Genomic DNA, 114,884 nt, shown 5'->3' with positions numbered 1-114,884 from the left:
CCTTCGACCAGGAAGGGCGCGGCCAGAGCCTGCTCCACCCGCCGCGCCACCTCCGCCGGGGCACCGGCATCGCCGCCCTGGACGACCACCACGAACTCGTCGCCGCCCAGCCGCGCGATGAACAGCCCCTCGCCGGCTCCCTTGCTGATGCGCCGCCCCATCATCGCCAGCAGCTCGTCGCCCGCCTTGTGGCCGAACCCGTCGTTGATGAACTTGAAATTGTCCATGTCGAGGAACAGCAGCGCCAGCGACCCGGCCTTGCCGCAAGCCCTGTTGTCGGCGATCAGCCGGTCGACATGCCGTTCCAGCATCAGCCGGTTGGGCAGCCCGGTCAGCGAATCATAATGGGCCAGATGGTCCAGCCGCGCCTGCTGCTGCTTCTGGGCGGTGATGTCGGTGTAGGAGCCGCCCATCATCGTCGGATGCCCCTGCTCGTCGAACAGGGCCTTGCCGGTGGCGTACAGCCACAGGTAACTGCCGTCGCGGTGACGGACGCGGTATTCCACCCGGTATTCCGGCAGCTCGCCCGACAGGTGGCGGCACAGCTCCTCTTCCGCATGCGCACGGTCGTCCGGGTGGACGCGGTCGTACCAGGCCGCCAGCGAATTGATGCTGACGGCATCCACCCCCAGCAGTTCCTCGACCCGGCCGGACAGGACCCGGCGGTCCTTGACGACGTCCCAGGTCCAGATGATGTCGCGCGACGCCTCGGCCACCAGCCGCATCCACCGCTCGCGCCCGCGCAGCGCCTCCTTGCTGGCGGTCAGCTCCTCCACCTTGCCCTGCAGCTCCCGGCGCGAGTCGCTGAGCGCATCGTTGCTCACCCGCAGCGCGGCCTCGGCCATCCGGCGTTCGCGCAGCGCGAAGGACAGCACCAGCACCATGCCGAACAGCAGCAGCAGCACGCCGCCGACCGTCACCACCAGCCAGCGGTAGGTCTCCATGAAGGAGAAGGGCTTGTTGACCAGTCGGTCGAGCGGCCCGAACGACATGGCGTCGATGCCATACCGCTCCGCCTGCCGGTAATCCGCCGCGCGGGAAACGGAGCGGTTCGTCTCCGCCGGCAGGCCAGCCACCCCGTCGCCGTTCAACATCCTCACCGCCCGCCGTCCCACCGCCCGGCCGTGCTCCTGTGCGCTCAGCAGGCTGCCGCCGACGATGCCGTGGCCGAGCAGGAAGTCCTGCAGGCCATAGATCGGCGCGCTGCTCCGCTGGCTCATCAGTTCCAGGAACTGCTCGGGCGGCAGAACCATTCCGTCGGCATCGGAGGCATAGCTCCCGAGCAGCACGGCGCTGCCGGGCGGCAGGGTCGCCAGCCGATCCTCCAGCCGGGCGAAGGGCAGGTCGGGCAGCACATGCCGCTCCAGCCCGGCGGGAAGACGGCCGGCCGCCGCCAGCGCCTCGACCTCGATATCCAGGGCAAGTCCCGATTCGGTCTGGTCGCGCAGAAGGAACAGGTGGCGCAGCTTCGGGTTGGCCGCAGCCGCCATGCGGACGGTTCCTTCGATATCCTTGCCCTCGTCCACCCCGACCACATTGCGCTCGCCTGCGGTCCGCTGGCGTGCCGTTGCCGCGATCACGCCGCCATGCACCAGCGGCACCGGCCCATACAATTCCCGCCGCAGGTCGAGAGCGAAGTCCAATGCCGCATCGTCGGTGGTGATAATGGCATCGACGGTGCCCTGAGGATGGCGAAAGGCGATCAGTGCCCGCAGAAGCTCCAGGCCGCTCCGGTCCGGAAAGCGCTTCCAGTCCAGGTAATAGGCAATCACGATCGCGGTCGGCGCCTCCGCCTCCAACAGCTTGGTGATACCGTCGGCCTGACCATGGGTCCACTCGTAGCCCTGGTGGTAGGAATGCAGGACCAGCACCGTCCGGTTCGCCGCCGACGGCCGTCCGGCGGCGGAGGACGCCATCGCCGCCAGCAGAAGTCCCAGCAGAAGGACGCAGCCGCGCACCCACCTGATGGGACGTATCGCAGGCCAGCTGGTCATTGGGCATCCTTCGGTCGCCGATCCGGCCGGACTCTTCGAACTCCGCAAAGTGATCGAAAATCTCCGACCCTCCCACCTTGAAGGATAAGCAGGCAAGGCACCTCAGCGCCATAGACTTCTTATAAGGGATCTTCCGATCCTCTTGGTTAATTTCAATAGAAGATTGGAACGCCATCAAAAACACACTCGCATGGGTCGTGCTTGAATATTTGAAAGCACGCTTCTTCTTGTGCAGTGCGAACAGAAAAGGCGGATCCCATGCCTTGTCATTAACCTCCGCCGGCTCCGGCGGATCGTTGCGGAACGGACGACACAATCCGGCTGTTGTCCCGGCTGCACCCCGCCCCTTCCCCATTCCGGAGCCGGTCCCTTGTCCGCTGCCTTTGCCCAGCCCAATGCCAAGCCCCTGCCCTACGCGCCGTCGGTCGAAAATCCCGGTCCCGATGAGACCCGGATCTTCGAGGAACTGGCGGAGACGATGCTGTCGATCAGCGCCAAGACCTTCGAGGACAGCGGCCACGCCAACCGCAGCGTCCATGCCAAGAGCCACGGGCTGCTGATCGGCCGGCTGGACGTGCTGGATGATCTGCTGGCGGAGCTTGCCCAGGGCCTGTTCGCGCGGGCGGAGAGCTATCCGGCGATCCTGCGGCTGTCGACCACGCCGGGCGACATCCTGCCCGACAGCGTTTCGACCCCGCGCGGTCTGGCGGTGAAGGTGCTGGGCGTGTCCGGCGACCGGATGCCGGGATCGGAGGACGAGGCCACGCAGGATTTCGTCATGGCCAACGCCCCCGTCTTCTCGGCCCCCGACGCCAAGCAGTTCCTGAAAACGCTGAAGCTGCTCGCCGCCACCACCGACCGGGCGGAAACGGCGAAGAAGGCGCTGTCGGCGGGCTTGCGCGCCGCCGAACGGGTGGTGGTGGCCTTCAGCGGCGAGAGCGCCACGCTGAAGACGCTGGGCGGCCACCCGGAAACCCACATCCTGGGCGAAACCTTCTACAGCCAGGCGGCCCTGCGCTTCGGCGACCATATCGCCAAGCTGCAGATCGTGCCGGTCTCGCCGGAACTGACCGCGCTGGCCGGCGCGGCGCTGACCGTCAACGGCAAGCCGAACGGCCTGCGCGAAGCGGTGGTGGAGTTCTTCCGCGACAACGAAGCCGTCTGGGAACTGCGCGCCCAGCTGCGCACCGACGAGGAGCGCATGCCGGTGGAGGATGCCAGCGTGCTGTGGCCGGAGGAGTTGAGCCCCTACCGCGCCGTCGCCCGCCTCATCGTGCCGGCGCAGACGGCGTGGAGCGAGGAACGGTCGCGCGCCGGCGACGACCGGCTGTCCTTCAGCCCCTGGCACGGTCTGGCCGCGCATCGGCCGCTCGGTTCGATCATGCGCGCCCGCCGCCTGGCCTACGACCGCTCCGCCGAATTCCGCATGGACCGCAACGGCTGCCCGATGCAGGAACCGTCGGCGGGCTACCGGCTGCCGGGGTAAGCGTCAGCGCTCCCTCTCCCGCCCCGGGAGAGGGAAGGGGCCCATGCGGAGCATGGGAAGGGTGAGGGGTCAGGCACGAAGCCATGCGCTTCGGGATTCTTGGGTCACCCCTCACCCTCCCCACGCCTTTGGCGCGGGTCCCCTCCCTCTCCCGAGGCGGGAGAGGGCGTTTCGCCTCCCCCTCACTGCAGGCTGCGCTGCATCTCCTCGAAGGTGCGGGAGAAGCCGTTCAGCGGAAAGTCGATGTCGCGCTTGCCGCTGCGGGGGGAGTTGACGCGGACCAGGATGGACGAGCCGTTGCGGAACTGGTCGGCGACGCGGCCGGACACGAAGTTCGGGAACATGCACATGTTCAGCGTCGCCACATGCGATTCGATGCGCGGCTGGCGGTCGACGCGGATGGCGCAGCGGTCGATCAGGCCCTGGCTGGTGGTCAGGAACAGGTGGTAGTCGTTGCCGGTCGGGATGATGCTGAGCGCGATGAAGCCGACATCCTTCCCGTCGTCGAACAGGCGGTAGATCATCAGCCGGCAGGTCTTGCTGTCGGTCATCCGGTCGATGTCGCACTGGTTGGTCCAGGCGCCCTCGGGCCCGAAATCGGCGGCCGCCTTGGAGAAGTCCACGGCGGCGGCCGGCTTGGCGGAGAAAAGTCCCCCGGCAAGCGTCAGAGCCAGCAGTGCCGCAGCCGCAGCCGCCCTGAAGCCACCCATCAGACCCTTTGCTCGCATCGCCCCGGCTCCCCGCCATCGTTGGTGTTAATACGGAATGCGCCATGATAACCGGGGACGGCGGGGGTGCAAGGCACGAGATGCCGCGCGGAGCAGACCATGAGGACCGGCCCCGCGCAGCATCCGGCGGTCAGATGCGCCCTTCCTCGAAGTCGCGGAAGGCCTGCATCACCTCCTCCCGCGTGTTCATGACGAAGGGACCGCCCCAGGCGATCGGTTCGCCGATCGGTTCGCCGGCCAGCAGCAGGAAGCGCGCGCCCTCCGGCCCGGCCACCGCCTCCACCCGCTCGCCGTCGCCCAGCACGATCACCCGCGGCCCCGACAAAGCTCCCTCCCCGCCCACATCCAGCGTGCCTTCGAACAGCACTAGGAAGGCGGTATGTCCGGCCGGCAGCGGCTCGGCGAAGGACACCGACGGCGGCAGCATCACGTCGAAATAGCGGGCCTCGGTCGCCTCCGCCCGCACCGGCCCGGCCGTGCCGCGGGCGGTGTCGCCGGCGATCACGGTGACGGTCGCCCCGTCCTCGCGCTTCTCCACCGGGATGGAGGCGGCCGGGAACTCCTGATAGCGCGGGTCGGTCATCTTCAGCCGGGCCGGCAGGTTGATCCACAGCTGGAAGCCGCGCATCAGCCCTTCGGTCTGCTCCGGCATCTCCGAATGGATCAGGCCACGGCCGGCGGTCATCCACTGCACGCCGCCGGTCTCGATCACGCCCTCATGCCCGTGGTTGTCGGCATGGCGCATGCGGCCGGCCAGCATGTAGGTCACCGTCTCGAACCCGCGGTGGGGATGGTCGGGGAAGCCCGCCAGATAGTCCGTCGGCTGGTCCGACCCGAACAGGTCGAGCATCAGGAAGGGATCGAGCGTGCGCAGGCGCGGCGTGCCCAGCATGCGGGTCATGCTGACCCCGGCCCCGTCGGAGGTGGCCATGCCCTCCACGGCGGCGAGCACCGGGCGGACACCGGGGGTGGCGGGCTTGGTGGACATGGCGGCAACTCCTGGCAAAACACAATGACGTTGCACCAGAGGTAGTCCGCCCCGGCCCCGCCGTGAAGCCGGCCCGCCCGCGCCACAGCGTTTCCACCCGTGCAACAATCGAAACGAAAAAGGCCGCCGGAGAACCGGCGGCCTTTTCGGAGAGACCCGTGGGAAAGGGATTTGTCTTAGTGGATGCTCTCGCCATGCAGGGCGAGGTCGAGACCGTCGCGCTCCACATCCTCTTCGACGCGCAGGCCCATCACCACATCGACGACCTTCAGCAGGACGAAGGTGGCGACGGCGCACCAGACCATGGTGTAGAGCACGCCCTGGACCTGGATCCACACGGCGGCGGCGTTGCCTTCCAGCAGGCCCAGCGTGGCGTTGGGGTCGGCCTGCAGGACGGAGGCGAAGCCGCCTTCGCTGTTGGACACCGACATCTTGGCGAACACGCCGGTCAGGATGGCGCCGATCAGGCCGCCGACACCGTGCACGCCGAAGGCGTCCAGGCTGTCGTCATAGCCCAGCATGTGCTTCAGGCTGGTGGCCGACCAGAAGCAGACCACGCCGGCGACGATGCCGATGATGATGGCGCCCGTCGGGTCGACGAAGCCGGCGGCCGGGGTCACGGCGACCAGACCGGCGACGGCGCCGGAGATGATGCCGAGGATCGACGGCTTGCCCTTGACGATCCACTCCGCGAACAGCCAGCCCATGGCGGCACCGGCGGTGGCGATGTGCGTGGCGGCCAGCGCCATGCCGGCGCGCGGACCGGCGGTCAGCGCCGAACCGGCGTTGAAGCCGAACCAGCCAACCCACAGCAGCGAGGCGCCGATCAGCGACAGCACCAGGTTGTGCGGCATGAAGGCTTCCTTCGGGTAGCCCTTGCGCTTGCCGATCACCAGCGCGGCGACCAGACCGGCCACACCCGCGTTGATGTGCACGACCGTGCCGCCGGCGAAGTCCAGCACGCCCAGGCCGAACAGGAAGCCCGACGGATACCAGACCCAGTGGGCGATCGGCGCATAGACCACGATCGACCACAGGGCGGTGAAGACCAGCAGCGAGGAGAACTTCATGCGGTCGGCGAAGGCGCCGGTGATCAGGGCCGGGGTGATGATCGCGAAGGTCATCTGGAACATCATGAAGACCGGCTCGGGGATCGTCGTCGCGACACCCGACCCCGTCGCCTCGCCCAGCACGAAAGCCTTCGAGAAGTCGAGCCCGTTCAGGAACAGCCGGTCGAGACCGCCGACATAGGCGCCGGTGCCGGTGAAGGCCAAGCTGTAGCCGATCACGTACCACAGGACGCTGATCAGGCAGGTGATGGCGAAGCTCTGCATCACCGTCGACAGCACGTTCATCTTGCGGACCATGCCGCCGTAGAACAGCGCCAGGCCGGGGATGGTCATCATCAGCACCAGCGCGGTGGAGATCAGCATCCAGGCGGTGTCGCCGCCATTCAGCGCCGGAGCCGCCGGCGCGGCAGCAGCGGCGGCCGCGGCCGCATCTTGGGCAAGGGCTGCGGCCGGCATGCCGACCGTGCCCAGAGCAACCGCCATCATCGGTGCGGCCAGAAGGAACAGACGGTTCATCGAGGCTCCTCTTTCTCCAAAATCGCTCCCGCCCCGATACGGCCGGCGCGGCACCGGAGGTGTTCCGCGCGCTGGGCACCGCACTGGGGCGACCCCGTCCCGGTCGCCCCGTCCCCGGCAAAGACGGGGCGGCGGACGGGACCAAGGACGCCTCCAGCGTTACAAGAAGCGTGCCAGTCGAAAACGGCTTGGAATCGTCAGGGTTGTCCCGGGACCGGACCCCCGAACGGGCAGCCCCGGACGAGTCGCACCCGGTGTCTGCACAGAAAACAGGCAGGTTCCGGAGCCCTCATTCTGCTGCAATTTTCGGGCTTTCGACCGATTGGCAGGGCCGGACGCCTCGATTTGACCCGGCATTCTGGCTGCCATTCCGGCAGATGATGAAAATTTAGGCAGACATGGGCCCGCGCGGCGGTCACTGGCGCAGGATCGGGCGCCCCCTACCCCGTCCATCCAGTCCTTTCGGCTTGCCCCGCATTCTCCACCGCTTTCCTCCTAGGACCGCGGGTTGAAGATCCGGCGGGTAAGCCGAGGCAAACCCGACGCCGGGCCTCTTGGACATGGCGGCGAGATGTGGCACCGTCAACGCCTCCAATTGGATTGGCCGCTCGCCCGCGGCCGCAAGAATAAGGCAAAGGGGGTAACGGCCATGCTCGACAAACGCGATCTGCGCCTCGCACCGCGACGTGCGGTGGCGCTGGTGCTGGCCGGGGGACGCGGAAGCCGTCTGAAGCAACTGACCGACCGTCGGGCCAAGCCGGCGACCTATTTCGGCGGCAAGTACCGCATCATCGACTTCGCGCTGTCCAACTGCGTCAATTCCGGCTTCCGCCGCATCGGCGTGCTGACGCAGTACAAGTCGCACAGCCTTCTGCGCCATCTCCAGCGCGGCTGGAACGTCTTCCGCGGCGAGATGAACGAGTTCTGCGACCTGCTGCCGGCCCAGCAGCGCGTCAGCGAGACGGAGTGGTACCAGGGCACCGCCGACGCCGTGTACCAGAACCTGGACATCCTGCGCGACCACGAGCCGGAATATGTCCTGATCCTGGCTGGCGACCACATCTACAAGATGGATTACGGCGCACTGCTGCTCGACCACATCGACCGGCAGGCCGACGTCACCGTTCCCTGCATCGCCGTTCCGCGCGAACAGGCGAGCGGCTTCGGCGTGATGCACATCGACAACGACCGCCGCATCATCGACTTCGTCGAAAAGCCGGCCGATCCGCCGCCGATGCCCGGCCGCCCCGATCTGGCGCTGGCCAGCATGGGCATCTACGTCTTCAACGCCCAGTTCCTCTACGACCAGCTGGAGCGCGACGTCGCCACCCCCGGCTCCAGCCGCGACTTCGGCAAGGACATCATCCCGCATCTGGTGAAGACCGGGGCGCGGATCATCGCCCACGACTATGCCGACAGCGCCATCATCGACGCGCCCGACGACGCCCCCTACTGGCGCGACGTCGGCACCATCGACGCCTATTGGGAAGCCAACCTCGACCTCTGCCACGTCACGCCGCAGCTGAACCTGTACAACCGCGACTGGCCGATCTTCACCTATCAGGAACAGCTTCCGCCGGCGAAGTTCGTCTTCGACGACGAGAACCGCCGCGGCATGGCGGTGGACAGCCTGGTGTCCGGCGGCTGCATCATTTCCGGCTCCACCGTGCGGCGGTCGCTTTTGTTCAGCTCGGTCCGCGTCAACTCCTACAGCGAGCTGCACGAGGCGGTGGTCCTGCCGGAATGCGACATCGGCCGCCATTGCCGTCTGAAGAAGGTGGTGATCGACCGCGGCGTCAGCATCCCCAACGGCCTCGTCGTCGGCGAGGATGCGGAGCTGGACGCCAAGCGCTTCCACCGCAGCGAGGGCGGCGTCGTCCTCATCACCCGCGAGATGATCGAGAAGCTGCCGAAGGAATAAGGCGGCATTTCGCCGCCGCCTTCCGCGCCGATGCGGCCCGGTTCCCCACCGGCCCCGCATCGGCGCTATAAGCTGACTTGCGCCCTCCCGCCTTCCCCGCCTTTCATCCGAGTGCCTTCCCGATGCGCGTCCTCTACGTCACGTCCGAATGCTACCCGATGGTCAAGACGGGGGGGCTGGCGGACGTGTCCGCCGCCCTGCCGCCGGCCCTGAACGCCGCCGGCGCCGATGTCCGCCTGCTGCTGCCGGGATATCCCGCCGTTCTCAACAGCCTGCAGAACCTGCACGAGGTCGGCGATCTCATCACCGACCTGCCCGGCTGCGACCGCGCCCAGCTGTGCATCGGCCGCACCGCCGACGGGGTCCTCGCCTATGCGCTGAACGCGCCGTCGCTGTATGACCGTCCCGGCAACCCCTATCTCGGGCCGGACGGCAAGGATTGGGCCGACAACGCCCTGCGCTTCGCCGCGCTCGCCTGGGTCGCCGCCGGCTTCGCGGCGGAGGACTCCTACGATCCCTGGTGGCGGCCCGACATCCTGCATGGCCACGACTGGCAGGCCGGGCTGATCCCCGCCTATCTGGCCCTGCGCCCCGACCGCTTCGCCGGCCCCTTCCGGCCGGGCACCGTGCTGACCATCCACAACATCGCCTATCAGGGCATCTTCGGCCCCTGGATGATGGGCGACATCGGCCTGCCCTCCTCCAGCTTCCGCATCGACGGCGTCGAGTATTACGGCAACATCAGTTTCCTGAAGGCGGGTTGCTTCTACGCCGACCGCCTGACCACGGTCAGCCCGACCTACGCCAACGAAATCCAGACGGCGGAGCACGGCACCGGCCTGCAGGGCCTGCTCGCCACCCGGTCCGACGTGCTGACCGGCATCCTGAACGGCGTCGATTACGCGGTGTGGGACCCGGCGACCGATCCGCATCTGCCCGCCCGCTACACCCCCGACGACCTCGGCGGCAAGGACGCCTGCAAGGCCGACCTGCAATCCGCCTTCGGCCTGGACCGCCGCCCCGACGCGCCCTTGGCCGCCGTGGTCAGCCGCCTGACCTGGCACAAGGGCCTCGACCTCGTGCTGGAGGCTGCCAGCCAATGGGTGTCCTGGGGCGGCCAGCTGGTGGTTCTCGGCAGCGGCGACGCCGACAGCGAAGCCGGCTTCCGCCACCTCGCCCAATGGCATCCGCAATCGGTCGGCGTCCGCGTCGGCTATGACGAGCCGCTGTCCCACCGCATCCAGGCCGGTTCCGACCTGTTCCTGGTCCCGTCCCGCTCGGAGCCCTGCGGCCTGACCCAGCTCTACGCCCTGAAATACGGCACCCTGCCGCTTGTCCGCCGCACCGGCGGCCTCGCCGACACGGTGATCGACGCCAACCCGGCAGCCAGCGCCGACGGCAGCGCCACCGGTTTCCAGTTCGTCAACGCGACGGGGCAGGAACTGGTGTGGGCGTTGCGCCGGGCTCTAACCGTCTACCGCAAGCCGGAGCGCTGGCATGCGATGCAACGTCGCGCCATGACTCGGGACTTCGGCTGGCACGGCCCGGCGGAGGAGTACATGGAGCTGTATCGGGGGATTGGGGGGCGTTAGGAGGCGGACGCCTCCGGCGACGGTGGCGGCAGGGAGGCGAGGAATTTTCGGACGGTGTCGGGCCGTCTTGGGACGCGCAGTTGGGTGAAGAGCGAGAGAGACTGCTCGGCCAACTTACGAGCGTCCTCATGCTGCCCTATACTCGGGGAGTGTCAGGAATTCCGTGCTTGGCGGAGCGTGTTGAGTATCAGGCGTTCATCGCCTTCGCGAAGCGCTCTCCGAAGATGACGGCCATCTGAGCCTTTGCGGCCGTCCACTCCCGTGGCGGCATCTTCCAGTCTTTCTCGGCGCGGTTCAAGACGAGAAACAGGAGCTTCAGCGCGGCCTCGTCATTGGGGAAATGCCCCCGGGCCCGCACCGCCCGGCGCAGCTTCGAGTTGAGCGCCTCAATAGAATTCGTTGTGTAAAGGATGCGTCGGACCTCGCGGGGAAAGGCAAAGAAGGGGATGACCTCCTGCCACGCCCGCCGCCACGCCTTGCCGATGGCCGCATACTTTTCGCCCCAGGGGCCGTCCTCGAAGGCGCTCAGGGCCACCTCGGCGGCCTTGTCGTCGACGGCATCGTAGACCGTCTTCAGTGCGGCGGCGATGGCCTTGCGGTCCTTCCAGGACGCGAACTCCATGCTATGGCGTAACAGATGAACGATGCAGGTCTGGACAATCGTCTCGGGATAGGCGGCGGCGATCGCCTCGGGAAAGCCCTTCAGCCCGTCGACCACTGCCAGCAGGATGTCCTCCACGCCGCGGTTCTTCAGTTCGTTCAGCACGCGCAGCCAGAACTTGGCGCCTTCGTTCTGCTCAATCCACAGCCCCAGCACCTCCTTGCCGCCGTCGGCGCGCACACCAATGGCAACATGGATGGCCTTGTTGCGCACCAAGCCTTCGTCGCGGATCTTGACCCGGATGGCATCAAGGAACACCAGAGGATAGATCGCCTCCAGGGGCCGGTTCTGCCAGGTCGTCACCTCCTCGATCACCGCGTCCGTTACCGTGGAGATCAGGTCGGCCGACACCTCGATGCCGTAGAGTTCCCGCAGGTGTCCGGTGATTTCCCGCGTCGACATGCCCCGCGCGTACATCGACACGATCTTCTCGTCGAAGCCGGGGAAGCGGCGCTGGTATTTGCCGATCAGCGCCGGATCGAACGTCCCGGTCCGATCGCGCGGGATGGACAGGCCCATCGAGCCACCCTCGGTCAGCACCGTCTTGTGGCCGTAACCGTTGCGGCGGTTGCCGCTCTCGTCACCGGCCAGGTGATGATCCAGCTCCGCCTTCAGGGCTCGCTCCGTCAGCGCCTTTTTCAGCTGGTCGAGCAAGCCGTTCTGATCGAAGGCCGTCTTGGCGTCAGCTCCAGCCAGCAGCTGGTCGAGGATCGCGTCCGGGATAACAGGCTCTTTGCGTCGGGCCATGGCGGGTCTCCTTCCATGTCAGGATAACCCCGCCAAGCACGGAATTCCTGACACTCCCCTATACTCGCAATCACCTGCGCCAAGTCGAAGCCAACTGCCGCAATTCCGTCCACTCGGCCGGTTTGCTTCAGAGTGCGGTATGCAAATATCAGATCGTCAAAGGCCGCTCTAAACTCACCCTCCCCAATCTGGGGCTTGCTTAAACGCAGCATCGCCCTGGACCACCGGCAATTCGCCTGACCATTCAAATCTCCCAGCTTTTCATAGATCGTAAGCTGCTCCTCGTGCAGGACCAGTGCCTCGTCCATAATGCCACGGTCGGTCTTCAGGCGCGCGATGTCGCCCAACGTGACTGCTCGCGACCGCACTTCGCCAAGATCCCCGAAGATCGCAAGCTGCTCCTCGTGCAGGGCCAGCGCCTCGTCCACAAAGCCACGCCCGGCCTTCAGACGCGCGATGTAGCCCAGCGTGATCGCTCGCGCCTGCACATCGCCAAGTTCCTCATAGATTGCCAATTCTTCCTCATGCAGGGCCAGCGCCTCGTCCACAAAGCCACGCCCGGCCTTCAGGCGCGCGATGTCGCCCAACGTGACTGCTCGCGCCTGCACATCGCCAAGTTCCTCATAGATTGCCAATTCTTCCTCGTGCAGGGCCAGCGCCTCGTCCACAAAGCCGCGGTCGGCCTTCAGACGCGCGATGTCGCCAAGCGTGACCGCTCGCGACCGCACCTCACCAAGATCACCGAAGATCGCAAGCCTCTCCTCGTGCAGGGCCAGCGCCTCGTCCACAAAGCCACGGTTGGCCTTCAGACGCGCGATGTCGCCAAGCGTGACTGCTCGCTCCCGCACCTCGCCAAGATCACCGAAGATCGCAAGCCTCTCCTCGTGCAGGGCCAGCGCCTCGTCCACAAAGCCACGCCCGGCCTTCAGATGCGCGATGTCGCCCAGCGTGATCGCTCGCGACCGCACATCGTCAAGATCACCGAAGATCGCAAGCTGCTCCTCGTGCAGGGCCAGCGCCTCATCCACAAGGCCACGCCCGGCCTTCAGACGCGCGATGTCGCCGAGCGTAATCGCTCGCGACCGCACATCGTCAAGATCACCGAAGATCGCAAGCTGCTCCTCGTGCAGGGCCAGCGCCTCATCCACAAGGCCACGCCCGGCCTTCAGACGCGCGATGTAGCCCAGCGTGATCGCTCGCGGCCGCACGTCGCCAAGGTTCTGGTAAAGCTCCAAGGTTTCATCGAAAATTTTCAACGCCTGTTCCGGCTTGCCGTCCTGAACCAGCAGACGCGCATATCCTGTGCGAATACTCCCCACATCCTTGGGATCGGCATCGGGAGCAGCAGCCAGCATGTCCACCGCTTGACCCAGGCATTTCCGGGCGAACCCGACATCGCCTGTCAGTGCTGCGGCTTCCGCCGCATGGCGCAGCAATTGAAGCGGCGATGAAAAACCGGAACTCTCGATCATGGGGACCGCCAAGCGGCCCAGATCGGCTGCCCGCCGGTATCTGTGCGTCCGAAGCAGATGATACACAGCGTCAAGCGCTGTCACCCGCAGCACCATCGCGTCAGCGGCGCAAACCGCCAATTCCGCCAGCATCACATCGGCCCCAAAGGGCCGCTTTCGGCCATCCTCCTCCCCCCATTCGACGAACAGCGCCGGCAGCAGCGCCCGTGCGAAGTCCGTCGCCTCGGCCTCGCTAAAAGCCTCCAGCGCCGCGATGCGGGGGGCCAGCAGGTGGCAGGGGGCGGCGGCAGGCCGGTCCTGCTCCACCACATCGCGGAACAGGTCGAAAACCGACAGCGACAGCAGCCGGTCAAGCGCCTTATCCGACATCCCGATGTGACGGGCCAGGGCGGACAAGGCGGGCAGCGGCAACGGCAGTTCGAAAGTATCGGCGACGCGCAGCAGCCGCTGCCCCTCCGCATCGACGCAATCCCACAGCGTATCCAGCATCAGGTGGTCGAGCTGCGCCGCACTCTTCGCATCGTCCGGCCGTTCGATGCCCATCAGCCAGCCGTCGAGGGCGGCCACCGCCCGTTCCGCCTTGTCCGGCGCGCTCAGCGCCAGCGTGATCAGCAGGTCCTGAAGTCCGGGGTTGCCTCGTCCCGCCTCCAGGCACCTTTCCAGCAAATCGTCGCCGACCTCCCCCGCCTTATGGTCGCGTAGCCGGGTCAGCGCCTGTTTCAGGCGGGGACCGGGGCCGAAGGGATGCAGCGGAATATCGTCCAACGCCTCTTTCAGCCGCTCCGCCAGGGCAAAACGATAGCGACAGGTCACCAGCAGTGCGCTGTCGCCGGACGAATCGGCGAAGGCGCGCAGCAGCGCCTCGAACACCGGCAGCACGTCAACCTTCACCGTCGGCCGTCCAGTGGCGGACAGATCCAGGCATTGTTCGAAATCGTCCAGCACCAGCAGGACCGGTCGATCCCGCAATGAGTCGTCCAGCACGCGACGCATGGCGGTATAGATCTGGTCCGGCCGGCCGCGCAAAGCTGCCGGGTCTAAAGCCAACCTCTCGTCGAAACCGGGACGGGCGACGACCAGCGCCGAAAGAACCGAATCGATGTCGCAGGCACCATAGACCACCGCCGGCTCATGTTCCGTCATCCGGTCGGCGATACGGGCGGCAAGGCTTGATTTTCCCAGATGCCCGGCGCCATGCAGCAACAGCCCGGCGCAGCCTGCCGGCCGGTCGCGCACGACACGAAGGGCGCGCTGCAACTCCCGCCGCCGGCCGACGAAGCCGGTGCGTCCGACCACCGGCACCTGCCGATTGCCGCCAAGGAACCGGCTTTCCACCTGCTTGAACTCGCGCTGCCGCCGCCTTGCCTTCGGCCGGCACAGCGCCCCGCCGCCATCCCCACGCAGGAACAGGCGGGCGAGATGCCAATGGGGTAGGTACTCCTGCCCGTCCGGCGGCGCCAGCAGGGCGCGGCGAGCGGCGGCAACCGCCGATTCCAGCGTTTCGCCACGAGCAATCCGGTTGTAGAGCGCCGATGCGAAGGCGCTGGCGTTGCTATCATAAACCGATCCGGCCCAGCCAATAGCCGCCGGCTGTCCGGCCGCCATCATCGGCAGGATGAAGGGGTCGACCCCGCCGCCCTGTGCCGCGGTTTCACAGGCCGACAGGAATAGCAGTCGCGGACGGCGGTCATAGCCCAGCGCATCGAGAAGCCCCGTCGGCGCGACCTCTGCGCAGTGGCCTAACTCGTCCTCCAGCGCCAGCATCGGCGGGCTGCCGTCCCGGCCGGCGAGGCCGTGGCAGGACAGGTGCAGCACCTCGACAGGCCATTCCAGGCTCAGGCGCTCGCACAGATCGTCCAGCGTTCCGCCATCCTCGACCACCAGATCCAGCGGCAGGCGTCCGGCACTGTTCAGGATCGCCGCCTCCTCCGCCTCCACCCAAAGCTCACTTTCTCCCTCCGGCGATGCCGACAGGAAGAGGATGGTCAAGGCGTGATCGTCGGCGGGCGGACGAGGAGCCTGTGCAACCCCGACGCGGCGGATCGGACAGAAGCCAAGTGTCGGGTCGGCGACCAGGAAACCTTTGGCGGTCGCTAGGATTTCCCAGGGCAGGGAGAGAAAGTCGGACGCGCCGTCCTGCTCCGGCTCCTCGGCGACGAACTCGATTTCCAGCGGTCTCGCTGCACCGGGGCGCAGCAGGCTGGACAGCCAGCGCTCCGGCCCATCCAACCAGTCGGCGATCTCCCGCCCCAGCGCCAGCAACTCGGCCTCGCCATGGTCCTGCGCCGCGTCCTTTTCCAGAATATCCAAATAACGGGTCAGCCAGTCGCCGATCCGCTGCCGGTCCCCGGCGGCCAAAGACCGTGGCGCCGTGCGGCGCCCGTTCGCCTCTTCATGGACGATAGTATCGGAATGGTGGAGGAAACGAACGCGCATCGCCGGACCTTTATCTTCTTTCCGTGTCCCCTACTGTCCCATTTCTACCATTTGGAGATCAAGATGGGCATATCGCCACGTCCGGCCTATAGTTCCCGGAGGGCGGCCGCCCACCACCCGAAGCGCCCCACGTCGCAGGATGGAACAGTGAACACACCCGCGAAAACCGTTCCAAACTGTTCCAAACGTTCCATCCGCCGCCCGCCAGCGGGGCGAACCGCACCGGATGGAACACTGAACACTCCCCATAAAAACGTTCCACCCTGTTCCAAACGCCCCACCGCCCGGCCCGCTACGCTCCCCCGCCCACCACACCATCATTGCGCCCATCCCCCGTCCGCCCTATGTTCCCGGCAAACTCTCGCTTGTTTGGGCCCCGATGACTGACCTTTCGCACATCCGCAATTTCTCGATCATCGCCCACATCGACCATGGCAAGTCGACCCTTGCCGACCGGTTGATCCAGCAGTGCGGCGGCCTCGACGCGCGCGAGATGCGCGAACAGGTGCTCGACAGCATGGACATCGAGCGCGAGCGCGGCATCACCATCAAGGCCCAGACCGTCCGCCTGCTCTACAAGGCCGAGGACGGCAAGCAGTACACGCTGAACCTGATGGACACCCCCGGCCACGTCGACTTCGCCTATGAGGTCAGCCGGTCCTTGGCTGCCTGCGAGGGCTCGATCCTCGTGGTCGACGCCTCCCAGGGTGTCGAGGCGCAGACGCTCGCCAACGTCTATCAGGCGATCGACAACAACCACGAGATCATCCCGGTCCTCAACAAGATCGACCTGCCCGCCGCCGAGCCGGAGCGGATCAAGCAGCAGATCGAGGACGTGATCGGCCTCGACGCCTCCGACGCGGTGGAGATCTCGGCCAAGTCCGGCCTCAACATCGGCGCGGTGCTGGAGGCGGTGGTCAAGCGCCTGCCGCCGCCCAAGGGCGATGCCGACGCGCCGCTGAAGGCGCTGCTGGTCGACAGCTGGTACGACCCCTATCTCGGCGTCGTCATTCTGGTGCGCGTGGTCGACGGCGTGCTGAAGGTCGGGCAGAAGGTGCGCTTCATGGCCGCCGGCTCCGCCCACGACGTCGACCGCGTCGGCGTCTTCACCCCGAAGGCGCTGCTGACCGGAGAGCTGCGGCCAGGCGAAATGGGCTTTATCACCGCCGCGATCAAGGACATCACCCAGACCAAGGTCGGCGACACCATCACCGACGAGCGCAAACCGGCGACCGAGGCTCTGGCCGGCTTCAAGCCGTCCATTCCGGTGGTGTGGTGCGGCCTGTTCCCGGTCGACGCCGCCGATTTCGAGCGGCTGCGCGACAGCCTGGGCAAGCTGAAGCTGAACGACGCCAGCTTCCATTACGAGGCGGAGACGTCGGCGGCGCTGGGCTTCGGCTTCCGCTGCGGCTTCCTCGGCCTCCTGCATCTGGAGATCATCCAGGAGCGGCTGGAGCGCGAGTTCAACCTCGACCTCATCACCACCGCGCCGTCGGTGGTCTACAAGCTGACGATGACGGACGGGACGGTGCGGGACCTGCACAACCCGGCCGACATGCCCGATGTGATGCGGATCGACCACATCGACGAGCCGTGGATCAAGGCGACAATCATGTTGCCCGACGAGTATCTCGGCGGCGTCCTGCAGCTTTGCACCGAGCGGCGCGGCCAGCAGATCGAGCTGACCTATGCCGGCGCCCGCGCCATGCTGGTCTACCGCCTGCCGCTGAACGAGGTGGTGTTCGACTTCTACGACCGGCTGAAGTCGATCAGCCGCGGCTATGCCAGCTTCGACTACCAGATGGACAGCTATGAGGAAGGCGACCTCGTGAAGCTGTCGATCCTGGTGAATGCCGAGCCGGTGGACGCCCTGTCGATGATCGTCCACCGCAGCCAGTCCGAACGCCGCGGCCGCCAGCTGTGCGAACGCCTGAAGGAGCTGATCCCGCGCCAGCTGTTCAAGATCGCCGTGCAGGCGGCCATCGGTGGCAAGATCATCGCCCGCGAGAGCATCAGCGCCATGCGCAAGGACGTGACCGCCAAGTGCTACGGCGGCGACATCAGCCGCAAGCGCAAGCTGCTGGACAAGCAGAAGGAAGGCAAGAAGCGCATGCGCCAGTTCGGCCAGGTTGAAATCCCGCAGAGCGCCTTCATCGCGGCGCTCAAGATGGGCGACGAGTAAGGATACGGAAAGGCGGGCTTCGGCCCGCCTTTCCGTTTACCGGATGCGCGGCCTCGGAGCGAGGCGTTGACGGACTTGGCTATACACCTCGGTCACGCCGGGCATCGACAGGGTGACGGCCAGTCCATAGGGAACCGGATCGTCAATCGGCATTCCCTGGTCGAGTTCCCGCTGGACGACCAAGCGGATGGTCATGTTTTCGGTAACGGCTGGAGCGCGGCTGCCCTCCCAACGGCGCGATAGAACCGTACCCCGCCGCACTTGGTTGTGGTCGGGTTGGCCCGGCGCCGGTTTCATTGCCAATGTCGCCAGATGGTCAGGATCAAGGAGGTTCAACCGCACCGACCGATAGCTACGTCGGCCCGGCTGAACCGGAGTGAACCATGCCAGGGTTGCCCACATGCCATGCGGACGGGCTTGGCCGCCGATGCAGGTTGGAATGGGGATCTCCACGACCGCGGACTGTTCACTGGGCAACATCCCGACTGCCCAAAAAGTGGCGCGATCGGCTGCACAAGCAACCGCATCATCGGCATCCAGAACGCCATAACCAAGGAAGCGGCGAATGTTGTCCTTCTGCCGCACATGCTGTTTGGGATCGCTCGGCCCCAACGTTTCCCGAATAAGCAGCGCAGTGTTATCCGGCCAACGGGCGGGATGCACCATCAATGCCTTGAGCAGCACAGCGCGCCGATGCCGCGGCAATGTCATGAACGATTCGCCGTAAGCATCCTCCAAAGCATCATGGATGCGGTGACACGTTCGGGAGGCGAGCGCCGTTGCTGCGCTGGTCCCATTGGTGTAGCGCTCGGTGTTTTCATTGCCATCGACTGGCGGCGCAGCAACCTTCAGCCCGAACGCTCTCGAAACGCCTGCTGGGGCAACGGACACATTCCCGCCACTTGCCCGAATTCGCAGATGTTCACGCGATCCCGGCATCAGAAAATCAGGCTTGATCGACCGGGCAAAGCCTGGACCGACCCGGCTGGACGGATTGGACATCCGATGTTCGGGGTAGGGCTCGACGTTGATCCCGACCGTACGCCGCTCATGCGCGGGAACCGCATCGACATTTGCAGATCCAACCGTTAGCCCGTTGAGGGTTTCAGCGGGCGAAATCAAACGCCGCTCGGCAATGATCTCATTCAATGCGGACAACACGCCACGGGCGCGCATGGTCCCATCTGCGCGTTCAAAATCCATGGAACTCGCGAAGGCCCCTACAGGGAACGCATCCCCAGCGTTCCCCGCACTTACCAGAAACAGCACGCCGAATCGCCATGCCAACCGGTCCAAAAGGCGACCCCATGGCGACATCTGACCGTGGAATGGGCGTTTTCTGTTCCCCAAGGACATGTTCACGATAAGAACGCTTGGCGCCATAGCTTCGGGGCCATGGAGTGCATACAGCGCCCGATACATCACATCGATGATCAGGCGGTCCCGGGGCAACCCCTCGTCCCTTCCGTCCCACCCCATCACAGGAAGGGCCAGGATACGGCGTGGTAGCGGAACTTCCAGGCAGTTCCGATCACCATGCACGATCAGCGACGCCATGGCGGTGCCGTGAACACGGTTGGCAACCGGTGTATCCGGCTCCAATTCGAACAGATCAAGCACCTCCAAACGGTCGGCGAGCAGAGGATGGCGAGCGATGGGTACGCCGTCGAGCAGCGCAAGAATCGGTGGCTTTTCCGGTGCCGGACCTGGACGCAGCGGTTCGGTCACCGGATCGGCGATCTCGATGGACGGCGCCAAACTCTGCGGCCGGATGTGCCACACGGCATCAAGGCCGAGGATCGATTCCCCTGACCGTTCAACAATGGACCGGACAGCCGCAACCGGAAGGGACACCAGCAGGGCATGATATGCAATGTCTTCAACATAAGCACGATGGACGACTCGGCCGCCATCGGCGAGGATGGAATCCGAAACAGCGGCTTCATAGCTGCTGGCGCGCTCGGGCTTTTTTGAGAACACCAGTTCGACTTCCAACAGGATCAGATCATCATCTGAACGTTCTTCAATCTCTTCCTCAAGGAACGTCTGCTCCTCTTCGCTTAAGCGGTCGTCTGGCCCCCACGTCCGCAAATCTCGCAACAGATCGAACACTTTAGCCCAAGGTTTTGAGGCATCCAGACGACCTGCGCTCCATCGCTTCCACAAGGACAGGATTTGATCCATCGCCTGCGCATCGGGAACCAGCAGATAAGCGACCGGAGCCTTATCTCCTTCATCGCCTTCGAGTTCCTCCTCATCGATAAAGTCCAGACCGACGACCTCATTGACCGCTTTGGCGAACTCTTGGATCGAGCCCCGAACCTCGAACACCAGCAACCGCTCCGGTGCCAGAGCGGTTGGATCGGACCTCAGTTCCAACGTGCCCGGACGGGCCATGACCTCCGCCAAACGCGCAAACTTCGGCCCAAGCTTTCGAAGCTGGTCGGCGCGCGGAAATGCCTCAGGAGGCGGTAGAAACCTCTTTGGACCTTTTTGGCGGTCGCCGTTTGCTTTGGGCGTCAGGCGCAGAAGTGGTTTGGTCGGATCGCTCGGCATCGCTCTCGGTCGGCTTGATACGCGACGCCCAAAGGTCAGATTCCACCCTCACGGCGTCATCGATCTGAATTTCCCCTAAACCGAGTATATAGCGCCGCCTGACGTTTTGACAGTATTCACGCGCTTCGGCGTAGCTGATCTTTCCAAGTATACGAACGATGCCTTTTGCACCCACCTTCGGCTTCTCAGGCCACTGACTGATCAACCGCTCCACATAAGCTGCCAACATGCTCGGGTCTGGTTCAGGAAATCCAAGCCTCAGTTGGAATCGCCGCCACACGGCCCGATCCAGCAGTTCCGCATGGTTGGTTGCAGCCACGACGATGACATAGCTCGGCAGTTGGTCCAGTTGCATCAGCAGGAAGGAGACAACGCGCTTGATCTCACCGGTTTCGTGGGTATCTCCGCGTTCTTTGCCGATGGCGTCGAACTCATCGAAAAACAGCACGCAAGGCTGGGTACGGATGTAATCGAAAAGCTTGCGCAGCCGGGTGTTGGTTTCCCCCAGATAGCTGCCGATCAACGAGTCGTAACGCACCACAAAGAAGGGCATTCCCAGCGACTCGGCAATCGCTTCGGCGAATGAGGTCTTGCCATTTCCAGGCGGGCCAGAGAGGAGAACCCGGTGCCGGGGTTCCAGACCATGGGCACGGAGAACACCAGCGCGGAAATGTTCTTCGATCAGTTGGTCCGCATTGCGGCGAACGGGAAGAGGAAGGATCAGATCATCGAGCCGGATTGTCGGCGTGACCTCAAGAATGGCATCCCGCCCTCCACTCGTCGGCATGGACGACGACGTCAAAGGCGGTGGTGTGACGGCAACCGTGCTCAGCGCGCGTTGAAGACGGTCAGCCAAAATATGATGGCTTTTGGCGCGCTCGTCGGCAACGATCGCCTCGACCGTCGACTTCAGTGTTTCCCGCTCACCGGCTATGCCGGCGCGGACAAGGGATACAAGCAGGTCACTTCGAGCCATTGAGACACGCCACGCAAAGAACGATAAGTTGGGATACTCGCCGAGAGCCACTTTAGCAGGAATGAGATAGGGCGTCTCTCTAACCGCACCATCGGGCGCTGCGGGTGTAGCTCTTCGGAAGGCCGGTCAAACGAAAGCCGGTGAATTCAACACAAGCAGACGCAACAAACCCGCCGCTGACGTGTCATCTCCTGCGAAGAGGGTATCGCTTGCAGCGGCCCCTCTGAATTCGGTTCAATTCCGGGAGGATGACATGCGCAAGTTTCTCGCCGCCGCGGTTCCGGCCCTGATGCTGATGGCCGCCGCCGCGCCGGGCCATGCCCAGACCAGCGGGTCGGCAAGGTCCAATGCGGTCGCCAACGGCACGATGGACAGCGGTGCCCGCGACGTCCAGGCCAGCCGCGCCATGATCGGCAAGCGGGTGGTCCATCGCCATGGCGGGCCGGTCGCCGGCACCGTCCAGAATGTCACCACCGACGCCCAGGGCCAGACGATGGTCGAGCTGAAGCTCGCCAAGTCCGGCCAGACCGTCATGCTTCCCCCGGCCTCCTTCGAACGGCGGGGCAAGCAGATCATCGTCATGCAGGACGCCAGCGAACTGCAGCAACTCGCCCAATACAGCAACCAGGCCAACACCGGCTACGGCAGTTCGACGGGCGGGACCATGGGCGGCCAGATGGGCGGCTCCACCGGCGGCATGGGGTCCGGCGCCATGAACCGTGGGGCGATGGACAGCGATTCGATGAACCGGGGCTCCATGGGCTCCGGCGCCATGAACCGCGGGTCGATGAACCAAGGCTCCATGAATCAGGGCACCATGGGCAACGGCACGATGAACCGCGGCACCATGTCGCCGAACCAGCCCGGCATGGGCCAGTAAGCCGCTGCCGGAGGCGGACGGCCCAAGCAGCCCCCGCCTCCGGACAGGCGCTTACCCCCCATTCCCTGTCAGTCGATCACCGTCAGTTCGCCCGCCTGCGGCACCGGCATCGCCGCCTTGACCGCGGCGGCGTCCAGACCGCCGGCCAGCAGGCAGACCAGCTTGGCGTAGCTGGCCTCCGGCGTCATGTCATAGGCACCGATCGCCCCCACGGCGCCCAGCCCGGTGGCATAGGCGCCGGGCAGCACCGCGCCGCGCTGCACCTGGGTGTTGTCCATCAGCACGACCCCGGCCGTCACCGCCGCCGACAGGGCGCCGAGGAAGTCCGGATCGGTCGGGCCGTTGCCCTCGCCGAAGGCCAGCAGCACCGCCCCCTTCGCCGCCGGGCTGGTGGCGGTCAGCATCGCCGAGACCGTGCTCGCCCGGATGCCGGGATACAGCCACAGCATGACGACGGAGAACCCCGCCAGCGCCGCCGACATGGCGTCCAGCGCCGCCAGCCGCTTGGCCCGGTTCTCCGGCTCGGCCAGTGAAACGCTCTTGTCCGGCATCGGCAGCCAATAGGGCTCGTTGCGGGCGATCACGCTGCCGACGCTGGCCAGCGGCGGGAAGTTCGGCGAATCGAAGCCGGCGAAGCGGTTGGCGTCGACCTTGGACGAGCGGTTGCCGCGCAGCAGCTTGGTATCGAAATAGACGCAGACCTCCGGCACCGGCAGGGTTCCCGCCACCACGATGGCGCCGACCAGATTGGCCGGCGCGTCGCTCAGTGTGAAGGACAGCGGCACCTGCGACCCGCTGAACACCACCGGCTTCGACAGGCCGGGCAGCAGGAAGGACAGGGCCGACGCGCTGTAGGCCATGCTGTCCGTCCCGTGCAGCACGACGAAACCGTCATACTGGTCATAGACCGACAGCAGCCGCCGGGCGATGGCGACCCAGTCCGACGGCGTCATGTTGGAGCTGTCGAGCGTGCGGTCGAACCAGTCCATGGTCCAGTTCAGGTTCGGGTAATCCTGCACCCGATGGCCCGACAGGCCGGGCACCGCCAGCACCAGCTTCTCGAACTCCGCACCCGGCACCGGGGCCAGCGCCCCGTCGGGATTGGTCACGCACCCGATGGTGCCCCCGGTATACAGCACATAGACCCGCGACATCGCCCGTTCCTCCCGGCTTTCTTGTCGGCGGCAGGATAGGCTGGCGCCCGCCTATTTCTCAAGCCGCAGCCGGTCCCGGACCGCCAGCGGCGAGCGCACCGACGACGGCGCCTGTTCCGCCATCAGGCGATGGGCGAACACGGGAAGGGCCGACGGCACCGGGTTGTAGGCGAGGCGGAAGCGCCGCGGCTCCGGCACCGACGGCGCAGGCATGACAGGCAACTCCATCCGGGCGGCCCCGAGAACCGCACCGGCCCAGGCGGCGAACAACGACATGATCGGACACTCCAAAGGGATTGGAGACCGACAATGGGGCGGGCGCCATTCCCTTGGAAACGAATAGGCATTATGCCGTCATCACGATTCGTAATGACCGCCCCGTTGCGGACGGCCGGGCGCTCTGCTTGAATAAGCGGCAACTTCCGGTTCCCCGCCATGCCCGCCAATCTTGATACCGACCTGCTGCGCGCCTTCGTCGCCGTCGCCGACAGCGCCAGCTTCACCCGTGCCGGCGAAAGGCTGGGCCGCACCCAGGCGGCGGTCAGCCAGCAGGTGCGCCGGCTGGAGGACACGGTGGGCAAGCGCGTGTTCGAACGCGACACCCACGGCGTGCGCATGACCCGCGACGGCGAGGTTCTGCTGGCCTATGCCCGGCGCATGCTGACCCTGAACGACGAGGTGCTGGCCCTGATGCACCGCAGCCCGACGGTGGCCAGCGTCCGCATCGGCACGCCCGACGATTACGCCACCATGCTGCTGCCGGAAATCCTGGCCCGTTTCAACGCCGCCTATCCCGACGTGATGGTCGAGGTCATCTGCGACAACAGCCCCGATCTGGTGGCGGAGATCGACAAGGGCCGCTACGACCTCGCGCTCGTCACCCGCCATGCCGGCGAGGCCGGCGGCGAGCTGGTGCGGCAGGAGCCGGTGGCCTGGGTCGCCCCGCCGCTCGATCCCGTGTCGCCGCCGGGACATCGCCCGGTGGAAAGCCTGGACCCTGTGCCGCTGGCGCTGTTCCCCAAGGGCTGCGTCGTGCGCGACCTCGCTGTCGCCGCGCTCGACGGCATCGGCCGCGACTGGCGCGTCGCCTTCACCAGCAAGAGCGTCGTCGCCGTCCATGGCGCGGTGATGGGCGGGCTGGGGGTGACGGCGATGGAATGCTGCACCGTCCCGCCCAGCCTGCGCCGCATCGGCGCGGCGGAGGGGTTTCCCGCCCTGCCGGACGTCGACATCGCCCTGCACCGCGCCCGCGGCACGGCGCCCAAGCCGGTGCGGCTGCTGGCCGATGCCATCCACGACCTCGTCGGCCATGACTTGCTCGGCCGCCGGGCACCGGACCTCGCCCCATCGATGTCCGCGAAGGAAGTTGCGAAGGAAGTCTCTCCATGAAAGCCGTGCCATGAAAGCCGTGCCGACCCGCCGCCTGCTGCCGGCGCTCGCCGTCGCCCTCGCTTGTGTCGGGTTCATCGCCGCCGCCGTGCCGGCGCGGGCGCAGAGCCCCGTCGCCATCGGCGCCCCGCTGACCGGCGAGGTGGTGCTGAACCGCGACATCGAGGTGCGGATCGGCCCCAGCGAGGATGCGCGCATCGTCACGACGCTGAAGCAGGGCAAGGCGCTGAACGCGCTCGGCACCCCGCGCGGCACCTATTGGACGGAGGTCGCCATCGGCGGCCAGCCCATCGGTTATGTCCCCGCCGATTCGCTGGACCCGGCGCTGATGGTCACCGGCCGGCCGGCCATCGGCGGCGAGGGGCCGCGGGCGCACAAGCCCGCCGAGCCGGCGAAACCCGGCTCCGGCAAGCCGGCGGCGGACGCTCCCCTGCCTCACCGCAGCGCCGCCGTCGTGCCGCGCGCGGCCTGGGACAAGGCGGCGCAGACCCCGGCGGAGGGCTATGTCGTCGCCGCCGGCCCGATCTCCGCCACCGAGATCCTGAGCAACCGCAAGCGGCGCCCCTTCACGCTGCGCCAGGGCGACGTGGTGGCGCTGATCAGTGCGGCGAACGGCGAGGCGACGCTGGCCCTGCCCGCCGGTACCCGCGCGCTGGCGCCGGTCCAGGGGCTGGTCGGGGTGGTGGCGCCCTACCCGCTGCCGGGCATGCCGCCGGTGGAGCCGGGCATGCTCTACGGCATCAAGCTGGGCGAATATGTCAGCTACGCCGAGGGACTGCGCGCCTGGAAGGAGTTCACCGCCGGGCCGGGCAGCGACTATCGCGACCTGCCGCCGATGGTCTGGCCGGTGTTCCGCAAGGGCCGCCTGCTGTACGAGGTCGGGGTGGCCCCCTTCACCCGGCTGCAGGTCGACACCGCCTGCGGCACGTTGGCGCAACGCGGACTCGATTGTACGGTGATCGAGCTGGATACGTTCTGATAGTTTGCATCAATGGGCCGGCCACGCCCACCCTCATGACGCTTTCACGATCGAAGAGCCATGACCGACGCCGACCCGACTGGACCTGAGGACGAGGCCCGAACCGCTCCGGCAGCGGAAAGCGGTGACGAGGATCTGGTGTTCTTCGACGATGCCGCCCCGGACGGGGATGCATCAGGCGGGGACGGCGGCGCGGAGGAGCAGCCCGGCAGCCGCTGGACCATGCTGATCGTCGACGACGAGCCGGAGGTCCATGCGATCACCAAGCTCGTCCTGTCCGACTTCGCCTACAAGGGGCGCAAGGCGCGCTTCCTGTCCGCCCATTCGGCGGCGGAGGCGCGGCGCATCCTGGCGCGGGAAAGCGACATCGCGCTGATCCTGCTCGACGTGGTGATGGAGACGGAGGACGCCGGCCTGCGGCTGGTCCACCACATCCGCGAGGAGCTGCGCAACCGCAACGTCCGCATCATCCTGCGCACCGGCCAGCCGGGACAGGCGCCGGAACGGGCGGTGATCCTCGATTACGACATCAACGACTACAAGGCGAAGACCCAGCTGACCGCCCAGCAGCTGTTCACCACCACCGTCGCGGCCCTGCGCTCCTACGAGGACATCGTAACGATCGACGCCAACCGCCGCGGCCTGGAGAAGATCATCGAGGCGTCGTCGTCGCTGTTCCGCGCCCGCTCGATGAAGCTGTTCGCCGCGGGCGTGCTGACCCAGCTGTCCGGCCTGCTGGGGGTGGGGCCGGACGCCATCCTCTGCATGCAGCGCGGCGGCGCCGGCGCGGCCGGCTGCACCCCGTCGGGATGCGCCCCATCGGGATCTCCCACCAGCCTCTATGTGCTGGCCGGGTCGGGCCGGTTCGAGGCGCTGATCAACGAGCCCGCCGCCGGCCATGTCGACCCGGCCGTGCTGGACGCGGTGGCCGCCTGCCTGGAAAAACAGGCGCATGGCTATGCCGGCGACCATTGCACGCTCTACATCCGCACGCCGAACGACCGCGAGACGGTGGTTTATCTGCGCTCCAACCGGCCGCTGTCCGAACTCGACCGCAGGCTGATCGAGGTGTTCTGCGGCAAGATCTCCGTCGGTTTCGACAATTTGCACCATTACGAGCAGCTCTACCGCGCCCAGCAGGGCACGCTGGCGGCGCTGGCCGATCTGGCCGAACGCGGCCGCGGCACGCTGGGCACGGACGGCGCGGCGGCGGAGAAGACGGCCGATATGGCGGCCGAAATAATTGGGGACAGCCGCTTCAGCCGCTCGCTGCGCATCGCCGCGATCACCGAACGGATCGCCCGCCGCCTGCATGCCGACGGCCTGTTCCCCGAGTCGCTGGACGAATCGACGCTGGAGATCATCGGGCTCGCCGCCATCCTGCACGACATCGGCAATGCCGCGGTCGACCCGGACATCCTGTCGAAGCCCGGCCCGCTCGATCCGACGGAACGCAGCGCCATGCAGACCCACACGGTGGCCGGCGCCGCCCTGCTGCACCAGGCCAGCCATCTGGCCGACGGTCCGACCCATCTGCATCTGGGGGCGGCGGTGGCGCGCTGGCATCACGAGAATTGGGACGGCACCGGCTATCCCGACGGCCGCACCGGGGCGGCGATCCCGCTGTGCGCCCGCATCGTCGCCGTCGCCGACGCCTATGACGCGATGACGCGCGACCGTCCCTATCGTCCGGCGCTGGACCGTGCTCACGCCGTGGAGGAAATCCGGCGGCTGGCCGGCCTGCGCTTCGATCCGGCGGTGGTCGATGCCTTCCTCGCCGTGCTGCCGGAGATCGACCGGCCCGGTTCCGGGGCAGGACCGGCGGCCTGACGACGGGCGGCCTGACGGGCGGGATGCCGCACCCCTAACCCCGCCCCCTTTTCCTTCGTCCTATCGGCTGCAAAGGGCCTCGACCGCCTCGCGCAACGGCCCGACCTGCACCGGCTTCAGCAGCAGCTGGCAGCCCAGAAGTTCGGCCTCGTCGCGCCGTTCGGGCGTGCTGTCGCCGGTCAGGATGATCGCCGGGATCTGCTGCCCGGTCTCGGCACGGACGCGCTCCACCACCTCCCGCCCGGTACGGCCGGCCGGCAGGTAATGGTCGGCGATGATCAGGTTCGGCGCCCGGCCCAGACCGCCGAGCTGAGCCTCCAGCGCGGCGGCGCTCAGCGCCTTCACCACCTCGTACCCCCAGCCGTCCAACAGGATCGCCAGCCCCTCGACAATCGAGCGGTCATCGTCGACCACCAGGATCAGCGGCCTGATGGACTCCGGTTTGGTTGCCTGACTGCCTGTAGGATCAGCCATTGATTTCTCCCGGTCTGTCGCTTGCATCAAATTGGACATCGGGCAAGCCAAGGCAATGCAAGCGCCGCCTGTGGCCTAACCGTGACATCGGACACATCATAGGCTTACCACGGGCAAACAATCCCAAGGCCCGATCTTCCCACAAAACATTGCATAGCCGTCTAATACTGAATTGCAACAATCGGCATCAGGATTTTCCCTTAGCGAATGCACTCAAGATTCTTCAATCAGCGATTCAGCATATGATTGGGCAATCGGCGGTTTGAAAAGACTCTTTCGCGACTCCTTCGGCGAGGACAAAAAAAGAGCCCCCGCCGAAACGGAGGCTCTTTTCTTGAACAGCAGAAACTTCAACCTTTGAGAGATAGTCTCAGGCGCGGAGATTTCCACCGGTCGCCTTGACCACCGCCGCGACGATTTTCTGGCCGACCGCTTCGATCGCCTCATCGGTCAGGGTTGCGCCGGTCGGCTGGTAGGTGACCGACACGGCGACCGACTTGCGCCCCTCGCCCACGCCCGGCCCCTCATAGACGTCGAACACCACGACATCCTTGACCAGCGCCTTGTCTGCGCCCTTCACCGCGCGCAGGATCTTGTCGGCCTCGACCTTGCGGTCGACGACGAAGGCGAAATCGCGCTCCACCGGCTGGAAGGCGGAGAGCTGGACCATCGGCTTGGCGGTGCCGCCCTTCTTCTTCGGCAGCGGCACGGCGTCCAGCATCACCTCGAAGCCGACGATCGGACCCTTGACGCCCAGAGCCTCCAGCACCGACGGATGGATCTCGCCGAAGCGGGCCATCACGGTGGGGCCGAGTCGCAGCACGCCGGAGCGGCCGGGGTGGTACCAGCCCGGCGCGTCGGTGGTGACCTGCAGATTGCCGGCGGGGGCGCCGACCGACTCCAGAACCGCCAGCGCGTCGGCCTTGGCGTCGAACACATCGACGCCGCGCGCCTTCTCCGCCCAATGGCGCGGCACCGCCGCCCCGGCGCGGATGCCGGCGGCGACGCTGTCCTGCCCGTCCGGCGCCGGGGTGCGGAAGGCCGCCCCAACCTCGAACAGGCGGACGTCGGCGAAGCCACGGTCGGCGTTGCGGCCGGCGGCCTGGATCAGGTTGGGCAGGATCGACGGGCGCATGACGTCCAGGTCGCTGCTGATCGGGTTGACCAGCCGCAGGCCGGGCTGGCCGCCGCCGAACAGCTCGGCGACCGGACCGGACAGGAAGGACCAGGTCACCGCCTCCGACAGGCCGCGGGCGGCCAGCGTCCGCTTGGCCAGCGCAACCCGGCGCTGCTTCAGCGTCAGGGCCGGACGGGTCAGCACCGTCTCGCGCGGCAGCGGCGTCGCCGGGATGGCGTCGAAGCCGTGGACGCGCAGCACCTCCTCGACCAGATCGGCCTCGCCATGGACATCTGCGCGCCAGGACGGAATGCCGACGCGCAGCCGGCCATCCTCGTCCTCGCCTTCCACCGTGAAGCCCAGATCCATCAGGATCTGCACCTGACGGTCGCGCGGCAGCTCGACGCCGCCCAGCGCCGCGACTCGGCCGGCGCGCAGGGTCAGGCTGCGCTTCCAGTCCGGCTCGGCCCCGGCGACCACCAGTTCCGACGGCTCGCCGCCGCACAGTTCCAGGATCAGGCGGGTGGCGCGTTCCATGCCGGCAAACACCGCGGCCGGATCGACGCCGCGCTCGAAGCGATAGCGCGCATCGGAGTCGATGCCCAGCCGGCGGCCGGTCTGCGCCGTGCGCACCGGATCGAACAGCGCCGCCTCGACGAAGACGTTGACGGTCTGTTCGGTGCAGCCGGTCGGCTCACCGCCGACGATGCCGGCCAGAGCCTCCGCCCGCTCGTCGTCGGCCACCACGGTCATGGCGCCGTCCAGCGCGTACTCCTTGCCGTTCAGCGCCGCCAGCGTCTCGCCCTCGCGGCCCAGCCGGACGGTGATGTTGCCCTTCACCGTGTCGGCGTCGAAGACGTGCAGCGGTCGGGCGGCGTCGAAGGTCAGGTAGTTGGTGATGTCGACCAGCGCCGAGATCGGGCGCAGGCCGATCGACACCAGCTTGTCCTGCAGCCACTTCGGCGACGGGCCGTTCTTCACGCCGCGGATATAGCGGCCGACGAACAGCGGGCAGGCCTCGGGCGCGGCGATGCTGACGCCGATCGGGCTGGCGAAGCGGCCCTTCACCGGCGTGGTGTCCAGATGCCCGGCGGTCAGCGGCTTCAGCGTGCCCATGCCGGCGGCGGCGAGATCGCGGGCGATGCCGCGCACGCCGGCGCAGTCGGCGCGGTCGGGCGTCAGGTTGATGTCGATGACCGGATCGTTCAAACCGGCATAATCGGCGAAGCCGGCGCCGACGGGCGCGTCGTCCGGCAGCTCGATGATGCCCTCATGCTCGTCGGACAGCTTCAACTCGCGCTTGGAGCACATCATGCCGTTCGACTCGACGCCGCGGATGACGCCCTTCTTCAGCGTGATGTCGGAACCTGGGACATAGGTCCCCTCCGGCGCGAAGACGCCCTTCATGCCGGCGCGCGCGTTCGGGGCGCCGCAGACGACCTGCAGGGTGCCGGCGCCGGTATCGACCATCAGCACGCGCAGCTTGTCGGCGTCCGGGTGCTTCTCGGCCGAGACGACATGGGCGACGCGGAAGGGCGCCAGCTCCTTCGACCGGTCATGGACGCCTTCCACCTCCAGCCCGAGGGCAGTCAGCTTTTCCGTGATCTGGTCGAGCGAGGCGTCGGTCTCCAGATGGTCCTTCAGCCAGGACAGCGTGAACTTCATGGGTCCGGCTCCTTAGCGCGTCAGGCCGTGGGCGATGTTGGGAATGTCGAGGGAGGCGAAGCCGTAATGCTTCAGCCAGCGCAGGTCGGCTTCGAAGAAGGTGCGCAGATCGGGGATGCCGTATTTCAGCATGGCGACGCGCTCCACCCCCATGCCGAAGGCGAAGCCCTGGTACTTGGTGCTATCGATGCCGCAGGCTTCCAGCACGTTCGGGTGGACCATGCCGCAGCCGAGGATCTCCAGCCAGTCGCCGTAATTGCCCAGCTTCAGCTCGCCGCCCTTGCGCGAGCAGCCGATATCGACCTCCGCCGACGGTTCGGTGAAGGGGAAGAAGCTGGGGCGGAAGCGCAGCGGCAGGTCGTCCACATCGAAGAAGGCGCGGCAGAACTCCACGAGGCAGCCCTTCAGGTGCCCCATGTTGGTCGCCTCGTCGATGACCAGCCCCTCGATCTGGTGGAACATCGGGGTGTGGGTCATGTCGTAGTCGGAGCGGTAGGTCCGCCCCGGCGCGATGATGCGGATCGGCGGCTTGTTGTTCAGCATGGTGCGGACCTGCACCGGGCTGGTGTGGGTGCGCAGCAGCATCTTCTTATCGGCCGAATCCGGCAGATAGAAGGTGTCGTGCATGTCGCGCGCCGGGTGGCCGGGCGGGAAGTTCAGGGCGGTGAAGTTGTGGAAATCATCCTCGATGTCCGGCCCTTCGGCGACCGAGAATCCCATCTCGGCGAAGATGGCGATCATCTCGTCCATCGTCTGGCTGATCGGGTGGATGCGCCCCTCGGTCTCGGGCCGGACCGGCAGGGTCACGTCGACCCGTTCGGCCTCCAGCCGCGCCTTCAGGTGGGCGGCGGCGAGGTCGGCCTTGCGCGCGTCGATGGCGGCGGCGATCTCGTCCTTCAGCGCGTTCAGCGCCTGACCGCGCTCCTTGCGCTCGTCCGGCGTGAGGTTCCCCAGCTCCTTCATGAAGCCGGTGATGCGCCCCTTCTTGCCGAGCGCGGAGACCCGCACCTCGTCCAGCGCCGAGAGGTCGGCGGCGGCGTTGACCTGCGACAGAAGTTCGTCTTTCAGCGCGTCGAGCATGGCGGTTCCCGGCAAGCGTGGGGAAAAATCGGTGCAAACAGAAAAAGGGAGCCGGCCCAGCGGCCCGGCTCCCTTCTCTTACAACTGACGCCGTGACGGCAAGCGTTCCCTAGGACGGGAAGCGCTGGGCGTTACGCGGCGGCCTTGGAGGCGAGCGCGGCCTGGGCCTTGTCCACCAGGGTCTTAAAGGCCTCCGGCTCGCGCGCGGCCAGATCGGACAGGACCTTGCGGTCGATCTCGATGCCGGCCAGCTTGATGCCGTTGATGAAGCGCGAATAGGTCAGGCCGTACTGACGGACGCCGGCGTTGATGCGCTGGATCCACAGGCCGCGGAAATCGCGCTTCTTATTGCGGCGGTCGCGGTAGGCGTAACGAAGCGCCTTTTCGACCTTCTCGATCGCAATACGGAAATTCTTGGAATTGCGACCCCGGTAGCCCTTGGCGAGCTTCAGGATCTTGCGGTGACGGGCGTGCGTCGTGACGCCGCGCTTAACACGAGCCATGGTTCAGGTCCTTCCGAATTCTACAATGTGCCGAGATCAGGCGTTGCGCAGCCAGTTCTTCAGCACCGTGCGGGCGTTGGAGTCGCACAGGGTCATCATGCCGCGCGCGTTGCGCTTCATGTTCGGGGACTTCTGTTCCAGGCAGTGGCGCTTGTAGGCGGCCTGAGCGCGGACCTTACCCGTGGCGGTCACCTTGAAGCGCTTCTTGGCGCCGCTCTTCGTCTTCAGCTTGGGCATTTTCGTTTCCTAGAGGGAAATGAGGCGGAATTCCATCGGACGGTTGGGCATGCCCTGAGCCATACGGCCCAGCCTCGCCGCCCGTGGAAGGATGGGCTTATACGCGCGAGGACGGCGGGATGCAAGGGGGATGTGGCGGAAAGGCTTTCTGCAACGCCCTGGACCCGAGGCTCCTCTTCGGCCGTCATTCCCCAAAGGCGGAAATCCAGTCGTTCCATCGTCCGCCTCCCCTGGCCCGCCCCCGCCCTACGCCATTCGCCGCAGCGTCTTCCGCATCGCACGCCCCCGCTGGCGCAAGGCCCCTGCCCGCGCTATGTTCCCGGCCATGAGCGACCGCACCCCCCCATCCTCCGCCGACCCGCAAAAGCCCGTCTCCGGTGCCGCCCCCTCCGGTGCCGAAGGCAACTGGTTCGGCTTCACCCCCGTCGATCCGTCCGCCAAGTCCGGGCTGGTCCGCGCCGTCTTCGACAGCGTGGCGACCAACTACGACCTGATGAACGACCTGATGTCGGGCGGCATCCATCGGCTGTGGAAGGACACGCTGATGGAGTTGGTGGCGCCCAAGCCGGACATGACCCTGCTGGACGTGGCGGGCGGCACCGGCGACATCGCCTTCCGCTTCCTGAAGAAGGGTGGCGGGGCCGCTGTGGTCTGCGACATCACCGAAGCGATGGTCCGGGTCGGCCGCGACCGCGCCATCGACCGCAACATCCTGTCCGGCGTGCAATGGACGGTCGGCGATGCGGAAAAGCTGCCCATCGCTTCGCGCTCGGTCGACGCCTACACCATCGCCTTCGGCCTGCGCAACGTCACCCGCATCGACGAGGCGATCAAGGAGGCCCACCGCGTCCTGAAGCCCGGCGGCAAGTTCTATTGCCTGGAATTCAGCCACGTCGTCCTGCCGGTGCTTCGCGAGCTGTACGACGTCTATTCCTTCCAGGTATTGCCCTTCATGGGCCGCGTCGTGGCGAAGGACGAGGCGAGCTATCGCTATCTGGCCGAGAGCATCCGCCGCTTCCCGCAGCAGGCCGATCTGGCCAAACGGATCGAGGCGGCCGGATTCGGCGCCGTGCGCGTGCGCAACCTGTCGGGCGGAATCGCCGCCATCCATTCCGGCTGGCGGATCTAGGCTCCCGTGTTCCGCATCCTGCGCAACCTGATCCGGATGGCCGTGATCGGCCGGACGGTCGCCCGTCACGACGCCCTGCCCACCAGCCTGCTCGGCACCGCCCCCGGCTTGCTCTGGCTGTGGCGCCGAGTCGCCCGCAAAGGCGTGCCCGGCCGCGAGGGCGAGCGGCTGGCCCGCGCGTTGGCCGAACTCGGCCCCACCTACATCAAGCTGGGACAGCTGCTCTCCACCCGCTCCGATCTGGTCGGCGAGCGGATGGCCGTCGATCTGGCCGAGTTGCAGGACAAGCTGCCGCCCTTCCCCGCCCATCAGGCCCGCGCCATCATCGAGGCGGAGTTCGGCCAGCCGGTCCATGCCCTGTTCCAGAGCTTCGACGACAAGCCGGTCGCCGCCGCCTCCATCGCCCAGGTGCATTTCGCCGTCACCGCCGACGGGCAGGAGGTGGCGGTCAAGGTGCTGCGTCCGGGGATCGAACAGGCCTTCGAACGCGACATCGACCTGTTCTACCGGCTGGCGAACCTTGCCGAATGGGTGCTGCCCCGGCTGAAGCGGCTGCGGCTGGTCGAGGTGGTCGACACCTTCGCCCGCACCTCCCGCCTGGAGATGGACCTGCGGATGGAGGCGGCCGCCGCGTCGGAGCTGGCGTCGAACTTCAAGGACGATGAGACCTTCAACGTGCCGAAGGTCGATTGGGAGCGCACCGCCGGCCGCGTGCTGACGCTGGAGCGCATCCGCGGCTTCAAGGTGGACGAGCCGGCCCGTATCTCCGCCGCCGGTTTCGACCGCGACGAGATCCTGGCGATGGCCTCGGCCAGCTTCTTCAATCAGGTGTTCCGCGACGGCTTCTTCCACGCCGACCTGCATCCCGGCAACCTGTTCATCAACGAACAGGGCACCATCACCGCCGTCGATTTCGGCATCATGGGGCGGCTGGACCGCGAGACGCGCTATTACCTCGCCGACATGCTGATCGGTTTCCTGACCGGCGACTACCGCCGCGTCGCCATCGTGCATTTCGAGGCCGGCTACGTCCCGCGCCACCAATCGATCGAGATCTTCACCCAGGCCTGCCGCGCCATCGGCGAGCCGTTGCAGAACAAGCCGCTGGCCGACATCTCGGTCGGCCGCCTGCTGGCCCAGCTGTTCGCCGTCACCGAACAGTTCGAGATGGAAACCCAGCCGCAGTTGCTTCTCCTTCAGAAAAGCATGCTGACGGCGGAGGGCGTCGGCCGGCTGCTGAACCCCAACATCAACATGTGGGAACTGGCCCGGCCGCTGATCGAGGAGTGGATGCGCGAGAATCGCGGGCCGGAGGCGCAGTTCATCAACGATGCCGGCGCCATCCTGTCCACCGTCCGCCGCATCCCCGCCCTGGTCAGCGAGGCCGAACGGGTGACCCGCGACATGGCGGAGGGTGGGGTGCGCCTGCACCCGCAGACCGTCCGCCAGATGCTGAACGGCTGGGAGACCCGTCGCCGCTCGGACCGCATCGCCCTGTGGGTGATCGCGGCCCTGCTGGCGGTGATCGCGGTTCAGATGCTGTAAAGCTCAATACCCCCGGCTGCGGTCCACCAGATTGGGCAGCGGCCGGCCGTCGCGCAGGGCCTTCACCGCGTCGGCCACCTGCACGGCGCAGCGCGACGGGTGGGTGATCCCGGCGACATGGGGGGTGATGCGGACCTGCGGATGGCGCCAGAACGGATGGTCGGCCGGCAGCGGCTCCGTCGCGAAGACGTCCAAGCTGGCGCCGTGCAGATGCCCGCTCTCCAGCGCGTCGAGCAGGTCCGACTCGACCAGATGCCCACCGCGGGCAGCGTTGATCACCACCGCCCCCTTGGGCAAGGCGGCGAACAGCGACGCATTCATGATGCCGCGGGTCTCGTCGGTCAGCGGCAGCAGGCAAACGAGGAAATCGCACTGCGGCAGCATCGCCGCCAGCCCATCGGGACCGGAGAAGCTCTCCACCCCCTCGATGCTCTTCGGGCTGCGGCTCCAGCCCATCAGGCGGTAGTCCAGGGTCCGCAGCGTGCGGGCGGACGCCGCTCCCAACTCGCCCAGCCCCAGGAAGCCGACGGTCACCTCGGAGGCCGGGCGATGGTCCCTCTGCTCCCACCGCGCCTCGGCCTGGAGGGCGGCATAACCATCCATCAGCCGATGCCAGTAGAGAACCTGATAAGCCACATAGCCGGCCATGTCGACCGTCAGCCCGTCCGCCACCATGCGGACCAGCGGCACGTCGGGCAGGGTCGGATCCTGCAGGATCGGCTCCACCCCGGCGCCCAGCGACACGATCAGCTTCAGGTTGGGCAGCGTCGCCAGCATGCCGGCCGGCGGCTTCCACACCACGGCCACCTCGATGTCGGCGACCTCGCCGGTCTCGGGCCAGACGCGCATCTCCACGCCGGGAAGATGGCGGGCGATTTCCCGGCGCCAATCCTCGGCGCTGTCGCTGGCGGAGCAGAACAGAAGCGTCACGGCCGAACCCCTGCTATGTAGGTGAGTGTTTGGGGCGCGAACGATAGCGCCTTTCCAAAACTCCGCAATCCGCAAGGACGCATGCCCGTGCCGCGCCTGATCCTGCTGAACAAGCCCTATGGCGTGCTGCCGCAATTCACCGATGACCAGGGCCGTCCGACCCTGGCGGAGCTGGTGCCGGTGAAGGGCGTCTATGCCGCCGGCCGGCTCGACCGCGACAGCGAGGGGCTGCTGGCGCTCAGCGACGACGGCCCGCTGATCGCCCGCATCGCCTCGCCCGCCAACAAGATGCCGAAGACCTATTGGGTGCAGGTGGAGGGTATCCCGACCGACGAGGCGCTGGAGGCGCTGCGCCGCGGCGTCACGCTGAAGGACGGTCCCACCCTGCCTGCCGAGGTGCGGCGGATGGAGGAGCCGGAGTCGCTGTGGCCGCGCGACCCGCCGGTGCGCTACCGCGCCGCCATCCCCACCAGCTGGATCGCGCTGACTCTGCGCGAGGGACGCAACCGGCAGGTCCGCCGCATGACCGCGGCGGTCGGCTTCCCCACCCTGCGGCTGATCCGCTGGTCGATCGGCGACTGGACGTTGGAGGGGTTGGCGCCGGGGCAGTGGCGGGAGGTCCCCCAACCGCCCGCGACACCCACCAAGGGGCCAAAGACCCCGGCACCAACCGGTAAGCGCGACTCCGTCAAGCCGCGCCGAACAGCTGCTCCTCGCTCAGCGCCATCACGCTCGCGGAGCCGTTGACCACGGTCGCCCGCAGCGCCGCCGCCTTCGGCAGCACATGGGTGGCGAAGAAGCGGGCGGTCAGCGGCTTGGCCGACAGGAAGGCGGTGTCGGTATCGCCCGCCGCCAGCCGCTCGGTCGCCACCTTGGCGGCGCGGGCCAACTGCCAGCCGCCGGCGACCACGCCCATCAGCTCCAGCAGGGTCACCGACGCGGCGGCCGGCAGGCGCGGGTCCTGCTTCGCCACGCTCAGCACCCAGGCCACCGCCTGCTTGGCCTCATGCGCCGCAGCCACCAGTTCGGCGCCGGTGACCCGCAACGCTTCGTCCGCATGGCCGGACAGCTCGCCGCCCAGCGCCGCGATCTCGTCGAGCAGCCCGTTGGCGGTCGTCCCGCCGTCGCGCAGGATCTTGCGGTTGATCAGGTCGTTGGCCTGGATGGCGGTCGTGCCTTCATAGATCGTGGTGATGCGGGCGTCGCGCAGATGCTGGGCGGCCCCGGTCTCCTCGATGAAGCCCATGCCGCCATGGATTTGCACGCCGTCCGACGCCAGCTGCTGGCCGGTCTCGGTGCACCAGCCCTTGGCGATGGGGGTCAGCAGGTCGACCAGCAGCGCGGCGCGGCCGCGGGCGGCCTCGTCGGCATGGTGGTGCGCCACGTCCACCGCGGCGGCGGCGGTGTAGAGGATGCCGCGCATCGCCTCGATCCGCGCCTTCATGCCCATCAGCAGGCGGCGGACGTCGGGATGGTTGACGATGCCCTTCGACTGGCCCTCGGTCCAGCCCAGCGGCTTGCCCTGCACGCGGTCGCGGGCATAGGCCAAGGCCTGCTGATAGGCGCGCTCGGCGATCGACAGGCCCTGCATGGCGACGTTCAGCCGGGCGTGGTTCATCATGGCGAACATGTATTCCAGGCCGCGGTTCGGCTCGCCGACGAGGAAGCCGGTCGCCCCGCCCTCGTCGCCGAAGGACAGCACGGCGGTCGGGCTGCCATGGATGCCCAGCTTGTGCTCCAGCGACACGCACTTCACCTGATTGCGGGCGCCCAGGCTGCCGTCCGCGTTGACCAGGAACTTCGGCACGACGAACAGGCTGATACCCTTCACGCCCGGAGGCGCGTCGGGCAGGCGGGCCAGCACCAGATGGACGATGTTCTCCGTCAGGTCATGGTCGCCGTAGGTGATGAAAATCTTCTGCCCGCTGACGAGGTAATGGTCGCCGTTCGGCACCGCGCGCGACCGCGTGGCGGCAAGGTCGCTACCCGCCTGCGGCTCGGTGATGTTCATGGTGCCGGTCCACTCGCCCGAGATCATCTTGGGCAGGTAGATGTCCTTCAACGCGTCGGAGCCGTAGAGCTGAACCGCGTTCACCGCCCCCTGCGTCAGCATCGGGCAGAGCGCGAAGGCCATGTTGGCGGAATGCCACATCTCCTGCACGGCGGTGTTCAGCAGGTTGGGCAGCCCCATGCCGCCGCGCGCCGGATCGAAGGGCAGCCCGTTCCAGCCGCCCTCCACCAGCGCCTGCCAAGCCGCCCCCCAGCCCTCCGCCGTGCGGGCGATGCCGTCGGCGCCGAGCTTCGCCCCCTGGACGTCGCCGATGCGGTTCAGCGGAGCCAGGACATTCTCGGCGATCTTCGCCGCCTCGCCCAGGATGCTGTCCACCATGTCGGGGCTGGCATCCTCGAAGCCCGGCAGAGCCGCGACATCGGCCATGCCGGCGAGGTGGTCGAGGACGAAGCGGATCTCTTTCAGCGGCGGGGTGTAGGGGATCGCGGCGGCGGTCATGGGGGACCTCTTCGGGTAACGGAGGAAATGAACGGGATCAGACGGCCTGCTGCAGCTCCGGCAGCACCTTGAACAGGTCGGCGACGAGGCCGTAGTCGGCGACCTGGAAGATCGGCGCCTCCTCGTCCTTGTTGATGGCGACGATCACCTTGCTGTCCTTCATGCCGGCGAGGTGCTGGATCGCACCCGAAATGCCGACGGCGACGTACAGCTCCGGCGCCACGATCTTGCCGGTCTGGCCGACCTGATAGTCGTTCGGCACGAAGCCGGCATCCACGGCGGCCCGGCTGGCACCCACGGCGGCGCCGAGCTTGTCGGCGATGGCCTCCAGCAGGTGGAAATTGTCGCCCGACTGCATGCCTCGCCCGCCGGAGATGATGATGCGGGCGGAGGTCAGTTCCGGACGCTCCGACTTCGACAGCTCGGCCGAGACGAAGCTCGACAGGGCGGGATCGGCCACGGCGGCGATGCTCTCGACCGGCGCACTGTTGGTGGCTGCCGCCGCTTCGAAGGCGGTGGTGCGGACGGTGACGACCTTCACCGCATCGGCCGACTGCACGGTGGCGATGGCGTTGCCAGCGTAGACCGGCCGCTCGAAGGTATCGGCGGAGACCACGGTGGTGATGTCGGAGATCATCGCCACGTCGAGCAGAGCCGCGGCGCGCGGCAGCACGTTCTTGCCCACCGAGGTGGCGGCGGCGAGGACATGGCTGTAGCCGGAGGCGAGCGAGACCAGCAGGGCCGCGACCGGTTCGGCCAGGGCGTGCTCGTAGGCGGCATCGTCGGCGAGCAGCACCTTGGCGACGCCGGCCAGCTTGGCGGCCTGCTCGGTGGCCGAGGCGGCGTTGCGGCCGGCGACGAGGACATGGACGTCGCTGCCCAGCTTGGCAGCGGCGGTCACCGCGTGGGCGGTGGCGGGCTTGAGGCTGGTGTTGTCGTGGTCGGCGAGGATCAGGATGGGCATGGCGGATTCCTCTGTCGGGCGGGGTGTTGGCAGTGCGGAGACTTGCCCCCACCCCGACCCTCCCCCGCTGGGCGGGGGAGGGGGCAGGATGCTTGTCGGCGTTCGGCGGCAGTTCCCTCCCCTGCGAAGCGGGGGAGGGTTAGGGTGGGGGCACCGGAGCCGGCGCTCAGATCACCCGCGCCTCGTTCTTCAGCTTGTCGACCAGCGTGGCGACGTCCGGCACCTTGATGCCGGCCTGACGCTTGGCCGGCTCGGCCACCTTGACCGTCTGCAGCCGCGGCGTCACATCGACGCCGAGCGCGTCCGGCGTGACGGTCTCCAGCGGCTTCTTCTTCGCCTTCATGATGTTGGGCAGCGAAGCGTAACGCGGCTCGTTGAGGCGCAGGTCGGCGGTGACCACCGCCGGCAGCTTCAGTTCCACCGTCTCAAGGCCGCCGTCGATCTCGCGCGTCACCGCGACCTTGCCGTCACCGGCAACGACCTTCGACGCGAAGGTGCCCTGGCCCCAGCCGAGCAGGGCGGCCAGCATCTGGCCGGTCTGGTTGCAGTCGTCATCGATCGCCTGCTTGCCGAGGATCACCATCCCCGGCGCTTCCTTCTCGACCAGCGCCTTCAGCACCTTGGCGACGGCCAGCGGCTGGGTCTCGACATCGGTCTGCACCAGGATGGCGCGGTCGGCACCCATGGCGAGAGCGGTGCGCAGGGTCTCCTGGGCCTGGGCCGGGCCGACGGAGACGACGACGATCTCGGTCGCCGCACCGGCTTCCTTCAGGCGCACCGCTTCTTCGACGGCGATCTCGTCGAAGGGGTTCATCGAGAATTTCACGTTGGACGTCTCGACGCCGGACTGGTCGGTCTTCACCCGGATCTTGACGTTGTAGTCGACGACGCGCTTCACGGCGCAGAGGATCTTCATGGCGCGGGTCCCTTTGAAAATGGGCGGCGTGCAGGCATGGCGAGACGTTGGCCCCCTCCCCATCCCTCCCCCACCTTTGGTGGGAGAGGGGGCAGGACGCTTGCCGGCGTGACGTGATTGCGAAAGCGGCGGCAGTCCCCTCTCCCCTCGGCCGGCCGCAGGCCGGTCCGATGAGGGGGAGGGTTAGGGAGGGGGCAAAGAGCCCCGCCCCTTACAGCCCCTCGGTCTGCTTGCGCAGGACGTATTTCTGGATCTTGCCGGTCGAGGTCTTCGGCAGCGGGCCGAACACCACCGTGCGCGGGCACTTGAAGTGGGCCATGTGTGACCGGCAGAAGGCGATGATGTCGGCCTCGGTCGCGGTGGCGCCGTCCTTCAGGGTGACGAAGGCGCAGGGCGTCTCGCCCCACTTCTCGTCATGGCGGGCGACGACCGCAGCCTCCAGCACCTCGGGATGCTTGTAGAGGACATCCTCCACCTCGATCGACGAGATGTTCTCGCCGCCGGAGATGATGATGTCCTTCGACCGGTCCTTGATCTCGACGTACCCGTCCTCATGCCAGACGGCGAGGTCGCCGGTGTGGAACCAGCCGCCGGCGAAGGCCTCATCGGTCGCCTTCGGGTTCTTCAGGTAGCCCTTCATGACGTTGTTGCCGCGCATCATGATCTCGCCCATGCTGCGGCCGTTCTTCGGCACCGGCTCCAGCGTGACGGGATCGGCGACGATCACCGCCTCCAGCATCGGGCCGCGCACGCCCTGGCGGGCCTTGATCGCCGCCTTGTCGTCCAGCGACAGGCCGTCCCAGCGGTCGTGCCAGACGCAGACCACGGTCGGGCCGTAGCATTCGGTCAGGCCGTAGACATGGGTGACTTCCCAGCCCATGCGCTCCATGCCCGCGATGACGGCGGCGGGCGGGGCGGCACCGGCCACCATCACCTTCACCTTCTGCTCGATGCCCTGCTTCAGCTCGGCCGGCGCATTGTTCAGCATGTTCAGGACGATCGGCGCGCCGCAGAAGTTGGTCACCTTCTCGTCGCGGATCAAGTTCAGCACGGCGTCCGGGCGGACCTGACGCAGGCAGACGGCGGTGCCGGCAGTGACCGCGATGGTCCATGGGAAGCACCAGCCGTTGCAGTGGAACATCGGCAGCGTCCACAGATACACGGGCGCGTCGCCCATGTTCCAGGACAGCGCGTTCGACACCGCGTTCAGATAGGCGCCGCGGTGGTGATAGACGACGCCCTTCGGGTTGCCGGTGGTGCCGGAGGTGTAGTTCAGCGCGATGGCCTGCCATTCGTCGGCCGGCAGGGTCCAGGCATGCTCGGTGCCGACGTCGCTGATGAAGGCCTCGTAATCGCGGTCGCCGATCAGCTCGCCGCCGGTGTAGGTCGGGTCGTCGATGTCCACCACCGGGATCGGCGAGTCCAGCAGAGCCAGCGCCTTCCTGGCGACGCCGGAGAACTCGCGGTCGACGATCAGGATCTTCGCCTCGCCATGCTTCAGGATGAAGGCGATGGCCTCGGCGTCCAGGCGGGTGTTGATGGCATTCAGCACGGCCCCGGCCAGCGGCACGCCGAAATGCGCCTCGAACAGTTCCGGCGTGTTGGCGGCCAGCATGGCGACGGTGTCGCCGGTGCCGATCCCCACATTCGCCAGCGCCGCGGCCAGACGGCGCACGCGGCCGAAGGTCTCCGCCCAACTCCGGCGGACCGGGCCGTGGACGACGGCCAGCCGGTCGGGCCACACGGCGGCGGCGCGCTCCAGGAAGGTCAGCGGCGTCAGGGCAACGAAATTGGCGGCGTTGCGGTCGAGATCGCGCTCGTACGGATTGACGCGGACATCGACGCTTTGATTCGCCGCGGCGGCAGTTTCACTCATCGGACCGTTCTCCCCAGGGGTTCTTTGTTGCGCGCCGACATTGGGCGCGGCGGTGTTGGAAACAGCCTCTACCAGATCAGCTTTGCGCAACTTTCTCAGGATTATGACCAATTGTTATTGGCGTTGTTTCACGGTGGCGCGAGGGGGTGCCCCCATCACCGCAGCCCAATCATCGCAACCACGTCACGTCTCCCGCGAACAGGTACCCGGCGCCATAGACCGTCTTGATCAGCCGCGGCGCGCGCGGGTCCTCTTCGATCTTCTTGCGGATGCGCGAGATGCGGACGTCGATGCTGCGGTCATAGGGAAAGTCGTCGCGGTCCTGGTCGGGACCCTGCAGATGCTCGCGCGACAGCACGCGCTTGGGCGCCTTCAGCAGCATCAGCAGAAGCGAGGCCTCCGCCGCCGTCAGGCTTTCCTGCCGGCCATCGTCGGCGGTCAGCGTCAGGTTGCCCAGATCGAACACCCAGGGGCCGAAGCGCGCCCGCGCGGTCTCCACCGGGACGGCGGCGCTGGACAGCTGTTCGCGGCGGCGGATGGCGCTGTTGACGCGGGCGACCAGTTCCCGCGACTCGAACGGCTTCACGATATAGTCGTCGGCCCCCAACTCCAGCCCCAGCACGCGGTCGGAGGTGCCGCCGCGCCCGGACAGGATGATGACGCCGAACCGCACGTCCTCCCACAGCTCGCGCACCAGGGTCAGCCCGTCCATGTCCGGCAGGCCGAGATCCACCAGGCACAGGTCGGGGGCCTGACGCTGGATCGCCGCCCGCGCCTCCCGCCCGCTGGCCCAGCAGGACACCTCATAGCCGTAGCCCTCCAGCACCTCCGTCACCAGCCGGCGGATGTCGGCCTCGTCCTCGACCACATAGATGCGCTTCTTCTGTCCCACGCGCGTTTCCCCTCGGCACTCGTCGCCCTGCATTTTTTCAGGTGCGCTCATTTGGCCCGATCATATCAGGCCGGCGCGGGTTCGGTGGCGTGGCCAATGGCCGCCACCAGGTCCCGCTTGTCCCATGGCTTGCGCAGTATGACGGCATCGGCGGGGACGTCGCCATACTCGACGGCGAATCCGCTGACCAGAACCACCCGCATCGCCGGCCGCAGCAGCCGGGCGCGCCGCGCCAGCTCCACCCCGGACAGGCCGGGCATCACGATGTCGGAGACCAGCAGCGACAGCCCGTCGATCTGCTCCACCAGCTCCGCCGCCTCGTCGCCGCTGGCCGCCTCCACCACCGAGAAGCCGAGATCCACCAGCTGCTGGCGCATCACCTGCCGCACGTCGTCGTTGTCCTCCGCCACCAGCGCCAGCTGGCCGGACCAACCGCCGGGCTGCGGTTCGGCCGAAGCCGGATCGGCATCCTGCAGGCGTGCCACCGGCTCGGCCCGCGGCAGCAGCAGGGTGACGACGGTCCCCTCCCCCGGCCGGCTGTCGATGCGCAGATAGCCGCGCGACTGCTTGACGAAGCCGTAGACCATCGACAGCCCCAGCCCCGACCCCAAAGCCTTCGTCGTGAAGAAGGGCTCCACCGCGCGGGCCAGCGCCTCCGGCGTGAAGCCGGTGCCGGTGTCGCTGACGCGGATTTCCAGGTAATCGTCGGGCCGGACCGGCTCGTCGAAGGACTGGTCGCCCTCCAGCTTGCGGATGCCCACCGCGATGTCGAGCCGCCCGCCGTTGGCCATGGCGTCGCGCGCGTTGATGGCGAGGTTGACCAGCGCGTTCTCCAACTGGGTCTGGTCGGCGATGGTCCAGCACTCCCGCCCCTCCTCCGGCACGCCGATGGCGATGGAGCTGGGGAAGGAGCGGCGCAGCAGCACCGCCATGTCGCGCAGCAGGCCGCACAGCTCGATCGGTTCCGGCTTCAGCGGCTGCTGGCGCGAGAAGGCGAGCAGCCGGGCGGTGATGTCGGCGCCGCGGCGGCCGGCACGCTGGGCCGGCTCCAGATAGGCGTCCAGCCCCTCCACCGAAGCGTAGCGGTCGCGCGCCGCCGACAGGTTGCCGATGATGATCGACAGCAGGTTGTTGAAATCATGCGCCAGCCCGCCCGACAGCTGCCCGACCGCCTTCAGCCGCTGCGCCTCCACCAGCTGGCGTTCGGTCTGCTTCTCGTCGGTGATGTCCAGCGTCAGCACGAACAGGCCGGTGACGGCGCCCTCCTCCAGTCCGCCCTCGCCGCGATGCGGGATCAGCGTCGTCTTGGTCACCATCTCGCGGCCGTCGCGCGGGAAGGCATATTCGAAGGTCACCACGTTCCCCGCCAGGCAGCGGTCGAGATGGGAACCGAGCGCCGCCATGGCACGCCGGCCGACCACGGCGGCAAGGTCGCGGCCGATCACCTCGGCCTTGTCGCGCCCGACCAGTTCGGCCCAGCGCAGATTGGCGAAGGTCAGCCGGCCGTCGCGGTCCAGCCCGGCGATGCAGGCGGGAATCGCGTCCAGGATCACGCGCTGCCGGGTTTCCGCCTCCGCCAGCGCGGCGGTACGGTCGCGCACCCGGCTGTCCAGCGTGGCGACGGTGTCGCGCAACTGCCGGACCATGCCGTCGAAGGCGGTTCCCAGCAGCCCGATCTCGTCGCCGCGGCGGATGCCGCTCTGGGCGTCGAGGTCGCCGGCGCGCACCTGCGCCGCGGTGTCGGCCAGACGCCGCAGCGGCCGGACCAGCCGACCGACCGCGATGTAGCCCAGCAGGCTGCCCGCCGCCATCAGCGCCATGCCGATGGCGAGGATGCGGTTGCCCAGCACCACCGACGACCGCCGCAGCTCGTCCACATAGACCGACGAGGCGATGTACCAGTCGAACCCCTCGAAATGCCGGACCCAGCTGATCTTCTCGTACGCATAGTTGCCGGGATCGTCGGGCTTGTCCCACAGGTAGGTCAGCGGCTCGCCCTTCGCCGCGGCAACCTTCAAATCCTCGGCGATCGGGCGCCCGGTGGCCGAATTCAGCCGGTCGCCGAAGGCCGTGCCCTCGATGTTCGAATTCGGGTGGATGATCATCCGGTTCGCCGAATCGAAGATGTAGAGATAGCCGGTGCGGGCGATGCGCAGCTTGCGCAGGGCTTGGCGCAGATCCTCGATGGCCTCGGCCTTGCGCCGCTCCACCTCGGCATCGACGTCGGCCAGATAGGCGCCGGTGCCGACGATGATGCCGCGCTTCGACAGATCCTTGAAGAAGCTGAGCTTCGGCGCCCGCTCGTCGCCGTTGGGCCGCCACCACGGATAGGTCTGGAACCCCTCCCCTTCGCGCTTGGCGGTGGCGACGATGGTGGGCAGGATGTGGCGGCCCAGATTGTCGCGCAAATCGTCGGACTTCCGCCCCTCATAATCGGGCGACGGGTGGGACAGGATCACCGAGTCGTAGCCGATGGCCCAGACATAGTCGCCGTTGCCATAGCGGAAGGCGTGCAGCCCCTCCATCGCCTCGCGCCGGGCCTCCTCCATCGTGATCTCGCCACGGTCGGCGCGGGCATAAACATGCTCGATATAGCCGACCGCCAGTTCCAGCACATCGCGCAGGCGGGTCTTGTACGACTCCACCGTGGATGTCCGCTGTTCCTCCAGCCCGACACGGATGCGGCTGACCAGTTCGAACACGTTGTCAAGGATGGTGCGGCTGGCGTCGCGTTCGATCTCGTAAGCCTTCTCCTCGATGAAAGGGACGGAGAAGACATAGGCCGCGGCGGAGAACAGCCCGAGCGAGATCAGGATCGCCGAGAACAGCCGGAGGAACAGGGGCGAGCGGATCATTTTCCGGGCGGGGGCGGCAGGATGCGGGGATTGGGGAGGCGCCGCCATCATCCCAGCTTCGCCGCCGCGCCTCAATGCGAATCGGTGGGATTGTTACCTGAATTGCGTTGAAACAATTCGTCATATTTCCGGGAAATTTGCGAAACAGTGTTTTGTTAGCCGGAAGGACATAAGCCGAATCCCATTGATTTGGGTCGGGCACCACAAGGACGTCCAGCGTCTGGAGGAAACATGCACTCCCCCGCCAACAATCCGGTTTACGAGAGGGTCCGCCGGAACCCCAAATTCCACGAACTGGTCCGCCAGCGCAGCCGGCTGGCCCTGGTCTTGTCGGCCATCGTGCTGGTCGGCTACTACGCCTTCATGATGGTGGTCGCCTTCGCGCCGGACCTGCTGCACAAGCCGATTTCCGACGAGTCGTCGCTCAGCGTCGGCTTTCCCATCGGGGCGGGGATCATCATCCTGTCCTGGCTGCTGACCGGCGTCTATTCCCACTTCGCCAACGGCCGTTTTCAGGACCTGACCGACGAGATCACGCGGGAGACGCTGCAATGACCGCCCGCCGGATCCTCATCGCGGCGGCTGCCGCCACCCTGTTCGCCCTGCCTGCACTCGCCGCCGGCGATGTCGGGCAGGTGGAGAAGCAGCCGATCAACCTGTCGGCCATCGGCATGTTCATCGCCTTCGTGCTGATGACGCTGGGCATCACCTATTGGGCGGCCAGCCGCACCCGCTCCACCTCGGACTTCTACACCGCGGGCGGCGGCATCACCGGGTTCCAGAACGGTCTGGCCATCGCCGGCGACTATATGTCGGCCGCGACGCTGCTGGGCCTGTCGAGCCTGGTGTTCGCCAAGGGCTATGACGGCTTCGTCTACACCATCAGCTTCTTCGTCGGCTGGCCGATCATCCTGTTCCTGCTGGCGGAGCGGCTGCGCAACCTCGGCCACTTCACCTTCGCCGACATCGCCTCCTACCGGCTGGACCAGGGCAAGATCCGCACCTTCGCCGCCATCGGCTCGCTGACGGTGGTGTGCTTCTACCTGATCGTCCAGATGGTCGGCGCCGGCCAGCTGATCAAGCTGCTGTTCGGGCTGGACTACAACATCGCGGTCGTCGTGGTCGGCGTGCTGATGGTGGTCTACGTCACCTTCGGCGGCATGATCGCCACCACCTGGGTGCAGATCATCAAGGCGGTGCTGCTGCTGGGCGGCGGCATTCTGCTGGCCTTCCTGGCGCTGTCGCGCTTCGGCTTCAGCCTGGAGGCCATCGCCAAGAGCGCCATCGCCGCGCACAAGGACGGCGTGAAGATCATGGGGCCGGGCACGCTGCTGGCCGACCCGGTGTCGGCGGTGTCGCTGTCGCTGGGCCTGCTGTTCGGCACGGCCGCCCTGCCGCACATCATGATGCGCTTCTTCACCGTCCCCAACGCGCGCGAGGCCCGCAAGTCGGTCTTCTACGCCTCGGGCTTCATCGGCTTTTTCTTCCTGATCGTCTGCGTTCTCGGCATGGCGGCGATCACCATCGTCGGCACCGACCCGCAGTTCTTCGAAGGCGGCAAGGTCGGCGGCAAGCTGATCGGCGGCGGCAACATGCCGGTGATGCATCTGGCCAAGGCGCTGGGCGGCGACCTGTTCCTGGGCTTCCTGTCGGCGGTCGCCTTCGCCACCATCCTGGCGGTGGTGTCGGGTCTGGCGCTGGCCGGCGCCTCGGCCATCGCCCATGACCTCTATGCCCGCGTCATCCGCAAGGGCGAGGCGACGGAGCGCGAGGAGATGCGCGTTTCCAAGATCGCGTCGCTGGTGCTGGGCGTGCTGGCCGTGGTGCTGGGCATCGCCTTCGAGAAGCAGAACGTCGCCTTCCTGGTCGGCCTGACCTTCGGCGTCGCGGCGTCGGTGAACTTCCCGGTGCTGATCCTGTCGATGTACTGGAAGGGGCTGACCACCCGCGGCGCGCTGGCGGGCGGCATCGCCGGCCTGATCTCCGCGGTCACGCTGGTGATCCTGTCGAACGCCGTGTGGGTCGTGGTGCTGAACAACCCGGCGCCAATCTTCCCCTACGAGCAGCCGGCCCTGTTCTCGATGACGCTGGCCTTCCTCGTCACCATCATCGTGTCGAAGCTGGACAGCAGCGCGTCCGCCCGTGCCGAGCGCGAGGCTTTCGAGGACCAGTTCGTCCGCTCCCAGACCGGCATCGGTGCCGCCGCCGCGGCCAAGCACTGATCGCCTGACATTCCGACCGAAAGCGCCCTTCCCCAGACCAGGGGAAGGACGCTTTTCCTTTGTCAGCCGGCCGAAACGCTGTTGTCCTTGCGGCGCGACAGCTGCACCTGCCCGTCCAGGCATTTGACGTAGCCGGTCTTGCCCGGCTTCAGCCCGTCGAGGATGGTGACCAGCGCCCGCGGGATCGCCGCAAATTCCTTGGAGCCGCGCGATTGGCCGTTGTAGGCGGCGATGTGCTTGCGCACCTCCTCCTTGGACACCGGCTTCCCGTCATTCCCGATCATCTCGTCCGCCTTTCGATCCGCCTCAAAGCCAACAAACCTGATTGGCGACAGGCTTACGCCGGCAACCCGTCCGCCGCAACCGGCGGGCCGACGCGGGTCGCCGGAAAGCGGATGGTGGCGGTGGTGCCGCGGTCCGGTTCGCTGTCGATCGACAGACTTCCGCCATGCAGGGCCATCAGGTCGCGGCAGATCGACAGCCCCAGCCCGGTGCCGCCGAACCGTCCGGGGATGCTGCTGTCGGCCTGCTGGAAAGGCTCCAGGATACGGGTCAGCGCCTCGGCCGGAATGCCGATGCCGGTGTCGCGCACGGCGATGGCGATCCCGCCGTCCTCCTCCTGCGCCGCGCTCACCGTCACCCGGCCGCCGCGCGGGGTGAATTTCACCGCGTTCGACAGCAGGTTCAGCAGCACCTGCCGCAACGCGCGCTCGTCGGCCAGCAGGCCGGGCAGGCCGGGGGCGCAGTCGACCGCCAGCAGCACGCCGCCGGCATCGGCCGGCACCGCGGCCAGCGCCCGGCAATTCTCGATGGCCGCCGCCGGTTCCAGCCAGCTTTCATCCAGCGTGTAGCGCCCGGCCTCCAGCTTCGACATGTCCAGCACGTCGTTGATGAGGTCGAGCAGGTGCCGGCCGCTGTTCTGCACATGGCGGGCATAGTCGCGGTAGCGCGGGCTGCCCAGCGGGCCGAACAGCTCGTGCAGCATGATGTCGGAAAAGCCGATGATGGCGTTCAACGGCGTGCGCAGCTCGTGGCTCATGGTCGCCAGGAAGGCGCTCTTGGCGCGGTTGGCGGCCTCCGCCTGATCGAGCGCCGCGGCGAGCCGCGCGGCCGCCTCCACCCGTTCGGTGATGTCGCGCGCCTCGACCACCAGCACCGTCACGGCGCCCCGGTCGTCGAACACCGGCTTGATCGTCACGTCCATCACGCGGGTCGTGCCGTCGGTGACCACGTCGGTCTCATAGCGGACGAATCGGCCCGCCGCCGCCTTTTCGATGGATTGACGGAATCCCGCCGCCAGCTCGTCGGTGCGGGCCCAGCCGCGGAACTCCCAGGCGCGGCGCCCGACCAGGGCTTTGGCCGGCAACCCGGCCAGCGCGCAGGCCGGCTGGTTCAGCGCCAGAACCCGACCATCCGGCGACAGCAACCCCATGATCTGGAAACTGCTGTCGAACAGTGCCTGCGACCGCCGGTCGCTGGCCCGCAACGCCTGCGTCGTCGTCTCCAGCCGACCGAGCTGCCGCAACGCCAGCAGGGCCAGCAGCGTCACCACCACCGAGACCGCCGCGGTTTCCAGGACGCGTTTCCAGCGGTCGTTGTACCAGCCGGCCAGCACGTCATCGGTGCGGATGCGGACATAGACGTACAGCGGCAATCCCGCCACCCGGCGGACCGTGCCGATGCGCTCGCGCCCTTCCGCCGGGTCGAAGCCGGACAGCGTCCGCGCGGCTTCCCCGACGGGCAGCCGCGGCAGAAAGGCGGCGAAGGCGGCGCGGTCCTGGTCCAGCCGCAGACCGGTCCGCGAATAGGCCAGGACCGCGCCGTTCTCGCGATAAAGCAGGATGATGCTGAGCGGCCCGATAGTCTGGCTGGCGTAGAGCCGGGTGAAGCGGTCGAGGTCGAGCACCGCCACCGCCACGCCGCTGCCGTCCGTCAACGGCCGGGTCATGGCCGCCCGCCAGCCGCCGTCGGCCGTCTGGTATGGCCCGACGAAGGCCGCCGAACCGTCGCGCACCGCGTCGCCCAGCGGGGTTCCGGCGACCGAGGCCGGATCGTCCAGCCCGGCGGCCTGCCGCACCCGCCCGTCCCGCTCCACGATCAGCATGCTCCGCAGGGCCGGTCCGGGGCCGGACTCCACGCCCGGCGGTTCTGCCGTGTCGCTCAGCAGATGAGCGGTGATGCGTCCGCTTTCCGCCATCGAATGCAGGGAATAGCCGGCAACGACGATGACGCGGCGGGCATCCTCCTCCAGAAGGATCGACAGGTTGGCGGTCTGGCGCAGCCCGTCCTGGATCGCCCGGTCGCGCGCGCGGTCAAGGTCGGCGTAGGCGACCAGCCAGAAGCCGGCGATAACCGCCACAAGCAGGCCGATGCGCAACGCGGCGACCGGCGGCAGGGACGATAAGCGCCACCGTCTCCCGTGCGCGCCACCGTCCGGTTCGGAGAGATCCGTCAAAGAGAATGGTCCGCCGCATCTGAATTCTGAAACGACGTCAAGCCGGACAGGCCGGACGCGGCAAACTGTAGCATGCCGATGCGGGACATTTCACGTTCGCACACCCCTGATCCGTGCAGAAGTTGCAATGCGGTGCATGATGCCCGGTTCGGGAAAAGTTTGGCTCGACAAAGCCGCCCGCCCGCGCTTCTCTGCCCGACGACGATGCGAGGGAGGGTCCGGACCGGCATGCTGCAGGATTTCATCGGTGGCCTGACACAGGGGCCGTTCTTGGGGCTGATGCTGTTCCAGATCGCCATCGTCTGGCCCTTGTCGCGCATTCTGCGGCGGGCCGGCTTCTCGCCGCTGTGGGCCCTGTTCTCGCTGGTTCCGCTCGGGCATGTCGTTCCGATCGGCGTGATGGCGCACAGCCGCTGGCCGGTCCTGCCGGCGCGTCAGGCGCGCAAGGTCAAGGCACGGAGGACGGCATGACGGAGACCGTGATCCATCTGGGTTTCTGGGAACTGCTGATCGGCTCGATCGTCACGATGTACATGCTGATCGCCGGCGGCTGGGTCCTGGCCAAGGCCGGGCGCAGCCCGTTGTGGATCCTGCTGCTGCTGTTCCCTTACATCAACGTTCTGGCGGTCTGGGTCTTCGCCTTCATGCGCTGGCCCTTCGTCGACCGCGCGCCCAAAGCCGCCGAACCAGGGCCGGCCGACAGGAACTGAGCGCGAAACCGGATCGGTAAAAGCAGGTTCAGCAATCGTCCTGGATCAGGCGGACGATCACGTCGACACGGGCGACGCGGGTGCCGGCCGGAGCGTCCGGCAGGTTCTGCACCATCAGCCGGTCGGCGGGGATGTCCTCCAGCCGGCCGGTGGATTCGACGAAGAAATGGTGGTGATCGCTGGTGTTGGTGTCGAAGTACGACTTCCCCGCCTCCACCACCACCTCGCGCAGCAGGCCGGCGGCGGTGAACTGGTTCAGCGTGTTGTAGACCGTCGCCAGCGACACCGGCAGGTCGGCGGACAGCGCCTCGCCATGCAGCTGTTCCGCGGTGACGTGCCGGTCGCAACCTTCGAACAGCAGCCGGGCAAGGCCGAGGCGCTGGCGGGTCGGGCGCAGACCGGCACCGTTCAGCCGGTCGAGGACTCGCTTGAAGGGACGTTCGGCGGTCATCATGGGCGTGGCCCCCGTACTGTCGACATCGGGATCGAACACATGGTCCGGGACGGAACCGCGGCACATGGCCGCAATCCGTTCAACTGTAAAACCATTCGGAAAGGCCACGCAAGTTATTGTCGCACCGACGTCAACCGGACGGCACACGCGCGTCGGACGAATGCAAAGGCCGCCGGCAGTCTCCCGCCGGCGGCCTTGCCCGTCCAATGATGCGCCCGGTCAGTAACCGGTGGCGATCCGTTCAACCAGCTGCTTCACCGTGGGGATGAAGCCGTCGTTGTAGTAGGGATCGCTGGCGAAGCGGTAGGCGTTGTGCCCGGCGAACATCAGCTGGTTTTCGCAGTCGTCGGTATGGCTGACCGCCTGGAGCGTCTTCTGGATGCAGAAGGAGCGCGGATCGGCACGCTTGCCCGTCGTCCCCTCCTCGTTCTGCGCCCAGTTGGAGAAGCCGCAGGCCGACAGACAGCCCATGCAGTCGACCTGATCGTGCAGGATCTTCTCGGACTGCTGGGGCGTGACGAAGACCAGCGTGCTGTCCGGCGTCTTCAGCGCGGTGGTGAAGCCCTGGGACAGCCAGCCCTCGGCGCGCTGCTTGTCGCTTTCGGTCACATAGACCGGGCGACCGCGCGGACCGACCGGGAATTCGGCCGAATGCTCGCCCACCGGCTTGGACAGATAGGCGACCTGACGTTCGGACCGCCCCATCAAATCCAGCAGGAACGGGTTCTTCACCGCCGACGAATAGAAGCCGGTGGGGGAGAAGCGGTTCAGGAAGACGTCGCCCGGCTGCAGCGCGACCAGCTTGCGCTTCCACGCCATGGAGATCGGGCTCTCCTGGGTCAGCAGCGGACGGGTGCCGAACTGGAAGGCGACCGGACCCAGGTCCGGATTGTCGATCCAGTCCTCCCACTCCGACAGCCACCAGACGCCGCCCGCCATCACGATGGGGGTGTCGTTCAGGCCGAAGCTGTTCATCATCTGGCGCAGGGCCAGGACGCGGGGGAACGGATCCTCCGGCTTCTGCGGGTCTTCGGAGTTGGACAAGCCGTTGTGACCGCCGGCAAGCCACGGATCCTCGTACACCACGCCGCCCAGATGGTCGCGGAACTTGTGGTAGGCGCGCAGCCACAGCGCGCGGAAGGCGCGGGCCGAAGAGACGATCGGGTAGTAATGGACGCCGTAGCGCACGGCGATCTCGGCCACCTTGTAGGGCATGCCGGCGCCGCAGGTGACGCCATGGATCAGCCCCTGGGAGCCTTCCAGCACGCCGTGCAGGATATGCTCGGCGCCGCCCATCTCCCACAGGACGTTCATGTGGATGCGGCCATTGCCGTTCGACGTCTCGTGCGCGATGCGCGCCTGGGCGATGCCGCCCTCGATGCCGAAGGCGATCAGCTCGTTATGGCGCTCGCGCCGGGTCTTGCCCTTGTAGATCTGCGGCAGAAGGTTGCCGTTCTCATCATAGCTGTCGGCGTTGACACCCGAGAAGGTGCCAATCCCGCCGGCCGCCGCCCAGGCGCCGGAGCTTTCGCCGTTGGACACGGCAATACCCTTGCCACCCTCGACGAGCGGCAGAACCTCCCGGCCGGACATCGGCAACGGCTTCAACGCCTTCAACGAACCCTCCAAAGACCGAACGTGGCATCCCGTGGGACGCCAGACCAAAGCGGCGGATACCAGACGACGAAAGGCTCCACCGGAATCCGCGTGGGTTCCGGCGGGATCGCCAGTGCGGTTCTATATATGAGGAATTGGCGCGCCCTACGAGCGGATTCATCCCCCCGCGCAAAAAACGTTCATGAATTGCCGCAGTCGCGAACGGAAGCGTCAGCGTATCGACCGGTCTCCCGGCGGATCATCAGGCGCCCGATCAGGCGAGCGGCCCCAGTTCCCGCGCCAGCCGGCCGGGCGCGTCGGTGAACACCGCCGACACGCCCCAACCGAACAGCGTCCGGGCACGCTCGGCGTCGTTGACGGTGTAGGACAGCACCGGCCGGCCGGTGGCACGGTATTCCGCCACGCTGTCGGCGGTCTGGCGGCTCTGGTCGACGTTCAGGGTTGCCGCCTCGATGCGGTCGGCGATGGCGGCCCAATCGGCCGGCGGGTCCCACAGCAGATAGCCGCGCGGGATCTCCGGCCACAGCCGCTGCGCCACCTCCAGGCAGGGCACCTCGAAACTGGAGAGCAGGAGCGGCCGGTCGGACGGCCACAATGGCCGCAGGGTGTTCAGCGCCACCTCCGCCGTGATCTCCTCCTGCCCCGGATAGGGCTTGATCTCCAGGTTCAGCCCGAGTCCCAATTCGCGGATCAGGTCCACCGCCTCCTCCAGCGTCGGCACCCGTTCGCCGACGAAGGCGGCATCGAACCAGCGTCCGGCGTCGAGCTGCTGCAACGCCGCCAGATCCAACAGCGGCACGGCGCCGGTGCCGGTGGTGGTGCGGTCCAAGGTATCGTCATGGATCAGCACCGGCCGCTGGTCGCGGGTCAGCATGACATCCACCTCCACCCAGCGGGCGCCCTGGCGGGCGGCTTCGCGGATCGAGGCGAGGGTGTTTTCCGGAGCGCTTTCCTTGGCGCCGCGGTGGCCGATCAGGCGGGGAAGAGTCGACAGCATGGGTCTCGCAGGAGTAAGAGCGGTCGCTTTCCTACATGACCCATTCCGTCGAAGCGGGAAAGAGCGATGAAGGCCCTGCACAGCGTTTCCGATCTGGTGGCCGCCGGGCTGATGACTCCGGAAGCCGGCGAGGCCGTACGTACGGTCGCCGACCGCTATGCCGTGGCACTGACCCCGTACCTGCGCGAGACGCTGGCCGGACGTACGGACCCGCAGGATCCGCTCTATGCCCAGTACGTCCCCTCCCCCGCCGAGGCGTACAGCACGCCGGAAGAGCTGGAAGACCCGATCGGCGACGGCGCGCGCAGCCCGGTGAAGGGCATCGTCCACCGCTATCCCGACCGGGTTCTGCTGAAGCCGCTGCATGCCTGCGCCGTCTATTGCCGCTTCTGCTTCCGCCGCGAGATGGTCGGTCCGGGCGGCGAGGCGCTGACCGCCGACGAGCTGGATGCGGCACTCGCCTACATCCGCGATCACCAGGAGGTTTGGGAGGTCGTCATCACCGGCGGCGATCCGCTGCTGCTGTCGCCGCGCCGGCTGCGCGGAATCGTCCAGGCGCTGTCGGCCATGCCGCATGTCGGCATCGTCCGCCTGCACAGCCGCATCCCCGCCGCCGACCCGGAGCGCGTCACCCCGGAACTGCTGGAGGCGCTGACCGCCCCCGACCTCGCCACCTGGGTCGCCGTCCATATCAACCATGCCGACGAGCTGACCCCGCCGGTGCGCGCCGCCCTCGCCCGGCTGGTTGAGGCCGGCATCCCGCTGGTCGGCCAGACCGTGCTGCTGAAGGGCATCAACGACAGCCATGCGGCGCTGGAGGCACTGTTCCGCGGGCTCGTCCGCAACCGGGTGAAGCCCTACTACCTGCACCACCCCGATCTTGCCGCCGGCACCAGCCATTTCCGCCCGACCCTGGCGGAGGGGCAGGCGCTGGTGACCGGCCTGCGTGGAAAGTTGTCAGGGTTGTGCCAGCCGACTTACGTCCTCGACATCCCCGGCGGCCACGGCAAGGCCCCCGCCGCCACGGCTTGGATCGAAGCAGAGGGCGAGGACAGCTATCGCGTGACCGACTTCACCGGCCGGGTCCACGACTACCGGGGCTGAGCGCTCGCCCTCAGATCGCCTCCGCCCCCAGCGCCGCCACCCAATGGGCCACCCGCGCCTTCAGCGCGGCTGTGCGGGCGAAGGCGAGGTCCTCGTCCTCCAGACGCTCGACGATTTCGAAGGCCAGCGACTCGGGCCCATGGGCGTTCCATGCCGCCTGCAGGCTGCGGTGCGGACAGCCGCCCATCCTCAACTGGAACCACAGGCGGTTCTGGATCTTGTCGAGATCGGGCGCGCCGCCCACCCACACCGCACCGGCAGCCCCACAGCGGACGGCGAATACGCCGGCCACGCTCTTGCGCTCCTTGTAGGCCGCCACCGCCGCCTTGCGATCCTCTTTGCCAACCACGTCCAGCCTCCCCGCATGCATCATCGTTCCCGACTGGTTATACCCGGGTGATATTCGATGCAAGGATTTTTATCCGGGTATTATCCCCAGAGGGCCGAAGTACCGAACAGCGGATCGGGGTTGATCAGCGCGTTGTGAATGCCGACCACCGATGCGAAGCCGGTCCACAGGATCAGCGGCGTCCAGATCAGCGCGATGCTGCGGTCGTCCCGCGCCACCAACGCGATGCAGAGGGAGGTGATGACGAAGAAGGACACCGTCCAGGCCGCGGCGAGGATCGAGCTGCCCAGCGTGAAATAGACGAGGCTGAAGGTGGCGTAGATCACCCAGGTCACCGCCTGCAGGCCGATCAGCAGGCCACGGCTGCGGATTCGCCGTGCCGGGTCGAGCAGGCGGATGTCGCCCCAGATCTGGAAGACGTTCAGCGTGAACCACATCACCGGGAACACCCAGCCCGGCGGCTGCAAGGGTGACGGCTGATGCCCGGCGAAGGGCTGGCCGCCGCGTTCGACGAAGCCCCAGGCGTTGACGATGACCCAGAACAGCAGGGGTTGCCACCAGCGCACCCGGAAGGGGGCGGGCGGTGGCGCGGTGTCTATGGCGTGGCTCATGCCCCGCCAGATAGCGCGCCGCCCCCAATGGTCAAGTCAGCGCCCGTTAACGCCGCGCGCCCAGCGACGCCAGCTGGAACAGCACGCGGGCGCACAGCGTCTCGTCCGGCATGTTGGTGCGCTTGCAGTCGGCCTCGGCGTCGACCAGCCGTTCCAGCGCCTGCCGGACATGGTTGGGCGACCAGTGGCGCGCCTGTTTGACCAGCCGGGTCTTCAGCTTGAAGAAGACCGGCGGACGCAGCGACTCGACGGCGGCCTCCGGCGACTTGCCGGCGGCGACCTGGGCGGTGAGCAGTTGCAGGCGCTGGAAATGGCGCTGGGCCCCGCGCAGGATCGGCACCGGCGAGGTGCCCTCGGCGAACAGCCGCGCCAGCGAGCGGTCGAGCGTGGCGAAATCGCCCTCCGCCGCCGCCCACACCGGCTCGTCCATCGACAGGGCGGCGCTGTCGCCGATGCAGGCCTGGGCATCCTCCAGCCGCACGCGCTTTTCACTGCCCATGTAAAGCGCCAGCTTCTCCGCCTCGCCACGGGCCACCATGCGGTCGCCGACGAGGTTGGCGGCCAGGAAGCTCAGCACGTCGGGATCGGCGGTCAGCCCATGGCCATGCAGGATGTCGGCGATGACGCGGCCGAGCGACGCCTCCTCCTCGACATAGCAGGGAATCGCGGCGGCGGCCTCATCCCCCTCGAACAGAAGCCGCAGCTTGGAGCGGGCCGAGAGGTCGCCGGACTCGACCACCACAAGGCTGTCGCCCGGCGGCAAATTCTCGAAGAAGGCGGTGAAGGCGGCGGTGGCGTTGTCCTCCGCGTCGCGGACACGGATCAGGCGCCGGCCGCCGGTGAAGGAGATCGCCGCGGCTTCGTCCGCCAGCCGCGCCGGATCGTCGGCGATCGCGCGCCCCAGGAACTCGGCGACGCGGAACGGATCGGACAGGTCCTGCACCACCGTCTTGCCCAGCGTCTGGGCGCGGTCGCGCACAAGGCCCGAGTCGGGGCCATAAAGCAGCACCGCCCGAACCTTGCGGTCCGGGCTGCGCAGAAAACCGTCGATCGCCTTGGGCTGGAGCTTCACCCGTGCATCCCCGGCCGGTCAGGACCCGCGGCCGAGATACATGGCGACGCGGGTGGTGATGTCGTTGGAAATGTCCTCGAGCGCCCGATCATAGGCGTTCTGCACCGTCACGATGGCAGCGTAATGCTGCTCCAGCGTGTTGTAGCTGACCATCGAGCGCGAGTTGGACTGGAACACCACCTGACCGGTCTGGGTGTCGGTCAGACGGTAGGGGGCGTTGACCAGCAGCTGGGCGCGCACCGCGGTGGCGTCCTTCTGCAGGGCCAGCTTCTGCTCCGACGCCGACAGCGCCACATCCAGCCGGTAGCGCGGATTGCTCGGCCGCTCCGACGGATAGAAGTTGTCGATCAGCAGGTTGCGCAGCTTCTGCCCTTCGCGGTTGGGGATCGACGCGATGTCGACCTCCATCAGCCGGTCGGCCGCGGCGGCTCCAACCCCCTGGCCACCGTAGAGCGGCTGGAAGCCGCAGCCCGACAGCGACAGGGCGGACAGACCGAGCGCGAGGGCGAACAGCCCCCGCGCCGCGGTCTGGCGGAACAGTCTGGTATCAGACGACGACATTGATCACCCGGTTCGGGACGACGATGACCTTGCGCGCCGGCTTGCCGTCCATGGCGCGCTGGACGTTGGCATCGGCAAGCGCCGCCTGCTCCGCCGCGTCCTTGTCCATGTCGCGCGGCAGCTCCAGCGTGGCGCGCAGCTTGCCGTTGACCTGGACCGCGACCTTGACGCTGTCCTCCACCACCAGGGCGGGGTCGGCCTCCGGCCAGGGCTGGTCGGCCAGCAGGGTGGTGTGCCCCAGCTGCGCCCACAGCTCCTCGCCCAGGTGCGGCATCATCGGGCCGACGAGACGGACCAGCGACTCGAAGCCTTCGCGCAGGACCCAGGCCTCGCCCTCGCCGGTGCCGTCCAGCTCGCCGAGCGCGTTGGACAGCTCGCGGACGCGGGCGACCGCCTTGTTGAAGCGGAACTTGTCGAGATCCTCCGACACGCCGGCGATGGTCTTGTGGACCAGACGGCGGGCGGCTTCGGCCTTCGGGCCGAACGACTCCGGCTTCGGCGTGCCGGCGGCCGGCAGTTCCACCGGCGCCTCGGTCACCATCCGCCACAGGCGGTTGATGTAGCGCCAGGCGCCGTCGATGCCGGCCTCGGTCCATTCCAGATCGCGTTCCGGCGGGCTGTCCGACAGCATGAACAGGCGGGCGGCGTCGGCGCCATAGGTGCCGATGATGTGCGCCGGGTCCACCACGTTCTTCTTGGACTTCGACATCTTCTCGACGCGGCCGACATTTACCGGCGCGCCGCTGTCGGCCCGGACCCACTCGCCCTTGTCGTTCTTGGTCAGGTCGGTCGGGGCCAGCCAGGCGCCGGTGCCGGCGTCCTTGTAGGTCTCGTGGTTGACCATGCCCTGGGTGAACAGGCCGGTGAACGGCTCCTCCAGATCCAGATAGCCGCAGGTCTTCAGCGCGCGCGTCCAGAAGCGGCTGTAGAGCAGATGCAGGACCGCATGCTCGATGCCGCCGATATACTGGTCGACGCCCAGCCAGTAATCGACCGAGTCGCGGGTGAAGGCCGCATCCTCGGTCTTCGGCGAGCAGAACCGGGCGAAATACCAGGACGATTCGATGAAGGTGTCGAAGGTGTCGGTCTCGCGCAGCGCCGGCTTGCCGCAGGTCGGGCAGCTGGTGTGCTTCCAGGTCGGGTGGTGGGCCAGCGGATTGCCGGGCTTGTCGAAGGTCACGTCCTCCGGCAGCACGACCGGCAGCTGGTCGTCCGGAACCGGGACGATGCCGCAAGATTCGCAATGGATGACCGGGATCGGGCAGCCCCAATAGCGCTGGCGCGACACGCCCCAGTCGCGCAGGCGGTACTGGGTGGTGCGCTCGCCCTGGCCCGCCGCCTCCAGCCGCTTGCCGGCCTCGTCCTTGGCCGACTCGGTGTCGAGTCCGTCGAGGAAGGCGGAGTTCCGCAGCACGCCGGGGCCGGTATAGGCCTCGGTTCCGACCTCGAAGGTCGCCGGATCGGCGTCGGCCGGGATCACCACCGGACGAACCGGCAGGCCGTACTTGCGGGCGAAATCCAGGTCGCGCTGGTCATGCGCCGGGCAGGCGAAGATCGCGCCCGTGCCGTATTCCATCAGCACGAAGTTGGCGACATAGACCGGCAGCTCCCACGACGGATCGAAGGGATGCACGACCTTCAGGCCGGTGTCGAAGCCGCGCTTCTCCGCCGTCTCGATTGCCTCCTCGCTGGTGCCCAGCCGGTTGCACTCGGCGATGAACTCGGCCAGTTCCGGACTGGAGGCGGCCAGTTCGGCGGCCAGCGGGTGATTCGGGGAGATCGCGGCGAAGGAGGCGCCGAACAGCGTGTCCGGACGGGTGGTGAAGACCTCCAGCTCGTCCTCGCGCCCCTTCATCTTGAAGCGGAAACGGACGCCGGTGGACTTGCCGATCCAGTTCTCCTGCATGATGCGGACGCGCTCGGGCCAGCGGTCCAGCGTCTCCAGGCCCTTCAGCAGGTCTTCGGCATAGGCGGTGATCTTCAGGAACCACTGCGACAGCTTGCGCTTTTCCACCAGCGCGCCGGTGCGCCAGCCGCGGCCGTCGATCACCTGCTCGTTGGCGAGAACGGTGTTGTCCACCGGGTCCCAGTTCACCCAGGATTCCTTGCGGTAGGCCAGGCCCGCCTTCAGGAAATCCAGGAACATCTTCTGCTCGTGGCGGTAATACTCCACGTCGCAGGTGGCGATCTCGCGGTCCCAGTCGATGGACAGGCCCATCGTCTTCAGCTGCCCGCGCATGGTCGCGATGTTCTCGCGCGTCCAGGCGGCCGGGTGGACCTTCTTCTCCAGCGCGGCGTTCTCGGCCGGCAGGCCGAAGGCGTCCCAGCCCATCGGGTGCAGGACGTTGAAGCCCTTGGCGCGCTTGAAGCGCGCGATCACGTCGCCGATGGTGTAGTTGCGGACATGACCCATGTGGATGCGCCCCGACGGATAGGGGAACATCTCCAACACATAGTATTTGGGCCGGGAGGCGTCCTCGCGCGCGGTGAAACAGCCCTTGCCGTCCCACACGCCCTGCCACTTCGCCTCGGTTTCCTTGACATTGTAACGCGACATGAGCGCGACGCCGTTTTTCCGTTGTACCAGATGCTCGAAGGCCCGGGGGACCGCCCCGGGCTAGTCGCCGCGTCAGCGGGCGACGGCGTTCTGCGAGACGCGAAGCTGGCGGGCGCGGGTCAGCACCGCATCCTCCAGCTGGCCGGCGGTCTCCGGCCCGACCGCGACCTCGCGCCAGTCGTTGCCGGTCCGCTGCTGGCGGAACACCGACACCCGGACGCCGTCCGCGCGCAGCTGGCGGTCCATGATGTAGAGGTTGACCTTGAAGCGCTCGTTCGGCGAATCGGGCGGGGTGTACCAGTCGGTCAGGATCACGCCGCCGAACGGATCGGCCGAGGCGATCGGCATGAAGGACAGCGTGTCGAGCGAGGCGCGCCACAGGAAGCTGTTGACGCCGATGCCGCCGGCGCTGTCCTGGTCGCCGCCGCGCTTGTTCTTGCCGAACAGGTTCAGGCCGCCGTCGGTGCCGAGCAGGCTGCCGAACTTGTAGTCCTTGTTCTTCATCTGCTCTTCGACGGTTTCGGTCTTGCCGCCCCAGCTTGCGCAGCCGGCGATCGAGACGGAAGCCGCGAGCAGTACAGGGACAAGGCGAAGGGCGGTCGAACGGCGCATGGTCGGGAACCCGGTTCAGAAATGGGGATGCCGCGCGCGAGTCACGCGCGGAATGCCGGTGAACAGACCATAAGTGGACGGCCCCACGCAACAGCGGAAGCGTCTTTGCCCCGCCTCGCGACAACAGGACGACAACAGGCGGGGCCTGCCGGCTTCGACTGTGGCGGGGCGGACAGGGGGGTCTTCTTAGTGTGCTCCGTGCGACACACTGTCCCCCCAATGCAGCAATCGGGGAGATTTGCCGCTTGCTGGCAAGGGCTGGGGTGCGTACGAAAGTCTCAGCCAGGACGTCAACCAGGCTGAAACATCTGCTGCCAGGATGGAGGCAACAATCATGAACCGTTATCTGCTGGCCGGCGCCGCTGCCGCCGCTCTCGCTTTCGGCGCTGGCGCCGCCAACGCCCAGGCCAAGTTCGAAGTCAAGGTCGGCGGCGACGCCTACTTCGAAGCCGGCTACGTCGATCAGGATCTGGACTCCGGCCTGCGTTCGACCGAATTCCGCAACCGCATGCGCATCAACATCATCCCGTCCGCCAAGGCCGATAACGGCCTGGAGTACGGTGCCCGCATGCGTATCCGCGCCAACTCCGGCGCCAACAACGCCCGTACCACCGACGCTGACCGCGCTTACATCTTCGCGCAGGGCACCTTCGGTCAGGTCCGCATGGGCGTGACCAACTCGTTCAACGACGAGACCTACGTCTCGGCGCCGACCGACTACCTGCCGCTGGCCCTGGTCGATCAGGTCCAGAACTACTTCGGCCCGAACACCAACATCGGTGGCAACGGCCCGGCCGCGACCGTTACCGGCAACAGCATCATTTGGCCGTCGCTGAACCCGGACGGCAACGCCACCAAGATCGTTTACTTCTCCCCGCGCTTCGCCGGTCTGCAGCTGGGCGCCAGCTACACCCCGCGTAACGACAGCTCGGGCACGGACGTGAACCGCGTCAAGCCGGTCGGCACCTTCGCCGGCGGCGGCAACGGCACCTACACCGACATGGTCGAAGTCGGCGCGAACTACAACAACACCTTCGGCGGCGTGACCGTCAAGGGCAGCGCCGGCTACTACTGGGGCCAGGCCGTCGACAACGTCGCCGGTTCGAACTACAAGGACCTGAACGCCTGGCAGGTCGGCGCCACGGTCGGCTACGCCGGCTTCAGCGTCGGCGGCAGCTACACCGACTTCGGCAAGTCGGGCCTGAACGACCGTACCGGCCTGTTCACCGAGTCGACCCGTAACTGGGTTGTCGGCGCTCAGTACACCACCGGCCCGATCGTCGTCGGCGCCAACTACAAGAACGGCAAGGACGCCGGCTCGGTTGCCGTCTCCGGCGATCGTGAGCTGCAGGTCTACGAAATCGGCGTCGGCTACACCGTCGCTCCGGGTCTGACCCTGCAGGCTCAGTACGACTACTTCAAGCTCGACAGCGATATCGCTGCTTCGGACGACAAGGGCAACGTCGTGCTCGTCCGCACCGTCCTGGCGTTCTAATCGGTCTTCCGATCAGACGTCCGGAAACGGAAAGAGAGGGCGGTGGCTTCGGCCACCGCTCTTTTTTTGTGCCCAATTTTGTGCCTGTGGCGCGGGCAGGACGCCCAAATCCTGGGCCATATATGCGTCAAAAAAGCGGCATAGTCGATTTTCCCTTTCTTTTCAGAGAGTTACCGGTGTGGTTTTCTCGCAACTGTGTTGCGGATGCGTGAACGCACGTCAGTTTTCCCCCTTGTGGCGCCGAGCAACTCGCGATTAAGTCATCCACATAAGGGCCCCGACCGGACGGTCACGGCCGACAAGACAACCGCCGCTCCCGGTCAAACGGGGCGTACGCACAAGGATGGCAATCCATGAAGCGCTCTCTCGTTATCGGCTGCGCAGCCGTCGCCCTCGCCGCCGGCTGCGGCACCGCCTCGGCCCAGTCCAAGTTCGACGTCCTGCTGGGCGGCGACGCCTTCTTCCAGGGCGCCTATGTCGACCAGGACAATGACAACGGCCTGCGCAAGACCGAGTTCGCCAACCGCTTCCGCCTGACCGTCACCCCGACGGCCAAGGCCGACAACGGCCTGGAATACGGCGCCCGCCTGCGCCTGCGTGCCAACAACGGCACCAACAACGCGCGCACCACCGACTACGACCGCGCCTACATCTTCGTGAACGGCACCTTCGGTTCGGTGCAGGCCGGCGTGACCAACGGCCCGTCGGACGACTCGGGCGTCATCGGCCCGAACGTCGACGGCATCTCGGGCAGCCCGGACGGCTTCTATGGCCTCTACTACGGCGTGACCTCGCTGCCGTACGTGACCGGCGCGCTGCGCACGCTCGAGTCGGGCGACGCCAGCACCAAGATCGTCTACTCGACCCCGAGCTTTGGCGGCTTCAAGCTGTCGGCCGCCTACACCCCGACCTACGGCAGCAGCGGCACGGACGTGAACCGCCGCAAGAACGTCACCTACAACGACATGGGTGAAATCCAGGCCTACTATAAGGGCGCCTTCAGCGGCGTCGGCCTGGAAGCCAGCGTCGCCTATCAGTTCGCCCAGGCCCCGAACGGCTTCGAAGACCTGTCGTCGGTCCACACCGGCGCCACCATCTCCTACGGCGCCTTCGCCCTCGGCGGCAGCTATGCCTTCAGCGGCGACAGCGGCTATCGCAAGGGCCATACCGGTGTCGACGACAATCAGGTCTGGCTGGTCGGTGCCCAGTACACCCTGGGTCCGGTGATCCTGGCCGCCACCTACACCGACGCCAAGGGCGCCAATGTCGGCACCGGTGCCGCCACCGCCGCCGATTATGCCCGCGCCCACATCTATCAGGCCGGCGTGACCTACACCGTCGCTCCCGGCCTGACCACGGGCCTGGAGTACAGCTTCGTCGACAACAAGTCGGGCGGCATCAACAACGATGCCAACATCGTTCTGTGGGATACCCGCTTCGCTTTCTAAGAAGCAGGCTCCTGGCAGCAGACGCGAAGGCGGCGGAGAAATCCGCCGCCTCTTTTTTTGTCCCCCTGGATGCCGTGACCCGTTTTGCCCCCCGGCGCACAGGACCCTCACGACGCGCCCAGCGAAGGGGTTACCCCTTTCCGGTGACAAAACGGTGATCTCCTGGCAAGCAATCGCCAGAAAATCGCCAAATACTTATTATATGAATTCACATGATCCGGGAGTGCGTGTTTTTCCCGTCACTGTCCTCGGGATGCGGAGACTTCCACCATCTCGGTCACTTGTCCGCCGCTGGATGGTGGGATTAAATATTGGAGCACAAGACACCGCTCGCGCCTCTCTCCGATGGGGCGCATGCATCCAGGATGACATGCCATGAAGCGCTCTCTCGTCATCGGCTGCGCAGCCGCTGCCCTCGCCGCCGGCTGCGGCACCGCCTCGGCCCAGGCCAAGTTCGATATCCTGTTGGGTGGCGACGCCTATTTCCAGGGCGCCTATGTCGACCAGGACAATGACAACGGCCTGCGCCAGACCGAGTTCGCCAACCGCTTCCGCCTCAACATCACCCCGACGGCCAAGGCCGACAACGGCCTGGAATATGGCGCCCGCCTGCGCCTGCGTGCCAACAACGGCACCGCCAACAACCGCAGCACCGACAGCGACCGCGCCTTCATCTTCGTGAACGGCGGCTTCGGCACGGTGCAGGCCGGTGTGATCAACGGCCTGTCGGACGAATACGGCATCATCGGCCCGAACATCGAAGGCATCGAAGGCTCGCCCGACGCCCAGTACCTGAACTACTACGTGAACGCCAACGGCGCCCCCTATGTGCTGGGCAGCCTGCGCACGCTGGAGTCGGGCGATGCCAGCACCAAGATCGTCTACCTGACGCCGAGCTTCGCCGGGTTCCAGGTCGGCGCCGCCTACACCCCGGTGTACGGCAGCAGCAACACCGACGTGAACCGCCGCAAGAACACCACCGCCTATCACGACATGGCCGAGGTCCAGGCCACCTACAAGGGCGCGTTCGGCGGTTTCGGCGTGGAGGCAAGCGCCGCCTACCAGTTCGCCAAGGCGGCCAGCGGGCTCGAGGACCTGTCCTCCGTCCATGTCGGCGCCAATGTGTCCTACGCCAACTTCAAGGTCGGCGGCAGCTACGCCTTCAGCGGCGACAGCGGTTACGCCACCGGCACCCGCGGCGTGGACGATCAGCAGGTGTGGATCGTCGGCGCCAACTACACGATGGGTCCGGTCATCCTGGCCGCCACCTACACCGACGCCAAGGGCATCGACAGCAACTTCGCCGGGCTGAATTCCCGCGCCCATGTCTGGCAGGGCGGCGTCACCTACACCGTGGCGCCGGGCCTGACCACGGGTCTGGAATACAGCTATCTCGACAACAAGGTCGGCGGTGTGAACAACGACGCCAACATCGTCCTGTGGGACACCCGCTTCGCTTTCTGAGCGCACGCGATCCCGGACGGCATGAACGCGAAAGGCGGCGGAGACATCCGCCGCCTTTTCCGTTATTCCGGACCGCCCTATTTCTTCGGAGCGGATTTCGGCTGGTCGGCCTTGGCATCCTTGGCCGCGGTGTCGCACATCATGAACAGCACCGACGACTCCAGCGGCGTCCAGACCAGCAGGTAGCGCTCCTTGTTGTGGTCGGCGAGGAAGGCGATGGTTTCCGGATCGGTCACGGACTTTGGATGGATTTCCCCCAGCAGAAAGCCGAGACGGCCGTAATTCGCCATCGTCCCCTGGAAGATGAAGTCCAGCCGTTCCTGATCGTCCTTCGCGATTTCCCAGCCGAACTGCTCCTGCCGCACGCAACGTCGGCCGTATTCGTCCAGAATCTTGTCCATGAAGCTGCGGTAGGTGCCGTCGTCCGTCAGCGGAAAGGCGGGCTCGCTGAAGCGCACCTTGGTCATCGGCGAGCCGAGCATCAGCTTGGCCTTGTCGTTCTTGGCGCCGGGCTTCGCCTTGGTCTCAGCCTTGGGCGTTGCGGTTTTGGGAGCCGGCTTCGCATGGTCTTCGGCGTGGGCGGGAGTGGCGACGGACCAGATGGCGACCGCGGCAGCAAGGAGGCCGGCGGGGGCCACCGACGTCAGGACGGAGAGCAGGGAACGATACGGACTCCGCATGCGGAGGTCTCCTCGATGTGCAAAAACGATGACGATCCCCCGCACCGGCGATCCGGACGCAAAGGGCATGGTCGCTTGGGGCGCTTGCGTTTCCGCGGACCGTCCGCTAACACGCCGCGGAAGCGCTGTACACCCGCAGCGACCGGATTGGGGGCGGCCATGACGACGACGCAGGGCACTGGCAGAGATACGCAAACCGGCGCCGAAGCAGGCGGTTCCGCCCACGCGGACAGCGTGGCGGGACGGCTCGACTCGGTGCGCCGCGCTATTGCGGAAACGGCATCGGCCTGCGGGCGCGGCGACGGCGCGGTGACGCTGGTCGCCGTGTCGAAGACCCATCCGGCCGAAGCGGTGGAGGAGGCGCTCGCCGCCGGCCAGCGCGTGTTCGGCGAGAACCGGGTGCAGGAGGCCAAGGCCAAGTTCCCGGCGCTGAAAGTGCGCTTCCCCGAGCTGGAACTGCACCTGATCGGTCCGCTGCAGACCAACAAGGTCAAGGACGCCGTCGCCCTGTTCGACGTGATCCAGACGCTGGACCGCCCGAAGCTGGCGGAGGCGCTGGCGGAGGAGATGGCGAAATCCGGCCGCCGCCCGCGCTGCCTGATTGAGGTCAACACGGGTGAGGAACCGCAGAAGGCCGGCATCGCCCCGGCGGAGGTGGAGGCCTTCCTGGCCGACTGCCGCGACCGGCTGGGGCTGCCCGTCACCGGGCTGATGTGCATCCCGCCGGTGGACGAGGAGCCGGCGATGCATTTCGCCCTGCTGGCGGAGATGGCGCGCCGGCTGGGTCTGTCGGAAATCAGCATGGGCATGAGCGGCGATTACGAGACCGCGGTCCGCTTCGGCGCCACCCATGTGCGGGTCGGCACGGCGATTTTCGGCGCGCGCCCTTATCCGGCCCAATAATCGGCCCGGCCCCGTAAACAGCGGCTTCATCGGCCGTTCGGGCCGGCGACGCTCAGCGCGCTTCCCGGCCCGCAGTCCTTCAGCAGGCGCAGCATGTCGTCGGGCGCCAGCGCGACGCAGCCGGCGGTCGGCGCGCGGTCCGGGCGGACGAGGTGCAGGAACACGGCACTGCCCATCCCCGGCACCACCGGGTCGTCATTGTGCCCCATCACCACCACGACGTCGTAGACATGATCGTCCCGCCACATCTCCTCGTGGCTGGCGGGATAGGGCCGGTTGACCGGACGGTTGTAGGCGGGATCCTCCGGCGCGTCGCACCAGCCGTCCTGCTCGGCGATGGGATGGAGCGGCAGCCCGGTCTCCGGCGGAGCCAGCCGGTCGGCACGCCACAGCACGCGACGCAGCGGGAAGCGGCCGACGGGGGTGGCGCCGTCACCCTCCCGCTTGTCGGCACGCACGCCGCCGCGGCCCAGCACACAGGGCACCTCGCCGCCCGGCCAGCGCAGCCGGCCGGTGGTGACCCGTGCGCCGTCATTGCCGCAGTAATTGTCGCCTTCATCCGGCGTCACGGTGATCTCGATGCTCATCCCGTCACCCGTGTGGTGCTGCCCGCGGCACCCTGCGCCGCCTTGCGCGACTGCTCATACTTGGCGAGGTTGCGCATCATCGTCTCCGACAGCATGTCCGGCGCGACTGGAGTCGGGCCGGCGGCATCGGCTGGCTGGTTGGCCGGTTGGCCGCCCGGTTGTCCATCGGCGGGCTGGGTTTGGCCGCCATTGGCCGCAGTCGCCCCGGCGGTGCGCGCGTTGGCGGTCACCGCCCCGGGGACCGGCGCCGCATAGCGGGGTGCGCTGTGCTTCGCCAGCGCGGAGCTGGCCAGCGGCGTGTCGCGGGCCGGCATCTTGCTGGGGTGTGGAGCCGCCCCGGCCGCGAGCTGCGCCGTCAGAACCGGCGAGGCATCCGCGGATTTGGCGGCAGAGGTGGCAGCCGCAAGCCGGACCGGCTGCCCGGCCGCGGGCTGCTGCGCCGACCCGAGATCGGCGGGCTTGGCGGCGGCCAGCGCGGCGGCAAGTCCGCCGGCGGGTGCCTGCTGTGGCTGCGCGGCGGGCTCCGCGGGGGAGCCGGACGCCGCCGGCCCCCCCGAGGCGTCCGCGACGGCGGTGGAGGCGGCGGGATGGTCACCGTCCCCAAAGCCGAGCGAGGCCATGACCGTTTCGCCGACATCCTGACCCGTCGCCTGTTCGACCACCGCGTTGGCGATGGAGGCCATGCCACCGATCACGCCGCCATACAGCATGTCGCCCATGATCCGCATGGGCGGCTGGATGGTGTCGCCGGTGATCTCGCGATAGATGGTGCTGACGATCGGGATGTGCTGCAGCGGGTTGATGATGTCCAGGAAGTCCCAGAAGGACATGTCGCCCTGGATTTCCACCGGGCCGCCATTGTGGCCGTCGCTGATGACCGGCGACGCCTTTTCGCGCGGCACCGGACGCTGGACGGCGCTGCTGTCGATTGTGGTGGCGTCGATGGCCATGGGCGGTCTCCCGGCTCGGTGGTCACCACAGGTACAGCAAGCGGCGTGCCAAGCCGGGGCGCCCGATCCGAACCGGATTCGACCGATTCGGGAGGATCCGGACAGTCAGCACCCGGAATCCGATTCCCACCACAGCCTGGCCGGCAAGAGACCGGCCAAAAACCGGCAAGTTCTGCCGGGCCGGCATGGCGATTCCTGCCCCGCCGGCCACGGCCTTTCGCCCCGGCCGTTCAGTCAGAACATATGGCCGCTGCGTTCCGCCTTGGTGCGGAGATAGGCCTCGTTGTGGCCGTTGGCCGGGAAGATGTGGGCCACCCGCTCCACCACCGCGATGCCGCAGCGGGCGAGCTGGCGCAGCTTTTCCGGGTTGTTGGTCATCAGCCGCACGGCCTCGAAGCCGAGCTGCCGCAGCATCTCCGCCGCCGGCAGATAGACGCGCTCGTCCGCTTCGAAGCCGAGGATCTCGTTGGCGTCCACCGTGTCGAAGCCACGATCCTGGATGCGGTAGGCGCGCAGCTTGTTGACCAACCCGATGCCGCGCCCCTCCTGCGCCAGATACAGCAGCACGCCGCTGCCCTGCCGGGCGATCTCGGCGATGGCGCCGCGCAGCTGGTCGCCGCAGTCGCAGCGCAGCGACCCCAGCAGATCGCCGGTGAAGCATTCCGAATGCAGGCGGGCCAGCACCGGGTGCTGCGGATCGGGGTCGCCGATGACGATGGCCAGATGCTCCGGTCCGCCGTCGGCCGGGCGGAAGGCGTAGATGCGCGTGTTTTCCGACCCAACCAGAGGCACCCGCGCGTCGGCGACGCGGCGCAGGGTCCGCACCACATGGACACGGTAATCGGCGACGTCCGACGCCCGCACCAGCAGCAGGTCATGCTCCGCCGCCCACTCCGCGGCGCTGATCCGGGCCGACGACGGCAGGTCGGCGGTGATGGCGGCGGGCAGCAGGCGGGCCAGCCGGGCGAGATCCACCGCCGCGGCCTCGCGGCTGCCGGGGCAAGCCTCGGCGGCGGCCAGACCGGCGGGCAGCGCATCCTGGGCCTGCGGATACTGTTCGGGATCGGCCAGCGCGTGAGCCTGGTCGGCGGTCAGCCCGCCGGGCCGGTCGAGCGTCATGGCACCGAACGCCTCCGCCGCGGCGCCGGGCGCCTGATCGTCGGCGATGTCGCTGACCGGCTGCGCCACGGCGGCGGCCAGCCCCAGCACCACGGCGCGGCGGCGGGTGACCACCAGCCGCGGGGTGCCGCCGGTCAGCGCCTTCAGCCGCTCCACGGCGTCGAGCGCCACCGACTCCACCGACACCGCGGCGCCGACGGTGCCGTCGGCGGTCTCGATCGCCACCACCTCGCCCCGGCGCAGGGCGGCCAGCGCCCGGTCGACGGCGCGCACGGCGGCCTCGTCGATGGGCGCCGCCGCGGCGGCTGCCGCGGGCGTGGACAGGGTGACCGTGGTGGCGGAGGAGGAGCGTTCGGCTTGCATCGTCAGCGGCTTTGCGTAGCGGGTGCGCCGGATACGGCGCGTAAAACGGGACATGGTGCGTTCGGCGGGCGAAGCAAAGCGCAGGTGGCGCGCCCCTGTCCAGCAATTCCCGCGCGCCACACCGTTGCCGGGGACACAACGATCCGGCTAGCCTGCCCGGCGCGGGAACCATCCCGGGCCGCCGGCCGGGCGGAGTCGGCCCCTCCAACGGGCCGCTCCGCCGCCCTTGACCATGGGCGCCGGGACGGCGACCGCAGCCCTTCAACCGGGAGCCCGTTCCCCGTGACCACCCTTTCGACGACCCCTGATCCGACCGTGTCCGTTCATCTGGTGATGCCGGCCGATCTTGCCGCCGATGCTTATGCCCGCCGCATGGTCGAGGCCCTGCGCGCCGCCGGGGCCGGCATCATGCTCCACGCCCTGCCCGGCCCGCACCCGCGGGTCGATCCGTCGGCGATCCTGGCGGCCGACGTCGCGCTGTCGCGGCTGCCCGACGGCGCGCCGGTCCTGCTGGACGGCAACGCCCTGCCCAACCTCGCCGCCAGCCTGCCGGCCGATAGCCGGCGCCTGCGCTTCACCGCGCTGATCGAACGCCTGCACTGGACCGAGCCGGGGCTGACCGCCGAAGAGGCCGCCGTGCGCCGCAATCTGGAACAGGGGGCGCTGTCGCTGATGCGCCATGTCGCGGTGCCGGACGAGACCGTCGCCGCCACCCTGCGGGACCTGGGCGTGCGGCCCGAGCGGATCGTCCTCGCCGCGGCGGACGCCGGCGGGGCGGCGGCGCTGCTGGCGGTTCTGTAGTAAGGCCCATCTGGAAGGCCCACCCTCTTCGCCACAAGCCATCACGACAATCCACCGGCGCCATGCTACTAAGGCGCCGCCCCCGGCCCTGCCGGCGTCAATCTTCGACTTCCGACTTCGTGCCGCGGACCATGACCATCGCAAAGCGCATCCTCCTGGTCGACGACGACACCGCCCTGCGCCAGTCGCTGGCGGAGCAGCTTCGGCTGCTGGAGGAGCTTGAGACGGAGGAGGCCGGCGACGGCGCCGGCGCGCTGAACGCGGTCCGCAAGGCGGGGGAGGCCGGAACCGGCTTCTCCGCCATCCTGCTCGACGTCGGACTGCCGGACATGGACGGGCGCGACGTCTGCAAGCTGCTGCGGCGCGAGGGGGTGCGCTGCCCCATCATCATGCTGACCGCCTCGGCCAGCGATGCCGACACCATCCTGGGGCTGGAATCCGGCGCAAGCGACTATGTGACCAAGCCCTTCCGCCTGGGGGTGCTGATCGCCCGGCTGCGCGCCCAGCTGCGCCAATTCGAGCAGACGGAGGACGCGGTCTTCGCCATCGGCCCCTACAGCTTCCGCCCCGGCGCCAAGCTGCTGCTGGACGAGGCCACCAACCGCAAGATCCGCCTGACCGAGAAGGAAACGGCGATCCTGAAATACCTGTACCGGGCGGGCGATCTGGTGGTCGGGCGCGAAACCCTGCTGGGCGAGGTCTGGGGCTACAACGCGGCGGTCACCACCCACACGCTGGAGACCCACGTCTACCGCCTGCGCCAGAAGATCGAGGCCGATCCGTCCAACGCCCGCATCCTGGTGACGGAACCCGGCGGCTACCGGCTGGTGCCCTGAGCCGCCTTCCGGGTCAGCCTCCTGGCCGTCTCCCCGATCAGCGCCGGCCGACCGAGGCCAGTTCGCGGCGACTGCCCCGTTCGGCGATTGTGACCTCGCCAGCAAAGCCCAACCAGCGGCGACGCTCGCCCATCTGCGGCCCGCCCGAAAGCTTGCCCAGCCGGGCCACGCCGAGTCCGCAGGCCGAAGGGCCGCCCCACAGGCCGCGCCCGCGCGGCACCACCGGCAGCAGCCGCAGCTTGCGGCCGACGATGGCCATCCGGCGGCGCCAGTGGGTGACGTCGTGCGGCGACACGCCGACGCGTCGAGCGATCTCGCGGTCGGACAGCAGGGCGCTGCCGGGGTCCTGCAGCAGGTCCAGCACCGCGCGGCGCTTGTCGCTGTCGGTATGGCGGGAGTGCTTGCGCTCCAGCGCCTTGCCCATGTCCCACAGCTTTTCCGCCGTCTCGCGCGCCAGGCTGCGCCAGCGGTCGGCCTCCTCGCGCTGGCGGTCGGCATCGCCCGCCGCCTTGTCGAGTTGCCGCCGCAGGGTGGCGAGTTCCAGTTCCAGGTCCTTCACCTGCCGGCGCAGGCCGCGGACCAGTTCGTCCGGCGGCGGCGGCGGGGCCGGCGCACCGGCGGGTTCGGCAGGTTGGGCGGTGGGCGGCGGCTCGGCCGCGGGCGGCACCGGCGTGCGGGCGCGCTCCGCCAGATCGCGGAAGGACAGCCCGGCGCGGGACAGCATGATGCGGGCGGCGCGCAGGGCGGACAGCGCCTCGCCCTGATGCTCCGACTCGGCCATGGCGAGGACTTTGGCGAGCTTGTCAGGATCCATCCGCGTCGGGTTCCGCCGGAGCCGGTCCCCACCCGCGCGGGGACCCTTTGGGAGTCATGCCGCGCAATGCGCGACGAGCCCCAACCTACCACATCTTATGGGTTTGGACAGATGCCCTTCGTAGGGTGTCGACTCGCGACACGGCCTGTTCGGAAGTCTTGTCCCCGATCCGTGGGATCCGCCCGGAAGAGATCAGCGGGGGAGAGATTTGCTAGACTTGGGCAAGCGGGGCCGCCACGATGGCGCCGTCATGACCGTTCGTTCCACCATCAATTCCGTGCAACCGCCCGCTCCTGAAGAGTCCGGCGGCGGGTCCCCCTTCATCGTACGCTTCTGGGGCGTGCGCGGCAGCATCGCGTCGCCCGGCCCGGCCACCGTGCGCTATGGCGGCAACACCGCCTGCATCGAGGTGCGCTGCGGCGGCGCCCACATCGTCTTCGACTGCGGCACCGGCATCCGGCCGCTGGGCGAGTCGCTGGCGCGCGACGGCGGGCCGGTGGACATCGACCTGCTGCTGACCCACAGCCATCTCGACCATATCAGCGGCCTGCCCTTTTTCGCGCCGGCCTTCGACCCGGCCGGCCGCCTGCGGCTGTGGTCCGGGCATCTGCCGCCGGAACGGCCGTTCCGCACCGTGCTGGCCGATATGATGACGGCGCCGCTGTTCCCGGTGCCGGTCGAGATCTTCCGCGCCGACTGCCAGTTCCGCGATTTCCAGGCCGGCCAGACGCTGGAGCTGGCGCCGGGAGTGGTGGTGCGCACCTGCCGCCTGAACCATCCCGACGGCGCCACCGGCTACCGGGTGGAGCATGGCGGCCGCAGCCTGTGCGTCCTGACCGACACCGAGCATCCGGCCGAAGGGCGCGATCCGGTGATCCTGGAGCTGCTGCGCGGCGCCGACGTGATGGTGTATGACAGCACCTACACCGACGCCGAATACCCGTCGCGCGTCGGCTGGGGCCATTCGACCTGGCAGGAATGCCTGCGGCTGGCGGAAGCTGCCGGAGTCGGCCGCGCGGTGATCTTCCACCACGACCCGGCCCGCACCGACGACGCGCTGGACGCCATCGCAGCCGAGGCGGCGGCGATGCGCCCCGGATCCCTGGTGGCCTATGAAGGGTTGGAGCTGTCCCTGTAGGATCGGCGCCATCCGTACCAGTTGAATCCCGAACAATCGGTTCCACTGAGCAAAAGCGCTTGTGCGTGTTCATTACGCCACAGGTTGCTTTGTCACACTGGCCTCCTGTGACAATCTTGGTATTAGATCGGCGTGCAACCCCGCCACGATTGGGGCGGGCGGGGTCGTTGATGCGTGCAAAGCTTGGGGGGAAGAGCGATGCGCATGACCGGTCGTGCCTTGGGTATTCTCGCCGTGCTGACCGTCGCGACGCAGCTTGGCGGCTGCGCCACCGCGCCGCCGCTGGAAAGCGCCAAGTTCGACGGCGAACCGCGCAGCGTGGTCCTGCAGCATCCCGCCAGCGGCGAGACGGCGTCCGTCACCTACTGGCGCCCCGGCGACGGGTATGACCCGGCCGCGATGCGCGAGATCGCCGTCCTGTTCCGCGACCGCCGCAGCGACGAGGTGATCCCGGTCGATCCGGCCCTGGTCGATATGCTGGTGGAGCTGCGCCAGCGCGTCGGCGCGTCGGCGGAGTCGCCGATCCGCCTCACCTCCGGCTACCGGTCGAGCGCGACCAACGCCAGCCTCGCCCGGACGAACCCGAACGTCGCCGAGAACTCCTATCACATGCGCGGTCAGGCGGCGGACTTCTCCATCGCCGGCATCCCGCCCTCGCGGCTGGCGGAGGAAGCGGCGGCGATGCAGCGCGGCGGCTACGCCATGTATGCCCACACCGGCCATGTCCATGTCGACACCGGCCCCTTCCGCACCTGGACGCCGAAGACCGGCGAACCGCGCGCGCCGCAGATCCTGGAGGCGCAGGCCCGCGCCCGTGCCAGGGCCCAGGCGCTCGCCATGAAGCATGGCGGCGGCAAGGGCCGCGTGCAGGTGGCCGAGGCCACGGCCAAGGCGGTCAAACCGGGCAAGCCGCCGGCGAAACCCGCCAAGGCTCCGGCCAAGTCCGCCGTCCGGGCGGCGGCCCCCGATCTGTCGCGCGTCCGCGTGGCGCTGGCCCAGGTCAAGGAAATGCCGGTGCAGAAGACGGCGAAACGCTAAACTCCACGCGCAGTCCCGTCACCCGCGCACCGGTACCGTCATGACCACCCTGCTAATCCTCCGCCACGGCCCGACCGCCTGGAACGCCGAAGGGCGCATCCAGGGCAGCATCGACGAGCCGCTGTCCGACGCCGGCCGGGCACGGGTCGCCCGCTATCGCCTGCCGCCCGAGTCGGCCGGGCTGCACTGGGTCGCCAGCCCGAAGCGCCGGGCCTGGGAAACCGCGACCCTGCTCGGCCTCGATCCCACGCCGGAGCCGCGGATCGTCGAAATGGATTGGGGCGAGTGGGAAGGCCAGCGCACCGAGGACCTGCGCGCCGACGGCCGCATGCCGGCCCGCCACGACCGGCTGGGGCTGGACTTCAAGGCGCCCGGCGGCGAAAGCCCGCGCGAGGTTCAGGCCCGTCTGCGCTCCTGGCTCGCCGATCTGGCGGCGGAGGGGCATCCGACCGGCGCCGTCGCCCACAACGGCATCCTGCGCGCGCTCTATTCGCTCGCCACCGGCTGGGACATGCGCGACGACCCGGCGGAGGAGTTGCGCAACGGCTGCGCCCACCTGTTCCGCATCACGCAAAACGGCGCGCCGGAGCTGATGCGGATGAACATCAGCCTGCTGGAGTAAGGGGGCACGACGGCCCCCTCCCCCGTCACCGTTCAGACTCAAACGTTCAGATCGACGATCACCGGCACATGGTCCGACGGCTTGGGCTCCCAGCCGCGGGCGTCGCGCAGCACCTTGATGCCCGTCAGCGCCCCTTCCAGCGGCGGGGTCACCCAGATGTGGTCCAGGCGCCGGCCGCGGTTGGAGGCAGCCCAGTCTTTCGCCCGGTAGCTCCACCAGGTGTAGAGCTTCTCCTCCGGCGGAACGAAGCGGCGCAGGGCATCGACCCAGCCGGCAGACGCCTGCATCGCCGTCAGCTTCTCCACCTCGATCGGCGTGTGGGAAACCACCGACAGCAATTCCCTATGGCTCCAGACGTCCTGTTCCAAGGGCGCGATGTTCAGGTCGCCGACCAGAACCATCGGCCGGTCGGACGTCCGCTCCGTGCCCAGCCAGTGGGTCATCTCGTCGAGGAACTGGAGCTTGTGGGCGAACTTGTCGTTCACCGCCGGGTCGGGAATGTCGCCACCGGCGGGGATGTAGACGCAATGCAGCTCGATCCCGCCCGGCAGATGGGCCAGCGCGTGGCGGCAGTCCTGCTTGCCGCACCAGTGCTGGACGTCATGCGACTCGAAGGGCAGGCGGGACAGGATGGCGACGCCGTTGTAGCTCTTCATCCCGTGGATGTGGGCGTGGACATAGCCGCGCTCCGCCAGCGGGCCGAGCGGGAAGTCGGCGTCCACCACCTTGGTTTCCTGCAGGCAGATCACGTCCGGCCGCTCCTCCTCCATCAGGCGGAGGAGGAGGTCCAGACGCATGCGGACCGAATTGATGTTCCAGGTCGCGATGCGCATTGCCGGCGGCTCAGGCGATCGTCAGGGTCAGGGTACCAACGCCTTCGACCTCGCCGGTCAGCACGTCGCCGGCCACCACCGGGCCGACGCCCTCCGGCGTGCCGGTATAGATCACGTCGCCCGGCTGCAGTTCGACGAACCCGGACAGGTAGGAGATCGTCTCCGCCACCGACCAGATCAGATCAGAGAGGTCGCCCTTCTGCCGCGGCTCGCCGTTCACCTGCAGGGTGACCGCCCCCTTGGCCGGATGGCCGATGTCGGCGACGGTGCGGATGGCGGAGCAGGGTGCCGACTGGTCGAACCCCTTGCCCATGTCCCAGGGCTTGCCTTCCTTCTTGGCGGCGGCCTGCAGGTCACGCCGGGTCATGTCGAGCCCGACGGCATAGCCGAACACATGGTCCAGAGCGCGGTCGACCGGAATGTCGCGCCCGCCGGTGCCAATGGCCACCACCAGCTCGATCTCGTGGTGCAGGTTGGCGGTCTTCGGTGGATAGGGGATGGTGGCGCCGTCGGCGACGATGGCGTCGGCCGGCTTCATGAAGAAGAAGGGCGGCTCGCGGTCGGGATCGGCGCCCATCTCGCGCGCATGGGCGGCATAGTTGCGGCCGACGCAATAGATGCGGCGCACCGGAAACGAATCGCCGCCCACGACGGGGACGGCCGGCTGGGACCACAGGGGAATGGCGAAGGCCATGGCATCGGCTCTCTGGTTGGAACGCTTACCCACAGCTAACCCGAAAGTCGGCAACGGACCAAGCGTCCAACCATCCGCCCTGCCCTGCAAATCGGTTCGGCGCTCCGGACAGGAGGCGGCCAAAAACGAAGACGCCCGGTCTGGGGGGGACCGGGCGTCGGAAGCTCCGATTCGGGAACCCGCGCGCGGCAGGGGAAACCGCTGGGCGGGCGATCGGCGTCGAATCGGCGTCGATCACTTCTTGACTCTTCAAGATGGAATTTGTACGCGTTCCCACCAATACGCTTGACGCATATCTGGTATGCATAGCCTGTTGTCTGTGCGGTTCTTGCTGACAAACGAAAGCCTTGCCCGCATTTTATCCGTTCATCCGATAATTCATCCAAAATATGGCATCCACGGTGACTGACAACGAGCGTTCCACCCCCGCCGACCGGCGGTCGCGTCTGCGGCCCGGCAAGAACGGCAAGCTCGCCCTTGGCCCCCTTCCGGAGCTGGTGGGTTACAACCTGCGCAAGGCTCAGGTTGCGGTGTTCCAGAGCTTTCAGAATGCGGTCGCTCCGCATGACATCACGCCCGGCCAGTTCGGCGTGCTGATCATGATCCGGGAGAACGAGGGGCTGTCGCAGTCCGACCTGGGCACGGCGGTCGGCATCGACCGGTCGACGATGGTCGCTGTGATCGACCGTCTCGAGTCGCGCGGACTCGTCGTGCGCGCTCCCTCGCCCAACGACCGCCGCTCCTACGCCCTGCGCCTGTCGCCGGAAGGCCAGACGCTGATGGACGACCTGATCCCGCGCGTCCAGGCGCATGACCAGGGCATGGTCAAGGACCTGTCCCCGGAAGAGCAGGCGCAGTTCATCGACTTCCTGCGCCGCGTGTCGCGGTCGAAGTAAGGGGCGCCGCCCCTTCCGTTCCAGGCACCGGAAAAGACTGACAGCCCGCCCCGCACCGGCAACCGCCGGATGCAGGGCGGGCTTTTCTATTTGGGCTTCGGCAAGGACCAAAGTAACAGGAGACCAAAACGAAAAAGGCTCAGCCGTTCAGCTGAGCCTTTTTATCGGGTCTAGCCCGGAAACTTAGTGGCGGAGGGAGAGGGATTCGAACCCTCGATACGCTTTTGACGTATACACACTTTCCAGGCGTGCGCCTTCAACCGCTCGGCCACCCCTCCGTAGAGGCCCGCGTTATAGCCAGAGGTTCGCGGCTATGCAAGCCTCCGTTTCACGCAAACGACGTTTTTTTGGCGGCGCGCTAAACCGATCCAGTTTCATCCGCCAATCTCATCCACCAGCGCGCCGACGGTGCGGCACAGCAGGTCCAAATCCTGGGGACGGGACAGGCGGTGGTCGCCGTCCTTCACCAGCGTGACGCGGACGTCGTCGCCGGTCAGCGCCTCGGCGATGCGCAGGCTGAGCTGCCAGGGGACGTCGGGGTCGCGCTGGCCGTGCAGCAGGCGGACGGGGCCGCCGAAGGCGATGGGGCCGCGCAGCAGAAGGTGGTTGCGGCCGTCCTCGATCAGGGCGCGGGTGATCGGCTGGGGTTCAGGGCCGTACTCCGACGGGCGGTTCCAGACGCCCTCCTCCATGATCTGCCGGCGGACATCGGCATCGAAGATGTCCCACATCAGGTCTTCGGTGAAATCGGGGGCCGGGGCGATGCCGACCAGCCCGGCCACCCGCTCCGGCCGGCGCGTCGCCGCCAGCAGCATCATCCAGCCGCCCATCGAGGATCCGACCAGGATCTGCGGCCCCGTCGTCACCTGGTCCAGCACCGCCAGCGCGTCGTCGGCCCACAGGCCGATGGTGCCGTCGGCGAAGCGGCCGCTGGAAGCGCCGTGGCCCTGATAGTCGAAGCGGGTGAAGGACAGGCCGCGTTCCACCGCCCAGGCTTCCAAAGTCGTCGCCTTGCCGCCGGTCATGTCGGACATGAAGCCGCCCAGAAACATGACGCCCGGCTTGCCCTGCCCGGACGGGCCGGCAGGGGTGTGGTGATAGGCTATGGTCGCGGCACCGCGCCTTAGGCTATGGTGCGCGCCGCCCGGATGGGCTGCGGTTTCGGTCATACGGTCACCTTCGACAAACGGACACCGGCACGCGGTCGGGCACCGGGCTCGACGGCGATCCGGCATGCCGGGGCCTGCGGCCGGTTCCGGGCCGCCCCTTGCGAGCAGCCGGCATCATGGATTTCGACCCCCACCTTACCACCGACCAGTCCCTGCGCAACGCGGACGCCCATCAGGACTCCCCTGTCCCCAACTGGCCGGAGCATTGGCCGGGCGGCCGGGCGCCGACGGTGCTGCAGGTGGTGCCGACGCTGGTCACCGGCGGGGCGGAGCGCGGCTGCATCGACATGGCGCTCGCCCTGCAGGCCGCCGGCGGCAAGCCGCTGGTGGCGTCGGAGGGCGGACCGATGGTGCGCGAACTGGACCGCGCCCGCATCACCCACCTGACGCTGCCGCTGGCCTCCAAGAACCCGCTGGTTATCCGCCGCAATGCCCGCCGGCTGGCCGCCATCATCCGCGAGCACAAGGTGGACATCGTCCACGCCCGCTCCCGCGCGCCGGCCTGGAGCGCGTGGCTGGCCTGCCGGGAGACCGGCGCCCGCTACATGACCACCTTCCACGCCCCCTACAATTTCGGCACGGGTCCGGTCGGCGGCCGGCTGAAGCGCTGGTACAACTCGGTGATGGCGCGGGGCGAGCGGGTGATCGCCATCTCCGGCTTCATCCGCGACCATGTGCTGGGCAACTACCCGGTCGATCCGGCGCGGGTGCGCGTCATCCACCGCGGCATCGACCGCGGCGTCTTCGCCCCCGACCGGGTCAGCCCGACGCGGCTGGTGACGCTCGCCAAGCAATGGAACCTGCCGGACGACCGGCCGGTGATCCTGCTGCCCGGCCGGCTGACCCGCTGGAAGGGCCAGACCGTGCTGATCGACGCGCTGGCCAAGCTGGGGCGCCAGGACGTGCTGGCCCTGCTGGTCGGCTCCGACCAGGGCCGCACCGGCTACCGGGAGGAGTTGGAGAACCGCATCGCCAATGCCGGCCTGCGCGGCGTGGTGCGGATGACCGACCATTGCAGCGACATGGCCGCGGCCTACCTGTTGTCGACGGTGGTCGTCTCCGCCTCGCGCGAGCCGGAAGCCTTCGGGCGGGTGATCGTGGAGGCGCAGGCGATGGGCAAGCCGGTGATCGTCTCGGCCATCGGCGCCTATCAGGAAACCGTCGTCCCCGGCGAAACCGCCTGGGTGGTGCCGCCGGACGATCCCGACGCTCTTGCCCGTGCGCTGGACGAGGCGCTGTCGCTGACCCCGGAGCAGCGCGAGGCCATCGGCGCCCGCGCCATCGCCTTCGTCGCCGACCGCTACACCAAGGACCGCATGTGCGCCGACACGCTGGCGGTCTATGCGGAGTTGCTGCAACCACGCTGAGATCGGCCTGTCGATGCAATCCGATCGATGCGATCCGATCCTTACCCCTTCCATCAAACCGACCGGACACCATGGCCGACATCCGACAGATTTCCGGCATCGCCGAAGTCATCGACCAGTATGACGGGTTCATCCTGGACCTGTGGGGCGTGCTGCATGACGGCGAACGGCCCTATCCCGGCGTGCCCGACTGCCTGGACCGCATGCGCGCCGCCGGCAAGACGTTGTGCCTGCTGTCCAACGCGCCCCGCCGCACCACCGGCGTGATCGAAAAGCTGGACGGCATGGGGTTGGGGCGCGAGCGCTACCACCATGTCATGACCTCGGGCGAGGCGACCTACGAGGCGCTGCGCGACCGCGACGATCCCTGGCACGCGGCCCTCGGCCGCCGGCTCTACCACATCGGGCCGGAGCGGGACACCGACGTCTATGAAGGGCTCGGCTACCGGATCGCGGCGACTCCGGAGGAGGCCGATTTCGTCGTCAACACCGGCATCGTCACCTTCGGCGAGACGGTGGCGGATTATCAGCCGCAGCTGGACGCCTGCCTCGCCGCCGGCCTGCCGATGATCTGCGCCAACCCCGATCTGGTGGTGATGGTCGGGCCGATGCTGGTGATCTGCGCCGGCACGCTGGCCGCCCATTACGAGCAGATGGGCGGCGACGTGCGCCAGCACGGCAAGCCCCATGCCCCGGTCTACGAGCGCTGCTTCAAGCTGCTGGGAATCGCCGACAGCAGCCGCATCCTGGCGGTGGGCGACAGCCTGCGCACCGATGTCGCCGGCGCCAATGCCGCCGGGATCGACGTGGCGCTGGTCACCGCCGGCATCCATCAGGAGGAACTGGGGGGCGCCGCCTGGGGGGCCGCGGTCGATCCGGCCAATTTGCGCGCTCTGGCCGATGCGTCGGGGCACATGCCCACCTACGCGGTGCCCAGCCTGCGCTGGTAATTCGTCAAGACGGGAGCGCGCAGGCGTCCTGCCCGCGTTCCCGTCTCAATCCAGCGGAACGGCGTCGTCCATCGCCTTGCCGAGCAGGGGTGACTGGCCGTCTTCGGCAAAGCCGCGATTGCCGATCGCGGTGCGGTAATAGCTGACGATGAAGACGCGGATGGAGGCGGTCAGATTGGCCTCGCCCCGCCGCTCGTCGATCTGGGTGCAGATTTCGTTCAGCGTCAGCCTTTCACGCTCGCAGATTTCCTTCAGCGAGTCCCAGATGTAAGGCTCCATCCTCAGGCTGGTACGGCGACCGCTTACCTTGACATTGCGGCAGAGCAGCCCCGGTCCTTCCTTACCCCTGCTCGCGCCCGTTCCCCCCATCGGAAACCCCGTTCCCCATCCGTTGCGTGCCCCGATCTCTCGTTGCGGGCAATACATCCATTTGTGTGACCATATTGCAAGCGGCGTGTGCCGTCCAAGCTCAATTCGACCCATGGCTGCGGATCGGCGCGACAATCGAGCGCAGGCGGGTATTGCATCCAACCGCAGATCGGCAGATTGCGGGGAAAAGCCGCTTCCTTTGGCCTGTACCTTCGCTATACCAGTGCCGGACGGCGGAAGAAGGGGAAGGATCGGCGATGACGCGACCGGAGAACGGACGATTCACGGCCCGCATCGCAGCCGGGTTCGCCATGGGGCTCCTGGTCCCCTGGGCCCCCTGGGCCCCCTGGATCGCCCCGGCAACACCGAGCGCCTGGGCCGCCGATGCCACCGGGCCCGCCACAGCCGTTCCCGCCGAGACCATCCCGGACTCCCTTCTCCGCAGCCGGATCGAGGCGCTGCTGCCGGCTCCCTGGCGCATCGAAGCGCTGACCGTGGAGCCGCTGGCCGCCCCGCCGTCTCCGGAAACCGGAATGTCGGCGCGGGTGACCGCGACGGTGGTGCTCGGCGGCCCGACCTATCTGGTGGACAGCCGCGAGGGGCCGGTGACCTTCCTGCGTCCGGCGGCCGAAGCCGGGTTGACCAAGCGCTGGGTCGCGACGGCGCTCGCCAGCCACGGGCCCGGCGGCTGGACCGTCGCACTGACGCCGCAGAGCCCCGGCCTGCTCGACGGCATCGGCAAGCCGGCCGCCGAATTGCCCGGCCGCACGGTCGTTCTCGGCACGCCGGAAGCAAAGAGCCTGCGCGAGCAGTTGGATCGCGACGCGGCGCAGCGGCTGGCCGAGGATACCGAACGCCGCCGGCGGGAGGAGGAACGGCTGGCCCAGCAGACCGCCGCGGCCAAGGCCGAAGCCGCCCGCGCGGAAACCGAACGGCGGGCGGTCGAGGCGCGCATCGCCCAGGTCGCCGACCTGCGCGGCAAGCTGTCCGGTCCCGACCGCGCCGCGCGGCTGGCCGCCTTCGAAGCGGCGTTGGGCGGCAACGATCCGGCATTGCGCCAGACGGCGATGGACGTTGCGCTGCAGAGCCGCGATCCGGTGGTCGCCAATCTGGCGCTGAAGGACTGGATCGCCCGCCACCGCGCCGTTCCGGTCCAGCTCTACGCCACCAAGGAGGATCCCAGTTCCGAGGTGGTGGTGCAGAATCTGGGGCCGATGACGCTGGAGATCGACGGCTTCAGCCCGGTCAACGGCGCGCTGGCCGGCAAGCTGGGGGCGCCCGGCTACAGCATCGCCCGGCCGTCCAGCATCGTCGGCACCCTGGCGCAGACCGAACTGGCGGTGAACTCCTTCGGCTGCGCCCTGACGCTGCGGCTGGCCGAGCACCGGACGCTCGACGGGCTTCTGCGCTGCCAGACGCTGCCGACGCTGATCGCCCGCATCACGCTCGATTGAGGGGGGAGGCGATGGGCCGAGTGCGGCGGAACTCCACCCTGCGGTTCGCGGCGTCCGCCCTGCTGCTGAGCGCCTGCACGGCCGGCTCCCTGGCCGGCGCGCTGGCCGAAACGCCGGCCAATACGCCGGCCGACCGGCTGACCCCTGCCGCCGCCCCCATCGTCGCCCTCCCCCGGCTGACGCCGACGCAGCTCCTTTCCCCACCGCTGACCCCGGGCGTGGTCTGGGAGCATCCGCCGGAAGCGCCGGCCCCGCTGTCGCCACCGGATCCACGCCCCGCCCCGGCCGGGCCCACCGCCGGCCGGGCGCCGACACCGCCCGCCGTGGTGAAACCGCCCGACGCCAAACCCGCCGAAGCGCTACCGGCTGTCGCGCTTCCGCCCCTGCCGCCCGTGAAGCCGCCGATCAATCCGCCGGGCGACGTGGCGCTCCCGCCGCCCCCCGCAGCGACGGCTGAAAAGACGGTCGCCGAAAAGCCGATCACCCTGGAGCCGCCCGCAAAGCCAACCGCCAAACCGCCTGCGGCCGCTCCGGCGCGGCGCAGCGTGACGGCCACCGCCGGCATCTACCTGCGGGCGACACCGGACGCCGATGGCCGGGTCCTCGATACGGTGGAGAAGGGCGAGCAGGTGACGGCCTTCGGCCCGCCCGTCGACGGCTGGCAGCGGGTCGGGCGGGACGGGAAGCCGCAGGGCTACGTCGCCGGCGAATATCTGGCGGAAGCCGCCCCCAACCGCACCGCCACCACCGCCACCACGGCACCGCCCAAGCCCGGCCGCTATGCCAAGGCCGAGCCGGAAGACCGCGGCTGCGCCCTGCCCGACGACCTGTCGGAGCGGGCGCAGCGCCCCCGCCTGCCCGGCGGAACCGTCGCCCGGCTGCGCGCCGCCGGCAACCTGCGTGTCGCCCCGGTCTGCGACGCCAAGGTGCTGGACGTGCTGGACGCCGGCGAGCGCGTCACCGTGCTGGAGGCCGTCGGCGGCTGGTACAAGGTCGGGCGGAAGGGCAAGGCGCTGGGCTATGTCGGCGCCGCCCTGCTGGCGCCCCTCAGGCGCTGAACGGGCGAGACCGCGGAACCGGTACGAGGCTACCCGGAAGGACGCGGCCCGGCCCCCCGTGAAGGGGCTTGTTCGGCCGTGAAAAAGGATTCTACAACAAGGGGGAGGCCGAACTTTCGCGGACAAACGGAGCGCCCGACAAGCCCGCCCCGTCCGACGGTTCGACCACCCCCGCCGGCCATGCGGCGCCGGTCAGGCCGGGCGGGGGCGCGAAGCACGACCGGGACAAGGATCACCACGATGTCGACCCAACACAAACAAGCCATGGACGCGGTCCTGCAGGCCGCCGCGCACGACATCGTCGCCACCCTTCAGGAGCGGGACGTCGCCGACCGCCACAGCGAGGAAGGGGACCTCGTCGTCCTCGACGTCGCCATCCTGCACGCCTACCGCATCTTCATGCGCATCTGCGAGGAGAACGGCCTGGACGTCGACGCCGGCTATTTCGCCGACCTCGCCGCCGATCTGGCCGAGGAAGTATCGCAGGACCAGGACGACTACGAGGACTGACCCCAGGGGACTGTCCCTAGGACCTGAGATCGGGACGAGAATGCCCCCGCCCTTCCCCGCGCTGCATGGGAACGGCGGGGGCAAATCCTTTTTGTGAAAGCCCACATCCGTGCTCCATCCCACCCCAGACGTGGCGATCATCGGCGCCGGCCCCGCCGGGTTGATGGCGGCGGAGATCGCCGCGACCGCCGGCCTGCGGGTCGCCGTGTTCGACCACACGCCGACCCCGGCGCGCAAGCTGCTGCTGGCCGGGCGCGGCGGGCTGAACCTGACCCATTCCGAACCGCTCGACCGCTTCCTCCCCCGCTATGGCGCCGCCGAGCCGCTGTTCCGCCGCCTGCTGGCCGGCTTCTCGCCGGACGACCTGCGCGGCTGGGCCGCCGGGCTGGGCATCGAGACCTTCGTCGGCAGCAGCGGCCGCGTCTTCCCGGTGCAGATGAAGGCCTCCACCCTGGTCCGCGCCTGGCTGCGGCGGCTGGACGGGCTGGGCGTCACCCTGCACAGCCGCCACCGCTGGACCGGCTGGGACGACACCGGCGCTCTGGCCTTCCGCACTGGAGAGGACGTCGTCACCGTCGCCCCGCGCGCCACGCTGCTGGCGCTGGGCGGGGCGAGCTGGCCGCGCACCGGGTCGGACGGCGGCTGGGTCCCGCTGCTGGAGGGGTTGAGGGTGGAGGTGGCGCCACTGGTGCCGTCCAACATGGGCTTCGAGGTGCCCTGGTCCGATCACCTGCGCGACCGCTTCGCCGGCCAGCCGGTGAAGAGCGTCGGACTGTCTGCTGCCGGCCGCCGCCTGAAGGGCGAGTTCGTCATCACCGAGACCGGGATCGAGGGCGGCGCCGTCTACGCCCTGAGCGCCCCCTTGCGCGACGCCATCACCAAGGAGGGCTGGGCGACCCTGACGCTGGACCTGCTGCCGGACATGGCCGAGGCCGAGCTGGTCAAGCGCCTGCGCCGCCGCGGTGCCGAGTCGCTGTCCACCTTCCTGAAGAAGTCGCTGTCGCTGACCGGCCCGCGCGCCGCCCTGCTGCGCGAGTTCGCCCCAGCCGCCGACCTGACCGATCCGGTGGCGCTGGCCCGTCAGATCAAGGGGCTGTCGGTGGTGCTGACCGGCGTCCGCCCCATCGAGCGCGCGATCTCCAGCGCCGGCGGCGTCCGTTTGTCGGAACTGGACGACCGGCTGATGCTGACCCGCCGCCCCGGCCTGTTCCTGGCCGGCGAGATGCTGGACTGGGAGGCGCCGACCGGCGGCTATCTGCTGCAGGGCTGCTTCGCCATGGGCGTGGCGGCCGGCAAGGGGATGGTGGAGTGGCTGGGACGGCTGGCTCCCTCCCCCGAGTGAGACCGGCACCCCCCCCGCAATTTCGGATAGCGTCATCCTTTCGCCACGGTCGGGAGACAAATAATCGTCGGCCCGCCACCGGTCTTCCGGCGGCGCGGATGTAGGCGTATGAGGACCGAAGCGGGAACGTTTCCCGCACTCACCGCATCGACCCGATGGGGCTTCAGCGAGCGCGCCCGTGACCGCCGACCGACCCGACCACCAAAGGGACCAGAGGACGGGCCAGCTCTACGCCGGCCCCCGCCCGGTCCGCACCCGCGAAGCCCCGTCGCCGCTCGACCGGCTGACGGCGGGCGAGGTCGCCCGTACGCTGGCCGCCAAGGCGTTCGAGATCGCCCGCGACCGGCTGGCCACCCTTGGCCAGAGGCTCGGCCAGGGCAAGCCGCGCCGCAGGCAGCCGCCCCCCTCCGCCGCCCCACCGCCGACGCCCTACAAGCAGCCCCGCCGGCCGCGCCGCCGTGGCTTGCCATCCTTCACGCTGCCATCCTTCACTCTGCCAAGGATCTCCTTGCCCAAAATAAGAGCGTCCAAGCCGTCCGCCCCCCGATCCGGCGGTTCCCAGCCGCCGCAGCCGCCGTCTCCGCCCGCCGGTCGCCCCGGCCGGGCGCCGCAGCCACCCCGCAAGGGCAGCGGCTGGATGAAGCAGCTTGTCCAGTGGGGCCTCGTCGCCGCCATCTGGTGCGGCATCGGGCTTGGCGCGGTGCTGGCTTGGTTCGCGCTCGACCTGCCGGACATCTCCAAGGTGGCGCAGTTCGAACGCCGCGCCTCGATCACCGTCCTGGCCGCCGACGGCAGCGAGTTCGCCCGCTTCGGCGACCTGCAGGGCACGACGCTGAGCGTGAAGGATCTGCCGCCGCATCTGGTCGACGCCGTGCTGGCGATCGAGGACCGCCGCTTCTACAGCCATTTCGGCATCGACCCGCTGGGTCTGGCCCGCGCCGTCTATGTCAACTGGCGCTCCGGCCGGGCGGTGCAGGGCGGCTCCACCATCACCCAGCAGCTTGCCAAGAACCTGTTCCTGACGCCCGAGAAGTCGCTGAAACGCAAGATCCAGGAGGCGATGCTGGCGCTGTGGCTGGAGAGCCGCTTCACCAAGGACCAGATCCTCACCGCCTATCTGAACCGCGTCTATCTCGGCGCCGGCACCTTCGGGGTGGACGCCGCCGCCCGCACCTATTTCGGCAAGCCGGCGACCGAGGTCGACATCCGCGAATCGGCCGTCCTCGCCGGCCTGCTGAAGGCGCCGTCGCGCTACGCCCCCAGCTCCAACCCCGATGAGTCGGCGGAGCGGGCGCGGGTGGTAATGGCGGCGATGCTCGACGCCGGCTACCTCACCCAGGCGCAGTATGATGCCGCCCGCACCGCCAAGCCCTCGCCCAGGCGCAGGCCCGGCGGCGATGGCCGCTATTTCGCCGACTGGGTGACCGATCTGGTGCCGGGCTTCGCCGGTCCCGACCATGGCGACGTCATCGTCCGCACCACGCTGGACCTGCGGATGCAGCGCGCCGCCGAACAGCGGATGGAGGCTCTGCTCGCCGGCCCCGGTGCCGCCGCCAACGTCCGCCAGGGCGCGCTGGTCGCCATGAGCCCCGACGGCGCCGTGCGCGCGCTGGTCGGCGGCCGCGATTACGACAGCAGCGAGTTCAACCGCGCCACCCAGGCGCTGCGCCAGCCGGGCTCGGCCTTCAAGCCCTTCGTCTATCTGGCGGCGCTGGAAACCGGCTGGACCCCCGACAGCCTGATCGACGACGCCCCGGTCCAGCTCGGCAACTGGAGTCCCGGCAATTACGACGGCAAGTACCGTGGCAGCATCACGCTGGCCTCGGCGCTGGCCCATTCCTCCAACACCGCGACGGCGCGGCTGATCGACCGGGTCGGCACCGACCGGGTGCGGCGGATCGCGTCCGACCTCGGCATCTCCTCGCCGCTGACCCGCGACCTGTCGCTGGCGCTCGGCACCAGCGAGGTGACGCCGCTGGAGCTGGTGCGCGCCTATGCCGGCATCGCCAACCGCGGCGTCCCCGTCTGGGCCTATGCCATCACCGAGATCAAGAGCCGCGACGGCGCCGTGCTTTACCGGCGCCAGGGCGGCGGCGGCGCGCCGGTGGTCGACCCCGCCCACGCGGTTCAGCTCGCCCGGATGATGAGCGGCGTGCTCGACTACGGCACCGGCCGCAGCGCCCGGCTGAACCGCCCGGCGGCGGCCAAGTCCGGCACCACCCAGGACTATCACGACGCCTGGTTCGTCGGCTTCACCGCCGATCTGGTCGCCGGTGTCTGGCTCGGCAACGACAACAACGACGCCATGAAGAAGGTCACCGGCGGCACCCTGCCGGCCAAGCTGTGGCGCGAGTTCATGTTGGACGCCCATGCCGGCAAGCCCGCCCGCCCGCTCCCCGGCCTGGACGGCGCCCCCGCCTGGACCCCGCCGCCGGGAAGCGCGATGCCGAACGGCGTCCCGATGGCCTCGGCCGACGCGTCGCCCGGCGGCGCCATCGGCTCGCTGATCGAAAAGATCGCCGGCAGCTCCGGCGCCGCGCCGAAGGTGCAGCACGACTACAGCAACAGCGGGGTGCGGTAGGGGGAGTGTCGGGTGCCCCCTCCCCATCCCTCCCCCGCTTCGCGGGAGAGGGGGCAGTACGCTTGCGGAGGTCACACAAAGGAGCGGCGGAGTTCCCTCTCCCGCGAAGCGGGGGAGGGTTAGGGAGGGGGCCCCCACATCCACCACCCCACCCCCAGGTTCCCCCCACCGCCCCGACCCTGCTATACCTCCCCCCGACTTTCCCCACGGCGGATGACACATGCAGGCGGACGATGGACTGGACGGAGCGGAACTGCTGGCGGAGGCCGCGCCCCCGCCGGCTGCCGACACCCCAACTCCGCTCGCCGCTCCGCCCGCCCGCCCCCGCGACGCCCTCAACCCGCTGCTCAGCGTCGCAGCCCCGGTGCTGGCGCTCGCCACCTCCTTGCGCGACCGCGCCCTGACCGACCCGCCGCGCGCCGCCGCCGCCGCGGCGCTGGAGCGGTTCGACCGCGCCGCCGCCGGCGCCGGCCTCGACCCCGACGACATCCGCGCCGCCCGCATCGCGCTGGCCGCCACGCTGGACGACGTCGCCCGCGCCGCCGGCCATGGCGGGGCGGCGGTGGCCGAGCCCGGTGCCGGAGTGCGCTTCTTCGACCTGCTCGACGGCATGCTGTGCGATCCGCGCCGCCACCGCCATGCGCTGGAGCTGTTCTACGCCTGCCTGTCGCTCGGCTTCGAAGGCCGCTTCCGCGACAAGCCCGGCGGCGCCCACGACCTCGCCCGCCTGCGTGACGAGCTGTACCGCATCCTGCGCCGCGCCCGCGGCGACGTGCCGGCGGAGCTGTCTCCCGCCTGGACCGGGGTGGCGGAGCCGTTCCGGCCTATCGGCAACCGGCTGGGCGGCGGCTTGCCCGGCTGGCTCATCTGGGCGGCGGTGGCGCTGGGCCTGTCCGGCCTCTATGTCCATCTCGCCGGCACCCTCGACCGGCAAGCGGAGCCGGTGGCCGCCCGCATCGCCGCCTTGCTGCCCGACCGGCCGATCGAGATCGCCCGGCTGGTCCCGCCGCCGCCGCCCACCGCCGGCCCGGCGCTGATCGCCCGCATTACCGGCCAACTCGCCCCGGAGATCCGCACCGGCTCCGTCGAGGTGCTGGCGGGGGAGGATGGCGCCCTGGTCGTCCGTATTCCGGCCGCCGCCATGTTCGCCACCGGCAGCGACGCGGTGAAGGCCCGCCACCGCGCCATCGTCGAGCGGGTGGGCCAGACCCTGGCGACCGAGTCCGGCGGCGTCCTGGTGGTCGCCCACACCGACGACCAGACCCCGCCGGCCGGCCGCCTCGCCACCGCGCAATCCCTGACCGACGCCCGCGCCGAAGCCGTGCGCAAGCTGCTGGAGCACACGATCGCCCCCGCCCGCCTGTCGGCCGAGGGCCATGGCGACCAGGAGCCGGTCGCGCTGAACGACACGCCCGCCGGGCGCGACGCCAACCGGCGGATTGACATCCGCCTCTATCCGCAATAGGGCGCCCGCCATGGCCGATCCCCGTCCCAAGAAGGCTGGCGCCACTCCGGCGAAGAAGGCGGCGAAGAAGACTGTGACGAAGATGACGGGCAGGCGCCGCAAGCCCGCCGCCACTCCCTCTCCCCACCGCTCCGCCCGCGCCCGCTGGGCGACCTCGCTGGCGGGCGCGCTGGCGCTGGGGCTGGCCGGCTGGCTGCTGCTGCCGCGTCTGGCCGCCGCCTACGCCCCCCACCTGCTGCCGACCATCCAGGCCGACTGGAGCGTCCGCCTGCTGCCGCTGGTCCTGGCGCTGGCGGTGTGGATCGCCGTCAACCGCCGCATCGACGGCCGCGAGCGCGCCGCCAACGCCCGCCTGCTGGAGGCGCTGGCCGCCGGCCGCGACCCGGAACTGAAGGCCTCGCTGGAGGAGATCGGCGTGGTGCGCAAGCGCCTCGACGCCGTGCTGGCCCAGCTGCGCAAGCGGCGGGGCGGGCGCTATCTCTACCAGCTGCCCTGGTATCTGGTGATCGGCGCCCCCGGTTCGGGCAAGACCACCGCGCTGGCCAACACCGGCCTCGCCACCCCGCTGCTCAACGGCACCGTCACCGGGCCGCTGGCCGGTCTGGCCGGCACCCGCAACTGCGACTGGTGGTTCACCGACCGCGCCGTGCTGATCGACACCGCCGGCCGCTACACCACCCAGGACAGCCGGCGCGCGGTGGACGGCCGGGTGTGGTCCGGCCTGCTCGACCTCTTGAAGGAGCATCGCCCGCGCCAGCCCGCCAACGGCGTCCTGCTGACCGTCAGCATTCCCGAGCTGACCGGCTGGACCGATGCCGAGCGCCGCAATCACGCCATCCTGATCCGCCAGCGCCTGAACGAGCTGCGGGTGCAGCTGGGCGTCCGGCTGCCGGTCTATCTGCTGCTGACCAAGGCCGACCTGCTCGACGGCTTCGCCACCTTCTTCGATCCGCTGGACCGCGAGGCGCGCAGCCAGATCTGGGGCCTGACCCTGCCGGCCGCCGAACCGGAAAGCGGTCCACTTTCCGCCTTCCGCGATCTCTATGCCGGTCTGGTGCGGCGGCTGGACGAGCGGCTGCTCGACCGGCTGCACCAGGAGCCCGACATCCGCCGCCGCAGCGACGCCTTCTCCCTGCCGCTGCGGGTGGCGGAGCTGGAGCCGGCGCTGGCCGACATCGTCGACACCGTCTTCGGCTCCGAACAGGGCGAGGAGACGCCGCGCCTGCGCGGCCTCTACCTGACCAGCGCCACCCAGACCGGCGGCCCGCTCGGCCTGCTGGAGCCGGAGGCCGACGGCCCGGCCTCCACCTATTTCCTCGACCGGCTGCTGCCCGACATCGTCTTTCCGGAGGCCAATCTCGCCCAGGTCGACCGCGTGGTGGAGCGCACCCGCCGCCGCCGCAACGCCCTGTCCGCCGCCGCCGCCCTGCTGCTGGGTGCCGTCCTTGGCGGCTGGTGGCTGGTCAGCGCGCGGGGCAACGCCGCCCTGCTCGACCGCGCCGACGCCGGGGCCGCGGCGGTGGAGGCGGCGCTGCGCCCGCTCGACACGCCGCCGCGCGCGCTGACGCGGGTGGACGATGCCGACCCGGCGGCGATCCTGCCGGCGCTGGACGCCCTGCGCGCCCTGCCACACGCCTTCGAGGATGCTCAAAGTTGGGCCGATCCGGCGCTTGCCGGCGGCCTCTACCAGGGCGCCCGCATCGCCGTCCCGGCGCGGGAGGCCTACAGCCGCGCCCTGCGCAGCCAGTTCCTCGCCCGCATCGCCCTGCGGCTGGAGGAGCGGCTGCGCGCCGACTGGGCCTTGCCCGACCAGCTGCGCCGGACCCTGCGCCTTTACCGCATGGTCGGCGGGGCCGAACCGATGGATGCCGGCGCCCTGGCGGAATGGCTGGCGCTCGACTGGCAGCGCACGCTTCCCGGCCCTGCCAACGAGACGGCGCGCCGCGCCCTCGGCGACCATCTGGCCGCGCTGTTCGCCGTCGGCTTCGCCCCGGTCCCGCCCGACGAGGCACTGGTCGCCCGCGTCGAGGAGGTGCTCGCCGAATCGCAGACGCCCCCACAGTCAGCCCAGCCCAGCCGGGCCGCCCTGCCATGATGGGATCCTTCGGCACGCCGCGCGGCCTTGCCGCCGGGGTGGGCGCCGATCCGGTGATGGGCTTCCACGGCAAGGTCCCGGTGCGCGGCGATTTCGTCGGCCTCGGTCTGCCGCCGGCCGTGCTCGGCCCATGGGACCACTGGCTGTCGGCGGCGCTGGGCGAGGCCGCCAGCCAGCTCGGCGCCGAGTGGGAGTCGCTGTTCGCCCAGGCCCCGGTCTGGCGCTTCGCCCTGTCGGCCGGCCTGTGCGGCGCCACCCCGCTGATCGGCGTGTGGATGTCCAGCGCCGACCGCGTCGGCCGTCCCTATCCCTTCACCATCGCCGCCGGCCTGCCCGCCGGCTTCGACATCGCCGACGCCCCCGCCGCCTGCGCCGCGTGGCTGAGCCGGGCCGAGGCGCTGGCCGCCGATGCCTGCCGCGCCGGTGCCGATGTCGAGGGACTGCCGGCCCGCCTCGCCATCCTCGGCCGTCCCGAGCCGGAGCGCGTCGGCGCCGCCACCCGCGCCTTGCTCGGCCGCCTGTCCGGTCCCTTGCCCGCGGATGCCAGCCTGTGGTGGACCCGCGGCGCCGGCCGCATCGCGCCGTCCCTGCTGTCCTGCCCCGGCCTCCCCGCCGCCCCCCGCCCGACCGCCTTCCTCGACGGCGCCTGGACCCGCTGGGGCTGGGAGAACACCGGGGAGGAGTAGGGGGAACACAGAGGGCGGCCAGCCCCCCTGCGATGGCATTGCCCCCCACCCCATGCTATCCTTCCCACTGCCGCCCCGCCGCCGCGAGCGGTCCGGCACAGGCGAAACCCCCGTCACCGCTCGCAAGGGCGGAGCCGTTGTTTTCCCTGGGATCTTTGACATCGTTCAGAATGAAAACGGACCCAAAAACCTGACCGAGCCGACAGAGTCCCTCACCGCTCGATTCCAGGGCGAATCGCTGTGGACTTTGAACGGTTTGAGGGCGGGGCTGTAATCCGGAGCGGAAATGCTCCGGCCTCATTGAAGCAACGACGGATCGGCCGCACGTGCCGCCTGAATGTCGGTAATCCGGAGCGGAAATGCTCCGGCCTCATTGAAGCCCTGAAACGTGTTGCCAAGCGATGGCAGCGCGCCAGAGTAATCCGGAGCGGAAATGCTCCGGCCTCATTGAAGCCAGATGCGCTCGCCGCCGGCCAGCCGCACCAGCTCAGGCGTATTCCGGAGCAAAACACTCCGGCCTCATTGAAGCACGAGGCAGAGAACCTCTGACGCTGCTCCGTAGAGCCAGTACCCCGGAGCCGAAACGCTCCGGCCTCATTGAGTCATCTCGTTGTGGTAATCGCTGATGCCGAACAGCCCATCGCCCCCGGCATTACGGCCCCATAACCTCTTGCCTTGCCGGCCGCCGGGCGAGCGGCGCTGCAACACCGCCCAGCCGCTCCGCTGTTCCATCTGTTGCGCCATCGCCGGGCTCCGACGGCGGCCCGGCCACAGGCGGGCGACGAAAATCTCGTGCATCGCCAATGGCTTGGCGCCGGCCTGCAGCGCCGCTCTCCACCCCGTCGCCCGCTCCGTTGAGCGGATGAACAGGGTGCCGGAGTCTGTTTCACGCTGTTCCAACCCGCGACACCCGCCCGCCGCGTCCTGTCGCAGCGGGCGGGTGTCCGGCCAGGCGTTACCGCACCTCCGCCATCTCGCGGTCGAAGCGGGCCAGCGCCTCTTCCAGCCCCCATTGCACCCGCGCCTTCTCGCTGCGCTCCGTCACCGCGCGGCAGGCGTCCTCGCGGATCGGCGGCGTGCAGCCGGGAGCCGACCACAGGCTGTCGCCGGGCAGGAAGCTGTGCTCCAGGCTGGCGCGCGCCAGCCCGACCAGATCGGCATAGCCCAGCCCGAACTCCTTGACCGCGCGCTGCAGCTCGTTGGTCAGGTCGATCCTGCTGACGCCTTCATCGTCGGTGGACAGCACCACCGGCACGCCTGCGGCGCGATAGACCGGCAGCGGGTGGTTCCGGCCGCTGACGCCCAGGATCTTGTCGTTGCTGGTCAGGTTGATCTCCACCGCCACCTTGCGCCCGGCCATCGTCCGCAGCAGGCCCTGGGGATCCTCCTCATACATCACGTCGACGCCATGGCCGATGCGCTTGGCCCCGGCAATCTCCACCGCCTTGCGGATGTGGTCGCGCAGCCGCTCCGGCGGGACGAGGCCAAGCGTCAGCTCCCCGGCATGCAACGCGATGTTGGTGCCGGGATGGCGCCGTACCGCCTCCGCCACCATGCGCATGTGCAGGTCGTAGTCGTTCAGCGCCACCGGATTGTCCTCCGGCGCCACGAAGTTCAGGCCAACGATTCGCGGCTCCTGCGCTTCCAGCAGGGCGTTGAACAGGGTGGTGGCGAAGACCGGCCCCGACGCCTGCGTGCGCGCCACCTGCTGGAGGTAGCGCACCGACACCGCGCAGCCCGGACGCGCCGCCGGCGTGCCGCAACCCAGGACGGAGCGCATCCGCGCCTCGGCTGCGTCGATCTCCTGCCGCGCCGGGGCGACCAGCGCCGGCAGGCCGGCGGCGATCAGCCGGTCGCCAGTGCCCGTCAGGTCGGCCGCCGCCTGCGGGGTCCAGGGGAATGCCTTGCCGATGGCGACGGCCGGGCCGGTGCCGAAGGACACCATCAGCTCGACATGGCGCTCACCCTGGCGGCCGGCGCGGTCCACCACCTCGGCCAGCAGATCGCCGGTGGAGGAGGGGGTCGAGGAGGCAGCGGCACGGAACCGCCCGAAGGTGGCGAAGAACTGGTCGTGCAGGCTGTAGCCGGAGACCGGCAGCGCGTCGCGTGTCGACAGCGCGTCCAGCGCCACCGGATACAGCACGCTGTCGGCGGTCACCGCCGCGGCACCCGGCCGCCCGGCCTTGGCGTCGCAGGGCGCCTGCGCCGTCGGCGCCACCAGCGTGTTGGCCTTGACGTCGAAGCACAGCCCGGCATCCGCCGCCATCCGCATGTAGCTCTCGGCATAGACCGCACCGGTCAGGTGGCTGTGCAGGTCCGCCCCCTTGGGCATGCGGTAGAGGAACGCGCGCAGTTCCGGCGGGCTGGTCCGCACCGCCTCGAACCGCCGCGCCGCCGCCGTCCCCGCGGCATCGCCCCCTGCGGCGCCGCCCATTTCCGCCGTGGCGCAGCCCGCCAGCAGCAGAGTCGCCGCCAGCGCACCCTTCACGCCGCCCTTCACGCGCCCGATCATTCCCGTGTCCGACATGCACCCAACTCCTTATTCTCCTTTTGCGGGTATGCATGCCGTGATAATCGCGTGTGCGCAATGACCCAGCCCGGTGGACGGTTGCGGATCGAAAGGCTGTAGCGGGGCGGCAATTCCCGGTATGGTGCGGCGATCTTTTCGTGTTCCCGTCGACCCTGGAGCCGCCGCGATGACCGACACCCCCGCCCCGACCCTGCTCGACGCGGCCAAGCGTTTCCGCAGCAACGATCTGGCGGGGGCGGAACAGGACTGCCGGGCGATCCTGGCGACGGATCCGCACAATGCCCAGGCGCTGCATCTGCTGGGGCTGGTCGCCGCCCACACCGATCATCCGGAAAACGCGCTGGCCCTGTTCGCCCAGGCCATCGCGGAGAACGGCAACGACCCGTCCTTCCACAACAGCCGCGGCAGCCTGCTCTTCCAGCAGGCCCGCCCGGCGGAGGCGGAGGAGTCGTTCCGCGCCGGCCTCGCCATCAACCCGCGCCTGCCCGAACTGCACGGCAACCTCGGCAACGCGCTGAAGGCGCAAAGCCGGCTGGAGGAGGCGGCGGACTGCTTCCGCACCGCGCTCGACCTGCGGGCGCAAGCGCCGGAGATGCACCATTTCCTCGCCGCCACCCTGCGCGAGCTGGGCGATCTGGAAGAGGCGGAACGGCATTTCCGCACCGCGCTGGAGCAGGCCCCCGACTATCTCGACGTCCATTACAGCCTGGCGGAGCTTCTCTCCACCCGCGGCCGGCTGGCGGAGGCCGAGGCGGAGTTCCGCACCGTGCTCGCCGCCGCCCCGCGCTTCGTCCCCGCCCAGGTCGGCCTCGCCCATGTGCTGCAGAGCCTGGACCGCGCGGCCGAGGCCATCGAGGTGATCGAGGCGGCGCGCGAACAGGCGCCCGACCACCCGATGGTGAAGTTCACCCGCCGGCTGATCTATTCGAACGCGGTGCCCGGCTGGCACCTGCCGATGATCAACGATTTCGAGCGGAACGAGGCCTACAAGCAGTCGCTGGAACGGGCGGTGAAGCCCGATTCGCTGGTGCTGGAGATCGGCACCGGCTCCGGCATCGTCGCCATGATGGCGGCCCGCGCCGGCGCCAAGAAGGTGGTGACCTGCGAGGTCAACCCGATCCTTGCCCGCGTCGCCAAGGAAACCGTGGCGCGCAACGGCTTTGCCGGCCGCATCGACGTGGTGCCGCGCCTGTCCACCCAGCTGACGGTGGGCGACGGCGGCGACCTGCCGGAGAAGGCCGACGTCTTCGTCTCCGAACTCATCAACATCGGTATGCTGGCCCCGCGCATGCTGTCGGTGTTGCAGCACGCCCGCACCCATCTGGTGAAGCCGGGCGGCGCCATCATCCCGCGCGCCTCCACCGTCTACGCCATGCTGGTGGAGACGCCGGAGCTGGCCCGCATCAATCCGGTGGAGACCATCGACGGTTTCGACATGGGCAGCTTCGACGTCTTCCGCTCCCCCGGCTATCAGCAGATCGACCTCGGCGCCGACGCCCACACCCCGCTGTCCAAGCCCTTCACCGCGCTGGACTTCGACTTCACCCGCAACATGCCGGAGGAGGGCGAGCGGGTGATCGACGTGACCATCGTCACCGCCGGCACCTGCCACGGCGTCGCCTTCTGGTTCGACCTCTTCATGGACGACGAGGTGGTCTACAAGTCGGAAAGCCGCGCCCGCACCAACCACTGGAAGCAGGCGATGACCTTCCTGGAAAAGCCGATCGCGCTGTCGGCCGGCGACCGCCTGCGCATCATCGCCCGCTACGACAACAACCAGATCTCCTTCGGGGTGGACGGGCTGGCGGGGGGCAAGCAGGGGTAAGCGGGCGTGACCGAAGCCACCCCTTCCCGCCGCGCCATCGCCTCCTGGTGTCTCTACGACTGGGCGAATTCGGCCTATAACACCATCATCACCACCTTCGTCTTCGCGGTCTATTTCGCCCGCGGCGTCGTCGGCGATCCCGTCGAGGGCACGGCGCGGTGGAGTGCCGCCATGACCGTGGCCGGCGTCGCCATCGCGGCGCTCAGCCCGCTGCTGGGCGCCATCGCCGACCGGGCCGGGCGGCGCAAGCCGTGGATGGCGCTGTTCACGCTGGTCACCGTCCTGTTCACCGCCGCCCTCTGGTGGGTGCGTCCCGATCCGGCCGACGCCGCCTTCGCGCTCGCCTGCGTGGTCATCGCCACCGTGGCGTTCGAGTTGGCCAACGTCTTCTACAATGCCACCCTGCCGGGGCTGGTGCCGGAGCGGCTGTTCGGCCGGGTGTCGGGCTGGGGCTGGGGCATCGGCTATTTCGGCGGGCTGGCCTGCCTCGTCCTGGCGCTGGTCGGCTTCGTCAAGGCGCCGGCCCCGCTGTTCGGCCTGTTCGGGATGGAGTGGGCCGACTGGGGGCCGCAGGCCAATGTCCGCGCCACCGCTCTGCTGGCCGCCGCCTGGTACGGGCTGTTCGCGCTGCCCTATTTCCTGTGGGTGCCCGACGAGCCGTCCACCGGCCACGGTCTGCTGCGGGCGGCGCGCGAGGGGGTGGCGACGCTGGTCGCCACGCTGCGTCAGGTCCGGCGTTACCGCGAGGTGGCGCGTTTCCTGGTCGCCAGCGCCTTCTACCGCGACGGCATCAACACCATCACCATGTTCGGCGGCATCTTCGCCGCCGGCACCTTCGGCATGAGCTTCGAGGAGATCCTGGTCTTCGCCATCGCGCTCAACGTGGTGGCGGGGGCCGGGGCCATCGGCTTCGCCTGGATGGACGACTGGCTGGGTGCCAAGCCGGTGATCCTGATCGCCCTGGCCGGCATGGGTTTGTGCGGCCTGCCGCTGCTGCTGGCGACCGACCGGCTGTGGTTCTGGGTCTTCGCGCTGGGGCTGGGGCTGTTCTTCGGACCGGCGCAGGCGGCCGGACGGTCGATGATGGCGCGGCTGGCCCCGCCCGGCATGTCGGGCGAGATGTTCGGGCTCTATGGCCTGACCGGCCGCTTCGTCGGTTTCTTCGGGCCGCTGCTGTTCGGGCTGGCGACCCAGGCCTTCGACAGCCAGCGCGCCGGCATGGCGACGGTTCTGGCTTTCTTCGTCATCGGCTTCGGGCTTATGCTGGCCGTTCGCGAACCGGCCCGTTAGAAAAAGGGCCGCGTCAAAGCGCCGCACGTGAGACCATTCGAGGGCAGAGCTGTTACCTTCGTTTTTGCTGCGACGCACAAATGTCGAAGCCGAGGGGCACGGACCATGCTGCACATAAAAGACATCGAAGCCTTCGCCCGCATCAACGAGGCGCTGAACGACGAACCGGCCGAGACCGGGCAGACCGACCACGACACCGCCGCCGCTGCTCCCACTCATCCGGCGCTGGTGATGGCGATGCTGGCGACCGGCCGCCTTCCGCTGTCGGCGCTGTCGTCCTCCGGGCGGAAGACCGCCGACCCGCTGCCGCCCTGGGGCAAGAGCCGGTCCTGACGACATTCCCTCCGTGCGGGAAGCCGCGGAGATGGTGGGCAAGATCGACACGGATTTCACGGATGTGGCGTCCCTGAGCCTCAGCATTCGGGGCAAGCCGGCGCGTCCGCAAGATCAAAAAATCCGTGTCTAAATCCGTGACATCCGTGGAAATGTTGCCCCGGACGCCGCGACCTCCCCAGGCCCCCTGTTCCATCCCCCGCCCCTCACAGCAGCGACAGCTGATCCCCCGCGGCCGGCGGCACCCGGAAGCGGCTGCAGTCGAGCTGCCAGCTCCGATCGCCCAGCCCATGCTTGCGGCAGGCCAGCTTAAAGCGATGGCGCAGCAACTCGGCATAAGGGCCGGTGCCCTTCATCCGCGTGCCGAATCCGGAGCGGTAGAGCGCGCCGTCGCGGCTCTGCCGCATCAGGCTCAGCACGCGGTCGGCGCGGTTGGGCGCGTGGACGCGCAGCCATTCCTCGAACAGACCGGCGATCTCCAGCGGCAGGCGCAACAGGATATAGCTGGCGGCGCTCGCCCCGGCGCCGGACGCCGCCTCCAGGATCGCCTCCAGCTCATGGTCGTTCAGGGCCGGGATCATCGGGCTGGCGAGGACCGCCACCGGCACACCGGCCTCCGACAGAGCGCGGATAGCCTCCAGCCGGCGCGGCGGCGTGCTGGCCCGCGGCTCCATCACGCGGGCGAGGTCTCGGTCCAGCGTGGTGACGGAGAGCGCGACCGACGCCAGCCCTTCCGCCGCCATCGGCGCCAGGATGTCCAGATCGCGCAGCACCAGCGCCGATTTGGTGATGATGCTGACCGGCTGCTTGAAGTCGCGGCAGACCTCCAGCACCCGCCGGGTGATGCCCTCCGTCCGTTCGATGGGCTGGTAGGGATCGGTGTTGGCCCCCAGCGCCAGCGGCCGGCAGTCATAGGATTTCGCCCGCAGCTCCTTCGCCAGCAACTCCGCCGCGTTGCGCTTGGCGAACAGCTTGGTCTCGAAATCCAATCCGGGCGACAGGCCGAGATAGGCATGGGTCGGCCGGGCGAAGCAGTAGATGCAGGCGTGCTCGCACCCCTGATACGGATTCACCGACCGGTCAAAGGGGATGTCGGGCGACTGGTTGCTGGTGATGATCGACTTGGCCGATGCCGGCGAGACGGTGGTGCGGACCGGATCGGACAGCGCCTCGTTCCCGCCCTCGGCATAGCCGGTCCAGCCGTCGTCGGTGAGGACGCGGGTCTCGCGCTCGAACCGCCCGGTGGCGTTGCTGACCGCGCCGCGGCCCTTGATCGGGGATCGCCGTATCTCGTCCATGCCCGCAGCTTAGCCGCGGCAGACAAGAACGTAAAGCGAACAGAAAGGGGTGCGGCCGGTCTTTCGATCACCGGTCTTTCCATCACCCTACCCAACAAACATAAAGATATCTTTATGCTTGCATGGTTCCGATACCGCTGATACACCCTTGGCAAATTACAGCGGCAAGGCCGGGGATTCGAACCGGCCGGCCCGAATCACCACTGCCCACCAGGAGTCATCCCTCATGGCCGCCGAATTCACGGACTACAAGGTCAAGGACATCAGCCTCGCGAACTGGGGCCGCAAGGAGATCACCATCGCCGAGACCGAGATGCCGGGCCTGATGGCCCTGCGGTCGGAATTCGGCGACTCCAAGCCGCTGGCCGGTGCCCGCATCGTCGGCTGCCTGCACATGACCATCCAGACCGCCGTGCTGATCGAGACGCTGACCGCGCTCGGCGCCACCGTGCGCTGGTCGTCCTGCAACATCTTCTCGACCCAGGACCAGGCCGCCGCCGCCATCGCCGCCGCCGGCATCCCGGTCTTCGCCTGGAAGGGCGAGACGGAGGAGGAGTTCTGGTGGTGCATCGAGCAGACCCTGCGCGGTCCGGACGGCTGGACCCCGAACATGATCCTCGACGATGGCGGCGACGTCACCCAGATCATGCACGACAAGTATCCGGAGATGCTGAACGACGTCCGCGGCCTGTCGGAAGAGACCACCACCGGCGTCCACCGTCTCTATGAGATGATGAAGAAGGGCACGCTGAAGGTTCCGGCCATCAACGTGAACGACAGCGTCACCAAGTCGAAGTTCGACAACCTCTATGGCTGCCGCGAGTCGCTGGTCGACGGCATCAAGCGCGCCACCGACGTCATGGTCGCCGGCAAGGTCGCCGTGGTCGCCGGCTATGGCGACGTGGGCAAGGGCTCGGCCGCCTCGCTGCGTTCGCAGGGCGCCCGCGTCATGGTGACGGAGATCGACCCGATCAACGCGCTCCAGGCCGCGATGGAAGGCTATCAGGTCATCACCATGGACGAGGCCGCTCCGCTGGGCGACATCTTCGTCACGGCGACCGGCAACGTCGACGTCATCACGCTCGACCACATGCGGGCCATGAAGGACCGCGCCATCGTCTGCAACATCGGCCACTTCGACAGCGAGATCCAGATCGACGCCCTGCGCAATCTGGTCTGGGAAGAGGTCAAGCCGCAGGTCGACGAGGTCGTGTTCCCCGACGGCAAGCGCCTGATCGTCCTGGCCCAGGGCCGTCTGGTCAACCTGGGCTGCGCCACCGGCCACCCCAGCTTCGTGATGAGCGCCAGCTTCACCAACCAGGTGCTGGCCCAGATCGAGCTGTGGACCAACGCCGCCAACTACGAGAACAAGGTCTACGTCCTGCCCAAGCACCTGGACGAGAAGGTGGCCCGCCTGCATCTGGAAAAGATCGGCGCCAAGCTGACCGTCCTCAGCGACAAGCAGGCCGAATACATCGGCGTCAACGCCGCCGGCCCGTACAAGCCGGACCACTACCGCTACTAAGCGGTTGCTGGTTGATTGAGAAAGAAGGGCCGTCCCGTCGGGGCGGCCCTTTTTCTTTGCGTTACCTGGGAGATCAGAGTGGCAGCGTCACCGTCGCGCGCAACCCGCCCTCGTCGCGGTTCGCCAGGGTCACGTCGCCACCATGGCCGCGGATGATGCTACGGGCGGTCGACAGGCCCAGGCCGACGCCGCCGGTATCGCGGGAGCGGGAGCGCTCCAACCGGTAGAAGGGGGCGAAGACCTTCTCGAACTCCGCTTCCGGGATACCGGGGCCGTCATCGTCGATGTGGATGAGCGCTTGAGCGTTGGCGCCGTCGGCGCCGGTCTCCAGCCGGACGGTGAAGCCGCCGCCATACTTGATGGCGTTGTCCATCAGGTTGGCCAGCGCCCGGCGCAGCGCCACCGGGCGGCCTTCCGCCACCACATGGGCCGGGCCGTCGTAGAGGGCGCGGTGGCCGGCATCGACACGGTCGTCGCACAGGCTCTGCAGCAGGTCGGCGAGGTCGAAGCGGCCGCGCGGCTCGCGCTGGGCGTCGTCGCGGGCAAAGGCCAGCGTGGCGGAGATCATCGCCTCCATCTCGTCCAGGTCGGCCAGCATCCGCCGCTGCATCTCCGGATCGTCGACCAGCTCGGCGCGGAGGCGTAGGCGGGTGATCGGCGTGCGCAGGTCGTGGCTGATCGCCGCCAGCATCTGGGTGCGGTCGGCGACGAAGCGGGCGAGCCGCGCCTGCATCCGGTTGAAGGCGCGGGTGGCGGCGCGCAGCTCGCGCGGCCCCTCCTCCGGCAGGGGATCGGCCTGACCGTCGACGCTTAGCCGTTCGGCGGCGGCGGCGAAGCCGGCCAGCGGCGCCGTCACCCGGCGGGCGGCCAGCAGCGACACCAGCAGGATCACCGCGGCGATCGCGCCCATCCACAGCAGGAAGCGGACGATGCCGAAGGGACCGGCCAGCGGATCGCCGCCGGTGAAGCTGAGCCACGACCCGTCGCCGAGCCGCACCGACAGCCGGACATGCGGCCCCCAGCGCCGCGGCTCGTCGCCGCCCATGAAAGGGGGATGCGAATGGTCATTGCCACGGACCTCGCCACGGGGCGGGCGCTGGACCTCGACCAGGATGTTGCGGTCGGCGGTGTCAAGGGACTCGCCCAGCCGGCGCTTCAGTCCCTCGAACCGACCGCTGGAAACGGCGTCGGGTGACAGCGGCGGCGGGCGGTCGGGGCGCCATTCGACGCGCAGGACCGGATCGTCAATGGCGCGCACCACCCGCTCGCGGCCCGGCGGCGGCGTGCTCTCCACCAACTGGACGATGGCGGTGATGCGCTGGATCAGCACGTTGGGGCCGTGGATCGGCGGCCCCTCGCTGCGGTCGGTCAGGTAAACCAGCGCGCTGATCGCCTGAGTCAGCAGCAGCGCCAGCACCACCGTCAGGGCGATGCGCGCGGCGAGGCTGTCCGGGAAGCCGAGACGCAGGCGGCGCAGGCTGCGACGGCGGGCTAGCCGGGATTTCGCCGTCATCTCTTCCGGCTGCGCGGTCACGATGCCGATCCGCCGCTGGTGACGGTCGGGGTGAAGAGATAGCCGCCGCCGCGCACCGTCTTGATCAGCGCCGGCTCTGCCGGATCGGGTTCGATCTTGCGGCGCAGCCGGCTGACCTGCACATCGATGGAGCGGTCGAAGGGCACGGCCGAGCGGCCGCGCGCCAGATCGAGAAGCTGGTCGCGGGTCAGCACCCGCTGCGGATGCTCGACGAAGGCGACCAGCAGGTCGTACTCCCCGGCCGACAGCTGGACCAGCACGCCGTCGGGCGAGCGCAGTTCCCGCTTGGTCAGGTCGAGCGACCAGCCTTCGAAGCGCAGCACCGTGCCGGCCGCCGCCGGGGCGCCCGCCACCGGCGGGGCGGAGACGCGGCGCAGCACCGCCTTGATGCGGGCCAGCAGCTCGCGCGGGCTGAAAGGCTTCGCCAGGTAGTCGTCGGCGCCCATCTCCAGCCCGACGATGCGGTCGGTCTCCTCCCCCATGGCGGTCAGCATGATGACGGGGGTCTGCGCCGTCTGCGGCGTGGCGCGCAGCCGGCGGCAGAGCGACAGCCCGTCCTCCCCCGGCAGCATCAGGTCGAGGACGATCAGGTCGACGCGGGCGCCGTCGAGCGTGCGCATCATCTCCGCCCCGTCCCTGACCCCGGTGACCCGGAAGCCGTGCTTGGTCAGGAACTGGGCGACGAGGGAGCGGATTTCGCGGTCGTCGTCGACGACGAGGAGGTGGGGCGTGCGGTCCATGGCCCCATGATCGGGCGAGGCGCGTCGGGGGTGAAGGGGAAATATGTAACGCCCGGTTACGGGGCGGCCGGCGGTTACACTCTGTTACCAAATGACCGGTTTGCGGACATTCGACCGCAACGTTCGGCGCCCATTGTCTGGTCATCGGGACAGCGCCGGCGATGCGGCCGGCAAGGTCCCAACGGAATAAGCCCCCTCCATCCGGGGTTTAATCAGCACCGTGACCCACGGTCCAAACACTGAGGAGTTGTCACCATGAAACGCGCCCTTCTGACGTCCGCCCTGCTGGTCGCCGGTCTCGGCGTGGCCGTTCCGGTCTTCGCCCAGGGTGGCCCGCAGCCCGGCGGTCCCGGCATGGGTCCGGGCGCCGGCGGACCCGACCGCCACTTCGCCCGCATGTGCGAGGACCAGGAGGCCCGTCTGGCCGGCAAGCTGGCCTATGCGGAAAAGAAGCTGAACATCACCGAGCAGCAGCGCGCCGCCTGGACCAAGTTCGCCGACGCCGCCCGCTCCAGCCTGAAGCCGACGCAGGACCTGTGCGTCAAGTTCAAGGACCAGCCGCGCCCCGCAGCCCTGCCCCAGCGCCTTGAGCGCGCCGAGCAGATGATGCAGGCCCACCTGCAGCAGATCCAGACCATTCGCCCGGCGCTGACCGACCTCTATGGCCAGCTGACGCCCGACCAGCAGAAGCAGGCCGACCGCATGCTGAACCAGGGTCCGGGCGGCATGGGTGGCCGGATGGGCGGTCATCATGGCGGCCATATGGGTGGGCACATGGATGGTCATATGGGCGGCTGGGACCATGACGGCCCGCGCCATCACGGCATGGGACCGGGCGGTATGATGGGTCCGGGCGGCATGGCTCCGGGAAAGGGTCCGGCGCCGGCTCCGCAGGAGCAGCCCAAGTAAGGACGTAACAGACAGGCTCCCGGCGGCGACCCCAAGCCCCCCAACGCAGCCGCCGTGAGACCATGGGCCGCCGAATCCCCCTTCGGCGGCCCTTGTCGTTTTTGGGAGAGGGAGAGTAGGCCATAAAGACAAGCCGCCGCTTGCATTGCGGGCCTGCGCACCCCAAAGCTTAACCCCATGATTTCGTCGATGGCTTCGGCCTCTCACGCTTCGGCGGGCGGCGGTCTCGGGCGGGGGGGCCGTGTGGTCGCCGTGCTGGGGCCGACCAACACCGGCAAGACCTATCTGGCGATCGAGCGCATGCTCGGTCACCGGTCCGGAATGATCGGCTTTCCCCTGCGCCTGCTGGCGCGGGAGAATTACGACCGCATCGTCTCGATCAAGGGAAAGAACGCCGTCGCGCTGGTGACGGGGGAGGAGAAGATCCTGCCCCCCAACCCGTCCTATTGGGTCTGCACCGTCGAATCGATGCCGCTGGACCGCGCCGTCGATTTCCTGGCGGTGGACGAAATCCAGCTCTGCGCCGATCCCGAGCGCGGCCACATCTTCACCGACCGGCTGCTGAACGCCCGCGGCATGGTCGAGACGATGGTGCTGGGGTCCGATTCGATGCAGCCGATGATCCGCCGGCTGGTGCCGAAGGCGGAGTTCATCAGCCGGCCGCGCTTCTCCCAACTGACCTACGCCGGCTACAAGAAGCTGACGCGCCTGCCGCCGCGCTCGGCCGTCGTCGCCTTTTCCGCCACCGACGTCTACGCCATCGCCGAGATGATCCGGCGCCAGCGCGGCGGCACCGCCGTGGTGCTGGGGGCGCTCAGCCCGCGCACGCGCAACGCGCAGGTCGGGCTCTATCAGGCCGGCGAGGTGGACTATCTGGTGGCGACCGACGCCATCGGCATGGGGCTGAACATGGATGTCGACCATGTCGCCTTCGCCCGCATTGTCAAGTTCGACGGCTTCGCCCCCCGCCGCCTGCGCCCCGCCGAGGTGGCGCAGATCGCCGGCCGCGCCGGGCGCCACATGCGCGACGGCACCTTCGGCACCACCGACGAGGTGGGGGAGCTGGACGCCGATCTGGTCAACCGCGTCGAGAACCACGAGTTCGAGACGGTCAAGACGCTGTCCTGGCGCAACAGCGACCTGCGCTTCGACACGCCGGGCTTCCTGTTGAAGTCGCTGGAGGAACGGGCGCCGATCAATGAGCTGTCCCGCGTGCGCGAGGCCGACGACCATCTAGCGCTGCAGGCGCTGGTGCGCGATCCGGAGATCATGGACCTCGCGCGCGGCCGGGATGCCGTGAAGCTGCTGTGGGAGGTCTGTCAGGTCCCCGACTTCCGTAAGGTGCTGTCGGATGCCCACACCAAGCTGCTGGCCCAGGTCTTCCGCAGCCTGCGCGGACCGCTGCGCCGGCTGGACGACGACTGGGTGGCGAAGCAGATCGCCCGGCTCGACCGGACCGAGGGCGACATCGACGCGCTGGTCGCCCGCATCGCCCACATCCGCACCTGGACCTACATCTCCAACCGGCCGACCTGGCTGAAGGACCCGCTGCACTGGCAGGAACGCACCCGCTCCATCGAGGACCGGCTGTCCGACGCCCTGCACGAGCGGCTGACGCAGCGCTTCATCGACCGCCGCTCCGCCACGCTGTCGCGGACGCTGAAGGACGGGCGGTCGCTGCTGGGCGGGGTGCGCGCCGACGGCGAGGTGGTGGTGGAGGGGCATGTCGTCGGTCGGCTGGAGGGCTTCCGCTTCGTCCCCGACGCGCCTGACCGCTCCGACGAGGCGAAGTCGCTGCTGACGGCTGCCCGCCGCGCGCTGCGGGATGAACTTGCCAAGCGGCTGCGCGCCTTCGAGGCGGAGCCGGACGATGTCTTCACGCTGGGGCCGGACGGGGTGCTGAGCGCCGACAATCTGCCGGTGGCGCGGCTGGCGGCCGGGCCGTCGGTGCTGGCGCCGCTGGTGGTGCCGTTCGACGAAGGCATGCTGGATCAGGCCCAGCGCGAACGGGTGCGGGCGCGGCTGGACCGCTGGCTGAAGGACCACATCGCCGCCCGGCTGAAGCCACTGTTCGCGCTGTCCACCGCCGAAGGGCTGTCGGGAGCGGGGCGTGGGCTGGTCTTCCAACTGGTCGAGGGACTGGGGGTGCTGCCGCGGGCGCCGGTCGCCGACATGGTCGAGCGGCTGGAGCGCGAGGACCGCAAGGCGCTGACCAAGCTGGGCGTCCGGCTGGGAGTGTCGCACCTCTATCTGACGGCGCTGGCCAAGCCGGCGGCGGTGACATTGCGCGGGCTGCTGTGGGCGGTGGCGCAAGGGCATTCGCTGCCGGTGCCGATCCCGCCGCCCGGCCGCGTGTCGGTGGAGGCACCGCCTGTGCGGGAGGGTGGCGCGCCGCCGGCCTTCTGGGAAGCCATCGGCTATCCGCTGGCCGGCGGGCGGGCACTGCGCGTCGATATGCTCGACCGGCTGGAGACGGAGTTGCTGACCGCGTCCAAGGCCAACGCCCCAATCCGCGAAGTGGCGCTCGGCCAGCGCGTCGGCCTGTCGGCGGAGGAGCTGGGGGTGGTGCTGACCGGGCTGGGCTATGTGCGGATCGTCGCCGAGGATGGGGCGGTGACCTGGAAGCGGAAGCGGCCACCCAGGCAGCAGCAGGGGAACCGACAGCGGCGCGAGCGGCCGACGAACGAGGACCACCCATTCGCCAAGCTGCGGCAACTGTCGAGGATGTGAGGGGGGGGGTGGCGACGGGTGCCCCCTCCCTAACCCTCCCCCACCATTCGGTGGGAGAGGGGACTGCCGCCGTTTTGGGGCGTGCTCCCTCTCCCGCAAAGCGGGGGAGGGTTGGGGAGGGGGCATGACGACCCCACAAATCATGAACGAGATCAACACACGGAAACGCCCATGAGCAACACCGCCGGCAACACCGACACCGAAGACTCCACCCCCGGTCGGCTGCGGATCGACAAGTGGCTTTGGTATGCGCGCTTCTTCAAGACGCGCAGCCTCGCCGCCAAGCTGTGCAACGATGGGGGCGTGCGACTGTCGGGGGCGGTGGTGACCAAGGCGCATGCGGCGGTGAAGCCGGGCGATGTGCTGACCTTCGCCCAGGGACGACATATCCGCGTCATCAAGGTGGTGGCGCTGGGAAGCCGGCGCGGGCCGGCGCCGGAAGCCCAGGCGCTGTACGAGGATCTCGCCCCGCCGGTTCCGGAAGAGCGCTTGCAGGACCCTTACCGCGCGCCGGGCGCCGGGCGGCCGACCAAGCGCGACCGCCGGGCGATCGATGCCCTTCAAAGTGAGACCGATTAAGCGGCCGTTCTGATTGTTGCTCGAAAAAAGTGAGACCGCCTCTTAAACGGAGGCGGGACCACCCCCATCTGGCAAAGCTGGACAACAGACCAGATGCGACAAGCGAGCACGATCATGAGCGAGAAGACCCGACCTTCGAGCCTTTCCGCCACCTCCACCGGAATGCGGGGCGCCCGCGCTGCCACGGCGGTGGCGGTTGCCCTGGTGATGGCGCTGGCCGCCGGCACCGCCGACGCCCGCGCCGGCAAGAGCAGCTCTTCGGGCAGCCGCGGCAGCCGCACCTATGACGCGCCGGCCGCCACCAGCACCGCGCCGAGCGCGGTGTCGCCGATGGAGCGCTCGGCCGCTCCGCAGGCCTCTCCGGGCATGCAGCGCCCCGGTTCCACCGCCCCGGCGGCGGCGCCGTCGCGCGGCTTCTTCGGCGGCGGCTTCATGTCGGGCCTGATGGGCGGCCTGATCGGCGCCGGCATCGGCGCGATGCTGTTCGGCGGCGGCTTCTTCGACGGTTTGGGCAGCTTCGGCGGCATCCTGGGCTTCATCCTGCAGATCCTGCTGGTCGTCTTCCTGGTCCGGCTCGCCATGCGCTTCTTCCGCAACCGCTCGCAGACTGCCAACACCGCGGCGTCCGGCGGTCCGCTGGGCGGGAACCGGCCGGCTTATGCCGGTGGTCCGCTGAATCGCGACTCGGCGGATGTCGGCTATAACCCGGTTGGTGGCCCGGTTGGTGGTATGGGTGGCGGCAACGCCGGCCCGGCCCAGCGCCGTCAGGCGGCTGACGAGATCGGCATCCAGCCGGCCGACTTCGAGGCGTTCGAGCGGCTGCTCGTCACCGTCCAGACCGCCTACGGGCGCGAGGATGCCGACGCGCTGCGCGCGGCGACGACGCCGGAGATGTTCGCCTACTTCGGCGACGATCTGGCGGAGAACCGCAACCGCGGCGTGGTCAACAAGGTCAGCGACGTCCGCCTGCTGCAGGGCGATCTGGCCGAGGGCTGGCGCGAAGGGGCACAGGAATACGCCACCGTCGCCATGCGCTTCTCGCTGATCGACGTCACGGTGGACCGCGCCAGCGGCCGGGTGATCGAGGGCAACGCCTCGCAGCCGACCGAGGCGACGGAGCTGTGGACCTTCGTCCGCCCCCGCGGCGGCCAGTGGCAGCTGTCGGCGATCCAGCAGACGCACTGACGACTCGGTCTTCCCAATGCGAAACGCCCCGGCCGGTTGGCCGGGGCGTTTTCGTTTGCGTTGAAGGCGGCTTATGCCGTCGGCAGCACCACTGCGTCGGCAGCCCGGAAGCCCAACCGCACGGTTTCGCCGGGAACGAAGGCGGGCTCCTGGCCCAGATGCGGCATCTGCACGGTCAGGCCGCCGTCGAGGAAGGCATTGACGAAGGCGCCCTCGAAGTCGCTGTGGCTGACGCGGGCGGTCAGGCTGTTGTCGCTGTCGCCCGGCGCCAGACGTTCCGGCCGGACATAGAGGGTGGCACGGTCTCCAGCCGACAGCCCGCGCGGGTTGCGCCCGCGCAGAGGGCCGAAGGCGGTGTCGAGCATCGCCCAGCCATCCGCCGCCTGGGTGACCGAACCGGAAAAACGGTTCGACTCGCCGACGAAGGACGCGACGAAGGCGGTTTCCGGATGGTCGTAGATGGTCTTGCCGTCGCCCACCTGCTCCAGCACGCCGCGCGACATCACGCCGATGCGGTCGGACATGGTCAGGGCCTCGCCCTGGTCGTGGGTGATGTAGATGAAGGTGACGCCGGTGCGCTTCTGCAACTCGCGCAGCTCGGCGCGCATGTGCTGGCGCAGCTTGAGATCGAGCGCGGAAAGCGGCTCGTCGAGCAGCAGCACCGCCGGCTCCACCGCCAGCGCGCGGGCGATGGCGATGCGCTGGCGCTGGCCGCCGGACAGGTCGGTCACCCGCTTGTCCGCGGTATCGGGCAGCGCCACCAGCTCCAGCAGTTCGCGGACGCGGCGGCGGCGGTCGGCCGAGGGCACGCCGCGCACCTCCAGCCCGAAGCCGATGTTGTCCGCCACCGTCATCAGCGGGAACAGGGCCAGGTTCTGGAAGATCAGCGCGGTCGGCCGCTTGTTCGGGCCGATGCCGCGCATGTCCCGGCCGCCGATGCGGATGACGCCGTCGGTCGGCTCCATGAAGCCGGAGATCATGCGCAGGATGGTGGTCTTGCCGCAGCCGGAGGGCCCGAGGAAGCTGAAGAACTCCCCCGCCCCGATGGTCAACGATACGTCGCGGACGGCGACGGTGTCGCCGAACCGCATGGTGACGTGGTCGAGTTGGACGTCTTGGCTCATGGCCTCTTCTGTCTGCGGGTCACGCCGCCAGGAAGCGGTCCTGGTACTCGTTGCGGATCGAGACGTACCACGCCTCCTGGATCGGCCACCACCACAGCTTCTGCAGCGCGTCGCCCGGATAGGCGTCGGCGAAGAACTGCTTGTTCAGGTCGGTCAGGTGGGCCTCGGCGCCGACCGCGGTGCTGGAGATGCCGGAATGGTTGGTGTAGAGCGCGCCGGCCTGGGGCGTGTAGAACCAGTTGATCCAGGCATAGGCGTTCTCCAGGTTCTCCGCCTTCTTCGGGATGGCGAATCCTTCCATCCAGGCGAGCGCGCCTTCCTTCGGCGCGACGAAGCGGACCGGCAGGCCTTCCTTGCGCAGGGCCACGGCGCTGCTGTCCCAGGTCTGGCCGATGACGCAGCCGTTGGTGCGGAAGGCGCCCTGGGCCTCGTTCTCGTTGGTCCAGAACTGGGCGACCGACTTCTTGTTGGCGGCGGCCACCTTCAGGATGGCGTCGAAGTTGGCGCGCGCCTTCGCCTCGTCCTTGAACTGGTCGCGGACGGGGTGCGGCAGCTTGCCCTGGCTTTCCAGCCACAGCGCGATGCCGATCAGCGCCGAATGGCCGCGCACCGTCACCTTGCCGGCATTGGCCGGCGCCCACAGGTCGCCGTAGCTGGCGGTTCCGTAGGTCAGCGGCGCCTTCTTCATGTCGTAGGCCAGCGCCTCCGTCCCCCAGTCGGCCGGGGCGAGGTAGCGCTTGCCGCCGACGACGCCGCCCATGCCGGCGGAACCCTCGACCGACGACTTCAGGCAGCCGTCCCACTTCACCTTCGATTCGTCGAGCGGCTGCACCAGCTCGTATTCGACATAGTTCGGCACGCGGTCGACGGTGGGGTGGATGATGTCGAAGCCGGCGCCGCCGGTGGCCTTCAGCTGGTTCAGCAGCTCGTCGTTGGTGCCGTATTCGGTCAGGGTCGCCTTGACGCCGGTCTTCTTCTCGAAATCGGCCAGCATGTCCGGGCTGATGTAGCCGGCCCAGGAGAAGATCTTCACCGAACCCGACGCCGCGCGGCCCTCGCGCAGGATGAAGGGGCCGACCGAGGCGACACCGGCGGCGGCAGCGGCACTTTGCAGCAGCAGGCGGCGGGTGAAGCTCTTGGCGGCGCGCTGGGTCTCGGCGCTGGACCGCTGGGACTCGGTCTGGGCGTGATCGATCCCCATTAGATCAGTCTGGGACATGACGTCCGGTCTCCCTGGCTCTTGGATGGCGTTTTGTCAGGTTCCCGCGGCGGCGGCTTCGCGCAGCCCCGTTTAAGGCGGAAAGTGTGCCTGAGACAAAAGCCGTCCGTCCATGGGGGAAGATGAAGCTCCGCCAAACTTCATAGAGCCGTCACATCACGTAGAAGCGCGCCTTCACTGTCACGCCTTCGGCGCCGCGCAGGACGGTGCGGTTGCGGCCGCTGCGCTTGGCGAAATAGAGCGCCTCGTCGGCCTGGGCCATCAGGGCGTTGACCGAGTCGGTGTCCTGGTCCAGGCACATGCCGATGCTGACGGTGAAGCCGAAGCTGGACCCGCTGCCGGTCTCCACCATCAACTCCGCGGTGGAGCTGCGGATCGCCTCCACCCGCGCCAGCACTGCATCCAGGTCGGCGGCGGGCAGGCACAGGCAGAACTCTTCCCCGCCCAGCCGGCCGAGGAAGCCGCCGTCGGGCAGTTGGGCGGCGCAATGGTCGGCGAAGCGTTTCAGCGCGAGGTCGCCGTTGCTGTGGCCGTGGGTGTCGTTGATCGTCTTGAAATGGTCGATGTCGAACATCGCCACCGCCAGCGGCGAGCCGGTCTCCTTCGCGGCGCGGTAGGCCTGTTCCAGCTGCTCCATGAAATAACGGCGGTTCAGCACGCCGGTCAGGTAATCGGTGTGCAGCATCTCCACCATCACCCGGTGCATGCGGGTGATGCGCTCTCCGGCGCGGACGCGGGCGCGCAGCATCGACAGGTCGATCGGCTTGGCCAGGAACTCGTCGGCGCCGGAATCGAAGGCCTCGATCCGCCGGGCCGTCTCGGTGTCGCCGGTCATCAGGATGGTGAAGGTGCGGTGCTGGTCGTCCTCCGCCCGGACATGCCAGCACAGCTCCAGCCCGGTCATCACCGGCATTTCCAGATCGGTGATGAGGATGTGGATGTCGTGGCTGCGGTAGAGCGACAGCGCCTGCGCCCCATCCTCCGCAAGCAACACACGGTAACCGTTGCTTTCCAGATCTGTCCGGATCAGGTCGCGAAAGAAATTGGAATCATCGACGACAAGAATATTCGTTTCCACCACAACACCCACGCCGTCCGCAAAGATTCCGTGCGCGCGGACCTTAGCAAACTTCCCGTCGTGATGGGATAGCGGCGTGGCGACACGTCGCGGTTGATTAGGTGGTTTCTTGAGCGATTAATTGGCGGGTCGAACGAACTTCAGCTTTCGAGCATGCGCCGCAGCAGTTCGACATCCTCGGCGAAGGACGGATCGGTGGCGCGCAACTCGTCCACCTTCTTCACCGCATGCATGACCGTGGTGTGGTCGCGACCGCCGAACTTGCGGCCGATCTCCGGCAGGGAGCGGGCGGTCAGCTGCTTGGCCAGATACATGGCGATCTGGCGCGGGCGGGCCACCGCGCGGGCGCGGCGGGCGGAATGCATGTCGGCGACGCGGATGTTGTAATGCTCCGCCACCCGCTTCTGGATCTCGTCGATGGTGACGCGGCGGTCGTTGGCGCGCAGCAGGTCGTGCAGAACCTCCTGCGTTGTCTCCAGCGAGATGGAACGGCCGACCAGCTCGGCATGGGCGACGATGCGGTTCAGCGCCCCTTCCAGCTCGCGCACGTTGGACGTGATCTTGTGGGCGAGGAACTCCAGCACCTTCAGCGGGATGCTGGCCTGGAGCGCGTCGGCCTTGGCCTGGAGGATGCCCAGCCGCAGTTCGTAGGTGGTCGGGTGGATGTCGGCAACCAGCCCCCAGCCGAGGCGGGAGCGCAGCCGCTCCTCCATGCCTTCCAGGTCGGACGGACTCTTGTCGGCGGAGATGATGACCTGCCGGTTCTGGTCGACCAGCGCGTTGAAGGTGTGGAAGAACTCCTCCTGCGTGGAGTCCTTGCCACTGATGAACTGAACGTCGTCGATCATCAGCACGTCGACCGAGCGGAATTGCTGCTTGAAGGCCATCGTGTCCTTGAAGCGCAACGCCCGGATGAACTGGTACATGAACTTCTCGGCCGAGAGGTACAGCACCTTGCGGTTCGGGTCGTTCTTGCGGATCTGCCAGGCCAGCGCGTGCATCAGGTGGGTCTTGCCCAACCCCACCCCGCCATAGAGGAACAGCGGGTTGAAGGTCACGGTGGTGGCGTCGGCGACGCGGCGGGCGGCGGCATGGGCCAGCTCGTTCGGCTTGCCGACGACGAAATTCTCGAAGGTGAATCGCGGATCTAACGCCGCCGACAGGTCGGAGCGGTCCTCCAGAATCGCGGGGACGGCGTTCGGCGATTCGTCCGACGCCCCGCCGTAGGAGGCGGAGGTGTAGACGGTCGACGGCGCCGGTTCGGCGGAGGACGGCGGCAGCGGACGGGGAGCCGGGCGGGAATCGCCGGCACGCGAGTCGAAGCCGCGCTGGGCCGAAGCGGCGCGACCATCGTCGCGGCCCCCATCACGGCCCCCGTCCCGGCCGTCATCACGGTCGTCGTTGTCGGCGACCAGCGCCGCCGGCGGGTTGGTGGAGGCGACGATGACGTCGATCGACTGGACTTCCGGATTCTCGCCGGACCAGAGGGCGCGGATGCGGTCGGCATAGTGGGTCAGCACCCAGTCGCGCATGAAGCGCGTGGGCACGACGATGCACACCTCGCCGCCGACCAGGCTGGCGACGGACAGCGGCTGAAGCCAGCTCCGGTAGGCGATCTCGCCCACCTCTTCCTTCAGGCGTCCGCGAATGCGCGCCCACTGCTGATCCAACGACACGCCGACCGACAT

95 protein-coding genes and 1 tRNA gene (1 of these 96 running past the window's edge) are annotated in these 114,884 nt (G+C 68.5%); 44 read left to right on the top strand and 52 right to left on the bottom strand.

The window, feature by feature from the left end; translation table 11 throughout:
• A protein-coding gene (locus M5E06_RS00475; RefSeq protein WP_252136772.1) for an EAL domain-containing protein crosses the window boundary here: on the bottom strand, positions 1–1,994 show its 5' portion. It extends 1,030 nt beyond the left edge of the window; 1,994 of the gene's 3,024 nt are visible here — the first part of the coding sequence; it begins with the start codon at positions 1,992–1,994; its stop codon lies off the left edge, out of view.
• A gap of 370 nt (positions 1,995–2,364) precedes the next feature.
• Between M5E06_RS00475 and M5E06_RS00470 the strand changes: the two genes are divergently transcribed.
• Positions 2,365–3,480, top strand: a complete 1,116-nt coding sequence (locus tag M5E06_RS00470) for a catalase family protein (RefSeq protein WP_252136771.1) — start codon at positions 2,365–2,367, stop codon at positions 3,478–3,480.
• Positions 3,481–3,662: 182 nt separating this feature from the next.
• On the opposite strand, the gene M5E06_RS00465 is transcribed toward M5E06_RS00470, so the two are convergent.
• The 3 genes from M5E06_RS00465 to M5E06_RS00455 all read right to left on the bottom strand — a co-directional run bounded on the left by M5E06_RS00465 (position 3,663) and on the right by M5E06_RS00455 (position 6,782).
• Complete coding sequence (locus M5E06_RS00465) at positions 3,663–4,208, bottom strand: invasion associated locus B family protein (RefSeq protein WP_252136770.1); 546 nt, start codon at positions 4,206–4,208, stop codon at positions 3,663–3,665.
• Between the two features lie 130 nt (positions 4,209–4,338).
• Positions 4,339–5,196 carry a pirin family protein gene (locus M5E06_RS00460; protein WP_252136769.1) on the bottom strand — a complete coding sequence of 286 codons (858 nt, stop codon included), beginning with the start codon at positions 5,194–5,196 and terminating at the stop codon, positions 4,339–4,341.
• Between the two features lie 176 nt (positions 5,197–5,372).
• Positions 5,373–6,782, bottom strand: coding sequence for an ammonium transporter (locus M5E06_RS00455; protein WP_109073690.1), 1,410 nt, complete (start codon positions 6,780–6,782; stop codon positions 5,373–5,375).
• A 649-nt stretch (positions 6,783–7,431) separates the two neighbouring features.
• On the opposite strand from M5E06_RS00455, the gene glgC reads away from it, so the two are divergent.
• Positions 7,432–8,703, top strand: coding sequence for a glucose-1-phosphate adenylyltransferase (glgC, locus tag M5E06_RS00450; protein WP_109073689.1), 1,272 nt, complete (start codon positions 7,432–7,434; stop codon positions 8,701–8,703).
• Between the two features lie 122 nt (positions 8,704–8,825).
• A complete protein-coding gene (gene glgA, locus M5E06_RS00445; RefSeq protein ID WP_252136768.1) occupies positions 8,826–10,295 on the top strand; it encodes a glycogen synthase GlgA in 1,470 nt (489 codons plus the stop codon).
• Between the two features lie 187 nt (positions 10,296–10,482).
• Here the strand turns inward: glgA and M5E06_RS00440 are convergent, their stop codons facing one another.
• Together M5E06_RS00440 and M5E06_RS00435 are read right to left on the bottom strand one after the other, a co-directional pair.
• The gene (locus tag M5E06_RS00440) at positions 10,483–11,703 is read right to left on the bottom strand and encodes an IS256 family transposase (protein WP_252136767.1); all 1,221 of its coding nucleotides are present in this window, start codon (positions 11,701–11,703) and stop codon (positions 10,483–10,485) included.
• A complete protein-coding gene (locus tag M5E06_RS00435) occupies positions 11,595–15,611 on the bottom strand; it encodes a tetratricopeptide repeat protein (protein ID WP_252136766.1) in 4,017 nt (1,338 codons plus the stop codon). Before M5E06_RS00435 ends, M5E06_RS00440 begins: the two co-directional genes overlap by 109 nt.
• A gap of 379 nt (positions 15,612–15,990) precedes the next feature.
• On the opposite strand from M5E06_RS00435, the gene lepA reads away from it, so the two are divergent.
• Positions 15,991–17,793: a translation elongation factor 4 gene (gene lepA, locus M5E06_RS00430; protein WP_109150951.1), complete on the top strand. Its 1,803-nt coding sequence runs from the start codon at positions 15,991–15,993 to the stop codon at positions 17,791–17,793.
• A 36-nt stretch (positions 17,794–17,829) separates the two neighbouring features.
• Here the strand turns inward: lepA and M5E06_RS00425 are convergent, their stop codons facing one another.
• Together M5E06_RS00425 and M5E06_RS00420 are read right to left on the bottom strand one after the other, a co-directional pair.
• Positions 17,830–20,349, bottom strand: coding sequence for a S8 family peptidase (locus M5E06_RS00425; protein ID WP_252136765.1), 2,520 nt, complete (start codon positions 20,347–20,349; stop codon positions 17,830–17,832).
• Positions 20,255–21,325, bottom strand: a complete 1,071-nt coding sequence (locus M5E06_RS00420; RefSeq protein ID WP_252136764.1) for an AAA family ATPase — start codon at positions 21,323–21,325, stop codon at positions 20,255–20,257. The genes M5E06_RS00425 and M5E06_RS00420 overlap by 95 nt, the downstream gene beginning before the upstream one ends.
• 253 nt (positions 21,326–21,578) lie before the next feature.
• Between M5E06_RS00420 and M5E06_RS00415 the strand changes: the two genes are divergently transcribed.
• The gene (locus M5E06_RS00415; RefSeq protein WP_252136763.1) at positions 21,579–22,205 is read left to right on the top strand and encodes a hypothetical protein; all 627 of its coding nucleotides are present in this window, start codon (positions 21,579–21,581) and stop codon (positions 22,203–22,205) included.
• Positions 22,206–22,273: 68 nt separating this feature from the next.
• Here the strand turns inward: M5E06_RS00415 and M5E06_RS00410 are convergent, their stop codons facing one another.
• Together M5E06_RS00410 and M5E06_RS00405 are read right to left on the bottom strand one after the other, a co-directional pair.
• On the bottom strand, positions 22,274–23,359 hold the full coding sequence (locus M5E06_RS00410; protein WP_252136762.1) for an asparaginase: 1,086 nt from the start codon (positions 23,357–23,359) through the stop codon (positions 22,274–22,276).
• Between the two features lie 51 nt (positions 23,360–23,410).
• Complete coding sequence (locus M5E06_RS00405) at positions 23,411–23,635, bottom strand: hypothetical protein (protein ID WP_252136761.1); 225 nt, start codon at positions 23,633–23,635, stop codon at positions 23,411–23,413.
• A gap of 159 nt (positions 23,636–23,794) precedes the next feature.
• Between M5E06_RS00405 and M5E06_RS00400 the strand changes: the two genes are divergently transcribed.
• The 3 genes from M5E06_RS00400 to M5E06_RS00390 are packed head-to-tail and all read left to right on the top strand — an operon-like array spanning position 23,795 to position 27,557.
• On the top strand, positions 23,795–24,748 hold the full coding sequence (locus M5E06_RS00400; protein ID WP_252136760.1) for a LysR substrate-binding domain-containing protein: 954 nt from the start codon (positions 23,795–23,797) through the stop codon (positions 24,746–24,748).
• 10 nt (positions 24,749–24,758) lie between these two features.
• Complete coding sequence (locus tag M5E06_RS00395; RefSeq protein WP_252136759.1) at positions 24,759–25,727, top strand: SH3 domain-containing protein; 969 nt, start codon at positions 24,759–24,761, stop codon at positions 25,725–25,727.
• A 60-nt stretch (positions 25,728–25,787) separates the two neighbouring features.
• Positions 25,788–27,557, top strand: a complete 1,770-nt coding sequence (locus tag M5E06_RS00390; protein ID WP_252136758.1) for a DUF3369 domain-containing protein — start codon at positions 25,788–25,790, stop codon at positions 27,555–27,557.
• Between the two features lie 60 nt (positions 27,558–27,617).
• On the opposite strand, the gene M5E06_RS00385 is transcribed toward M5E06_RS00390, so the two are convergent.
• From M5E06_RS00385 to rpmI, 5 genes are all read right to left on the bottom strand, one after another.
• Complete coding sequence (locus M5E06_RS00385) at positions 27,618–28,031, bottom strand: response regulator (RefSeq protein ID WP_109150943.1); 414 nt, start codon at positions 28,029–28,031, stop codon at positions 27,618–27,620.
• A gap of 370 nt (positions 28,032–28,401) precedes the next feature.
• Complete coding sequence (gene pheT, locus M5E06_RS00380) at positions 28,402–30,813, bottom strand: phenylalanine--tRNA ligase subunit beta (RefSeq protein WP_252136757.1); 2,412 nt, start codon at positions 30,811–30,813, stop codon at positions 28,402–28,404.
• Between the two features lie 12 nt (positions 30,814–30,825).
• Positions 30,826–31,893, bottom strand: coding sequence for a phenylalanine--tRNA ligase subunit alpha (gene pheS, locus M5E06_RS00375; RefSeq protein ID WP_252136756.1), 1,068 nt, complete (start codon positions 31,891–31,893; stop codon positions 30,826–30,828).
• Between the two features lie 131 nt (positions 31,894–32,024).
• Positions 32,025–32,396, bottom strand: a complete 372-nt coding sequence (rplT, locus tag M5E06_RS00370; protein WP_012975157.1) for a 50S ribosomal protein L20 — start codon at positions 32,394–32,396, stop codon at positions 32,025–32,027.
• A gap of 36 nt (positions 32,397–32,432) precedes the next feature.
• The gene (rpmI, locus tag M5E06_RS00365; RefSeq protein WP_012975158.1) at positions 32,433–32,633 is read right to left on the bottom strand and encodes a 50S ribosomal protein L35; all 201 of its coding nucleotides are present in this window, start codon (positions 32,631–32,633) and stop codon (positions 32,433–32,435) included.
• Positions 32,634–32,958: 325 nt separating this feature from the next.
• On the opposite strand from rpmI, the gene M5E06_RS00360 reads away from it, so the two are divergent.
• Both M5E06_RS00360 and ubiB read left to right on the top strand, forming a co-directional pair.
• On the top strand, positions 32,959–33,762 hold the full coding sequence (locus M5E06_RS00360) for a class I SAM-dependent methyltransferase (RefSeq protein WP_252136755.1): 804 nt from the start codon (positions 32,959–32,961) through the stop codon (positions 33,760–33,762).
• A 6-nt stretch (positions 33,763–33,768) separates the two neighbouring features.
• Positions 33,769–35,307, top strand: a complete 1,539-nt coding sequence (ubiB, locus tag M5E06_RS00355; protein WP_109073673.1) for a 2-polyprenylphenol 6-hydroxylase — start codon at positions 33,769–33,771, stop codon at positions 35,305–35,307.
• A gap of 3 nt (positions 35,308–35,310) precedes the next feature.
• Here the strand turns inward: ubiB and M5E06_RS00350 are convergent, their stop codons facing one another.
• Positions 35,311–36,237, bottom strand: coding sequence for a 2-hydroxyacid dehydrogenase (locus M5E06_RS00350; protein ID WP_252136754.1), 927 nt, complete (start codon positions 36,235–36,237; stop codon positions 35,311–35,313).
• 87 nt (positions 36,238–36,324) lie between these two features.
• Between M5E06_RS00350 and M5E06_RS00345 the strand changes: the two genes are divergently transcribed.
• Positions 36,325–36,984: a pseudouridine synthase gene (locus M5E06_RS00345; RefSeq protein WP_252136753.1), complete on the top strand. Its 660-nt coding sequence runs from the start codon at positions 36,325–36,327 to the stop codon at positions 36,982–36,984.
• Here M5E06_RS00345 and M5E06_RS00340 read toward each other — a convergent pair.
• The 6 genes from M5E06_RS00340 to M5E06_RS00315 form a co-directional block, all read right to left on the bottom strand.
• Positions 36,926–38,746, bottom strand: coding sequence for an acyl-CoA dehydrogenase C-terminal domain-containing protein (locus M5E06_RS00340; protein WP_252136752.1), 1,821 nt, complete (start codon positions 38,744–38,746; stop codon positions 36,926–36,928). The genes M5E06_RS00345 and M5E06_RS00340 overlap by 59 nt on opposite strands.
• Before the next feature lie 37 nt (positions 38,747–38,783).
• Positions 38,784–39,710 (bottom strand): electron transfer flavoprotein subunit alpha/FixB family protein, encoded by a 927-nt coding sequence (locus tag M5E06_RS00335; protein ID WP_252136751.1) that lies wholly within the window; start codon positions 39,708–39,710, stop codon positions 38,784–38,786.
• A 166-nt stretch (positions 39,711–39,876) separates the two neighbouring features.
• On the bottom strand, positions 39,877–40,626 hold the full coding sequence (locus tag M5E06_RS00330; RefSeq protein ID WP_252136750.1) for an electron transfer flavoprotein subunit beta/FixA family protein: 750 nt from the start codon (positions 40,624–40,626) through the stop codon (positions 39,877–39,879).
• A 211-nt stretch (positions 40,627–40,837) separates the two neighbouring features.
• Positions 40,838–42,502, bottom strand: a complete 1,665-nt coding sequence (locus tag M5E06_RS00325) for an acyl-CoA synthetase (protein WP_252136749.1) — start codon at positions 42,500–42,502, stop codon at positions 40,838–40,840.
• A 169-nt stretch (positions 42,503–42,671) separates the two neighbouring features.
• Entirely contained in the window at positions 42,672–43,394 is a 723-nt protein-coding gene (locus M5E06_RS00320; protein ID WP_252136748.1) for a response regulator transcription factor, read from the bottom strand.
• 65 nt (positions 43,395–43,459) lie between these two features.
• The gene (locus M5E06_RS00315) at positions 43,460–46,249 is read right to left on the bottom strand and encodes a cache domain-containing protein (protein WP_252136747.1); all 2,790 of its coding nucleotides are present in this window, start codon (positions 46,247–46,249) and stop codon (positions 43,460–43,462) included.
• Positions 46,250–46,480: 231 nt separating this feature from the next.
• On the opposite strand from M5E06_RS00315, the gene M5E06_RS00310 reads away from it, so the two are divergent.
• The gene (locus tag M5E06_RS00310; RefSeq protein ID WP_252136746.1) at positions 46,481–46,804 is read left to right on the top strand and encodes a DUF485 domain-containing protein; all 324 of its coding nucleotides are present in this window, start codon (positions 46,481–46,483) and stop codon (positions 46,802–46,804) included.
• Positions 46,801–48,471, top strand: a complete 1,671-nt coding sequence (locus M5E06_RS00305) for a cation acetate symporter (RefSeq protein WP_252136745.1) — start codon at positions 46,801–46,803, stop codon at positions 48,469–48,471. Before M5E06_RS00310 ends, M5E06_RS00305 begins: the two co-directional genes overlap by 4 nt.
• A 62-nt stretch (positions 48,472–48,533) precedes the next feature.
• On the opposite strand, the gene M5E06_RS00300 is transcribed toward M5E06_RS00305, so the two are convergent.
• Together M5E06_RS00300 and M5E06_RS00295 are read right to left on the bottom strand one after the other, a co-directional pair.
• On the bottom strand, positions 48,534–48,755 hold the full coding sequence (locus tag M5E06_RS00300; protein WP_109075987.1) for a hypothetical protein: 222 nt from the start codon (positions 48,753–48,755) through the stop codon (positions 48,534–48,536).
• Between the two features lie 53 nt (positions 48,756–48,808).
• Positions 48,809–50,926 (bottom strand): sensor histidine kinase, encoded by a 2,118-nt coding sequence (locus tag M5E06_RS00295; RefSeq protein ID WP_252136744.1) that lies wholly within the window; start codon positions 50,924–50,926, stop codon positions 48,809–48,811.
• A 228-nt stretch (positions 50,927–51,154) separates the two neighbouring features.
• On the opposite strand from M5E06_RS00295, the gene M5E06_RS00290 reads away from it, so the two are divergent.
• On the top strand, positions 51,155–51,397 hold the full coding sequence (locus M5E06_RS00290) for a hypothetical protein (RefSeq protein ID WP_109151339.1): 243 nt from the start codon (positions 51,155–51,157) through the stop codon (positions 51,395–51,397).
• Entirely contained in the window at positions 51,394–51,636 is a 243-nt protein-coding gene (locus M5E06_RS00285; protein ID WP_252136743.1) for a hypothetical protein, read from the top strand. The genes M5E06_RS00290 and M5E06_RS00285 overlap by 4 nt, the downstream gene beginning before the upstream one ends.
• A 28-nt stretch (positions 51,637–51,664) precedes the next feature.
• On the opposite strand, the gene irrA is transcribed toward M5E06_RS00285, so the two are convergent.
• From irrA to M5E06_RS00270, 3 genes are all read right to left on the bottom strand, one after another.
• Positions 51,665–52,087: an iron response transcriptional regulator IrrA gene (irrA, locus tag M5E06_RS00280; protein ID WP_252138496.1), complete on the bottom strand. Its 423-nt coding sequence runs from the start codon at positions 52,085–52,087 to the stop codon at positions 51,665–51,667.
• Positions 52,088–52,309: 222 nt separating this feature from the next.
• Positions 52,310–53,707, bottom strand: a complete 1,398-nt coding sequence (locus M5E06_RS00275; protein WP_252136742.1) for an NAD(P)H-dependent flavin oxidoreductase — start codon at positions 53,705–53,707, stop codon at positions 52,310–52,312.
• Between the two features lie 253 nt (positions 53,708–53,960).
• Positions 53,961–54,704, bottom strand: a complete 744-nt coding sequence (locus M5E06_RS00270; RefSeq protein WP_252136741.1) for a glycerophosphoryl diester phosphodiesterase — start codon at positions 54,702–54,704, stop codon at positions 53,961–53,963.
• A 66-nt stretch (positions 54,705–54,770) separates the two neighbouring features.
• Between M5E06_RS00270 and M5E06_RS00265 the strand changes: the two genes are divergently transcribed.
• Positions 54,771–55,808 (top strand): lysine-2,3-aminomutase-like protein, encoded by a 1,038-nt coding sequence (locus M5E06_RS00265; RefSeq protein ID WP_252136740.1) that lies wholly within the window; start codon positions 54,771–54,773, stop codon positions 55,806–55,808.
• A 10-nt stretch (positions 55,809–55,818) separates the two neighbouring features.
• On the opposite strand, the gene M5E06_RS00260 is transcribed toward M5E06_RS00265, so the two are convergent.
• The 6 genes from M5E06_RS00260 to M5E06_RS00235 form a co-directional block, all read right to left on the bottom strand.
• Positions 55,819–56,157, bottom strand: a complete 339-nt coding sequence (locus M5E06_RS00260) for a GIY-YIG nuclease family protein (protein WP_252136739.1) — start codon at positions 56,155–56,157, stop codon at positions 55,819–55,821.
• An 80-nt stretch (positions 56,158–56,237) separates the two neighbouring features.
• On the bottom strand, positions 56,238–56,768 hold the full coding sequence (locus M5E06_RS00255; protein WP_252136738.1) for a tryptophan-rich sensory protein: 531 nt from the start codon (positions 56,766–56,768) through the stop codon (positions 56,238–56,240).
• 46 nt (positions 56,769–56,814) lie between these two features.
• Positions 56,815–57,840 (bottom strand): DNA polymerase III subunit delta, encoded by a 1,026-nt coding sequence (holA, locus tag M5E06_RS00250; protein ID WP_252136737.1) that lies wholly within the window; start codon positions 57,838–57,840, stop codon positions 56,815–56,817.
• An 18-nt stretch (positions 57,841–57,858) separates the two neighbouring features.
• Positions 57,859–58,401 carry an LPS assembly lipoprotein LptE gene (gene lptE, locus M5E06_RS00245; RefSeq protein WP_252136736.1) on the bottom strand — a complete coding sequence of 181 codons (543 nt, stop codon included), beginning with the start codon at positions 58,399–58,401 and terminating at the stop codon, positions 57,859–57,861.
• Entirely contained in the window at positions 58,388–60,958 is a 2,571-nt protein-coding gene (gene leuS / locus M5E06_RS00240) for a leucine--tRNA ligase (RefSeq protein ID WP_252136735.1), read from the bottom strand. The genes lptE and leuS overlap by 14 nt, the downstream gene beginning before the upstream one ends.
• A gap of 72 nt (positions 60,959–61,030) precedes the next feature.
• The gene (locus M5E06_RS00235) at positions 61,031–61,570 is read right to left on the bottom strand and encodes a DUF3576 domain-containing protein (RefSeq protein ID WP_109151329.1); all 540 of its coding nucleotides are present in this window, start codon (positions 61,568–61,570) and stop codon (positions 61,031–61,033) included.
• A 334-nt stretch (positions 61,571–61,904) separates the two neighbouring features.
• Between M5E06_RS00235 and M5E06_RS00230 the strand changes: the two genes are divergently transcribed.
• The 3 genes from M5E06_RS00230 (at position 61,905) to M5E06_RS00220 (ending at position 65,977) form a co-directional block, all read left to right on the top strand.
• A complete protein-coding gene (locus tag M5E06_RS00230) occupies positions 61,905–63,065 on the top strand; it encodes a porin (protein WP_252136734.1) in 1,161 nt (386 codons plus the stop codon).
• A gap of 353 nt (positions 63,066–63,418) precedes the next feature.
• Positions 63,419–64,513, top strand: a complete 1,095-nt coding sequence (locus M5E06_RS00225; RefSeq protein WP_252136733.1) for a porin — start codon at positions 63,419–63,421, stop codon at positions 64,511–64,513.
• 375 nt (positions 64,514–64,888) lie between these two features.
• Positions 64,889–65,977 (top strand): porin, encoded by a 1,089-nt coding sequence (locus M5E06_RS00220; RefSeq protein WP_109151326.1) that lies wholly within the window; start codon positions 64,889–64,891, stop codon positions 65,975–65,977.
• A gap of 77 nt (positions 65,978–66,054) precedes the next feature.
• On the opposite strand, the gene M5E06_RS00215 is transcribed toward M5E06_RS00220, so the two are convergent.
• Positions 66,055–66,657 (bottom strand): hypothetical protein, encoded by a 603-nt coding sequence (locus tag M5E06_RS00215; RefSeq protein ID WP_109151325.1) that lies wholly within the window; start codon positions 66,655–66,657, stop codon positions 66,055–66,057.
• A 159-nt stretch (positions 66,658–66,816) separates the two neighbouring features.
• On the opposite strand from M5E06_RS00215, the gene M5E06_RS00210 reads away from it, so the two are divergent.
• On the top strand, positions 66,817–67,560 hold the full coding sequence (locus M5E06_RS00210) for a YggS family pyridoxal phosphate-dependent enzyme (RefSeq protein ID WP_252136732.1): 744 nt from the start codon (positions 66,817–66,819) through the stop codon (positions 67,558–67,560).
• 26 nt (positions 67,561–67,586) lie between these two features.
• On the opposite strand, the gene M5E06_RS00205 is transcribed toward M5E06_RS00210, so the two are convergent.
• The 3 genes from M5E06_RS00205 to ribA all read right to left on the bottom strand — a co-directional run bounded on the left by M5E06_RS00205 (position 67,587) and on the right by ribA (position 70,579).
• On the bottom strand, positions 67,587–68,147 hold the full coding sequence (locus M5E06_RS00205) for a L,D-transpeptidase family protein (protein ID WP_252136731.1): 561 nt from the start codon (positions 68,145–68,147) through the stop codon (positions 67,587–67,589).
• Positions 68,144–69,097 carry a hypothetical protein gene (locus tag M5E06_RS00200; protein WP_252136730.1) on the bottom strand — a complete coding sequence of 318 codons (954 nt, stop codon included), beginning with the start codon at positions 69,095–69,097 and terminating at the stop codon, positions 68,144–68,146. Before M5E06_RS00200 ends, M5E06_RS00205 begins: the two co-directional genes overlap by 4 nt.
• A gap of 234 nt (positions 69,098–69,331) precedes the next feature.
• Positions 69,332–70,579: a GTP cyclohydrolase II gene (ribA, locus tag M5E06_RS00195; RefSeq protein WP_252138495.1), complete on the bottom strand. Its 1,248-nt coding sequence runs from the start codon at positions 70,577–70,579 to the stop codon at positions 69,332–69,334.
• A gap of 282 nt (positions 70,580–70,861) precedes the next feature.
• Between ribA and M5E06_RS00190 the strand changes: the two genes are divergently transcribed.
• Entirely contained in the window at positions 70,862–71,380 is a 519-nt protein-coding gene (locus tag M5E06_RS00190) for a glycosyl transferase (protein WP_252136729.1), read from the top strand.
• 131 nt (positions 71,381–71,511) lie between these two features.
• Entirely contained in the window at positions 71,512–72,216 is a 705-nt protein-coding gene (locus M5E06_RS00185) for a response regulator transcription factor (protein WP_252136728.1), read from the top strand.
• A gap of 37 nt (positions 72,217–72,253) precedes the next feature.
• Here the strand turns inward: M5E06_RS00185 and M5E06_RS00180 are convergent, their stop codons facing one another.
• On the bottom strand, positions 72,254–73,030 hold the full coding sequence (locus M5E06_RS00180; protein ID WP_252136727.1) for a hypothetical protein: 777 nt from the start codon (positions 73,028–73,030) through the stop codon (positions 72,254–72,256).
• Positions 73,031–73,280: 250 nt separating this feature from the next.
• On the opposite strand from M5E06_RS00180, the gene M5E06_RS00175 reads away from it, so the two are divergent.
• The 3 genes from M5E06_RS00175 (at position 73,281) to M5E06_RS00165 (ending at position 75,828) form a co-directional block, all read left to right on the top strand.
• Positions 73,281–74,168: an MBL fold metallo-hydrolase gene (locus M5E06_RS00175; RefSeq protein WP_252136726.1), complete on the top strand. Its 888-nt coding sequence runs from the start codon at positions 73,281–73,283 to the stop codon at positions 74,166–74,168.
• A 204-nt stretch (positions 74,169–74,372) separates the two neighbouring features.
• Complete coding sequence (locus tag M5E06_RS00170; RefSeq protein WP_252136725.1) at positions 74,373–75,206, top strand: YcbK family protein; 834 nt, start codon at positions 74,373–74,375, stop codon at positions 75,204–75,206.
• A gap of 40 nt (positions 75,207–75,246) precedes the next feature.
• Positions 75,247–75,828: a histidine phosphatase family protein gene (locus M5E06_RS00165; RefSeq protein WP_252136724.1), complete on the top strand. Its 582-nt coding sequence runs from the start codon at positions 75,247–75,249 to the stop codon at positions 75,826–75,828.
• A gap of 38 nt (positions 75,829–75,866) precedes the next feature.
• Here M5E06_RS00165 and xth read toward each other — a convergent pair whose 3' ends face one another.
• Positions 75,867–76,661, bottom strand: coding sequence for an exodeoxyribonuclease III (gene xth, locus M5E06_RS00160; RefSeq protein WP_252136723.1), 795 nt, complete (start codon positions 76,659–76,661; stop codon positions 75,867–75,869).
• A 10-nt stretch (positions 76,662–76,671) separates the two neighbouring features.
• A complete protein-coding gene (locus M5E06_RS00155) occupies positions 76,672–77,355 on the bottom strand; it encodes a fumarylacetoacetate hydrolase family protein (protein ID WP_252136722.1) in 684 nt (227 codons plus the stop codon).
• Between the two features lie 401 nt (positions 77,356–77,756).
• Here M5E06_RS00155 and M5E06_RS00150 point away from each other — a divergent pair, with 401 nt between their 5' ends.
• Positions 77,757–78,251, top strand: coding sequence for a MarR family winged helix-turn-helix transcriptional regulator (locus tag M5E06_RS00150; protein WP_244560711.1), 495 nt, complete (start codon positions 77,757–77,759; stop codon positions 78,249–78,251).
• 187 nt (positions 78,252–78,438) lie between these two features.
• Here M5E06_RS00150 and M5E06_RS00145 read toward each other — a convergent pair.
• Positions 78,439–78,529 (bottom strand) — tRNA-Ser (locus tag M5E06_RS00145).
• 96 nt (positions 78,530–78,625) lie between these two features.
• On the bottom strand, positions 78,626–79,420 hold the full coding sequence (locus M5E06_RS00140) for an alpha/beta hydrolase family protein (RefSeq protein ID WP_252136721.1): 795 nt from the start codon (positions 79,418–79,420) through the stop codon (positions 78,626–78,628).
• A gap of 116 nt (positions 79,421–79,536) precedes the next feature.
• Between M5E06_RS00140 and M5E06_RS00135 the strand changes: the two genes are divergently transcribed.
• Positions 79,537–80,787, top strand: coding sequence for a glycosyltransferase family 4 protein (locus M5E06_RS00135; protein ID WP_252136720.1), 1,251 nt, complete (start codon positions 79,537–79,539; stop codon positions 80,785–80,787).
• 71 nt (positions 80,788–80,858) lie between these two features.
• A complete protein-coding gene (locus M5E06_RS00130) occupies positions 80,859–81,737 on the top strand; it encodes a TIGR01459 family HAD-type hydrolase (RefSeq protein WP_252136719.1) in 879 nt (292 codons plus the stop codon).
• Between the two features lie 45 nt (positions 81,738–81,782).
• Here M5E06_RS00130 and M5E06_RS00125 read toward each other — a convergent pair whose 3' ends face one another.
• On the bottom strand, positions 81,783–82,106 hold the full coding sequence (locus M5E06_RS00125; protein ID WP_109076016.1) for a ribbon-helix-helix domain-containing protein: 324 nt from the start codon (positions 82,104–82,106) through the stop codon (positions 81,783–81,785).
• A 257-nt stretch (positions 82,107–82,363) separates the two neighbouring features.
• Between M5E06_RS00125 and M5E06_RS00120 the strand changes: the two genes are divergently transcribed.
• The 8 genes from M5E06_RS00120 (at position 82,364) to tagF (ending at position 93,297) form a co-directional block, all read left to right on the top strand.
• Positions 82,364–83,560 (top strand): hypothetical protein, encoded by a 1,197-nt coding sequence (locus M5E06_RS00120; RefSeq protein ID WP_252138551.1) that lies wholly within the window; start codon positions 82,364–82,366, stop codon positions 83,558–83,560.
• Positions 83,561–83,571: 11 nt separating this feature from the next.
• Positions 83,572–84,618, top strand: coding sequence for an SH3 domain-containing protein (locus M5E06_RS00115; RefSeq protein WP_502801951.1), 1,047 nt, complete (start codon positions 83,572–83,574; stop codon positions 84,616–84,618).
• A gap of 240 nt (positions 84,619–84,858) precedes the next feature.
• Positions 84,859–85,128 (top strand): hypothetical protein, encoded by a 270-nt coding sequence (locus M5E06_RS00110; protein WP_085087355.1) that lies wholly within the window; start codon positions 84,859–84,861, stop codon positions 85,126–85,128.
• A 109-nt stretch (positions 85,129–85,237) separates the two neighbouring features.
• Positions 85,238–86,470 (top strand): BaiN/RdsA family NAD(P)/FAD-dependent oxidoreductase, encoded by a 1,233-nt coding sequence (locus tag M5E06_RS00105; RefSeq protein ID WP_353654310.1) that lies wholly within the window; start codon positions 85,238–85,240, stop codon positions 86,468–86,470.
• Positions 86,471–86,648: 178 nt separating this feature from the next.
• A complete protein-coding gene (locus M5E06_RS00100; protein ID WP_252136717.1) occupies positions 86,649–89,051 on the top strand; it encodes a transglycosylase domain-containing protein in 2,403 nt (800 codons plus the stop codon).
• A gap of 220 nt (positions 89,052–89,271) precedes the next feature.
• Positions 89,272–90,516, top strand: a complete 1,245-nt coding sequence (gene icmH / locus M5E06_RS00095) for a type IVB secretion system protein IcmH/DotU (protein WP_252136716.1) — start codon at positions 89,272–89,274, stop codon at positions 90,514–90,516.
• Between the two features lie 10 nt (positions 90,517–90,526).
• A complete protein-coding gene (gene tssM / locus M5E06_RS00090) occupies positions 90,527–92,611 on the top strand; it encodes a type VI secretion system membrane subunit TssM (RefSeq protein ID WP_252136715.1) in 2,085 nt (694 codons plus the stop codon).
• Entirely contained in the window at positions 92,608–93,297 is a 690-nt protein-coding gene (gene tagF, locus M5E06_RS00085) for a type VI secretion system-associated protein TagF (RefSeq protein ID WP_252136714.1), read from the top strand. Before tssM ends, tagF begins: the two co-directional genes overlap by 4 nt.
• 594 nt (positions 93,298–93,891) lie before the next feature.
• On the opposite strand, the gene M5E06_RS36020 is transcribed toward tagF, so the two are convergent.
• Both M5E06_RS36020 and M5E06_RS00080 read right to left on the bottom strand, forming a co-directional pair.
• Positions 93,892–94,197, bottom strand: a complete 306-nt coding sequence (locus tag M5E06_RS36020; protein WP_502801950.1) for a hypothetical protein — start codon at positions 94,195–94,197, stop codon at positions 93,892–93,894.
• Positions 94,198–94,252: 55 nt separating this feature from the next.
• A complete protein-coding gene (locus M5E06_RS00080; RefSeq protein WP_252136713.1) occupies positions 94,253–95,824 on the bottom strand; it encodes an adenosine deaminase family protein in 1,572 nt (523 codons plus the stop codon).
• Positions 95,825–95,993: 169 nt separating this feature from the next.
• Between M5E06_RS00080 and M5E06_RS00075 the strand changes: the two genes are divergently transcribed.
• From M5E06_RS00075 to M5E06_RS00065, 3 genes are all read left to right on the top strand, one after another.
• On the top strand, positions 95,994–97,652 hold the full coding sequence (locus M5E06_RS00075) for a tetratricopeptide repeat protein (RefSeq protein WP_252136712.1): 1,659 nt from the start codon (positions 95,994–95,996) through the stop codon (positions 97,650–97,652).
• Between the two features lie 6 nt (positions 97,653–97,658).
• Positions 97,659–98,942 carry an MFS transporter gene (locus M5E06_RS00070; protein WP_252136711.1) on the top strand — a complete coding sequence of 428 codons (1,284 nt, stop codon included), beginning with the start codon at positions 97,659–97,661 and terminating at the stop codon, positions 98,940–98,942.
• 105 nt (positions 98,943–99,047) lie between these two features.
• Positions 99,048–99,275, top strand: a complete 228-nt coding sequence (locus tag M5E06_RS00065) for a hypothetical protein (protein ID WP_252136710.1) — start codon at positions 99,048–99,050, stop codon at positions 99,273–99,275.
• A 206-nt stretch (positions 99,276–99,481) separates the two neighbouring features.
• Here the strand turns inward: M5E06_RS00065 and M5E06_RS00060 are convergent, their stop codons facing one another.
• Positions 99,482–100,573: a PA0069 family radical SAM protein gene (locus M5E06_RS00060; protein WP_252136709.1), complete on the bottom strand. Its 1,092-nt coding sequence runs from the start codon at positions 100,571–100,573 to the stop codon at positions 99,482–99,484.
• A gap of 226 nt (positions 100,574–100,799) precedes the next feature.
• On the opposite strand from M5E06_RS00060, the gene ahcY reads away from it, so the two are divergent.
• Positions 100,800–102,098, top strand: coding sequence for an adenosylhomocysteinase (ahcY, locus tag M5E06_RS00055; protein WP_136704957.1), 1,299 nt, complete (start codon positions 100,800–100,802; stop codon positions 102,096–102,098).
• Positions 102,099–102,171: 73 nt separating this feature from the next.
• Here the strand turns inward: ahcY and M5E06_RS00050 are convergent, their stop codons facing one another.
• A complete protein-coding gene (locus M5E06_RS00050) occupies positions 102,172–103,632 on the bottom strand; it encodes an ATP-binding protein (RefSeq protein ID WP_353654309.1) in 1,461 nt (486 codons plus the stop codon).
• Positions 103,629–104,372 carry a response regulator gene (locus M5E06_RS00045; RefSeq protein WP_252136708.1) on the bottom strand — a complete coding sequence of 248 codons (744 nt, stop codon included), beginning with the start codon at positions 104,370–104,372 and terminating at the stop codon, positions 103,629–103,631. Before M5E06_RS00045 ends, M5E06_RS00050 begins: the two co-directional genes overlap by 4 nt.
• A gap of 255 nt (positions 104,373–104,627) precedes the next feature.
• Between M5E06_RS00045 and M5E06_RS00040 the strand changes: the two genes are divergently transcribed.
• The 4 genes from M5E06_RS00040 to M5E06_RS00025 all read left to right on the top strand — a co-directional run bounded on the left by M5E06_RS00040 (position 104,628) and on the right by M5E06_RS00025 (position 109,775).
• Positions 104,628–105,281: a Spy/CpxP family protein refolding chaperone gene (locus M5E06_RS00040; RefSeq protein ID WP_252136707.1), complete on the top strand. Its 654-nt coding sequence runs from the start codon at positions 104,628–104,630 to the stop codon at positions 105,279–105,281.
• A gap of 189 nt (positions 105,282–105,470) precedes the next feature.
• On the top strand, positions 105,471–108,011 hold the full coding sequence (locus M5E06_RS00035) for a helicase-related protein (RefSeq protein ID WP_252136706.1): 2,541 nt from the start codon (positions 105,471–105,473) through the stop codon (positions 108,009–108,011).
• 171 nt (positions 108,012–108,182) lie between these two features.
• A complete protein-coding gene (locus tag M5E06_RS00030) occupies positions 108,183–108,590 on the top strand; it encodes an RNA-binding S4 domain-containing protein (RefSeq protein WP_252136705.1) in 408 nt (135 codons plus the stop codon).
• 114 nt (positions 108,591–108,704) lie between these two features.
• The gene (locus tag M5E06_RS00025) at positions 108,705–109,775 is read left to right on the top strand and encodes a Tim44 domain-containing protein (RefSeq protein WP_252136704.1); all 1,071 of its coding nucleotides are present in this window, start codon (positions 108,705–108,707) and stop codon (positions 109,773–109,775) included.
• A 71-nt stretch (positions 109,776–109,846) separates the two neighbouring features.
• Here M5E06_RS00025 and M5E06_RS00020 read toward each other — a convergent pair whose 3' ends face one another.
• The 4 genes from M5E06_RS00020 to dnaA all read right to left on the bottom strand — a co-directional run.
• Complete coding sequence (locus M5E06_RS00020; protein WP_252136703.1) at positions 109,847–110,899, bottom strand: ABC transporter ATP-binding protein; 1,053 nt, start codon at positions 110,897–110,899, stop codon at positions 109,847–109,849.
• A gap of 19 nt (positions 110,900–110,918) precedes the next feature.
• Entirely contained in the window at positions 110,919–112,118 is a 1,200-nt protein-coding gene (locus M5E06_RS00015; RefSeq protein ID WP_252136702.1) for an extracellular solute-binding protein, read from the bottom strand.
• Positions 112,119–112,269: 151 nt separating this feature from the next.
• Entirely contained in the window at positions 112,270–113,196 is a 927-nt protein-coding gene (locus M5E06_RS35805) for a GGDEF domain-containing protein (protein ID WP_252136701.1), read from the bottom strand.
• Between the two features lie 140 nt (positions 113,197–113,336).
• A partial coding sequence (dnaA, locus tag M5E06_RS00005; protein WP_252136700.1) for a chromosomal replication initiator protein DnaA occupies positions 113,337–114,884 on the bottom strand: 1,548 nt, incomplete at its 5' end.

It is taken from the genome of Azospirillum sp. A1-3, from assembly GCF_023806445.1.
GTDB lineage: Bacteria > Pseudomonadota > Alphaproteobacteria > Azospirillales > Azospirillaceae > Azospirillum.
The sequence above is the reverse complement of the archived record's forward strand: the minus strand, read 5'-3'. Positions and strand labels throughout refer to the sequence as shown.

What these genes read in the sequence shown, in the direction of transcription:
- M5E06_RS00465 (WP_252136770.1), bottom strand. Translation starts at nt 4,208, where the DNA reads ATGCGAGCAAAGGGTCTGATGGGTGGCTTCAGGGCGGCTGCGGCTGCG.
- M5E06_RS00460 (WP_252136769.1), bottom strand. Translation starts at nt 5,196, where the DNA reads ATGTCCACCAAGCCCGCCACCCCCGGTGTCCGCCCGGTGCTCGCCGCC.
- M5E06_RS00455 (WP_109073690.1), bottom strand. Translation starts at nt 6,782, where the DNA reads ATGAACCGTCTGTTCCTTCTGGCCGCACCGATGATGGCGGTTGCTCTG.
- glgC (WP_109073689.1), top strand. Translation starts at nt 7,432, where the DNA reads ATGCTCGACAAACGCGATCTGCGCCTCGCACCGCGACGTGCGGTGGCG.
- glgA (WP_252136768.1), top strand. Translation starts at nt 8,826, where the DNA reads ATGCGCGTCCTCTACGTCACGTCCGAATGCTACCCGATGGTCAAGACG.
- M5E06_RS00440 (WP_252136767.1), bottom strand. Translation starts at nt 11,703, where the DNA reads ATGGCCCGACGCAAAGAGCCTGTTATCCCGGACGCGATCCTCGACCAG.
- M5E06_RS00435 (WP_252136766.1), bottom strand. Translation starts at nt 15,611, where the DNA reads ATGCGCGTTCGTTTCCTCCACCATTCCGATACTATCGTCCATGAAGAG.
- lepA (WP_109150951.1), top strand. Translation starts at nt 15,991, where the DNA reads ATGACTGACCTTTCGCACATCCGCAATTTCTCGATCATCGCCCACATC.
- M5E06_RS00425 (WP_252136765.1), bottom strand. Translation starts at nt 20,349, where the DNA reads ATGCCGAGCGATCCGACCAAACCACTTCTGCGCCTGACGCCCAAAGCA.
- M5E06_RS00420 (WP_252136764.1), bottom strand. Translation starts at nt 21,325, where the DNA reads ATGGCTCGAAGTGACCTGCTTGTATCCCTTGTCCGCGCCGGCATAGCC.
- M5E06_RS00415 (WP_252136763.1), top strand. Translation starts at nt 21,579, where the DNA reads ATGCGCAAGTTTCTCGCCGCCGCGGTTCCGGCCCTGATGCTGATGGCC.
- M5E06_RS00410 (WP_252136762.1), bottom strand. Translation starts at nt 23,359, where the DNA reads ATGTCGCGGGTCTATGTGCTGTATACCGGGGGCACCATCGGGTGCGTG.
- M5E06_RS00405 (WP_252136761.1), bottom strand. Translation starts at nt 23,635, where the DNA reads ATGTCGTTGTTCGCCGCCTGGGCCGGTGCGGTTCTCGGGGCCGCCCGG.
- M5E06_RS00400 (WP_252136760.1), top strand. Translation starts at nt 23,795, where the DNA reads ATGCCCGCCAATCTTGATACCGACCTGCTGCGCGCCTTCGTCGCCGTC.
- M5E06_RS00395 (WP_252136759.1), top strand. Translation starts at nt 24,759, where the DNA reads ATGAAAGCCGTGCCGACCCGCCGCCTGCTGCCGGCGCTCGCCGTCGCC.
- M5E06_RS00390 (WP_252136758.1), top strand. Translation starts at nt 25,788, where the DNA reads ATGACCGACGCCGACCCGACTGGACCTGAGGACGAGGCCCGAACCGCT.
- M5E06_RS00385 (WP_109150943.1), bottom strand. Translation starts at nt 28,031, where the DNA reads ATGGCTGATCCTACAGGCAGTCAGGCAACCAAACCGGAGTCCATCAGG.
- pheT (WP_252136757.1), bottom strand. Translation starts at nt 30,813, where the DNA reads ATGAAGTTCACGCTGTCCTGGCTGAAGGACCATCTGGAGACCGACGCC.
- pheS (WP_252136756.1), bottom strand. Translation starts at nt 31,893, where the DNA reads ATGCTCGACGCGCTGAAAGACGAACTTCTGTCGCAGGTCAACGCCGCC.
- rplT (WP_012975157.1), bottom strand. Translation starts at nt 32,396, where the DNA reads ATGGCTCGTGTTAAGCGCGGCGTCACGACGCACGCCCGTCACCGCAAG.
- rpmI (WP_012975158.1), bottom strand. Translation starts at nt 32,633, where the DNA reads ATGCCCAAGCTGAAGACGAAGAGCGGCGCCAAGAAGCGCTTCAAGGTG.
- M5E06_RS00360 (WP_252136755.1), top strand. Translation starts at nt 32,959, where the DNA reads ATGAGCGACCGCACCCCCCCATCCTCCGCCGACCCGCAAAAGCCCGTC.
- M5E06_RS00340 (WP_252136752.1), bottom strand. Translation starts at nt 38,746, where the DNA reads ATGACCGCCGCCGCGATCCCCTACACCCCGCCGCTGAAAGAGATCCGC.
- M5E06_RS00335 (WP_252136751.1), bottom strand. Translation starts at nt 39,710, where the DNA reads ATGCCCATCCTGATCCTCGCCGACCACGACAACACCAGCCTCAAGCCC.
- M5E06_RS00330 (WP_252136750.1), bottom strand. Translation starts at nt 40,626, where the DNA reads ATGAAGATCCTCTGCGCCGTGAAGCGCGTCGTCGACTACAACGTCAAG.
- M5E06_RS00325 (WP_252136749.1), bottom strand. Translation starts at nt 42,502, where the DNA reads ATGAGTGAAACTGCCGCCGCGGCGAATCAAAGCGTCGATGTCCGCGTC.
- M5E06_RS00315 (WP_252136747.1), bottom strand. Translation starts at nt 46,249, where the DNA reads ATGATCCGCTCGCCCCTGTTCCTCCGGCTGTTCTCGGCGATCCTGATC.
- M5E06_RS00310 (WP_252136746.1), top strand. Translation starts at nt 46,481, where the DNA reads ATGCACTCCCCCGCCAACAATCCGGTTTACGAGAGGGTCCGCCGGAAC.
- M5E06_RS00305 (WP_252136745.1), top strand. Translation starts at nt 46,801, where the DNA reads ATGACCGCCCGCCGGATCCTCATCGCGGCGGCTGCCGCCACCCTGTTC.
- M5E06_RS00300 (WP_109075987.1), bottom strand. Translation starts at nt 48,755, where the DNA reads ATGATCGGGAATGACGGGAAGCCGGTGTCCAAGGAGGAGGTGCGCAAG.
- M5E06_RS00290 (WP_109151339.1), top strand. Translation starts at nt 51,155, where the DNA reads ATGCTGCAGGATTTCATCGGTGGCCTGACACAGGGGCCGTTCTTGGGG.
- M5E06_RS00285 (WP_252136743.1), top strand. Translation starts at nt 51,394, where the DNA reads ATGACGGAGACCGTGATCCATCTGGGTTTCTGGGAACTGCTGATCGGC.
- irrA (WP_252138496.1), bottom strand. Translation starts at nt 52,087, where the DNA reads ATGACCGCCGAACGTCCCTTCAAGCGAGTCCTCGACCGGCTGAACGGT.
- M5E06_RS00270 (WP_252136741.1), bottom strand. Translation starts at nt 54,704, where the DNA reads ATGCTGTCGACTCTTCCCCGCCTGATCGGCCACCGCGGCGCCAAGGAA.
- M5E06_RS00265 (WP_252136740.1), top strand. Translation starts at nt 54,771, where the DNA reads ATGAAGGCCCTGCACAGCGTTTCCGATCTGGTGGCCGCCGGGCTGATG.
- M5E06_RS00255 (WP_252136738.1), bottom strand. Translation starts at nt 56,768, where the DNA reads ATGAGCCACGCCATAGACACCGCGCCACCGCCCGCCCCCTTCCGGGTG.
- lptE (WP_252136736.1), bottom strand. Translation starts at nt 58,401, where the DNA reads ATGTCGTCGTCTGATACCAGACTGTTCCGCCAGACCGCGGCGCGGGGG.
- leuS (WP_252136735.1), bottom strand. Translation starts at nt 60,958, where the DNA reads ATGTCGCGTTACAATGTCAAGGAAACCGAGGCGAAGTGGCAGGGCGTG.
- M5E06_RS00235 (WP_109151329.1), bottom strand. Translation starts at nt 61,570, where the DNA reads ATGCGCCGTTCGACCGCCCTTCGCCTTGTCCCTGTACTGCTCGCGGCT.
- M5E06_RS00230 (WP_252136734.1), top strand. Translation starts at nt 61,905, where the DNA reads ATGAACCGTTATCTGCTGGCCGGCGCCGCTGCCGCCGCTCTCGCTTTC.
- M5E06_RS00225 (WP_252136733.1), top strand. Translation starts at nt 63,419, where the DNA reads ATGAAGCGCTCTCTCGTTATCGGCTGCGCAGCCGTCGCCCTCGCCGCC.
- M5E06_RS00220 (WP_109151326.1), top strand. Translation starts at nt 64,889, where the DNA reads ATGAAGCGCTCTCTCGTCATCGGCTGCGCAGCCGCTGCCCTCGCCGCC.
- M5E06_RS00215 (WP_109151325.1), bottom strand. Translation starts at nt 66,657, where the DNA reads ATGCGGAGTCCGTATCGTTCCCTGCTCTCCGTCCTGACGTCGGTGGCC.
- M5E06_RS00210 (WP_252136732.1), top strand. Translation starts at nt 66,817, where the DNA reads ATGACGACGACGCAGGGCACTGGCAGAGATACGCAAACCGGCGCCGAA.
- M5E06_RS00205 (WP_252136731.1), bottom strand. Translation starts at nt 68,147, where the DNA reads ATGAGCATCGAGATCACCGTGACGCCGGATGAAGGCGACAATTACTGC.
- M5E06_RS00200 (WP_252136730.1), bottom strand. Translation starts at nt 69,097, where the DNA reads ATGGCCATCGACGCCACCACAATCGACAGCAGCGCCGTCCAGCGTCCG.
- ribA (WP_252138495.1), bottom strand. Translation starts at nt 70,579, where the DNA reads ATGCAAGCCGAACGCTCCTCCTCCGCCACCACGGTCACCCTGTCCACG.
- M5E06_RS00185 (WP_252136728.1), top strand. Translation starts at nt 71,512, where the DNA reads ATGACCATCGCAAAGCGCATCCTCCTGGTCGACGACGACACCGCCCTG.
- M5E06_RS00180 (WP_252136727.1), bottom strand. Translation starts at nt 73,030, where the DNA reads ATGGATCCTGACAAGCTCGCCAAAGTCCTCGCCATGGCCGAGTCGGAG.
- M5E06_RS00175 (WP_252136726.1), top strand. Translation starts at nt 73,281, where the DNA reads ATGACCGTTCGTTCCACCATCAATTCCGTGCAACCGCCCGCTCCTGAA.
- M5E06_RS00170 (WP_252136725.1), top strand. Translation starts at nt 74,373, where the DNA reads ATGACCGGTCGTGCCTTGGGTATTCTCGCCGTGCTGACCGTCGCGACG.
- M5E06_RS00165 (WP_252136724.1), top strand. Translation starts at nt 75,247, where the DNA reads ATGACCACCCTGCTAATCCTCCGCCACGGCCCGACCGCCTGGAACGCC.
- xth (WP_252136723.1), bottom strand. Translation starts at nt 76,661, where the DNA reads ATGCGCATCGCGACCTGGAACATCAATTCGGTCCGCATGCGTCTGGAC.
- M5E06_RS00155 (WP_252136722.1), bottom strand. Translation starts at nt 77,355, where the DNA reads ATGGCCTTCGCCATTCCCCTGTGGTCCCAGCCGGCCGTCCCCGTCGTG.
- M5E06_RS00140 (WP_252136721.1), bottom strand. Translation starts at nt 79,420, where the DNA reads ATGACCGAAACCGCAGCCCATCCGGGCGGCGCGCACCATAGCCTAAGG.
- M5E06_RS00135 (WP_252136720.1), top strand. Translation starts at nt 79,537, where the DNA reads ATGGATTTCGACCCCCACCTTACCACCGACCAGTCCCTGCGCAACGCG.
- M5E06_RS00130 (WP_252136719.1), top strand. Translation starts at nt 80,859, where the DNA reads ATGGCCGACATCCGACAGATTTCCGGCATCGCCGAAGTCATCGACCAG.
- M5E06_RS00125 (WP_109076016.1), bottom strand. Translation starts at nt 82,106, where the DNA reads ATGGGGGGAACGGGCGCGAGCAGGGGTAAGGAAGGACCGGGGCTGCTC.
- M5E06_RS00120 (WP_252138551.1), top strand. Translation starts at nt 82,364, where the DNA reads ATGACGCGACCGGAGAACGGACGATTCACGGCCCGCATCGCAGCCGGG.
- M5E06_RS00115 (WP_502801951.1), top strand. Translation starts at nt 83,572, where the DNA reads ATGGGCCGAGTGCGGCGGAACTCCACCCTGCGGTTCGCGGCGTCCGCC.
- M5E06_RS00110 (WP_085087355.1), top strand. Translation starts at nt 84,859, where the DNA reads ATGTCGACCCAACACAAACAAGCCATGGACGCGGTCCTGCAGGCCGCC.
- icmH (WP_252136716.1), top strand. Translation starts at nt 89,272, where the DNA reads ATGCAGGCGGACGATGGACTGGACGGAGCGGAACTGCTGGCGGAGGCC.
- tssM (WP_252136715.1), top strand. Translation starts at nt 90,527, where the DNA reads ATGGCCGATCCCCGTCCCAAGAAGGCTGGCGCCACTCCGGCGAAGAAG.
- tagF (WP_252136714.1), top strand. Translation starts at nt 92,608, where the DNA reads ATGATGGGATCCTTCGGCACGCCGCGCGGCCTTGCCGCCGGGGTGGGC.
- M5E06_RS00080 (WP_252136713.1), bottom strand. Translation starts at nt 95,824, where the DNA reads ATGTCGGACACGGGAATGATCGGGCGCGTGAAGGGCGGCGTGAAGGGT.
- M5E06_RS00075 (WP_252136712.1), top strand. Translation starts at nt 95,994, where the DNA reads ATGACCGACACCCCCGCCCCGACCCTGCTCGACGCGGCCAAGCGTTTC.
- M5E06_RS00065 (WP_252136710.1), top strand. Translation starts at nt 99,048, where the DNA reads ATGCTGCACATAAAAGACATCGAAGCCTTCGCCCGCATCAACGAGGCG.
- M5E06_RS00060 (WP_252136709.1), bottom strand. Translation starts at nt 100,573, where the DNA reads ATGGACGAGATACGGCGATCCCCGATCAAGGGCCGCGGCGCGGTCAGC.
- ahcY (WP_136704957.1), top strand. Translation starts at nt 100,800, where the DNA reads ATGGCCGCCGAATTCACGGACTACAAGGTCAAGGACATCAGCCTCGCG.
- M5E06_RS00045 (WP_252136708.1), bottom strand. Translation starts at nt 104,372, where the DNA reads ATGGACCGCACGCCCCACCTCCTCGTCGTCGACGACGACCGCGAAATC.
- M5E06_RS00040 (WP_252136707.1), top strand. Translation starts at nt 104,628, where the DNA reads ATGAAACGCGCCCTTCTGACGTCCGCCCTGCTGGTCGCCGGTCTCGGC.
- M5E06_RS00035 (WP_252136706.1), top strand. Translation starts at nt 105,471, where the DNA reads ATGGCTTCGGCCTCTCACGCTTCGGCGGGCGGCGGTCTCGGGCGGGGG.
- M5E06_RS00030 (WP_252136705.1), top strand. Translation starts at nt 108,183, where the DNA reads ATGAGCAACACCGCCGGCAACACCGACACCGAAGACTCCACCCCCGGT.
- M5E06_RS00025 (WP_252136704.1), top strand. Translation starts at nt 108,705, where the DNA reads ATGAGCGAGAAGACCCGACCTTCGAGCCTTTCCGCCACCTCCACCGGA.
- M5E06_RS00020 (WP_252136703.1), bottom strand. Translation starts at nt 110,899, where the DNA reads ATGAGCCAAGACGTCCAACTCGACCACGTCACCATGCGGTTCGGCGAC.
- M5E06_RS00015 (WP_252136702.1), bottom strand. Translation starts at nt 112,118, where the DNA reads ATGTCCCAGACTGATCTAATGGGGATCGATCACGCCCAGACCGAGTCC.